Consider the following 115,009-nt stretch of genomic DNA (forward strand, 5'->3'; position numbering starts at 1 on the left):
CGGCTCTACACCGGTGTGCTCTGGGCCGAGGGCCCGGCCTGGAGCGCGCAAGGACGTTATCTGCTGTGGAGCGACATTCCCAACAACCGTCAGATGCGCTGGAGCGAGGACGACGGTCGCGTCAGCGTGTTTCGTGCGCCGTCCAACAATTCCAACGGCAACTCGTTCGACTTCCAGGGCCGCCAGCTCTCCTGTGAGCATCTGACGCGTCGGGTGACGCGTTATGAGCATGACGGCACCGCCACCGTGCTCGCCGACTCCTATCAGGGCAAAAAGCTGAACTCGCCGAACGACATCGCCGCGCATCCCGACGGCAGCTACTGGTTCACCGATCCGCCCTATGGCGGCCAGCTCTACGAAGGCGAGCCCGACGTCGCAGGCGGCCCGAGCAATGCAGGCGGCAAGCTCAATCCGCGGATCGGACAACCCGCCGGCTTCGTGGCGGGCAAGCGCGAGCTGCCGACCAATTGTTACCGCATCGATCCTTCGGGCCGCATCGACCTCGTCGTCACCGAAGACCAGGTGCCAGATCCGAACGGCCTCTGCTTCTCACCCGATTACAAGAAGCTCTACATCGCCTCGACCGGCAAGGGACCGGGCGACACCGGAGCGGGCGGCAAGGGCGAGATCTTCGTGTTCGACGTCGGCACGGACAACAAGCTCTCCGGCCTCAAGAAGTTCAGCGATTGCGTGATCGACGGCGTGAAGTGCGGACCCGACGGCCTGCGCTGCGACGTCAACGGCAATGTCTGGGCCTCCAGCAATGCCGGCCGCTCGGTCGGCTACAATGGCGTGACGGTGTGGTCGCCGGAGGGCAAGCTGCTCGGCCGCATCCGCCTGCCGGAAGTCTGCGGCAACGTCTGCTTCGGCGGCCCGAAGCGCAACCGCCTGTTCATGGCCGCGAGCCAGTCGCTCTACGCGGTGTACACGGCGACGCAGGGCGCAGGGCCGGGCTGAACGATACAAGCTGAATGCGACGAGGCGTCAGCGCACCCCCGCTGGCGCCTCAAATATGAAGCCGATCGTTCACGAGGATAACGAAGTAACCGTCACCGTCCGTCCAATGACCTTGCGGGAAACCGCAATGATCATCGACTATTTCCACTCAGCGGCGCCGGAGCATTTGGGCATGCTCGGGGTCGATCCAACGCGACTGCCGCAGCCATCGCAATGGCAGCGACTCTATCAGCAGATGTTCGACCAACCGATCCGCTTACCTCTTCGAGTAAGCGTATCTAGCCCAATCTAGGAACGCTTAACCATGCTCACCGTCTATGGCGAAGGTCGTGGCTTCCGTGTTGTTTGGCTGCTTGAGGAATTAGGGTTGGCTTATCGGCTGCGCCCGGTCGATCTGCTCGCGGTCGAGAATGATCGCGAGTTCCTCGCGATCAACCCGGCCGGCTTCATTCCCGCACTGCAGGACGGCGAGACGATCATGGTCGAGTCGATCGCGATTCTCGAGTACCTGCTTGCCCGCCACGGCTCAGGTTCGCTTGCCGTCGCCCCGGACGATCCCGCCTTCGCTTCCTATCTGCAATTTCTCCACTTAGGCGAGGCCGGGCTCGCCGGGCCGATGAACGCCGTCTTTGTCGGTCGCGAACTGGCGCCCGAAGCCGAGCGCGATGCCCGGGTTACCTGCTGGGCACTCGAGACCTTCGAGAGCCGGCTGGGGTTGGTGATCCGCCGCCTCGCGGATTGCCCCTATCTCGCCGGCGACCGATTCACTGCTGCCGATATCTCGGTGAGCTACGCCCTCCTGCTCGGCCTGCGAACGGGCAACTACGTCCCCGGTTCTACCGAGCGGGACTATCTCGCTCGCACCACGGCACGCCCTGCCTACGCCCGAGCGATGGAAAGATGCCAGGCCACCAAAGCTTGGGCGGCGAGATCACCGGGATTGTAGTGCTCGCTTCATCGGAGCGGCCAAGCGCCTGATTGAGTAGTTGCGAAAGTACGTCAAGACGCACGGTGAAGGCATGGGGCCCGCGTCCACATTCAAGACCGTGCGCACTGGTCTTCCGCAGGCAGCACGTGACCTCCGGACAGACCGCGTGATAATTGAGCCATGGCAGACAAAATTCGCGTCGTTGTTCTCTATGGCGGCAGGTCCGGTGAGCATGAGGTCTCGCTGAAGTCCGCGGCCTCCGTATTCAGGCATCTCGACCGCACCCGCTTCGAGGTGATCCCGGTCTCCATCGACAAGGAGGGGCGGTGGCAATGGAACGACCTTGGTGCGCTCGATCAGGCGCAAGCGGTGTCTTTGCCGATCCTGGAAGAGGCGCCGGAGATACGGCTCGCCAGAGAACCTGATGGACGCGTCGCTCTCATGCCGATTTCCGCAGAGACGATGGCTCCGCTCGAGATCGATGTCGTCTTTCCGGTCATCCACGGGCCGCTTTGCGAGGACGGCACCGTGCAGGGCCTCCTGGAATTGGCCGACGTCGCCTATGTCGGATCCGGCGTTCTCGCCTCCGCCGTCAGCATGGACAAGGATGTCGCCAAGCGGCTCGCCGAGTTCGCGGGCATTCCGGTCGCGCCCTACCGCGTGCTCACCCGCAAGGCCTTCGTGCAGGATCGATCCTCGTCTCTTGCGAAGGCGATCGAAGGGCTGAGCCTCCCGGTGTTCGTCAAGCCGTGCAATATGGGCTCCAGTGTCGGCATTCACAAGGTGAAGACTTGGGATGCGCTCGGAGCGGCGCTCGACGATGCGTTTCGTTACGATATCAAGGTGCTGGTCGAGCAGGGCATCGACGCGCGCGAGATCGAGGTCGCGGTGCTCGAGGGCGAGACGCTGTTCGCGAGCCTCGCCAGCGAGCTGAACCCCAATGCCCACCACGAGTTCTATTCGTACGAGGCAAAGTATCTCGACCCCGACGGCGCCCGCGTCGACCTTCCGGCCAGGCTCGACCCGTCACAGATGGAGCGCGTGCGGTCGCTCGCCACAGAGGTGTTCGCAGCGCTCGAATGCAGCGGCTTCGCACGCGTCGACTTCTTCCTCGACAGGCAAAGCGGTGAGTTCTGCTTCAACGAGATCAACACCCTGCCCGGCTTTACCTCGATCAGCATGTATCCGAAGATGATAGAAGCCTCGGGCGTGCCGTATGGCGAGTTGCTGACGCGCCTCGTCGAACTGGCGCTCGACCGGCACCGGCAGCGGCGATCGCTGGAACGGGGTTACGCGACCTAGGTTGTTTCCAGTCGGGAGCAAAGCTCCCCAGGAATCGACGCGAGCCAGGGAAGACACCATGCGCGTTGTGATCTGCGGCGGCGGCGTGATCGGGGCCTGCACCGCTTATTTCCTGCGCCGCCTCGGCATCGACGCGACTGTCGTGGAGCGAACCGAGATCGCGGCCGCCGCGTCCGGCAAGGCCGGCGGCTTCCTGGCCCAGGACTGGTGTGCCGGCACGCCGCTCGATGCGCTCGCGCGGCGCAGCTTTGCACTTCATGCGCAGCTGCCCGCCGAGGTCGCGGGCGATTGGGGCTATCGCGCGATGTCCGCATATAGCGGATTCGTTGCAGCCGATAGTGATCCTCGCCGGGACTCACCATCCGCGCTCGGCTGGCTGAGTGACGGCGTCATCGTCGCACAGCGCATCGGCACGCCAAAAACCACTGCGATCGTCCATCCCGGAAAATTCACGTCGGCCACGATGAACGGGGCACTCGCGCTAGGTGCGGAGCTGCGCCTCGGCCGCGTCACCGGCATCGTGCGCGACGCAGATGAAATAGCCGCAAAGGGCGTCGAGATCGACGGAGACCTCATCGAGGCGGACGCCGTCGTCATCGCGATGGGACCATGGTCGCTGCTGGCCGCGCAATGGATGAGCCTGCCTGCGGTCTACGGCCAGCGCAGCCCGAGCATCGTCTACGACACCGGCGCGGACGTGCCGGCCGATGCGCTGTTCCTGGAATATGATGAGAATGGCAGCGCGGTCTCGATCGAGGTTTTCCCGCGTGCCGACGGCAGCACGCACGTCACTGCCTTCTCCGACGTCGCGCCACTGCCGCTGGATCCGGCCGTGGTGACGCCCGACGAGGACGCGATCGCTCGCCTGCAGGCGATCTCCGAACGGCTGTCGCCCGCGTTTCGCGCCGACAGGATCATCGCGCGGCAGGCCTGCTTCCGTCCGGTCACGCAGGACGGCTTGCCGCTGATCGGCAAGGTGCCGGGAAGTGAGGGCCTCTACGTTGCGACTGGACATAATGTCTGGGGCATCCTCAATGCGCCCGCGACCGGCGAAGCGCTGGCGCAGCTGATCGCGCATGGCGCAGCAGGCGATGTCGACCTGTCGCCGTTCGATCCCGCCCGGCTGCGCCCGCTCGATCCGTCGCTGCTAAGGGCGCGCTAAGCCGCGCCGGAGAACGCGGCCTCCGCTTCGCTGCGCAACCGGTCCCGGCGTTTCGAGATGGCTGACGAAGACGTCGCTGATGCGGAGCAACTCGCGATTGGACAAGCCAGAGAGATCGCCGATGTCGAACAGCATCGCACGGCGTCCGAACCTGAAGTCGACGAGCAGGCCGGGATCGGCGAACGGCTCGTTGACGAGGCGGCATTCAACCAGCTGGACCATGCTTTAAGACCTTCCCGCGCGGCGCGGCATTACCACTGACAACGCAGCTCGCTCGCGGTCGCATCGACGCCCGTGGCGGGCGATGATCAATGGCTGCTCGCAGTGCGGGCGTTTCGGGTCGACACTGACGATCGCAAGGCCGAGCGCATACAGCATGGCGATCGACGAAATCTGCATGCCTGATCCCGAAGCAGCGCTTGCAACTGCAATACCAGCTGTTTGCGCAGCGCTAGACTTTAGCCGGCTCTCACAATCCCGAATGCAGTTTCACTTGCCGAGAATGTCATCGCCGTTATAGTCCCGCCCCAATAGCTCGTAAGAGGCTTATTAAAAGGGAGAAAGAACAACATGAAAACCATACTCTCTGGTGCATTGCGGATGGTCCTCGGCGCAGCCTCACTCGGCGCGCTGATGACCGCGTCGAGCGCGGCACTTGCGGTAGACCCGATCAGGATCGGCGTGATCGCGGAGGCGCAGGCGATCGCCGGCGCATCGATCCCGCAGGCGGCGCAGCTCGCAGCCGACGAGATCAATGCGAGCGGCGGCGTCGACGGCCGCAAGATCGAGATCATCTCCTACGACAATCACTCCTCCTCCGCAGATTCGGTGCGCGCGTTCCAGCGCGCGGTGAACGAGGACAAGGTCAACGCGGTCATCGCCAGCTACATCAGCGAGGTGGTGCTGGCGCTGGAGCCCTGGGCCTCGCGTCTGAAGACGCCGTTCGTGACGCCCGGCGCGGCCTCCAACGAGATCAGCAAGAGCGTCCACGCCGACTACGAGAAGAACAAGTACACCTTCCATGGCTATCTGACCTCGGCCGCGCTGGCGCTCTCGGTCTGCGACGCCGCCAAGGATCTGCTCGTCGACAAGATGCATATGAAGTCGGTGGTGATCATGAGCGAAGACGCCGCCTGGACCAAGCCGCTCGACGTCGGCTACGAGGAATGCCTGCCCAAGGTCGGGCTGAAGGTGCTCGATCACATCCGCTTCTCGCCCGATACCACCGACTTCACGCCGATCTTCAACAAGATCGAGGGCTCCAAGCCCGACGTGATCATCACCGGCATCTCGCATGTCGGCGTGCAGCCGACGGTGCAGTGGAAGAACCAGCAGGTGCCGATCCCGATGTTCGGCATCGCCTCGCAGGCGACAAACGAGACCTTTGGCAAGGACACCAATCAAGCGGCCGAAGGCGTGCTCTACCAGGGCGTCTCCGGCCCTGGCGTTGCGGTGACGCCGAAGTCGGTGCCGTTCGCGGAGAACTTCAAGAAGAAGTACGGCAACTATCCGTCCTATGCCGGCTACACCGCCTATGACGAGGTCTACTACATCGCCGATGCCGCCAAGCGCGCAGGCTCGACCGACGCCGACAAGCTGGTCGCGGCGCTCGAGAAGACCGACTGGGAAGGCACGATCGGTCGCGTCCAGTTCTACGGCAAGGACGATCCGTTCACGCACTCGATCAAGTACGGCAAGGGCCTGATCACCGGACTGATGCTGCAATGGCAGAACGGCAAGCAGACCGCGGTCTGGCCGAAGGACGTCGCCAAGACCGACGTCAAGTTCCCGAGCTTCATCAAGCTCACCACGAACTGATCGGAACAGCTCCCGGGCTCTTTCCCCGGGAGCTTCCACATGCGGCTTCCGCAGCACCTTTTCTCCAAGAGGCAGCCAAGACTGCCTGGCCAACCATAGATGCGAGCATTCCAGATATTGATCGATGGCTTTGCCATCAGCGCTCTCTACGCTCTCGGTGCAACCGGCTTCACGCTGATCTTCGGCGTCTCCGGCGTGCTCAACCTCTCTCACGGTGCCATCATGGTGGCCGCGGCGGTGGCGGCCTGGGCTGCTGCCAGCATCCTCAATGTTGGCACCTATGCCGGCGCGCTGATCGGCGTCGGCGTCGCGCTTCTCACCGCTTTTGCCACCTATTTCGCAGTGGTGAAGCCGATCCAGGATTCGCGGCGCATCCCGAATGAGGAAAAGGAGATCTTCGTCCTCACCGGCACCCTGCTGTGGGGCATCATGATCCAGGAGCTGATCGCCTATTTCTTCACCAACAACGCCAAGACCGTGCTGCCGATCGTCGACGGCGTGGTCGAGATCCTCGGCGTCCGCACGCCGCGCAACGAGATTTTCACGGCGATCGTCTGCTGCCTGGTCATCGCGCTGCTGTGGCTCCTGGTGAACCGCACCCGCACCGGCAAGGCCGTGCTGGCGGCCTCGATGAACCCGCGCGGTGTCACCCTGCTCGGGCTCGAGCTCACCAACATCTACATCGTGGTGTGGGCGATCTACGGCATTTTGGCCGGCATTGCCGGTGTGCTGCTCGGCATGTTCTTAGGGGTCAGCTCCTACAGCGTCGGACCGCTGACCGCGAGCGCGTTCTCGATCGTCGTGCTCGGCGGCCTCGGCAGCGTCTCCGGCTCGCTGATCGCGGCCTTCGTGGTCGGCTATCTCGAGACCCTGACGGCCTACCTGCTCTCGCCGGCCTACCGCACCATCCCGGCGCTGCTGCTGCTCGTCTTCGTGATGTACATCCGGCCCCAGGGCCTTCTGGGGAGGCGCTAAGATGTCCACCTTCTTCACCTCGCGCCTGTTCTTCATCTCGGTCGCGCTCGTCATCATCGCGGCGACGCTGCCGCTCTACGTCTCCGGCTATGTGCTCGGGCTGCTCACCGTCGCGTTCTATTTCGGTGTGTTCGCGATGGCCTGGGACCTCTTGTTCGGCTTTGCCGGCGAAGTGAACTTTGGCCCCACGTTCCTGATCGGCGTCGGTGCCTACGCCGCCGGCATCCTCAATGCCCAGTTCGGCTGGTCGGTTTATCTCTGCATCGTCCTCGGCGCCCTCGCCTCCGTTGTCGCCGGCCTCGTGCTGGCGCTGCCGGCCTTGCGGGTGCGCGGGCCCTATTTCGGCCTGACTACGCTGGTGGCGGTGCTGATGCTGCAGAATTTCATCGTGGTGTTCGCCGACCTCACCGGCGGCGAGATCGGGCTCACCATCCCCGACGTCATCTCCATCAATGCCGGCACGAACTACTGGATCGCGCTCGGCTTCATGACGATCTCGGCCGCAATCCTCTACGGCCTGTCGCAATCGCCTGTTGGACTCGTGCTCCAGGCCAGCGGCCAGGATCCGGTGCAGGCCGGCGCGCTCGGCTTCAACATCGTCAAGCACAAGCTCGCCGCCTTCATCGTCAGCGCATTCTTCTCGGGGCTGTCGGGCGCGCTTCTCGTGTTCTACTTCGGCACCGCCTCGGTCGGCACCGTCGTCGACGTCGCGGTCGGCGTGAACGTGATCGTCTCGGCCGTGCTCGGCGGCCGCCGCACCGTGCTTGGCGCGGCGTTGGGCGCGATCTTCCTGATCGTCGCCGGCGAGTTCCTACGTCCGACCGGTGAGCTCGCGACCTTCATCGTCTCGGCGGTCGCGCTCCTCGTCGTGCTGTTCTTCCCCGGCGGCTTCCTCGGAGCGGCCCTCTCGCGCGAGGCGCGCACGTGATGGACATGAGGCTTTCAAACCGGGCCGTGCTCGAAGTTCGCGGCCTGACAAAACGCTTCGGCGGATTGACCGCGGTGAAGAACCTCGGCTTCGAGGTCAACGCCGGCGAGATCTTTGGCCTGATCGGGCCGAACGGCTCGGGCAAGTCGACGGCGATGAAGAGCGTGATGGGCATCGAGCGCCCGACATCAGGCGAAGTCGTCTTCGAGGGCGAGAACGTCGCCGGCCTGCCCGCGCACAAGATCGCGCGCAAAGGCTTTGGCATGGTGTTCCAGCACTCGCGGCCGCTGAACCGGCAGACCGTGCTGGAAAACATCATGGTGGCGCTGTTGCCGGACAGCCTGTTCATGCTGTTCCCCGACAAGGCGCTGGTCGAGCGCGCCAAATGGATCGCCGAGCGCGTCGGGCTCGGCGCAGTCATGAACCGCCGTCCGCCAACGCTGCCGTTTGCCGATCTGCGCCGGCTGGAGCTTGCCAAAGCCATCGCGCGCGATCCCAAAGTCGTGCTGGTCGACGAGCCCTTCGCCGGCCTGACGCGGGCCGAGGTCGACATCTTCTCCGACCTGATCCGCAGCTTTCGCGACGAGGGCCGCGCGGTGATGCTGGTCGACCACAACGTCAAGAGCGTCGCCGCCCTCGTCGACCGCGTGCTCGCGATGTATCTCGGCGAGGAGATCGTCACCGGCAGGGCCGACGACGTGATGAAGAACGAGACCGTGCGCCGGGTCTATCTCGGCGGCGCCATCGAGACCCATGCCCGGCCCGAGACCAGCTTCAAGGATAAGGTGCCGCTGCTCCAAGTCGAGAATGTCAGCGTGTTCTACGGCAAGGCCCAGGCGCTCGAGAACGTCTCGATCCACGTCCATGAGGGCGAGTTCGTCTCGGTCGTCGGCCTTAACGGCGCCGGCAAGACCACGCTATTCAACACCATCTCGGGCTTCCTGCCTTACAGCGGTGAGATCGTGCGCGGCGGCAACAAGCTGCGCGGCACCAGTCCGGCCAGGATCGCGCGCAACGGCCTCGTGCAGTGCCCGGAATCGCGCGAGCTGTTCGGCGAGATGAGCGTGCGTGAAAACCTCGATCTCGGCGGCCAGCACCTTTCCGATGACAAGCGCGCCGCACAGCTCGCCTGGCTGTTCGAGCTCTTCCCGATCCTCAAGGAGCGCCAAGGGCAAATGGCGCAGACGCTATCCGGCGGCGAGCAGCAGATGCTCGCCATCGGCCGCGCGCTGATGATGCAGCCGCAGATCCTGATCCTGGACGAGCCGACGCTGGGCCTTGCCCCCGTCATCCTCGAGCAACTGTCCAAGGCGCTGACCAAGTTGCGGCAGACCACGTCGATCACGGTGTTGCTCGGCGAGCAGAACGTAACCTTCGCGCTGCCGCATGCCGACCGCGTCTATGTGCTGGAGCATGCAAGGATCGTCTGGGAGGGCGATCCCGGCCGCTTCGCGAGCGAGGCCGGCGCCGATTTTCTTTAAGTTCGTCAACATCAACAAAAACATGAAAAAGGAAACGACCATGCGACCATCAATTCTCGGCAGCAGCCTGCTCGCCTCCGCGCTGGCGCTGTGCCTCGCGGCACCCGCCTACGCGCAGTCGACCGATCCGATCAAGATCGGCGTCATCGCCGAGGTGCAGTCGATCGCCGGTGCGGCGACGCCCGGCGGCGCGCAGATCGCTGCCGACGAGATCAACGCCAAGGGCGGCGTGCTCGGCCGCAAGATCGAGATCGTCACCTACGACAACAAGAGCTCGTCGGCGGATTCCGTGCGCGCCTTCCAGCGTGCGGTCAGCGAGGACAAGGTCTCCGCCGTGATTGCGAGCTATATCAGTGAGGTCGTGCTGGCGCTGGAGCCCTGGGCGGCGCGGCTGAAGATGCCGCTGATCACGCCAGGGGCCGCCTCGAACGAGATCACCAAGGCGATCCACAACGACTACGAGAAGAACAAGTACACCTTCCATGGCTACTTGACCTCGGCGGCCCAAGCCCAGCTCGTCTGCGACGCCGCCAAGGACCTGCTCGTCGACAAGCTCAAGTTCAAGACCGTCGCGATCATGAGCGAGGACGCCGCCTGGACCAAGCCGCTCGACGTCGGCTACGAGGCGTGCCTGCCGAAGGCCGGCCTCAAGGTCGTCGAGCACGTCCGCTTCTCACCTGATACCACCGACTTCACGCCGATCTTCAACAACATCGAGAGCAAGAAGCCCGACGTGATCGTCACCGGCATCTCCCATGTCGGCGTGCAGCCGACGGTGCAGTGGAAGAACCAGCAGGTGCCGATCCCGATGTTCGGCATCAGCGCGCAGGCGCTGAGCCCGACCTTCTGGAAGGACACCAATGGCGCCGCCGACGGCATACCGTCGCTGGCGGTGGCGACGCCCGACGTCGCCGTCACTCCCAAGACGAAGCCGTTCGCGGCCGCCTTCAAGGCCAAGTTCGGCACGCCGCCGGCCTATACCGGCTACACCTCCTATGACGAGGTCTACTTCATCACGGAAGCCATCAAGCGCGCCGGCTCGACCGATCCCGACAAGATGGTCGCCGAGCTCGAGAAGACCGATTACGAGGGCACGATCGGTCGCATCCAGTTCCACGGCAAGAACGACGAGTTCACCCACGGCATCAAGTCGGGCCCCGGCGCTGTCACCGGCCTCGTCTTCCAGTGGCAGGACTCCAAGCAGGTCGTGGTCTGGCCCGAGAAGATCGCGGAAGGCAAGATGAAGTTTCCGAACTTCGTCAAGCTGTCGCAGTAACCAGTCGCATCGACAGGAAGCCCATCGCTCCGCGCGGAGTGATGGGCTTTTTGCTGCCTTTCGCAGATGCGTTCTACGCCGCCGCCTGCCCTATCGACCTTGGGCGATGTTGACTTTCGCCATCCTGCTCCCAATACTTCGCCAAAAATAACAACCAAACATAAGACGGTTTTGAGGGAGGATAGGATGCCGACTTCACGCAGGCAGCTGCTGAAGACATCGGCGGCTGCCGCCGCTGCACTCAGCCTCGATTGGACACGGGCCCAGGCACAAGCCGAGAATTTGCGAATTGGCGTCATCTACGATCTGACCGGGCCATTCGCCGCAGGCGGTTCGGTCGCCTCTTCGATCGGTGCGCAGATTGCCATCGATCTCGTCAACGAGAAGGGCGGGATCGGAGGCAAGACCAAGATCGTGCCTGTTGCCGCCGACTCCCAGAGCAAGCCGGACGTCGCGATCAATGAGGCCGAACGCCTGATCAATCAGGAGAAGGTCGATATCCTCAACGGCGTCTATGCGAGCTCGCATGCCGTGCCGCTCGCCGCCAGGGTCGAGCAGCAGAAGAAGATCCTCTGGATCACGACCGCGGTCTCGACCGCCGTGTTCAAAGACAAGAATCTGCAATACGTCTTCCGCGCGCAGATTCATTCCGACCAGTACGGACAAGCCTTTGCAAGCTTCATCAACGAGCATGCGAAAGCCAAGCTCGGCATCGACCCCAAGGAGGTCAAGGTCGCATTGATCCACGAGGACGGCCCGTATGGCGTTGGCGTTGCCTCCGCCGACGAGGCCTATGCCAAGCAGGCCGGCATCCAAGTGGTGCTGCGCGAAGGGTATTCGGCCTCGGCGCCCGATCTCTCCGTGCTCGTCACCAAGATCAAGCGCGCCAAGGCCGACGTGATCTCGCATGCCGGCTACAACCCCGACATCACCCTGTTCCTGCGCCAGGCCCGCGAGAGCGGCTTGCGTTTCAAGATGCTGTTCGGGGCCGGTGCCGGCTACAGCCAGCTCGACAAGCTGCGTGCGACTTTCGGCTCCGACATCGACAATTTCTGCAACATCGATCCGGTGCCGGCGCAGCTGCTCGACCCCGCCAAGCTCGCGCCGGGCATGGGCGATCTGATCAAGACCATGGTCTCGCGCTACCAGTCCAAGACCGGCGCCACCGACGTGCCGCCGCACTGCTCGATGGGTTTTAACCAGACCTGGGTGCTGCTCAACAATGTGCTGCCGGTCGCCAAGGAGAAGTACGGCAGCTTCGAGCCCGAGGCCGTTCGCAAAGCAGCGCTCGACGTCGACATCCCCGCCGGTGGCACCATCCAGGGCTATGGCGTGAAATTCTTCCCGCCGGGCACGCCGCTCTCCGGCCAGAACGAGCGCTCGACCCCGGTCGTGATGCAGAACGCCGGCGAGCACATCTCGGTGGTGTGGCCGACGAACATCCGCACGCGGGAGCCGGTCTTCCCGCTGCCGAAGGGCTCGACCTACGGGGCGTAGCCGCCGCGCTGACGCCGCGCGAGCGGTGCACCCTCTCCCCTTGCGGGAGAGGGTGGCTCGCCGCGCAGCGGCGCGCCGGGTGAGGGGTTGTCTCCGCAGACACTTCTCTCGATAGGAAGTCGCGAAGAGAGGCCCCTCATCCGGCGCCGTAGCACGAAGCTTCGCTTCGGCGTTCTTAAGAACGGCGGCCGAAGGCCGCCTATGCCACATTCTCCCACAAGAGGAGAAGGATCTGCAGCGTGCACGCGGCTAACCAATCAGTGCTGCAACGAACCCCCTGCCCCGCTGGCGACGTTGCAGCCGATGGTGCTTGCATCCAGTGGTAATTCTTTTCGCGCTGTAGTTGGATTTTCGATCGCGCGGCCGCGCTCTCAAGTTGTCGGACGAAGTTTTGCTGAAACACGAGCCTGCTATAGTAGCCTTTAGGTAATTGGCCCTGCTCCTTTTTTCGCACGGCTGGCGCAGTCGGCGAACGGGCGCGCATCCAGCGGGGACTGGGAATACTCATAACAGTGATAGTCAATGATGGGGGTGATCATGCCCGCCATATTCGAGCTGCTCTATCGCGAATATTGCCGCGCCCGCCTTACTGAAATGCGGAAACAGCCTCTGCTCACGAGCAAACGTCCTGAACTCTCGCAAGCGGACTGCGATCCTGCTGGTCAGAGTAGCGTTGACACGGCGGACACGCAGACCGGTGACAGAAGCAGTCGCCTTGCTTTGGCAGCAACTACGTTGCCTTAATTTGAGAGGTGGATCATGAAGACCGCACTTCTTATTGCAGCCATATTAGCTGTTGGTGTTGTATCAGCTAATGCTGGTAGTGATCAGCGTCATCGTTCATCACTCCATAAGAGACACCATACTGGATCGGCTGTAATGGCTGTTGGTGTTCCAGCAGGCGGTGGTATTGACCAACGATCTGCCTCGACACTTTATAGGCAAAATCTGCGCGACTCAGGCTACAATGCTAAGGAGAACTTTGATAAAGCTGGTCATATGTGCGTGTCCTGTAATTATCAGGGCGCTGTGACGACTGAGAGCGCGATAACAACAGATCGAGCAGCCGGAGAAGAAGCATCGGGGCGGGTGTGCAGATAGAAACTTCGCACTTTTTCAAGACGAGCCTCGCCGAAAAATAGCCCCCAAAGGATTCCCAATGTGGGTTTCCTCTCGGGGCTTTCTTTGTTTGCGCGCCCACTGCTCGGCCATGCGCGCGGCCAGCTCAGCGGGCTCATCGCTACAACACCACGCGCCGCCCCTCTTCCGCCGCCCAGTAGCCCGCGTAGTTCACCTTGATCGTCTCGTACGCCAGCGCGAGGTCCGAGAGCGGCTGTCGTCCCGTCGCGGCGCATTCCATGAAGTCCTGGATCTCCTGCAAGTACCCGCGCGTCCATTCCTCCTCGAGGCAGACATATTGCCAGCCGGTTTTGCGGTCGACCTTTTCGGTGATGTAGACGCTGGCGAGCTTCTCCTCGCTGGTCTGGTAGCTCATCAGATGCGTGTTCGGGGCGATGTTGGCGAACAATGAGCCGCCGGACGTGTAGGTCTCGATCAGATTGCGCACGCCGCCCATGATCATGTCGCCGGAGAACACGGTTGCCTTGGTGCCGTCGGAGAAGGTCGCCGTCAGCGTGCCCCAATCCTCGACATCGACGGGATTGGCCTTGATGTAGGTGCGTTCGTCGGTCTTGAGGCCAGCGGTAACGTTGCCGACATCGCAAGTGACGCTGGCGACGCGGATGGTCTCGCCGCGCGCCTTGGCCTCGACCTGCTTGAGGTAGAGCACGGCCGAGAGCGGGTGACAGCCCATGCGGATCAGCGAGCCGCCGCCCGTCATCGCCCATTGCGCGGCATGCGCGGCGTGCGAGCCGGAATGGCTCTCCTCGCCCTTCATGAACAGGATCTTGTCTTTCGTCGCCTTGATGATCTCCGCGGTCTTGGTCACCGCGGGCGCGTAGATCCAGTCCTCGGCATACATGAACAATTTTCCGCTACGCTCGATCGCGGCCCGCGTCGCGTCCATCTCCTCCAGCACGCGCTCGTACATCAGCGCCTTCGGCACATGCTTGCCGATCGGCCGCGCATCGCCCTCGCGGCCGAAATAGCCCGCAAACGGCTTTTCGCAGATGACGTGCTTGCCCGCCTGCATGCCGGCGACGATCATCTCGGCATGAAGGTTGGGTGGGGTGCAGATGTCGATGACATCGAGCTCGCGGTCCGCAATCACGTCCGCGAAGCTGCGATAGACGCACGGGATGTTGTGGCGGGTCGCGAACTCGACCACGTGATCGCCGCGCGCAGCCACTGCCGCAACCTCGACGTCCACGCCATAGACGCGCCGGAACGCATACATGTGCAGCTCCGACACGAAGCCGCAGCCGACGAGTCCCACTCTGATTCTTGCCATAGCGCCCTCACCCACTGTTTTGGGTGGCACTATAGCCCGCTTGCCGGCCTAATCCACCGAGACCCGCACCACGCCGGCGCTCATCATGCCCAGTGCGCGGGCGGCGGGCACCGAGAGATCGACGATGCGGCCGCGGATGAACGGGCCACGATCGTTGACGCGGCACTGAATCGTTCGTCCGCTGTAGGATACCCTCAGCACGGTGCCGAAAGGACGCGTCCGGTGCGCGCATGTCAGCTCGCCACCTTTACCGGCCTTTCCATATCCGTAGTACGAAGCAAGCCCGCTTTCGGCGTGGGCAACGGAAAAGGCAAAAAGCAAAAAGCTGGCAAGAGATATCAATAGCGTCGTCTGCGCTTGCACGGCACCCTCCCGGTTACCCTGCCCGGCGCTGCAAACGTCGCTTTGTTCCCTAAGGTTCCCAAAAGACTGCCGGGCGATGCCCGGCAGCGCCATCACTCTTTGTTACTGTTTGTGAAACACCAGCGCGCGCACCTCGATGCTCTCGCGCGGGGCGGCATCTCGCGGCGTGGTCGGATCGACGAAGGCCGTGTGCGGCCCGAACCGCGTCCGGCCGTCGGTTGCGGAGTCATAACACTTGAGCAGCAGCGCCTCGTCCGGCGTCATCTCGGGGAAATAGAACCAGCGGTGGTTCGGATTGTACTTCACCGAATAGGTCTCGCCGCGACGGTTGGGATAAATCAAATCGGAGGCGACGAGATCGTCGGGCGCAACCGTCGTGCCGTCGGCCATCGCCAGCGGTGAATCGCGCAAGGGGCCGCGGATCGGCCGCCACAGATTGATCACCTGCACGCGCCCCTTCAGCAACTCTTCGGCTTCGTCAGGCAGGTGCTCGCGCACGCGATTGGCGCCGGAGACGGCGGTCTGGTCGACATGCACGCGCGTCGCGGGCTGGCGCGGGCCGCCACCACGAATGTCGGCGGCGCCTTCGACGCGCTTGCGCACGGTATGATCGAAGATGACGACACGATCGGCCTTCAGCGTCGCCCGCAGGAACGCCTCGACGGCGGGATAGTAGACGGCGCGAATTTCCTCGTCGTTGTAGAAGTCTTTCACCTGCGTCGGATGGCGCACCAGCGCAAAGCCTTCGCGATCGAGCGAGAAATTCTGCGCAATCAGCCGCGCATCGAAGATCGGGACCCGATGCGGCTCGGCAAGCGCCGTGCTCTTCGGCTCGCCTGGGGGCGGATCGAAGGCGTAGGTGCGCGGCTTGGCTGATGTCGGTGCGAGATAGTTGAGTTCGGCAATGACGAAGGGAAGCGATTCGATTCTTGTTTCTTGCAGGCCCATGGCCGGTCTCCCGATGTGGTCGTCGGATTGATTTTTGACGGGGAGCCGTGGGGTGCAAGGGAGCGGGTGCAAATAGCAATGACGATGTTGTCAGACGTGAAGAACGAAGAAGGAAAGCGTCGAGGAATGCGAGTGCTAAGGAAACACTATCTCGTCTCACGGATGCTTGAGAACTTCGTGAGGTTTCGTGCCCCGGACGCAGCGCAGCGCTTCTTCAGCGATGCGCTGCTGAGCCGGGGCCCATCCAACCGAGAGAGCATTTTGTGCAGCATGGGTCCCGGCTCTGTGGAGCAGCGCTGCGCGCTGCACAGCGTCCGGGACACGAGAGGCTGCGCTACAATCCCGCCTTCGCGATTGCATCGGCGAACGAACGGTCCACGATCTCCGCGGCGTCCAGCTTCTGCTTGATCAGGCCCCAGCGGAAATAGAGGTCGATCGTGCTCTGCTCGTCCGCGACCACGCCGTCGTCGATCGGCGCGAGGCGGATCTTTGCGCGCGAGAGCCAGTTCTGTGGCACGGCGGTCGGGATGTTCATCAACCTGCCCCAGGTCGCGGCATAGCTATCGATGTTGTTCAGCGACCACGCCCGCGCCGCGGTGAGGCGTCGGATGAAGTCGGTCAGCTCCGCGCGCTTGTCGCGGATGGCATCGGGGCGCGCCACCTGGAAGCTCAGCCCCGGTGTCAGACCTTCCGAGGTGATGATGCGGCCCGACCTAAACAGCACCTCCTCCTGGCTGACATAGGCTCCCGGGTCGACCAAGCGTCGACGGAGCCTTGCATGTAGGCGATCTTGGCATCTGAAGGCGCAAGGAACGCGATCTGCACGTCGCTCGCACTCCAGCCGTTCTTCTCGAGCGCGGCGAGGATCAATTGATGGCCGATCGAGCCGCGACCGGTTGCGATCTTCTTAGCCCGCAGATCGGCAAAGCTCTTGATCGGGGAGTTCTCGGGCACGAGGATCGCGAGCCCCTCGCGCGTCTGCCTGATGGCGGCAATCGCCTTCACCGGCGCGCCCGTGGAGACACCCCCACCCCAACCCTCCCCCGCAAGCGGGAGAGGGAGCGCACTGTATTCGCGGCAATAGGCAAGGCAAAGGGCGGCGAGATGCGCGGCTTGCGCCTCAAGCCAGGCCCGCTGCATCTCGCCGCGATCGTGCTCGCGCATTTGGCCTGCATGAGCCTGATCCTGTGGCTTTCGCTCTAGCCGCGTGAAATCACCAATAGGCGCGGTAGTACGGACGCGGATACGGCCGATAGCCGTAATAAGGCCGATAGTACCGGCGATAGCCATAGTACCGCGGATAGGCGTAGGCCGGCCCATAGCCGTAATAGGCCGGCGCATAACCATAGCCGTATCCCGGATATCCATAGCCGCCGTAATACGGGCCGCCATAATAGCCATAGCCGTAAGGCGCGCCGCTGGCGATGGCGCCGCCGATGATCGCGCCGGCCGCGAGGCCGCCGAGGCCCCATCCCCAGCCGCCGCCGCGCCAATGCACCTGCGTGACATCATCACCGGCCGCGGCCTTCATGGTCGCGACGTTGGTCGGCATCGGACCCGCCGCAGCCTGTTCGATTTGGCCGGCCATGACCACGCCGGCCAGCGAACAGGCAATTGCCGTTGTCCAGATCCTCATCGTCTTACTCCCTGTCTGACGTTTCGCTTGGAAAAGGATCGCAACACCATGATCGGACATCCTTGCGCCAAGTCAAAGCGCCAAGTCAAAGCCCGGACTTTGCGTGCGGCGCACAAGTCCCGTTCACGCCCCGTTGCGAAATGGTCGCCGGCACGTGAGGCCCAACGATCTGCTCCGCCCGATGTGACAGCGGCGCGACGCTGTAGCCCTTCGGCCACGGCAAAGACATCAAGGCAAAGCATTAAGCTTCCCGTTGCGCGCAACCAACAACCTACTTCCCGATTTACTATTCGTACCGTTACTATCGGTTCCAAGGCGCAGGAACGCGGGGTTTCTCGCGACAAGAAGTCCCGGCATGCCAGAGTGTGGGAGGATGACATGAGTGCCGTCGGTAGTGAACCGCTTGCCCGCCAAGCGCTGGCGTTCGTCCTCGCTGGTGGACGCGGCAGCCGGCTTTTGGAGCTGACCGACCGGCGCGCCAAGCCGGCGGTCTATTTTGGCGGCAAGTCCCGCATCATCGACTTCGCGCTGTCGAACGCGGTGAACTCGGGCATCCGCCGTATCGCGGTCGCGACCCAATACAAGGCGCACAGCCTGATCCGGCACCTTCAGATGGGCTGGAACTTCTTCCGCCCGGAGCGAAATGAGAGTTTTGACATCCTCCCGGCCAGCCAGCGCGTCTCCGAGACCATGTGGTATGTCGGCACGGCGGATGCCGTCTACCAGAACATCGACATCATCGAATCCCACGCCTGCCGCTTCATCGTGGTGCTGGCCGGCGACCACATCTATAAGATGGACTACGAGGTGATGCTGCGCGAGCATGTCGAGAGCGGCGCCGACGTCACGGTGGGTTGCCTCGAGATGCCGCGCGCGGAATCGTCGGGCTTCGGCATCATGCATATTGACGAGAAGGGCTGGATCCATTCGTTCCTGGAGAAGCCGAAAGATCCGCCGCCGATGCCCGGCAAGCCGGACGTCTCGCTCGCCAGCATGGGCATCTACGTGTTCAACGCGAAATTCTTGTTCGACCAGCTCAAGCGCGACGCCGAGGACCCGAGCTCGAACCACGATTTCGGCAGGGACATCATTCCATACCTCGTCAAGAACGGCCGCGCGTTCGCGCACCAGTTCTCGACTTCGTGCGTGCGCTCGAGCAGCCACAACGGTGCCTATTGGCGTGACGTCGGCACCGTCGACGCCTATTGGTCCGCCAATATCGATCTCACTGATGTCGTGCCGGAACTCGACCTGTTCGACCGCGCCTGGCCGATCTGGTCCTATGCAGAGATCACGCCGCCGGCCAAATTCGTCCACGACGAGGAGAGCCGGCGCGGCCAGGCCGTGAGCTCGCTGGTCTCGGGCGGCTGCATCATCTCTGGCGCCGCACTGCGCCGCTCGCTGCTGTTCACCGGCGTGCGGGTCAACTCCTACGCCAATGTCGAGAACGCCGTGATCATGCCCTATGTCAATGTCGGCCGCGGCGCTCGCCTGAAGAATGTCGTGATCGACCGCGGCGTCGACATCCCAGAGGGCCTCGTTGTCGGCGAAGATCCCGAGTTCGACGCCAAGCGCTTCCGCACCACCGAGCAGGGCATCTCGCTGATCACCCAGCCGATGATCGACAGGCTCAATACATGACGCCTGTTCGCGTCCTCGCGGTCGCTTCTGAAGTCTATCCCATCGTCAAGACCGGCGGCCTCGCGGATGTCGCCGGCGCGCTGCCGGTTGCACTGAAGGCGCATGGCGTCGAGATGCGCACCCTGATGCCCGGTTATCCCGACGTGACGCGGATCCTTGCCGGCGCCGAGGAAATCCGGCGCTGGCCAGATTATTTCGGCGGGCCGGGCCGGCTGCTCGCGGGCTCGCACGACGGCCTCGATCTGTTCGTGCTCGACGTGCCGCATCTCTACGCGCGGCCCGGTAACCCCTACGTCACCAGCGATGGCGTCGACTGGCCGGACAACGGCGTGCGCTTCGCCGCGCTCTCCCGCGTCGCCGCCGATGTCGGTCACGGCCTCGTGCCCGCCTTCGTGCCCGACATCGTGCATGCCCACGACTGGCAGGCGGGGCTCGCGCCGGCTTATCTGCACTATGACAACCGGCCGCGGCCCGGCACCGTGATGACCATTCACAACATGGCCTATCAGGGCAAGTTTGCCCCTGAGCTGATCGGTGCGATCGGCCTGCCCTGGCACTCCCTCAACGTCAACGAAATCGAATATTTCGGCGGCATCAGCTTTTTGAAAGCGGGCCTGCAATTCGCCGATCGCATCACCACGGTGTCGCCGACCTACGCGCAGGAGATCCAGAGCGACGAAGGCGGCATGGGGCTCGGCGGCCTGCTGCGCGCACGCGCGGGCGTGCTCAGCGGCATCCTCAACGGCATCGACATCTCCGTGTGGAATCCGCAAACCGATCCGCATATCGCCTACCGCTTCGGCGCGGAAGATCTCACGTTCCGGGCCGCGAACAAGGCGGCGCTGCAGCAGCAGTTCAATCTCGATTCCTCGGACGAGGTGCCGTTGCTCGGCGTCATCAGCCGCCTGTCCTGGCAGAAGGGGCTCGATCTCCTGCTCGAGGCCATTCCGACCATTTTGGGTGAAAGCATGCAGCTCGCCTTGCTCGGCAGTGGCGATCGCGATCTCCAAGACGGTTACCAGGCCGCCGCACGCGCCAATCCCGGCCGGATCGGAGTCGTGATCGGCTACGACGAGATTTTGGCACATCTGATTCAGGCCGGCTCGGACGCGCTGATCGTGCCGTCGCGCTTCGAGCCATGCGGCCTGACCCAGCTCTGCGCGCTGCGCTATGGCGCCGTCCCGATCGTGTCACGTGTCGGCGGCCTCGAGGATACCATCGTCGACATCGGCGAGGCAGACGCGTCCGGCCACGATGCCACCGGCTTCAAGTTCGGCCCCGTGACGGCGGACGCCCTCGCCGGCACGCTGCGCAAGGCCAACACCACCTTCCACGACAAGCTGACCTGGCGGCGGCTGCAACGAAGTGGCCTTGCGACCGACGTGTCCTGGCGCAACCGCGCCGGCGACTACGCCGCGCTCTACCGCAACCTCATGGCGGCGCGCCGCACGTAGAGCGTTTTCGAGCGAAGTGGATGCCGGTTCGCGTGAAGAAAACGCGTCAAAACTAGAATCTAGAGTCCCGTTCCGATTTCATCGGAACGGGACTCTAGGCATGGCCATTGTCGAATCCATGCTATAGAGCCGGGCATGGACCCCTTCGTGATCAAGCTGCTCGGCTTTGCCGCCGCCACCTGCACCACCGTCGCCTACGCGCCGCAGTTCATCAAGGTCTGGAAAACGCGCTCGGCGCGCGACATCTCGCTCGGCATGTTCCTGGTCATGGTGCTGGGCTTGGCGCTCTGGCTCCTCTACGGCCTGCTTTCTGGCGACGCCCCGCTGGTCGCCGCCAACGCCATCACCATGCTGCTCGCCGGCGGCATTCTGTTCATGAAGCTGAAATACGGGTGAGCTGCCCTTCACCTCTCCCCGCTTGCAGCAGGGGTTACGGATTTGAGGGCGGTTTCGCTGCGGCCATCCTTCGAGACGCCCGCTTTAGGCGGGCTCCTCAGGATGAGGATGGAATGCGTGGCAGCAGTTTCAACGGGCACCAATACCGCTTAGCCTCATCCTGAGGAGACCGCCACCGGGTCCGCGCAAAGCGCGGCCCGATGACAGGCTCCGCGGTCGTCTCGAAGGACGAGGCGCGCGCGCACGTCGTCCTACAAGTCCTATGCGATAGCGGTGCTGAACGCGGGGAGAGGGAGAGATTACCCACCAAACACATACGACGCCATCGCTACGCCCGCGACCTCGTCGACGAAGACGCGACGGCCGAAATCGCTGCCGGCGGCGCCGGCTGCGACCATCAGCGGCAGCAGATGGTCCTCGCGCGGATGCGCAAGACGCGCGCTGGGTGCGTTCTCCCAGTCGACCAGCATGGCATTGCGGCGCGCCGCATCCGGATTGCTGATGGCCTCGTTCAAATAGGCCTCGAAATCGTACGAGACCGGCTTCGACTCCGGTCGATTGAAGCCGCGCATGTTGTGATAGGTCAGCCCGCTGCCGACGATCAGGACACCTTCGTCACGCAGCGATGCGATCGCCTGCCCGACTCTGATGTGCTCGGCCGCGTCATAGCTCGACTTCAGCGACAGCAGCACGATCGGCATGTCCGCATTCGGATACATCAGGCCGAGCGGCACGAAGGTGCCGTGGTCAAAGCCCTGATTGGGATCCTCCCGGCAATCGAGGCCGGTGCGCGCGAGCAGTGCTTTCACCTCGGCGGCAAGCTCGGGCCGGCCCGGCGCCGGATATTTGAGGTGATAGGTATGCTCGGGGAAACCGTAATAGTCGTACACCATCGGCGGATGCGCCGAGGTCGACACGGTGAAGGCGTCGGCCTCCCAATGTCCGGTGATGACGAGCACGGCCTTCGGCCTCTCGGGGAGCAGCTGCGGCAGCCGGCCGAACTCCGCGGCAGTCTTCGCATATTGTATCCGCCTGTCCTCCATGAACGGCCAGGGGCCGCCACCATGCGACAGGAACAAGGTCGGAAATCGCGTCATAGGCTCGTGTCTCGTTGGCAACAGGCGCGTGCGAGCTGCCCGCGCGAACGGCGGCGAGCATAGGCAAACCGGCATGGTTAGCAAGCCGTTAACGAATTGCCTTCCAAAATCTCCGGGGTGGCCGAAGCAGCCGGCCAGAAGACGAGGACGGAAGATGAGGAAGTTTGCGCTGGGGGACGTCGTCAACAGTGACAAGGGCCGCCGCGGCGTCGTTCGCGCCGCCTTCAAGTCGCGGGAAGGCCAGCAGTTCTATGCCATCGAGAAGGACGGCGCGATCGACTATCTGGAAGAAGACCGGCTGAGCCCGGCGCCGCGCGTCGAGCTCGCGGCATAATCCAACTCATTTCCTGCCCTCACCTGCCATCCGATCGAGACGCTCTGCGAAGGGGTCGTCTCCGCTCGCGATGCGGTCGTCGGTGATCAGCAACAGGCGATCACGGTCTGCGGCCGCATCCCAATGCGGCAAACCTGGACCATTGGGATCGCCGCTTCTTGCAAAGTTGATCCAGTAGCCGCGAATGCGGCTCGCGACCTCGCGGTCGCCTCGCGAGAAGATTCCTGCACCGGGCACGCCTTCCGCACCGAAGATGAACTGCAACTCGCGTCCGTGCCCACGATCAGGATTTGCGCGCCGCGCCTCAGGCACATAACCAAAGCGATAGCGAAAGGTCGGCGCGCCGGTGGCCGCGTGAAGACGGGCCAGCAGTCTTGCCGGCTCGGAGAAAACCTTGTCGGTATAGAACCGAGCTTTCAGCTCCGAAGGTCTCGAAAGGTTGGGATAGAGCTCGCGCAGCCCATCGATCGTGCGGCCTGACGATGCAAGGTCGTCCTGGTCGTCGAGTTCATCGCCGAAACGCGTCTCGTCGTCATTCGAGCCGATGATGAGGGGAATGCGGCTCTCGTGCCCCGCCGTGAATCCCGCAGCGATGTTCTCCGTCACCAGGCTCCCATCCATGATCGGCACAAAGGCGCGCGCAAATCTCGCCAGCAGGCGATCTTCGGCAGCTAGCAATCGTGCCGGCGGGACCGCCCGCAAATCCGGCTCGGAAGCAAGTCCCGCGGCGAAATACGCGCTCACGACCTCCGCCTCCTGCGGCGCGCGCAGAGCTGCGCGGCCGGGCACCGATTGCAGAATGGCTTTCTGGAATAAACCGCGCGCCTGCCGGCACAGCATCAGCAGTGCGATCGATGTCGCACCTGCGCCGTTGCCGAACAGGGTGACGTTGCTTGGATCGCCGCCGAACGCCGCGATATTGTCGTGCACCCAATGCAGTGCCGCGATCTGGTCCATCAGGCCGTAATTGCCGGAGCCGCCTTCCGACAACGTCGGATGGGTGAACCAGCCGAGCACACCGAGGCGATAATTCACGGTGACGACGATGAGGCCGGCCTGCGCCAGCCTGGCGCCGTCGAACACCGCATCGTTCGCGGTGCCCGTGACGAAGGCGCCGCCATGGATGAACATCATCACCGGCAGCGGACCGTCGACCCCGAAGGGACGAAACACGTTCAGCGTGAGGCAATCCTCGCGCGCGGCAGGCAGCGACGGTTGAAGGCACGGCGCGCCGTAGTCGTAGGCGGTGTGCATCTCCGAACTCTCGGCCGTCGGCCGCGGCGGACGCCAGCGCAGCGCGCCGACCGGCGGCGCCGCGTAAGCCAGCCCCTTGAAAGAGGCCACCTCACCCTCGACGGCGCCAAGCATCTGACCTTCACGCGTCAGCGCAAATGGAAACTGTCCGACCGACTGGGCCGCGGCCAAGCCGGCGCGACACAGGACAATGGAAGCCGCAACAAGCGCGAGCACGGATCGCATCTTCGGAGCATCTCGATGCGCGGAACGGTTGTGGCAGGTTACGTCCGCGGCCGCCAGCGAGGCAAGCTAGGTCTTACCTCCCAGCGCGAGCGAAGCTCGTCGCGGCCCCGTAAGCGCGGGGCGAGGGAGCGCACCTTCGATGCGGCCAGATGCTTGGCTGAATCGCGCCTGCGACCTAACCATCCTTGGCGAGAAGCTCCGCCAGCGCGCGGCGCGCGACGATGCCGAGCTCACCGAGCGTGGAGTGCCCCGACTGTGCCGCCTCGATCAGGCGCTCGGCGATGAACCTGCGGCTGTCGTGATCGCCGCCATGTGGCAATTGGCGGCACGTCTCCTCCAGGACGACATCCATGTTCGCTTTGGTTCGCTCACTCAACTCTGTCATGACGCCCGGTCGGTACGCGTGGCTTGTAAGCGCAAGCATACACAGAAGGATGTGGTCTGATTAGCCCGGACAATCCCGGCGATTGTGCATCGCGGTGCGTGTATCGCCATAACCTTCGCGCGGCCACGATGCCGCCGCAAACGACTACCGAAGATTGCACTTGTCCTGATGACAAGCCGAACCTGCAGCGATAGCCTGCCGGCAAAACAAATACACGGGAGGAATGCCATGCCTGACGCAATGGTCGCCGCACGTGAATCCAAAGCGGCGAGCGGAACAGCCCAGCAGGTCGACGTCGCCGTGGTGGGCGCCGGATTTGCCGGGCTCTATCTCCTGCATCGCCTGCGCAAGGCCGGCTTCAAGGCGGTCGCCCTCGATGAGGCCGGCGACGTCGGCGGCACCTGGTACTGGAACCGCTATCCCGGCGCGCGCTGCGACATCCAGACCATCGATTACAGCTACACCTTCGATCCGGATCTCGAGACCGCCTGGACCTGGTCGGAGAAATACGCGACTCAGCCCGAGATCTTGCGCTATCTCGGCTTCGTCGCCGATCGCTATGACCTCAGGCGCGACATCCGCTTCAAGACCAAGGTGACCGAAGCCAAATGGGACGAGGCGACGGAGCGCTGGCAGCTCACCACCGATAACGGCGCGCCGGTCTCCTGCCGCCACTACATCATGGCCACCGGCTGCCTCTCCGCGCCAAAGCCGCCGGAGATCGACGGCGTCAAGGACTTCAAGGGGGAGATCTATTTCACCGGACGCTGGCCGCATGACGGCGTCAATCTCGCGGGAAAACGCGTCGCCGTGATCGGCACGGGCTCGTCGGCCATCCAGTCGATCCCGCTGATCGCCGAGCAGGCCGCGCATCTGACCGTGTTCCAGCGCACGCCGAATTTCGCGCTGCCTGCACATAATGGTCCGGCGCCAGCAGACCGCATGAGCCTGCTGCAAGGCGATCGCGCGGCCTATCGCGAGCAGGCGCGCCAGTCGATGGCCGGCGTCCCCTACCCGCAGCAGACCGTTGTGAGCTGGCAATTGAGCGATGCCGAGCGTCGCGAGCGGTTCGAACGCGCCTGGGCGGCCGGCGACCTCGTCCACATCCTGACGCAGCTCTGGGCCGACCAGGCCGTCGATGTCGACGGCAACAAGATCGTCCAGGACCTGATCCGCGAGAAGATCCGCGCCGCCGTCAACGACCCCGAAACCGCTGCGGCGCTGACGCCGCACGATCATCCGTTCGGCGCCAAGCGTCCCTGCCTCGATACCAACTACTACGCCACCTACAACCGGCCGAACGTCACGCTGGTCAATCTGCGCCAGGAGCCGATCAAGGCGATCACCGCGAGCGGCATCTCCACGAACGGCCGCAGCTTCGATCTCGACGTCATCGTGTTCGCGACCGGCTTCGACGCCATGACCGGCGCGATCCGTGCCGTGCATCCGATCACCGGGCGGGGCGGCCGGTCGCTCTCCGACGTCTGGTCGCAGGGACCGCAGACCTATCTCGGCCTCACGGTCGAGGGCTTCCCGAACTTCTTCATGATCACCGGCCCCGGCAGCCCGTCGGTGCTGTCGAACATGGCGGTGTCGATCGAGCAGCATGTGGACTGGGTCGTCGATCGCCTTGCCGCGCTGCGCGATGCCGGTTTCAACACGATCGAGCCGACCGAGACGGCGCAGGCCGCCTGGGGCCGGCACATGGCCGACTGTTCGATGCTGACGCTGCACCGGCTCGCCAACACCTGGTACACGGGCGCCAACGTGCCCGGCAAGGTCCAGGGCTTGATGCCCTATACCGGCGGCGTCGGTCCCTATCGCAGCATCTGCGACGAGGTGGTCAGCCGCGGCATGCTCGGCTTCAGGCTCACCGGCCCCAACGCCGCCGCGCAATGCAATGACGGCGAGGTGGTGCGCCTGCAGCCGGACGTGCGGCTGGTGCTGAACCTGCTCGTGTCGCTGAACTTGCCGCCGATCGAGTCGATGGGCGCGCTCGGCGCACGTGCCTTCGTCAATGAGTTCAACAAGGGCCGGCCTGCGGGGCGGCCGATCGGCGACATCGTCGACGGCACCCTGCCAGTTACCGACGGCGCGTTGCCTTACCGCGTCTACAAGCCGGCAGCGCCGGGACCACATCCGATCGTGGTCTATTTCCACGGCGGCGGCTGGGTGCTCGGCGACGAACAGTCGGACGAGCCGCTCTGCCGCGACATGGTGCGGCGGACCGGCATGATCTTCGTCAGCGTTGGCTATCGCCATGCGCCGGAGCACCGCTTCCCCATCGCGGCCGAGGACGGCTATGCGGCGACGCGCTGGATCGCCGAACACGCCGGCGAGCTCGGCGGCACGCCGGGCCCGGTACTGGTCGCAGGCTGGAGCGCCGGCGGCAACATCGCCGCCGTCACCTGCCAGCTCGCGCGCGACCGCGGCGGGCCTGACATCGCCGGCCAGCTCCTGGTCTGCCCGGTCACCGACTGCACCTTCGATCGTCCGTCCTACAACGACAATGCGACCGGCTACTTCCTGACGCGCTCGCTGATGTACTGGTTCTGGGACCTCTATTGCTCGCCGGCCGACCGCACCGACCCGCGCGTCTCGCCGCTCCGGGGCAAGGTCGCCGGCCTGCCGCCAGCCTTCGTCGTCACCTGCGAGTTCGATCCGTTGCGCGACGAGGGCATCGCCTATGCCGAGGCGATGGCCGCCGCCGGCGTCCCGGTCGAGCAACTCAGGGCGCGCGGCCATTTCCACTCGTCCTTCGCGATGGTGGACGTGGTGATCACCGGCGTGCCCGGCCGGGCGCAGATGGCCCGGGCCCTGCGGCGCTTCGCCGGGCTGCCGGAGGTCAGCCGCGGCGACGAGAGCAGCACCGGCCATGACAGCCCGGAGCACAGAATCGCGGCCGCCGCGAGCTGAAGCGGCACAACGCCGCCGGGAACCTTTTCCCGGCCGCCGCGTTGAGTGTTCGTGGCATTGAGATGCAGCGACAGGTGTGTAGACCCCGGCACGCGAACCCGTGTGCTGGGGTCGTTTTTTGCGTGAGGCAGGACGATGGGGGACGTGGCCGGAGATTCAAAAGTCGATTTCGGCGCGCCTGCGGTGCTGCATAAATGGCCATCGCTGGCAAACCAGCGAAGGCCGGACAGAGACTCCTATCAAGTCAGTGAAGGCACGCTCGACGAGTGCATCTCGGCCTTCATGCAGAAGCCGGCGGCAACCCGGCACCTCTACGAGATCCGCACCGTGGCGCAGCCACCGCTCGTCACCGAAATCCTCTCGCCCGAGCACGTCATCGAGCTATCGCGCTTACGAGAATTTCTCTGACGGCCTTCACAAGCACGCGAGCAGGAACCTTCTTCCCGTTTTTCTCGTTGTCAGGGATCGGAAGCAAAGACGTGAGCGCCTCAAGATGTTTGACGCCGACGTATCATCACCGATCGTACCCTACGGCGCAGACGAGACCCTCTTCGTGGTGATCGATCGCCGCGACGAGGCGACCGAAATCCGCATCGAGCGCAGCGATCTCGAAGCCACCATCGGCGAGCTTGTCGCCGGATGCTTCAACGACCCGATCAAGGTGATTTCGTTCAATACGCTTGAGCATTGGATGAAGGACATCTCGACCGACGTCGCCGGCGAGATTCGTGCGCGCTGCGAGATCTACGGCATAGAGCTGCCCGATTATCTCAGCGACTTCGTCGAGAGCCACCGCTGAGCGGGCGTTGTCTCAATTGCGCAGACAGGGAAGCAAGGGCGGATGCGCTTAGCGCGTGGTTCGCCAGAGTTAGGCGCGCCGGTGCTTGCCGGCGATGACCTCAATCTCGCGGCGGCGCTCGCCGGCGAAGGTTAGGAGCTTTTCGATCGTCAGCGTATCCGTGATCCGTTTGGCCAGCCGCTCGGCGCGCGCGGCCTGATCTTCGAGATACTGGATCGTGTTCAAGCGCCGCCTCCCCCAAAGCCCCGAATTGTTGGACAGCCATGGTGCGACAGAGCAGCTAACAGCCGGTTAAGCGCTGCGATGGGCTTGAGCCTCATTGCACGACGTCGAGCCGGACATTGGTGATGCCCTTGTCGACCATGCCGAGCGCCTCGGCCGCGGAAGGGGAGATATCGACCACGCGCCCGCGAACATAGGGTCCGCGATCGTTGACCCTGACGGTAACGAAGCGGCCGGAGGAGGTATCGGTGACGCGCAGCTTGGTGCCGAACGGCAGGGTGGGATGGGCCGCGGTCAATTCGTTCTTGTCGAACTTCTCTCCGCTCGCGGTCTCCGTGTCCGAGTAGAAGCTGGCAACGCCACGCGAACCTGCCTGTTTTGCGTCACCGCCAGAGGCGCGCGACCGGCTGATCGGCCGTGGATGCAGCGCCGCCACCCTGTGCGGGCGCTCCACCGCGGCCTGCCGGCCGGTCGCAGCGAGATCGGCCTTCTGGCGACCGACCGGCGATTGCGCACAGGCGGCGAGCGAGGCGGCGCCGGCAATGGTGAGCAGCAGCCGGGCCGGCCGGCGGCACGAGATTGCGAGGGAAACCCGGGCAGTTTCGGCACGTGTGATGCGAGACATGGTACGCCCCTCCGAACGGCCGATTTTCGGTGGGGAATGAGGGCAGAACCTTGTCGGAACAAAAGCGGGCCTGGGGCCGCGGCCGTTTCGCGCCAGCTGTGACGATTCCACCACAGTGCCTGTCCTGAATCGGGACAGGCTCGCGGTTCAGCCCGATACGACGCGCCAGCCGATTGGGCGCGCCTTTGGCTGAACCTCGCCATGCTCGGCGTCGCCTTTCAGGAGCCGCATCAGCTCACGCCGATAGAGCCGCCGCCAGCCTGTCTTCAGGCCGGCGATAGAGTCGAGTTCCAATTGCGTCAGCGTGCACATCGCGCTTCAGGCCACGAGGCCTTCCATCGGCTTGACGTCGGCGCTGCTGGGGAAGACCGTCTCGGCGAGAACCTTCTCCTCGAGGCGCAGGTGATCTCTCAGCAGGCCCTTCAGCACGGCGCGTAGATCCGTTGTCGGCTTGAGGTCGCGATCCTCGAGCAGCTGCGCCGGCTTCAGCCCCGGCCAGTCCGCGATCACGCGGCCGCCGGCAAGCCCGCCACCGATCAGGAAAGCGACCGTGCCGGTGCCATGGTCCGTGCCTTGCGTGCCATTGATCCGGGCTGTGCGCCCGAACTCGGTGACGACGGCGACGACCGTCTCCCGCCACGCCTCGCCCATGTTGCTCTCGATCGCCGCGAAGGCGCCGTCGAGCGCGCCGAGCAGATTGTAGAGCTGACCCGAGGCCGCGCCTTCGGCAATGTGCGTGTCCCAGCCGACGAAGCCCATGGCGCCGACGCGCGGGCCGTCGGGCTTGGCGAGATAGCGCGCGGCGGTGCCGGCGGCCTCGGCGAAGTAGGCGCGCACGCGCGCGATGCCCGGAGGCGCCAGCGTCGGATCATCCGACATCGGATCGCCCGCGCCAGGCGCGCCGCCGAGTGAAGCGAGCTTCATCCGCGCCTGGAGCACGGTCGCGAGCTTCGGATCGGTGTGCTGATAGAGATCGAGCAGGCGGTTCTGCGTATCCTCGCTCGCCGGCAGCAGTTTCTGCGGCACCCATGTCATGACAGGAGCGGCGCCACGCACCACCAGCGGCGTCACCGAGCCAATGCCGAGCGCGCGGCTGCCGCGCGGATCGACGCGACCGCCCGACTCCAGTGCGAGCAGCGCACGGTTGAGCCATCCGGAGCTGGTCATGCCGGGCTTGACCAGTCCGCTCTCCAGCACGTCCTGGCCGTCGAAATGCGAACGCTCGCGATAGGGCGTTGCAGCGGCATGGACGATCGCGGCCTTGCCGCTCTTGTAGAGCCGGTGCAGGTTCGGCATCGCCGGATTGAGCGCGAAGAACGAATCGAGCGGCAGCGCCGGCGGCTTGCCGTCCAGCACCAGCGCGCGATCGCCACGCAAGGAGGTCCAATCGGGATCGCCGACCGGCGCGACGGCACCGAGGCCATCGAGCGCGCCGCGCAGGACGATGACGAGCAGGCGCGGATCGCGACCTTCGGCGCGCGCGATCCGCGGCATCTGGCTCCATGCGAACAGCGCACCGGAGCCGACCAGAAGCTCGCGCCGCGTGGGCAGGTGATTGACGAAGCCCATGCTCACCTCCTCTGAAAATCCGCCGACATGAACAAGAGCGCCAGCGCCTGCTGCCGGCTCTCGGCGCGGCCGACCGCCTGCTTCACCTCGGGCGCGATCTGCGATGCGAAGACGTCCTCGATGATGGCTTGCGGATCGGCCATGCCGGTGATGCGCTCGGCAAAATTGTTGGCGACATCGAGCCGCCGGCCGACGCCGTCGATCCAGCTTGCCTCGTCGTCCGGATAGCCTTTTGGCGCCGGCGGACGCCACAGCGCCTCGCCGAGCAGCTCCTGGCCTCCGGTGAAGCGCACGGGATCGACGACCGTGATGCCCGTCGCGCGCACCATGCCGATCACCCATTCGCCGGGACGTTTCAGTTTTGACGGCGGCCCGCGCCACGCCTCATCCGACGACACCATCGCAATCGCGACCTGCTTGAGATCGCCGTCGGTGTCGCGGAAGGTTTTCGCCATCAGCTCAACGAGCGCCGGCGGCGGCTCGTCGGCGACGAAATGGCGCGCGAGCTTGGTCGCGACATGGGTTGCGGTTGCCGGATGGGCAGCGAGATCGCGCAGCACGGCGCGGCCCTGCTCGGCGTCGTCCTGCTCATAGCGCTTGCCGAGCACGGTCTGGCCGCCGGGCTCATGGAGGCGTGGATTGAAGGTGAACTCGCCGCCATGCTGGGGGTCGGCGCCCGGCGGCACCAGCGTCCAGCCGGTGAGCACGTTGGCGAAGCTGATGACGTCCTCCTGCGTATAGCCGGTGCGCACACCGAGCGTATGCAGCTCCATGATCTCGCGCGCAAAATTCTCGTTGAGGCCGCGGCTGCGGTTGATGCCGGCCGTCGAGTTGGCCCCCATCGATTCCAGATTGTCGAGATAGAACAACATTGCCGGATGGCCTTCCGCGGCCTGGAGCAGGTCGACGAAACGACCGAGCGCATGGGCGCGAACGGCTTCGCGCTCATAGGCGCCGGACATGCTCTGGATCCGGTTGGCCGAGACGCAGAAATGGTTGGACCAGAACCACACCAGCCGCTCGGCAAAGCCGATGTCGACGGCAAGCGCAGCTTCCATGCGCAGCTTGGCTTCCTGCAAATAGATCGGACGGCCGGGATCGGGAATGGCGTCGGCCGCCTGCTTCGCCGCCATCTCGGCGGCGTCTTTCTCCTGGCGCTGTCCCTGTGCTTGATCTTCGGACATGACAGGTGCCGCAGCCATCTGCTGCTTCTTGGCCTGCTGCTGCGCCTGCTTGGCGCGCGCGGTTCGCCGCGCATTGGCATCGGCGACGGTGCGATAGGCCTTTGCGCTTGTGGGAAGACTGGCCGCCGCGCTCAGCACCAGCGGTCGCTCGAGCTCGGCGATCAGCGCGCCGCGCGGGTCGGTGCCGACGGCGGCGATCGATCCCGGTCGCGGCCCCATCCCGAAGCGATGGAGCGCGAGGACGACCTCTGCCTTTACAGAATTGCTCATGGCGGACGCCCAATTCTTTCGAGCCTGCGCTATAGCGCATCGCGCGAGGCTACGGCTTGTAATGCTACAAATTGTAGCATTCAGGGCAAGGGCCCGCAAGCAGAGATTGAACGCTCGCCGTCAAATGATCGGGGGCCGCCGGTCTGACAGACCGGCAGCGACTGTCGTCCCTAGAAATTCGGCCCCAACGCGATCTTCGTGATCGTGCCGTTCCTGACGCCGATGCGCCATTCCGCCGACCCATTGGCGAACTGCGCGACATAGATGTCGCTGTCGAGCGCTGTGACGCCGCGGAAGGAGACCGCACGCAGCGCGCCGAGCCGCGCCAGGATCGCCTGATCGAACGGAAGCTGCTGACGCGTGATGTCGGCCACCTCCGACGTCATGCGGTCGTAGTCTGGCTGTCCCTTGCCGACGCCCTCGATGTAGCGGCGCAGCATCTCCTCGCCATTGGCAATCGGAACGGCCCGGCGCGCGGCGCGCCCCGGACGCGCACCGAGGTTTGAGGCTTCGATGTTGTGGAAGCGCGTCTGCCGGCCCGGCACCAGGATCTCCAGGCATCGTCCGGACTTGTCGGCAATCACCCAGGGATTGTTCACGGAGGTCGTGGAAGCCCAGGACATATTGGGCCTGACCACGCTCTGCGTCCTGCGATTGCCGTCGGCGTCGAGATTGGAGATCTGGATGTCCTCGCCCATCTCATTATAGACCATGATCCTGATCGGCGAGGTGCCGGCGCGTCCGCGCACGCTCGCCTCTTCCGCGCAGGAGACGATACCGCCGAGCTCGTCATTGCCGTCGGCCCGGAACAGCACGTCGCCGACCTTGCCGTCGGGCTCGAGCAGCAGGCGGAATTCCGCCGAGCCGTTCTCGAATTTCGCGCCATAGATGTCGTAGCCGCCGGGGCCAACGCCGCGAAAGAAGATCGACTCGAGGGCGCCGAGCGCCACGAAAGTCGCCTGCGTCTCGTTGAACTGACGGTGGATCTTCGCAGCCAGCGGCGCGCTCATGCGATCATAGTTCGGCGTGCCGCGGCGTAAGTCTTCGATCCCGCGCAGGATCATCTCCTTGCCGCCTGCAACGGGGACCTGCTCGCGGAAACGGTCCGGCACCTCCGCAACACGGCGCGCGAAGTCGGCCTCGATCGCCTGCGCCACGGCCGCATCGATCCGCGGCGCGAGTCGGGCACCAAACACCGCATTCTGGACCAGCACGCGCGAGACCCTGGCTTGTTCGTCGCGCAGGAAGATCAGGAGGTTGTCGCCATGGATCGAGAAGACATCGGCGCCTTCCGCGAGAAGTGCCGCCCGGCCCTGCACGGTTTCCTGCACCTGAAGCCGATCGCCGTCGCGGCGCACGGTGAGAACGCGGTTCGGTGCAACCCTGTACCAGCCGACATATTGATCGAGCGGCGCGGGTCCAGTTGCCGATGCCGGCATCTCGGCGACGCGAAGCGCGCGCACGTCGCGACCGTTCATGCGCAGCATCAGTTCTGAGGAACGACGCTCCGCGTCGATCGGGAAGGTGATCTCGCCGGATGAAGCCGGGTACGACGCCGTGCCATCGCCGCCGATCGTCAGACGCAATCTGCGCTGCCCGGTGAGCTGGCCGTAGAGCTCGTCGCCCTCGCGGAAGATGGCGAAGACCGAGGCCGGGCCCATGGCGTAGAAATTGACGAAGGGGCGGTAATGCTGGGCCGGGACATCGCCGAGATCGGCGCTGACCGGCGCGACGTCCGCCGTGCGATAGGCGATCATGCCGGCGGACACGATCACGGCGGGGACGATCGCGGCCGCGATCCACAATCGCTTGCGCCAGCCGACAGCCACCGGCATCGCGGCGGCCGCGATGATGCGCTCGACGCGGGCGCGCACGGTCGAGGCTCGCGCCATCGCGAGCTCGACCGAGCGCGGTCTTACGGTGCTGGCAAAATCGAGCAGGATCTCCGCATAGGACAGCCGATCCTCGATCACTTCGATCGCCCGGGCGTCGCTGATGATCTCGGCGAGCTCGGCGAGGCGCGCAAGCTGCCACCACGAGAACGGGCTGAACCAGAACACCGCGCGATTGAGCGAGGCCAGCAGCAGGACGTAGAAATCGCGATTGGCGACATGCGCGCCTTCATGCGCGAGCACGGCGAGGCGCTTCTTCGCATCCCAGCCGGCGAATTGCGGCGGCACCAGAATGGTCGAGCCGAAGGTGACGGGACCGCCGACGTCACGGCTGATGCGGACGTCGGCAGCGATCAGCTGCGCACCTTTCATCGGCGCCGCCGCCCTTGCCATGCGCCAAGTCAGGCAGAGGCCGATCATCAGCCGCAACAGCAGGCAAGCGGTGACGCCGGCATAGATGATGCTGGCCACCAGCCACCAATTGATCGAAAGCCCGCTTCCGGCCGGCGGAACGATCGCCGCGCCTGATGCGACCGGAAGCGACGGTTGCGACAGCTCCAGCATCGAAAGGTCAGCCGGCAGAAAATCGTCCGGCGCCGGCATCGGCACAGGCGGCCGGGTGATCGTGAGCGTCGGCCAATGCATCACGAAGGGCATCGCCAGCGACGCCAGCAGCACGACGACCCACGCCGTCATGTGGACGTGCGGATTGCGCACGCGAAACAGGTTGAGACCGAACCAGACGACGCCTCCCAGCACGAAGGAGCGCAGCGCCGCCTCAGCCAGAGTTGCGATCATTCTTTCTTCACTCCCCTCGCCTTCTTCGCCTTGGCCACCTGGTCGGCCAGCGTGCGCAGCTGCTGCTGGTCGAGCATCTTGTTGTCCACCATGCCGACGAGAACTTCTTCAATTGAACCGTTGCAGAACCAGTCGACGATGCGCTGCACCGCCTTGGCCGCCACACGCGCGCGTGGTTCGGCGGCGTGGTAGACGTAAGTGCGGCCGTCCACGGTGTGGTTGGCATAGCCCTTTTCTTCCAGCCGGCGCAGCACCGTGCGAACCGTGGATTCCTTCAGACGCCGCGACAGACGCTCACGCACGATTTCGGCCGTGACGGGACCATGGGCCCAAACCAATTGCATGACCTCGCGCTCGAGGTCCCCCAGTTCGGGCAAACGATCGTCCATGGCACTTGCCTTGCGGATAGAGTTTTCTTGTAACGCTACAGATCGTCGCATATGCGGCCGCGCCGCGCAACGGCGATCCCACCTGAAATGGTATCGCCGTGCTGACCTAATGGCGGTTGGGAAGAGACACGTCTGGAGTCGGATCTATCTCCGACGTGGTTGGCAATGTGCCTTGCCCCTCACCCGGATCGCGCCGGACGATGCTGCGCATCGCCGGAGCAATCCGACCTCTCCCCGCTGAAGAGCGGGGAGAGGTTAAGGAGGCAACCTCTCTCGCTCCCTCTCCCCGTTCTTACGGGGAGAGGGGTGGGGTGAGGGGCTATCTCAGCGAATTCAGATTGAGTTGTAAGCTTCAGTAATGCGGCTCGTACATCTGCGACTGGACCAGGGCCCTCACATCGTTGGGCGCAGGTCCGTCGGTGAGCCCGCGCTGAAAGGCAACGTCAGCCACCGCGGCAGCGATGCGGACCGAGACCTCGCGGATGCGCGGCAGCGCCGGATAGAGGCTGCCCTGCGCGAGGTCCTCCTTGCCGACGCAATCGGCGAGCGTGTGGGCGGCCGCCATGAACATTTCGTCCGTGACGAGGCGCGAGCGGCTGGCGATGACGCCGAGGCCGACGCCGGGGAAGATGTAGGAATTGTTGCCCTGGCGCGGCACGAAGGTGCGGCCGCTGAGCGTCACCGGATCATACGGACTGCCGCAGGCGAACAGCGCGCGGCCCTCGGTGTAGCGGTAGGCGTCCTCCGCCGAGCACTCGGCCTTCGAGGTCGGATTGGAGAGCGCGAATACGATCGGCTGCTCGTTGAGCTCGGCCATCGCCTTGAGCACCTCGGGCGTGAAGGCGCCGCCGACCGCGGCAACGCCGATGATCGCCGTCGGCTTCAGCGTCTTGATCGCGGTGAGGAAATCGGCGATCGGCGCCTGGTCGGTGTGGGCATAGCGCAGCTTGTGGCCGGACAGGCCATCGCGGCCGCCGACGACGAGGCCGCGGGAATCCACCAGCCAGTTGCGCCGCAGCGCTTCGGCCTCCGGCAGCCCCTCGGCCATCATGGCGGAGACCACGAGATCGGCGATGCCGGTCGCCGCCTCGCCCGCGCCGAGGAACAGGATGCGCTGATCCCTGAGCTTGCCGCCGGAGACGCGCAGAGCCGAGAACAGGCCGGCGAGCGCCACCGCCGCGGTGCCCTGGATGTCGTCGTTGAAGACACAGGCTTCGTCCCGGTATTTGTGCAACAGCTTGAACGCCGAATGGTTGGCGAAATCCTCGAACTGGATCAGCACGCCCGGAAAGGTCTTGCGCGCGGCCTGCATGAATTCGTCGACGAAGCTGTCATAGGCCTCGCCGGTCAGCCGTCGCTCGCGCAGGCCGAGATAATAGGGATCGTTCAAGAGCTCTTCGTTGTTGGTGCCGACGTCGAGCACGATCGGCAGGCACAGCTCGGGATGCACGCCGGCGCAAGCCGAATAGAGCGAGAGCTTGCCGACCGGAATCCCCATGCCGTTGGCGCCGAGATCGCCAAGGCCGAGGATGCGCTCGCCGTCGGTCACGACGATCAGCCTGGCTGGATAAGGCCAGTTCTTCAGGATCTCGGCGATCTGGCCGCGATCGCGCGAGGAGATGAACATGCCGCGCGGCCGCTGGAAGATCAGTCCGTATTTCTGGCAGGCGAGCCCGACGGTCGGGGTGTAGATGATCGGCTGGATCTCGTCGATGTTGTCGACGACGACGCGGAAGAACAGGGCTTCGTTGCGGTCATGCAGCGCATTCAGCGCGACGTATTTTTCCAAATCCGTCGGCAGCGTGCGCAGATTGGTGAGCACGCGCTGAGCTTGCGTCTCCATCGTCAGCACACATGGCGGCAGCAGGCCGCGCAGGCCCAGCGCCTCGCGCTCGGATTCCGTGAAGGCGGTGCCCTTATTGAGCAGAGGATCGCGCAGCAGCGTCATGCCTTGCGATTGATCGGATGATGTCGCTTGGGCAGCGACACGGGCAGGTCTATTCACGAATTCCCCCAAGGAGTTTCTTATTGAACCGCGGACATTGTCGGCCAGCGCTCCCCGGAGATCAAGGATGTTGGGACTGAGGCATCGATTGTGATCTCGCACCGCAGCGAGATTGTCGCAAAAACAGCAGAAGTTAACGCTTCAAATCTACTCAACCTTGATGTCCGCGGCCTTCACGACCGGCCACCATTTCTCGGTCTCGGCCTTCTGGAAGGCCGCGAGCGCTGCGGGCGTCTGCTGCGCCAGTGGCGGAATCTCCTGCCCCAGTTCGGCAAAGCGCTGCTTGACGGAGGGGGCGGCAAGCACGGTGACGATGGCCGCATTGAGCGTGGTGACGATTTCCTTCGGCGTGGCCTTCGGTGCCCAGATGCCGTGCCAGTAGGAAATATAGAGCCCCGGCAGACCCGCCTCGTCGACGGTCGGGATGTCAGGAGCAGAGGCGAGCCTTGTCGGCGAGGTCACCGCGAACGCCTTGATTGCACCGCTCTTGACATGCGCCAGCGAGTTCGACGCCTGGTCGAACATGATGTCGATCTGCCCGGCAACGAGATCGATCATGGCAGGCCCGGCGCCGCGATAGGGCACGAACTGGAAGTCGGTGCCGGTCTTGCCCTTGAAGAAGACGCCGGCGACATGGGCTCCCGTGCCCGGGCCGGCGGTCCCCGCGGTGGCCTTGCCGGGATTCACCTTCAGCCACGCGATCAGCTCCTTGAGATTGTTCGCCTCGAGCGACTTCCTGCCGACGATGAGTTGCGTTCCCATCGCGATCATCGCGACCGGCTCGAAGTCGCCAACCACATCGTAGGGCAGCTTGAGGATCGCGCCGTTCAGCACATGCGTGCCCCAATGACCGATGGTGATCGTGGTGCCGTCGGGTGCGGCGCGGGCAACGCGGGTACCGGCAATGCTGCCGGAGGCGCCGGCAACGTTCTCGACCACGATCGTCGTGTGCAGCTCGGCAGCGATGCGCTCCGACAGGATCCGCGCCAGCGTATCGGTCGGACCGCCCGCCGCGAATGGCACCACGAAGGTGATGGGACGCGACGGAAACGGTTGGGCGCTACCTGGCCCGGGCCAGGCCGCACATCCAATCAATGCCCACACAGCGATCGCACCGCCGCGCAATCCGGCCCACAGCCCCCGCATCGGTCTCCCCCACCTTCTTGTCGCCCGCATGTTGTCAGCAGGCTGAAGCCGGAGTGAACTCTGCCGGACGAGCGGAGGCAAGCCGGAAGATGATCGGGCCGCTATCCAGCCGCCCGCCTTGGCGTCAGATTGGCGGCGCCGTCGGCCGGCGCGATCTGCATCAAGATGGTCTGGGTGGCGGAGGCGACCTCGATGCCGCTCTGCTGGAAGCGCAGCTTCATGCGGCGGTTGAATTCGCGCTGGACCGGCCAGCGGCCGGCCTCGGTGCAGCGGATCTGGCCGACCATCGACACCATTGCGCCATCGACCTTGTCGATGCCCCAGAGCTCGAGGTCACCGCGGATCAATGCACGGAATTCCGGCTCGTGGCGCATCTCCTCCACGATGTCCTTGAGGATCTGGCCGGCGCGGTCGGTGTCTTCCTTGTAGGCGACGTTGACGCTGACGGAGGCGTTGCCGGCGCCGCGGCTGGCATTGGTGATGGTCGTGACCGCGCTGAACGGCACGATGTGCACGGCGCCATCGCCGGCGCGCAGGCGGATGGTGCGGATCGAGACGTTCTCCACCACGCCTGACAGCCCTGAGACGCTGACATTGTCGCCGACCTGCACCGTGTTCTCCAGGAGCAGGAACAGACCGGTGATGAGGTCCTGCACCAGCTTCTGCGAACCGAAGCCGATGGCAATGCCGACGATGCCGGCTCCCGCGAGCAGCGGGGCGACATTGACGCCGATCTCGCTCAGCGCGGTGAGGCCGACGACGGTGGCGATCAGGCAGAGCAGCGCCGTCCGCAGCATCGGTTGGAAGGTGCGTAAGCGAGCGGCGCGGGCATAATGGCCGTCCCGGGACAGCGCATTGATCTGGCGGTCCAGCAGCGCGTTGCTGGCTTCCCAGATCGCGGCCGCGATGAACACGGCGAGCCCGATCGTCACCAAGGCCGAGATCAGCCGGCTGCCGATCTGGCCGCCATAGAACCAGACGATCGCGTCCACGCCCCAGACTTCGAGCACCGCCACGAAGCCGATGAAGGCGATCACGCCAGATACGATCTTGCGCAGCAGCGGCAGATAGCGATTGGCGCGGATCTCGAGACCGGGAAAGCGCTGGAGGATCTCCGGCTTGATACGGAAGCCGCGGTCGATCAGGCTCAGCGTCAGCATGATGGCGACGCGCGTGATCAGCACCACCACGACCGTCCCGACGAAATACTGCAAGAGCAGCGAATAGCCGTTGCGGATGTTGAGCGCCCACACGGCCCACAGCGCGAGATCGAGCGCGATGGCAAGATAGTGCCAGCCGCCGGCGATGCGGTTGCGCAGACGGGCCGCGATCCCCTGCCGCTCGGCCGGCGCGCGGATGGCTTCGGCGACCTGGCGGCGGCATTGCAAGATGATGACGACGATGAAGAGGTGCACGACCAGCATCACCATGCGCAGCAGCGCAGCGTAACCGGCGCGATGCAGGCCGAGCAGCAGCGCCACATTGGCAAAGGCGATGCCGGATACACCGACGCCGACGATGCGGCGCGCCCAGATCTCGATATAGGCTGCGGTCTCGGCCCGAACCGGAAACAGGCCGAACGGTCCCGCCAGCGCCCGGATCACGCAGATGAGTCCGCGGGAGAACGCATAGGCGTTGATGACAGCGAGGATCACGAGGCGAACGGTCGTGGGCTCGCCGATCTCGGTCCCGAGCAGCGCCGTGGCGATGCCCACCAAGACGACCACCGGCAGCAGTTCGAGCACGAGGCGTCCCAGCACGAAGGGCAGCCGCAGCAGGACCTGCCAGACCCTTACCAGACTGTGGTGACGCTTGTTCAGTTCGGGCGCGGAGGTGACATCGGCTACCGATGACGGCGGATCGGCAATCGGCAGCGCCTGTGTCGGCAGGCGCGCGGTCTGCGGCACGCGTTCTTCCAGGAACGCGACTGGACGCCGGATCAGGCGGAACATCACCCATTCAGCCGCAAGGGCGCAACCGAGCACCAACGCCAGCTTCCAGGCGATCTCGATCAGGAGATTGTAGGCGGCGGGATCGTTCGCGGTCCGCATGATCCAGTAATAGAACGCCGGAAAATGCGTGAGCGTCCGCGCCATGCTGGCGATCTCGCTCGAGATCGCACCGATCTCCTCCGACACCGTGAGCAGGAGCTGTGCACCGAGACCGTCGGCCGAGAGCGGGATCGGCGATTTCTGCTCGAGCGCGGCGGGTACAGGCTGCTGCTGACCGGGCGCATTCGCGATCGCGCGCAGCGTATCGATCATCTGCGCACGCTTCTTGTCGTCCTGGAGCGTCTCCAGCGCCCGCTTGGCCTCGTCTGGCGACAGCGCGGCCGCACTGCTCGCGACCGGCGTCTCGGCGCGGGCGCCGCAGAGAGATGAGATCGCGAGGAAGAGAGCGGCGAGGAGCGCCGGGGCAAGCTTATGCGACACGCGGATTCCCTGAAAAAAATGAATGCGCTGGCGGTGCCGGGACCGTCACCACCGAAGCACATGCGTCATGTCGGATGACCGTTATTCGCCTCGGACCTGTGTCGGAAGTTGGCCTTTGAGGCGACATTCTCTTGGCATTTGGCCATGCAGGATTGGAGACGGCATAGGGTCAGCGCAGCGAGACGGCTTGAGAACGCTGAGCGCGCTCCCGCCGTTCCGCAGAGCAGTTGCTTTTGAGGGCGGTTTCCCTGTGGCCACCCTTCGAGACGCCCGCTTTATGCGGCCACCTCAGGATGAGGACTGAATGCGCGGCAACAGTTTCAACGAGCACCGCTGCCGCTTAGCCTCATCCTGAGGAGCTTGCGCAGCAAGCGTCTCGAAGGACGAGGCGCGCGCGCAGGCCGCCTAAAGTGCCACATGCGATAGCCCAGCGTCATTCCGGGCGTCGGCCCGGAATGACGGCAAGGAGGGAGGAGGGACAAGGCAGAACTTTAATGCGTTCGTTGTGGCGGCCTCGGCGCGGCCAGCCATTGATCGACGTGATGCAAATTACAGCGCCGGGAAGGTAGGGGCTTTGCCTCACTGATGCAGCCCGCTAAACCTTGACCCGGCGTGCCGTTCGCGGTTTTCGCCGCTATGCGATAGTCCGAACGAGCTCCATCGCACTTAGCGGCTGGATTTGCGGAGGTGGTGTCATAGACCTCCCCTTGCTCATGAGGTGGACGTTGCGCGTCGCTTGTTTGCGACCTCTGCGATGCTCCTCCCGAGACACAAAACTGTCAAGCAGGATCGATGACCTGAAGGATCACATTTGAACGCGCGAGTTCCCTGGACGGGCATGGTGACATTATGCGCCTATTTTGCCCGACGTGTCAAACGAACTTCGTAAAATCCGCAAACGCACGAGACCTCCGGCAAGCCATTGATTCCGCTATCCCCGGCTACTGTGCATGGGGTTGTTTTCGCAATTATTGTCCCCGCCTAGAGAAACATGTCTGTCAGGTCGACCGTCGAGGACTTTCCGACCCGGTCGAAGTTTCGCGCCAGCCAGCTTCGCGCCGCCTCGCGGCCCTCGTCGCGCAGGCGACACAACAGGCTCCATTCGGGATGGAATTGCGTGGCCGTACCGAGCTGCGACATCAGCTGGTCGTTGCCGATCCAGTGCATGTACATGCGGCTATGCCTGTCGCTGTCGAGCTCGCCGTCGTCGATCAACCGTGTGGCGAAGGCGATCGCGCGCATCTCGCGCATCAAGGACGAATTGAAGCTGATCTCGTTGATGCGGTGGAGCACATCGGCCGCACTGGTCGGCAGCTCGTCGCGCCGGATCGCCGTGACCTGCACGATGATGACGTCGTGACTGCCCTTGCGATAGATCAGCGGAAAGATCGCGGGATTGCCGAGATAGCCGCCATCCCAATAATGCTCGCCGTCGATCTCGACGGCCTGAAAATAGGGTGGCAGGCAGGCCGAGGCGAGCACGGTTTCCGCGCTGAGAAACGGACTCTGGAACACCTTGATCTTGCCGGTGCGGACGTTGGTGGCGTTGAGAAACAGCTCTGGCGCCTCGGGCGAGGAGTTGAGCCGGTCGAAATCGATCACGCGCTGCAGCAGCGCGCGGAGCGGATTGAAGTTGAAGGGATTGAGCAAGTTCGGCGGCAGCGTGTGCGTCAGCGTGTGGATGAAGGCATGGACCGGATGATATTCCGGCGGCAGCTTCAGGGCCTGGATCCACTGGTTCAGCGGCGAGAGCAAATCGTACGCCAAGTCCATGCGCGACACTTCGTACCAGAATGCGTGCAGGCTCTGCCGCGCCGCTTCCGCGCCTCCGTTCGCCATGCCGGAGGCCATCGCCACCGCATTCATCGCGCCGGCGCTGGTGGCGCTGATCGCCTCGATCGCGAGCCTGCCATCCTCGAGCACCTGGTCGAGCACGCCCCACACGAAGGCGCCGTGCGCGCCGCCGCCCTGCAGCGCGAAGTTGACGTTCTTGCGGTCCGCGGTCCCGTTGGCTGTCACTTTGCCCGCTTCTTGCCTCCCGTCCCCTCTTTCTCCAGCGCCTTGCGCACTTGCTCGAATTCCTGCAGCGAAGCCCTGTCGGCACGCGGAAAGCGCAGGTCCAGCTTTTCGAGCGCAGCATTGATCACGGAGCCGATCACGACGCGGGCGAACCATTTATGGTCGGCGGGCACGACGTACCACGGCGCATGTGGTGTCGACGTGTGGCGGACGATGTCCTGATAGACCGCCTGGTAGCGCGGCCACAGCGCGCGCTCCTTGATGTCGTCCATCGAGAACTTCCACTGCTTGGCCGGCTCTTCCAGCCGGTCGAGGAAGCGCTGGCGCTGCTCCTCCCTGGAGACGTTGAGGAAGAACTTCAGCACGACTGTGCCGTTGCGGCCGAGATAGCGCTCGAAGGCGGAAATGTCCTCGAACCGCTCCTTCCAGATGTTCTTCGTGACGAGCTTTGCCGGCAGCTTCTCCTTGGCGAGGATCTCCGGATGCACCCGCGTCACCAGGCATTCCTCGTAATGGGAGCGGTTGAAGATGCCGATATGGCCGCGCTCCGGCAGCGCGACGACGTGGCGCCAGAGGAAGTCGTGGTCGAGCTCCTTGCTGTTCGGCGCCTTGAAGGCACGGACCTCGCAGCCCTGCGGATTGATGCCCTCGAAGATCGCCTTGATCGCACTGTCCTTGCCGCCGGCGTCCATGGCCTGGAATACGATCAGGAGCGACCAGCGGTCCTGGGCGTAGAGCTTCTCCTGAAATGCGATCAGCCGCCTCTTGTTGGCATCGAGGATCTCCTGCGCCGTCTCCTTGTCGAGATCGCCCTTCTCGTCGGTCTTGTGGTCCTTGAGGTGAAACTTGCCGGATCCGTCGTAACGGAACGGCGTGATGTAACGGTCGAGCTGGTCGGCGATCGATTTGGACGGCTTCTTGCTCATGAGTTCGGGGACACCTTGCGTTGCGGCTTCAGTCGGTCGAGCACGCTACCAAGAATGCCCTTGGGAAGAAATATGATGAAAAGCACGAGCAGCACGCCATAGACGAGATTGTCCCAGCCGACCGCCTTGGTGCCGAAGCCGATACGCAAGCTCTCCGCGAGCAGGATGGTGATGATGGCGCCGACGGTCGGGCCGAGCGAGACGAACAGGCCGCCGACGATGGCCGCGAACACCATCTGCAGCGACACCGCGATGCCGCTGACGGTGTCGGGCGTGATGAACATCTGGTACTGGCAGTAGATCGCGCCGGCGAGCGCCGTCATCAGCGCGCTGAGCAGCGTGATCTTCAGCTTCTCGGCGGTGACGTCGACACCGGCCGCGGCCGCGGCGTCCTCGTCCTCCGAGATCGCCTCCAGCGCATGGCGAGCCATGCTGCGGTCGACCCAGTGCCAGACCACGATGCCGAACAGCCAAACCGCGAGTGCGATCAGATACCAGGTGGTCTTGTCGTCGAATTGCAGCGCCAGCAGCTTGTTGCCGGACGCACGGTTCGGCGTGTAGCCGAGCGAGCCGCCGGTATAGTCGCGCGTCGCGGTGATGACCTGGAGCACGATGCCTGATAGCGCCAGCGTCACGAGCACGAAATAATGCCCGGTGATGCGGAAACGAAAGCAGGGATAGCCGACGATCAGCGCCAGCGCCCCGGCCGCGACCATGCTGACGGGAATGCCGATCCATGGCGAGAGGCCGAGGTGATTCCACAAGAGCGCGGTGACATAGGCGCCGATCCCCATGAAGCCGCCGTGCCCAAGCGAGACCAGGCCGAACCGCCCCATCATCGACCAGGACGTGTAGGCGAACGACCAGATCAGGATCAGCACCAGGATGTGCAGATGATAAGGATCGCGATAGACGAAGGGCAGCGCGACCAGCGCCGCCAGCCCTACCCCCCAGGCTGCAAGCCGCCCCTGCCCCATCATCGGCGCCTCGCCAGGAGCCCTGCAGGCCGGATGAACATCATGACGATGAAGAAGGCGAAGGCGAGCACATAGCCCCATTCGAGATCAGAGAACAGGCCGCCGAGCGAAATGATCTCGGCGAACAGGAACGAGGCGATGAAGCCGCCGATGAAGTTGCCTAAGCCCCCGAGCACGCAGATCAAGAAGGTGATTGGCCCGAACGAGAGGCCGACGAAGGGATGCACGTCATATTGCAGCACCAGGAGGCAGGCAGCGAGCCCGGCCAGCGCACCGCCGAGTGCGGACGTGATGAGATAGATCCGCTTGGCGTCAACGCCCATCAGCGCCATGATCTGCCGGTCCTGCGAGATGGCGCGGATCGCAGTGCCGGTGAAGGTTCGCGTCATGAACAGATAGACCGCGACCATGCCGACCAGTGCCGCCACGAAGGACAGCAACCGTGCGTAGCTGAAATTCATGTCGCCGAAGGCGAGCACCGGCAGGCGGATGCCGAGGTTGCGGAAGTCGATGCCGAAGGCGACGGTGGCAAAGCTCTGCAGCACGAACAGCACGCCGCCGGTCGCGAGCAACTGATTGATCGGCGGTGCCGTGAGCAGCGGCGCGATCACGAGGTAGTGCAGCGCCGCCCCGAGGAGCGCGACCAGCAGGACGGTAAAGGGAGCGGCGATGAAATAGCTGACCCCGTAATACTGCACCATAAAATACATGGCGTACATGCCGATCATCACGAGCTCGGCATAGCAGATCCAGGTCACGTCAATGACGCCGAAGATCAGGTTGAGGCCGAGCGCGAGCAACGCCAGCACACCGCCGAGCAGGATGCCGTTGATCACGGCCTCCAGCAGATAAATGTCGAAGACGTCCAGAAATGCCTGCATGCCCCCTCACACCCCGAGATACGCTTCCTTGACCGTGTCGCTCGCCAGCATCTCGGCCGAGGTGCCGGAGGCGCGGATCGTGCCCGCCTCGATCAGATAGGCGCGATCGACCACTTTCAGCACCTGCTGCACGTTCTGCTCGACGATCAGCACGGTCAGGCCGCTGGCACGGATCCGCTTCACCAGCTCGAACACCTGCTGCACCACGACCGGCGCGAGGCCTGCCGACGGCTCGTCGAGCAGCAGGAGTTTCGGATTGGACATCATCGCGCGGCCGATCGCGCACATCTGCTGCTCGCCGCCGGACATGGTGCCGGCCATCTGGTGGCGTCGCTCCTTCAGGCGCGGAAACAGATCGAACACGACGTCGAGCCGCTCGGCATAGTGGGCGCGCGCCTCCTTCATGAAGGCGCCCATCTTGAGATTATCGTCGACCGAAAGCCGCGGAAACAACCGCCGGTTCTCCGGCACATGCGCAATGCCGAGGCTGACGATCTTGTGCGACGGCGTCGCCACGACGTCGATGCCCTCCATTTTGATCGAGCCGCGCGACGGCCGGATCAGGCCGGAGATGATGCGCATCAAGGTGGTCTTGCCGGCGCCGTTCGGCCCGATGACGCCGACGGCCTCGCCGGCCTTGACGTCGAGATTGACGTCGAACAGCGCCTGGAACGTGCCATAGCCGGCATTGACGCCGCGGAGCTCCAGCATCGGCTAACCTCCCGCGCGGCGGCGCGCCTCGGCGGCCGCGGCCTGCGTGGTCTCGGCATCGGTGCCGAGATAGACCTCGATCACCCGCGGATCGCCGGCGACCGCGCTGGGCAGCCCCTCGGAGATCTTCTCGCCGTGATCGAGCACCATGACGCGGTCGACGACGCGCATCAGCACGCCCATGATGTGCTCGACCCAGATGATGGTGATACCGAGCTCATCGCGGATGTTGCGCAGCATGTCGGCGGCCTGGTCCATCTCAGCCTCGTCGAGGCCGCCGAGGCTTTCGTCCGCCAGCAACAGCTTCGGCGCGGTGGCGAGGGCCTTCGCAAGCTCGAGCTTCTTCAAGCCGGCTGCGCCGAGGCCATCGACACTGGCATGGCGATCGGTCGGCAGGCCGACCATCGCCAGCGACCGCTCGGCCGCTTCCTCGGCCTTGACGCGACTGTGGCGTCCCTGGCCGTAGAAGCCGGCCAGCGCGACATTCTCGAAGATGGTGAGGCGACGGAAGGGCCGCGGAATCTGGAAGGTGCGGCCGATGCCGCGGTTGATGATCCGGTGCGGCGCAAGACCTGCGATCTCATGCCCGGCGAACAGGATCGATCCGGAGGTCGGCACCAGCGTGCCGGAGAGCATGTTGAAGATGGTGCTCTTGCCCGAACCGTTGGGGCCGATCAGGCCGAGGATCTCGCCCTGGTCGACCCTGAACGAGACGTTGTTGACGGCCGTGAAGCCACCAAATCGCTTCACCAGCCCGCTGACTTCCAACACCGAAGCACTCCGCCGCTACTGGTTGCTGTAGGTGGTGCCTTTCGGCAGCGGCAGCACCGCCTCGCGCTGCGCCTGGCTCTTGGGCCACACCACAGAGGACTTGTCGTCGATGTACTGGATCACGACGGGAAAGGAGCGTTCGTTCTGCCCGGCCATCGGCGTGCCCTCACCGTAGAACTTCACGCCGAAGCCGAGCATGGTGCCGCCCTCCGGGATGTCGGTGTCGAGCGCCGCCTTGCGCAGCGCGTCGGGATCGACGCCGCCATACTTCTTGATCGCGCGCGGCAGCACGTCGCTCATGAATAAATACGTGTTGGACGCGCCGATGCCAACATGGGCCGAGCGGATCGCGACTCCGGGCTTGATCTTGTCGAACTCCTCGCCGACCATCTTGATGACGGGCGGCAGCTTCGGATCCATGGTCTTCTGGTTGGCGAGCCAGATCGAGATCGGGTCGGCGTTGAAGATGTAGGCGGCGTCTGCGCCCATGCCTTCCTTCAGCTTCTCGTAGACGCCGTAGCCGGCGCCATGTCCCATCAGCGCGCCGAACCTCAATCCCTGCTCGCGGGCCTGGCGCAGCAACAGCGTGATGTCGGGGTTGTAGCCGGTGTGGAAGATGACGTCGGGCTTGGCGCGCTTCAGCTTGGTCACCAGCGCGGAGAGATCAGGCGCGGTCGCCGAGTAACCTTCCTTCAGCACGACATTGAAGCCGGCCTTCTTCGCACCGGCCTCGTTGCCCTTGGAGACGTCGACGCCATAGGCGCCGTCCTCGTGGATGATGGCGACGCGCAGGTCCTTCGGCTCCTTGCCGAACTTCTCCTTGGCGTTCTGCGCGATGAAATCCATCGTCATCATGCCGAACTGGTCGCCGCTCGCCTGCGGGCGGAACACGTATTTGTAGCCCTTCTCGTTGAACACGGCCGACGAGATGCAGGTCGTGATCCACATGAATTTCTTGAGCTGCTCGACACGGGCCGCGACCGGCACGCACTGCGCCGAGGAGAAGAAGCCGAGCACCATGTCGACCTTCTCCTGCTCGAGCAGGCGGACGGATTCGTTGATGGCGATGTCAGGCTTGCTTTGCGCGTCGGCGTAGACGGCCTCGATCTTGTAACCCTCGACGCCGGTCTTGGCGAAATGATCGAGGATGATCTTGGCGCCGACATAGTTCAGCTCGGACCCGCCGCCGGCGAGAGGTCCGGTCAAATCGAAGACGACGCCGATCTTGATCTTCTTCTCTTTGCCTTGGTCTTGGGCCTGGGCGGACACCGCCAAGCCCATCGCTGCAATCGCGACCAACAGCCCACGTACCAAACGGGCAGCCATGCGCAGGCGCATCAAAACCTCCCTGGACGATTGTGCATCGCATTCTTGTTGATCTTGCTTTTTCGCCCATCACATGGGGTGAGCGAAGCGATGTCAAGCCTCGGGCGTCAGCGAGAGGCGAACTGCTGCGCAATAAAGGCCGTGACAAATCGCGGCATGGTCGGCGTGACATCATCCATCCCGCGCACGAGATGGATAGCCGACAGTTCGGGCTCGACCTCGCGCGCCAGATTGGCTTCGATCCGGGCGCGGGCCACCTCGCCCGGCATATCCAGGTTGAGGACCTGAATCATCGCAATCGCACGGCCGGAGACCACGCAGTGCCAGTCTGCCTCCGCGGCATAGTCGGCCACGGTGAGGCCGGTCTCCTCCGCGATCTCGCGGACGACGCTGCCGGGTATGTCGAGGGCGCCAGCCCTGATGTCGTCGAGGTCGGGCGTTCCCGACGGGAAATAGATGCGGCCGGCATTGGCGGTGTGGTGCGCCATCTCGCCCATCACGAAGGCGCCGTCGGAGGTGCGCAGCGCGCCCATGCCAAAGCCGTTGAACACGGCCGGATCAGGAAAGCCCCAGTCGCGCCAGGCGAGGAAGCTGGCGAAATCGGTCTCGAAATAAGTCGCGGCGAGATGGCCGTCCGTGAACACGGCATCGCGCCCGAGCAGGACGCGGCCGTTCCAGATCTTCGGCCGCTCGCGTTGCATCTCGGCGAAATGCGCCGCGATCTCGGCGCGGCGCTCCTCCGCGAACGGCCACACGATCGGCCGCACCGCAAGATCAAGCGTCGCAACGCGATGAATGACCGGTGACGTCATGACGCCTGACTACTTCGCCTTCGCGTCAGCTATTTGGCATTCCCCGTCGTCTTCTTGGCCTGATCGACGAATTTGTTGGTGAAGGTCTTGCTGACGTCGATCTTGGCGTTCGCCACTTCGGGCGAACCGACGCTGAACACCGCAAGCACGGCGTCGGCGCCCTTCGGGTCCATCTTGCCGGTTTCGGAGAACATCGGGATCGTGTTCTTCAGCGCGGCGAGATAGAGGTCCTTGTTCTTGCCGACCGCCTCCTCCGGCATCTTCGCCATGATCTCCTCGGGCGAGTGCGAGTGGATCCAGGTCAGCGTCGCCAGGATCGCGTTGGTGAGCGCCTGCGTCTCCTTCGCGTGGCCGTTGACCCAGGCCGCCGTCGAGTACAGCGCGCCGCCCGGATATTCGCCGCCGAACGTCTCGAGCGTGTCCTTCTGGGTGCGGGTGTCCGAAAGGATGCGCAGATCCTTGTGGCTGCCCTGGAGCACAGTGACGGAGGGATCGAGCATCACGGCCGCATCGATCTGGCCCTGCTCCATGGCCGCGACCGCGGTGGCGCCGAGGCCGACGCCGATCACGGCGGTGCCGGCGGGATCGAGGCCGTTCTTCTTGAGCATGTATTTGAGGAAGAAGTCGGTCGAGGAGCCGGGAGCGCTCACGCCGACCTTCTTGCCGGCAAGGTCCTTCACCGACTTGATGTCGTTGGTCCGAGAGGGCGCGACCACCAGCACGAGGCCAGGATAGCGGTCATAGACCACGAAGGCCTGAAGCTCCTGCTTCTTGGCAGCGAGATTGACGCAATGGTCGAAATAGCCGGAAACGACGTCGGCACTGCCGCCGAGCACGGCCTTCAGCGCGTCCGAGCCGCCCTTGAGGTCGACCAGCTCGACATTGACGCCGGCCTTCTCGTACTCGCCGAGCTGCTTGGCCAGCACGGTGGGCAGATAGCACAGGCAAGAGCCGCCGCCGACCGCGATGGTGACCTTGCTTTGCGCCGCGGCAAGCGAGGTGGTGAGCGTCAGCGCGAGCAACGCGCCGGCGAGCCTGGCAATCGTGTTCTTCATTGGTTTCCTCCGTTCGGCCGGCGGCACCATAGAGCAGCGGGGCTGGCTTGAGAAGCACCGCCTATGTGGGCTGGCCATCGGCCTTTCTGCGCAATAGCATGCCCAAACAAGAACAATTCTCGATGGGGAGGATCATCCATGAATCGCCTTGCTGCCGGGCTGTCGATCGCCGCCGCCTTTGCCGCCGGATGCGGCGCCACCCACCTGCTCCGGCCGGCGCTCGCCGCTGAAAACATCACCGCGCAGATCATCCATACCGGCGAGATGCAAGGCGACGCGCTCGGTCCCGCCAACGCTGTCGGCTACCGCTCCAAGATGTTCGCGAGCGCGGACGGTGCCACCATCTCGATCCAGGTCGGCAACGTGCCCAAGCACCTGCATCCCAACACCAACGAGATCCAGTACATCCTGGACGGCACCGGGACGATCTGGCTCGGCGACAAGGAGGTGACGGTGAAGCCCGGCGACCTCGTGATCATCCCGAAGGGCACGCCGCATGGCGGCACCAAGCCGATCAGCGGCCAGGTCAAGGCGATCGCGATCAAGACGCCACCGCAGGCGCCCGACGACACCAAGCTGCTGGATTGAGCTTGTCTTCACCTCTCCCGCTTGCGGGAGAGGTCGCGCCGAAGGCGCGGGTGAGGGTTCTCTCCTCTTGGGGGCTCTCGCAAGTGGAGATACCCTCTCCCCAACCCTCCCCCGCAGGCGGGGGAGGGAGCGCACCTTGGATGTGGCTCGCAATCAGAAACTAATTTTCTTACTGCTATCCCCGCCCGTCCGACGCCATCGGCCGCCACACCAAGAGACGGCGCTCCACCAGCGTCACCCCAAAGTCGATCAGGATGACGAAGGCCGACAGCACGAACATGCCGGCGAACACGCCGGCGACGTCGAAGATGCCTTCGGCCTGCTGAATGAGATAGCCGAGCCCAGCCGCCGATCCCAGATATTCGCCGACGACCGCACCGACCACGGCGAAGCCGACCGAGGTGTGCAGGGAGGAGAACATCCAGGACAGCGCCGACGGCCAATAGACGTGCTGCATCAATTGCCGCTCGCTCATGCCCAGCATACGGCCATTGTCGAGCACGGTGCGGCTGACTTCCTTCACGCCCTGATAGACGTTGAAGAAGACGATGAAGAAGACCAGCGTCACGCCGAGCGCGACCTTGGACCAGATGCCAAGCCCAAGCCACAGCGCGAAGATCGGCGCCAGCACGACGCGCGGCAGCGCGTTGACCATTTTGACGTAAGGGTCGAACACGGCCGCAACCAGCGGCTGGCGCGCAAACCAGAAGCCGACCAGCACGCCGCCGAGCGATCCGATCAAGAACGCCAGGATCGATTCCGCGAGCGTAATGCCGAGATGCTTCCAGATCACGCCGGACGCGAACCACTTCACGATCTGGTTGAACACGTCGAACGGGTTGGAGAAGAAGAACGGCGGCAGCAGGATCTTGCCGAACACGGGGACGGTCGACAGCACTTGCCACAGCACAATGCAGACGACCGCGACCAGAACTTGCAGCGCAAGCAGCGTCGGGCGCGACATCAGACCGCTTCCTTCGCGTGCGTGGACTGCTCGTAACCCTTCATCACCTCGTCCTTCAGCACGCTCCAGATCTCGCGATGCAGTGAGTGAAACTCCTTGTCGAGCCGCACCTCGAAAATATCGCGCGGGCGCGGCAAGCTGACGCGCCAGTCGCCGATGATGCGCGAGGACGGCCCCGCCGACATGATCACGACGCGGTCGGCGAGCGCGATCGCCTCTTCGAGGTCGTGGGTGACGAACAGCACCGCCTTGCGGTCGGCGTTCCAGAGGTCGAGCAGCAGATTGCCCATGACCTGCCGCGTCTGCGCATCGAGCGGCCCGAACGGCTCGTCCATCAGCAGGATTTTTGGGTCGCGGATCAGCACCTGTGCCAGCGCCACGCGCTTGCGCTGGCCGCCGGAGAGCATGTGCGGATAGCGGTTCGCGAAGGCGCCGAGCCCGACAGAGGTCAGCCATTGCTGCGCCCGCGGCAGCGCTTCGGAGCGCGGCGTGCCCTTGATCTCGAGCCCGATGGCGACATTGTCGAGCGCGGTCTTCCACGGGAACAGCGCGTCGGCCTGGAACAGGTAGCCGGCATCCCGGTTCAGCCCCGCGAGCGGCTGGTCGAATATCCTGACGCTGCCGGCCGCGGGCTTGAGCAGCCCGGCGGCGACGTTGAGCAGCGTGGATTTCCCGCAGCCGGTCGGGCCGACAATGGCGACGAACTCGCCCTGCGCCACCGCGAGATGGGCTTTCTCAACCGCTGTATAGACCCGGCCGTCCCCGAGGCGGAACGCGACCTTGGCATCTTCCAGCGCCACCGCCGTGGGCGTCGTCATGTGCTTCCTCCAAACCTGGACCGATGCCTTAGCCGCTCGCGCGGCCAAGTTCAATCAAGGCGCCAAGCGTGCTACGCATGGGGTCTTGCCGTGCTCTTACCCTCCCCTGGAGGGGGAGGGTCGGCTCACATAAGCGCAGCGAAATGTGAGACGGGGTGGGGTGAAGGTCTCTCTGCGAAGAACAGTGCCCGAGTGGAGAGATCATCCCACCCTGCTCGCGCTGCGCGCGATCGACCCTCCCCCTCCAGGGGAGGGTGAGAGAAAAGCGAGCCCACCCGTGATGCCCTCCAGGCCGATGATCAGCTACGCGCATGTCACCAAGAGCTTCGGCCCGCTCAAGGCCGTCGACGATGTATCGCTCGACATCGCCGAAGGCGAATTTGTGGCCATCGTCGGTGGCTCGGGCTCCGGCAAGACCACCCTGCTGCGGCTCGCCAACCGGCTGATCGAGGCGGATGGCGGCACGATCACGGTCGAGGGCGAGGACGTGCAAAACGTCGATCCGGTCGCACTGCGGCGGCGGATCGGCTACGTGTTCCAGGCCGGCGGGCTGTTTCCACATTTGAGCGTTGCCGACAATATCGGGATCACGCCAAGACTGCTGGGCGTGTCGGCTACGGACATCGCCGTGCGTGTCGACGAACTGCTGGAGCTCGTGCAGCTCGACCGTGCCGCGCATCGCGACCGGCTGCCCGAAGAGCTCTCGGGTGGCCAGCGCCAGCGCGTCGGCGTGGCGCGGGCGCTCGCGGCAAAGCCCCACATCATGCTGATGGATGAGCCGTTCGGCGCGCTCGATCCCCTCACCCGCGATGCGCTCGGCGAGGATTTTCGCGACCTGCACCGCAAGCTCGGCCTGACCACCGTGATGATCACGCATGACATGACGGAGGCGATTTTGCTGGCCGACCGCATTGCGGTGATGCGCGCTGGAACGCTGCTGGCCCAGGGCACGCCGGCAGAGCTGTCAAAGAGTGGCGACGCCTATGTGCTGGAGCTGTTGCGCACGCCCCGGCGCCAGGTCGAGCGATTGAATGCGCTGTTGCCGCAGGGCGGTGGGGCATGAGCTTCTTCACCGACCCGCGCTGGGGCGAGGCGCTGTCGCATTTGCCTGACTATCTCGGCAACCATGTGCGGGTAAGCCTGGCCGCGCTCGCGCTCGGTCTCGCCGTCAGCCTGCCACTGGCGATCCTGACGCGCAATCGCCCGGCGCCGCGCGGCATGCTGCTCGCGTTCGCCAGCATCGTGCAGACCGTGCCTGGGCTGGCGCTGCTTGCGCTGTTCTATCCGCTGCTGCTGCTGGCGGCTTCCGTCACGCTCGCCTGGTTCGGCGTCTCCTTCTCCGCTTTCGGCTTCCTCCCGGCGATGCTGGCGCTCGCGCTCTATTCGATGTTGCCGGTGCTGCGCAATGGCATCACCGGTCTCAACGGCATCGATCCGGCGCTGCTCGAAGCCGCCAAGGGTGTCGGAATGACCGCACGGCAGTCGCTGGTCATGGTCGAACTGCCGCTGGCGCTGCCGGTGATGATGGCGGGCATCCGCACCGCCGCGGTGTGGGTGATCGGCACGGCGACGCTATCGACGCCGATCGGGCAGACCAGCCTCGGCAATTACATCTTCGCCGGGCTTCAGACCCAGAACTGGGTATTCGTGCTGTTCGGCTGCCTGGCCTCGGCCCTGCTCGCGCTTGCGATCGATGAGTTGCTCGGCCTGATCGAGACCGGCCTGCGCCAACGCAGGCGCCTGCGCGCCGGACTCGGCGCGATCGGAATCGCCGCACTTGTCGCTGCCACGCTGGTGCCGACGCTGGGACGCTCGTCGCAGAGCTATGTGGTCGGCGCCAAAACCTTCGCCGAGCAATATGTGCTGTCGGCGCTGCTCAGGGACCGCCTCCAGGCGGCCGGGCTTTCCGCCACCGCGCGATCCGGCCTCGGCTCCAGCGTGATCTTCGAGGCACTGAAGGCCGGGGACATCGATCTCTATGTCGACTATTCCGGTACGCTCTGGGCCAACCAGTTGCATCGCACCGACATCAAGCCGCGCGCGGAACTGCTCGCAGAGCTGAAGGCAGCCCTTGCGAAAGAGAACATCACCTTGCTCGGCGAGCTCGGATTCGAGAATGCCTATGCGTTGGTGATGCCGAGAAGGCGCGCCGAGGCGCTTGGCATCCGCAGCATCGCCGATCTCGCCGCGCACATATCGACGATGTCGATCGCCGGCGACTACGAGTTCTTCTCGCGCCCCGAATGGGCCGCGCTGCAAAAGGCCTACGGCCTTTCCTTCCGCGCCCAACGCCAGATGCAGCCGGACTTCATGTATGCCGCGGTCGCCAGCGGCGAGGTCGACGTGATCGCCGGCTACACCAGCGACGGCCTGATCGCGAAATACGATCTCGTCGCACTCGATGATCCCAGGCACGCGATCCCGCCCTACGACGCGATCCTGTTGCTCGCGCCGAAACGAGCCGGTGATGAGCGGCTAGAGGCTGCGCTCAAGCCGCTGCTCGGCAAGATCGACATCGCGACCATGCGCGAGGCGAACTTGCGCGCCAGCGGCAACGATGCGAATTCATCGCCCGATGCGGTGGCGAAGTGGCTGTGGGAGAAGGTGGGCGGGCGGTAGGTCGCACCCAGCCGCTCTCAAGCCCCGTCATCCTGAGGCGCGAGATGCACAGTGCGCAGCACCGTGCGGCGAGCCTCGAAGGATGAGCGGCCCCGATGCAGCCGGGCCGTCGCCCTTCGAGGCTCACCCAGCGGCGCCTTTGCGCCGCAGGGCTCGCACCTCAGGGTGACGGTCAATGAGTAGCGCTTGGGGGTACAGCAAGACAGCTACAGCCCCCGGATCATCCCCGCGTTGATCAGCAGCCGGTTCAGCCGCCGCGCCTCGGCGCCATGCTCGCAGCCGTAGAAGATGCCCTTGCAGCGGAGCATGATCGCCTTCTGCTCGGCGAAGGATGGATCGAGCGGGATGCCGGCGGCCTCCTGGATCACCAGCGGCAGATACGGACCGTCGATCGTGTCCATCACGGCGTCGCTCTTCACCGGCTCGAAATTGACGGCGTCGATCGCGTAATAGGTTGCGTAGAGACGCGGATCGTAAGCGTCGAGCTTCTTGCCGAGAGCGCCCTCGTCGAGCCCGGGCTCGAGCAGGTTCGGCGCGAATTCCGGCTGGTGATCGCCGTACCGCACGATCAGGAAAGGTTCGCCAGGAAAATTCTTCTTCAGGCCGGCGACGAAAGCCTTGTACTGCTCGGCGCTCATCGCCTGGCGGCGCAGATATTCGTCGATCGACGGCACGTTGCCCGGCGCGCGCCAGTTCGGCAGCAGGTCGGGGCGGAAGCGCGTCTCCCAGGGGAAATGATTGGCACCGAGATAGATGAAGGTGAACAGCGGCTTGTTGGGCGGCTGTTGCCCCATCAGCTGGAGCGCCTTGTCGTAGAAGAAGGAGTCCGGTTCGACGTCCTTGGCGCCGAGATCCTTCGAGTCGAGGAAGCGTTCGATGCCGGTCGTCATCTGGAAGCTGCGCGCACCCATGAAGCCGCCATGGGCGGGATAGAGCGACATTGTGTCGTAGCCGCAACGGCGCAGCGCCAACGGCAGGCCGCGTTCGACGCGGTTCGAGGCGATGCGCGTCACGAAATAGGCGAAGCGGCCGAACGAACGCGAGGAGAGCCCCGCAAGCACGTTATATTCGGTGAACCAGCTCGGCCCGCCATTGCTCTCGGCCAGGAACGTGCGCTGCTTGCCGTCCCAGGACTTGAAGTGGTCGCCATAGCGCGGCGGCACCTTGATGCCCTGCGCGGCGCGGATGTCGAAGCTCGATTCATCGTGGATCATGATGATGTTGGGCCGGCGACCCGCAGGGTGGCACTCATCGACCAGCGGCACGTTGAGCCGCTCGTTGGTCGCGGCGGCGGATTCCATGAAACCGTACTGCACGAAATCGGCGACCGCGGTGACGCCGGAGCGGAAGAATTTCGAGAGATAGCCGTCGTCGTAGTAGCCGCGCCAGGCTTCATCAGGATGATAGAGCGAATAGCCGACCAGCGCGGCAAGGCAGGCGAGCTTGCAGGCGAACGCTGGCAGACGGCGGATGCGGAACGGATCGAGCCACCACAGCGCATACATCAGCGGCAGCGTGACGAGGCCGGCCAGGATCACCGACCAGCGCAGATTCGGGAAGATCGTGAACAGGAACGCGACGGTGTCGCGGTCGATCATCATCAGATCGATGAAGTTGACCGTCATCTGCACGACGTCGTGCTTGAGCCGGGACAGCAGCACCAGCACGACGACCATGGTCAGCGACAGCGCGCCCGACAGGGCCGGCCGCCGCAGCAGCGTGATCCAGAAGAAGTTGAGGATGCCCCAGGCCAGCGCGAAAGACAGGCGCGAGCCGAAATCGGTCTCGGTCTCGTACATCAGCGCGATCGCTGCGAAATGGGGCGCTGTGACCGCGAGCAGCCGCCAGATGCCGAGCGCGGCGACGCTCGCCAGCACGGCGGTGGTGGCAGAGGGACCTGGATTGGGCGCGGACGCCATCGACGACACGCAACTTCTGGTCCGGCGCGGTGATGCCAAGCCGTCTGGCCGGCCTCGAGGCAGCTAGCGGCGCCCGGCGCAGCCGGAAGTCTGCACCGTGTCATAAAACTGTAACGGAACAGTCACGGTCAGGCAACGCGTCCGGCGATCCGACTTTCGCTTATTGTTAGCGGGAGACGTGGGCCGCAGGCCCGGCAGGCCGCTCCTCGCAACGTCAGGGCTTGGCGATAGGACGGACCGGCCGAGGCGAGCTGAACGTCACCCCTGCGGCAGCAGCCCGAGGCGCTTGGCGATGATGCGGTCCAGCGTCCGTTTTGGCAGCACGGCGCCGATCAGATGGCGGAGCGGGTCCGGCGTGATCTGGTAGCGCACTTTTGGGCTTGCCGCCGTCAGCGCCTCGAACACCACTTCGGCGATACGCTCGGCGGGCAGGCCCTTGGCGCCGATGTCCATCATGAACGCCATCGCCTTGTTTAGTGCCGGCAGATAGGGCGAGTTCTGGTAGACGGAGAGGTCGATCTCTTCGGCCTTGCTCCAGATCGGCGTCTTCACCGCGCCGGGCGCGACGATGATGACGTCGATGCCGAACAGCATCAGCTCGCGGCGCAGGCTCTCCGACAGGCCCTCGATGGCGTGCTTGGAGGTGCTGTAAGGTGCCGACAACGGATTGCCGTTCTTGCCGGCGACCGAGCTGATCATCACGATCCGGCCCTTCGGCCCCTTCAGCGCGGCGTCTGCGCCGAGCAGCGTCCCGAACGCCTGCGTCGCGATGACCGGACCGATGACGTTGACGTCCATCTGGCGGCGGAAATCGTCGGCCGACAATTCGAGCACGGGGCCGGCGACCGCGATGCCTGCATTGTTGACGAGCCCCGCCAGCGTCTCGCCGCCCAGCGCCTCGCGAACTTTTCGCGCAGCAGCGAGGACTGCTGCCTCGTCGGTGACGTCGAACAGCAATGGCGTGAAATTGGTGCCGAACTCACTCTTGAGCCGGTCGGCGTCGGCCTGCTTGCGGACACTGCCGAACACGCGATAGCCACGCCCGATCAGAAATTTCGCAACTGCCCAGCCAATGCCGGTGGATGCGCCGGTGACGACGACAGATCGCATGGTCCCCTCCCCTCGAGTTCCCGCAATCATGTAGGAGGAAGGTGCCGGGGCGCAATGTCGCCCAGCTCGGAAGTCCGCGCAGCAGGTGCGCCATGAGTCGAAGGCGCGTTAAAAAGAGGGATGAAGAGCCGAATCCTTGGCTCTGACGACGCAGCGATTTTGACGATCAGGAAGTTCTAAGAAGCCTTGAAAAACGACGCGAGACCAAGAATGTGGTTTAAGCGTCAGTTCTTGGCGCTCAAGCAGCGCGTCAGCTCGCGAAGAATTTGAATGAAGCAGCAATGCTTCGCGCGAGGAGGAAAGAGCGAGACCGCTGTCCGCGATCTCGCTCGACCCTAATCGCGAAGGGCTTAAGATTTGGTTTGGCGAGCGAAAGTTGTGTTCGCTCGTGTCCCGGACAAGCGCAGCGAAGCGAAGCCCAGAGCCGGGACCCAGAGGCCGCATTGGACCCCGGATCAGCAGCGCATCACCAGAGTGCTGCGCTGCGTCCGGGGTATAACGGCTTAGTTCTTGCTCTTATCGACCAGCGCACCCTTCTTGATCCAGGGCATCATGTCGCGGAGTTTCGCGCCGACTTCTTCGATCGGGTGCGCGGCGAGCTTGGCGCGGGTCGCCTTGAACGAGGTCTGGTTGACCTTGTTCTCGAGCATCCAGTCGCGGGCGAACTTGCCGCCCTGGATGTCGGCGAGAACCTTCCGCATCTCCTTCTTGGTCTCGTCGGTGATGATGCGCGGACCGGTGACATACTCGCCGTACTCGGCGGTGTTGGAGATGGAGTAGTTCATGTTGGCGATGCCGCCTTCATAGATCAGGTCGACGATCAGCTTCACTTCGTGCAGGCACTCGAAATAGGCCATCTCCGGGGCGTAGCCGGCTTCGACCAGGGTCTCGTAGCCGCCCTTGATCAACTCGACCAGGCCGCCGCAGAGCACCACCTGCTCGCCGAACAGGTCGGTCTCGCATTCTTCCTTGAAGGTGGTCTCGATGATGCCGGCACGGCCGCCGCCGATGGCGGACGCATAGGACAGGCCGAGGTCGTGGGCATTGCCCGAGACATCCTTGGCGATCGCGATCAGGCAGGGCACGCCGCCGCCGCGCTGATACTCCGATCGCACGGTGTGGCCGGGGCCCTTCGGCGCGATCATCAACACGTCGAGGTCGGCGCGCGGGTCGAGCAGGTTGAAGTGGACGTTGAGGCCATGCGCGAACACGAGGGCGGCGCCCTTCTTCATGTTGTCGTGCAGGTGCTCGCGGTAGATGTCGCCCTGGAGCTCGTCCGGGGTCAGCATCATGACGAGGTCGGCCCATTTGGCGGCTTCGGCGACTTCCATCACCTTGAAGCCGGCGTTCTCCGCCTTCTTGGCCGAGGCCGAACCCTTGCGCAGCGCAATCGCCACCTCCTTGACGCCGGAGTCCTTCAGGTTGAGCGCATGGGCGTGGCCCTGGCTGCCATAGCCGACGATGGCGACCTTCTTGCCCTTGATCAGGTTCAGGTCGGCGTCGCGATCGTAATAAACACGCATAGTTCGTTTCCTCGTTCGGGGCCGGAATCGGCCGATGGTCAGGTCTTTCGAAGGTGAATTGACGGATTTCGGGGGCTGTCTAGAGCATTTTAGGGCCCCTGGGAAACCCGTTTCTGCATGGAAATCTGCGGCATCATGCATCCATGAAGACGGGGTAGAGGGAAGCGAGCAGCAGCACCGCCATCAGGATATTGAAGCCGCGGACCAGCCGCTCCGAGGTCAGGACCGGCCGCAATGCGGAGCCGAACAGAGCCCAGACCACGGTCGAAACCGCGCCGACGAGCAGGCTGATCACGGTCTGGATTGCGATGTTGAGCGGGAATTGGGCGATCGCCGCGTAGGCGGTAATGGTGCCGATCACAATCACCCAGCCTTTGGCGTTGATCCATTGGAACATCGCCGCGCCCCAGAAGGTCATCGGGCCGCGGCCGCCCCCCTTGTCCGGCTTGGTCGGGCCGGACATGGCGATCGCGGCGGCGAGATAGATCAGGTAGACCGCACCGGCATATTTCAGGATGGTCTGGAGGATCGGATAGGCCAGAAACACGGTGCCGAGCCCGAGGCCGACCGCGGCCACCATGAAGGCAAAGCCGATGACGATCCCGACGATGTGGGGGATGGTGCGCCGGAAGCCGTAGGTCAGGCCCGAGGACAGCAGCATGATGTTGTTCGGCCCGGGCGTGAAGTACATCACGACCATGAAGATGAGAAAGGCATAGAACAGCGATTGGGACATGCTCACCTCACGCGACTTTGGGCAGCGGCTCTTCAGGCAACGCCTTGGGCCGCTTCGCCAGCACCATCACCGCGATACCGCCGATCACGGTCAGCATGCCGGCGAGCCTTAGGGGTCCGAACCGCTCGCCGAACACGACGCTTGAGGCCGCCGATCCCACGAACGGCACCAGCAGCGCGAACGGCACCACCTGGGCGGCTGGATGGTCGCGCAGCAGCCGACCCCACAGCCAATAGGCGATGCTTGTCGAGACGCCGCCAAGCGCCAGCATGCAGAGCGCTGACGTCAGCGAGATGTGGGTCAGCGATGTCCAGGTCGACGCCGGGCCGTTGGCGATAAGCGCCAGCGCGAACAGCGGTATCGCCGAGGCGAGACACAACCACGCGAACAGGTCGAACATGGGCACGCCGCGGGCGCCACGCAGCAAGAGATTGCCGACGGCAAAGCTGACTGGCGAGATCATCAGTACCGCAAACGCAGCGGCGCTGAAATCATAGCCGACAGTGCCGCAGATCATCAGAAGACCGATCGCAGCAATGCCGGTGCCGAGCGCCTGCATCGGCGTCGGCCGCTCGCCGAATGCGACCGCGGCAAAGCCGATGGTAAAGAGGGCCTGACTCTGCACGACGACACTGGTCAGCCCCACCGGCACGCCATGGGCAATGCCATAGGCCTGGGACAGAAACTGGCCGAGAAACAGCGTGAAGCTGATCGCGATCAGGAGCGACCAGGCAACTTTCGGCTTGGGAATGAACAGGCATGGGACCGCAGCGATGGTGAAGCGTAGCGCCGTCATCAACTCCGGCGACAGTTCGTCGAGCGCGATCCGGCTCGCCACGAAAGCAAGCCCCCAGATGATCGCCACCAGGATGGCGATGAGGATGTCAGCCGGCTTCATTGTTGTTCCCGGTTCTGCACTGCCGTGCAGCCCTGTTACTTTTTCTGTCTAGCCTTGCTCGCCGGCTTTCGGTTTCCGCAGCAGATAAGTGCCGTGCATGGGGGCGTGGTAGTCGGCCGAGACCAGCGTGAAGCCGACGTCGGTCAACATCCGCTCCATCACCCAGCCGAAGGTGGAATATTCGTCGCGCATGTGCGTGACGACGCCTTCGCGCGAAAAGTCGTGGTTCTTGATCTGGAAGTCCGCCCATTGCTCGACATCGCGCTCGATCGCATCCGGCATCGAAGCGTAGACGATGTCGCGCAGGTAGAAGCTCGCGCCCGGCTTCAGCGCGCGATAGATCCGCGATATCGCCACCGCCTTCCAGAAGTCCGGCAGATGATGCAGCGTGAACTCGCTGACGATCAAATCGTAGGATTCCGGCCGGTAGGAGAAGCTCAGCAGGCCGGCCGACTGGGTTCGGACCGGCGCCTTGCGGTCACGTGCATAGATTTCGGCGAGCGCCAGCATCGCGGGCGAGATGTCGATGGCATCGACCTCGGCGCCCATCAGCGCCCCTTCGGTCGCGAGCACGCCGTTGCCGCAGCCGATATCGGCGATGCGCCAGCCGCGCTGGACCCCGAGCATTTTCAGCGCGGCGCGCGCCCGCAGATCGGCATCGTCATGGTTGTCATAGATCGACGCCACCGCGGGCTCGATCCCCATCCGGTTCCGCTCGTTATAGTACCAGTCGCGCGCCAGCATGGTTCACATCCCTTCAGGCCCGCGACCAATCGCGGCAACGCCGGTGCGCGACACCTCGACGAGGCCGAGCGGACGCATCAGGTCGATATATTGGTTGATCTTTTCAGTGTTGCCTGTGATCTCGAACACAAAGCTCTCGGTGGTTGCATCGATCACGCGGGCGCGGAACGCATCCGCCAGCCTGAGCGCCTCGACCCGGTGCTCGCCCTGCCCGCGCACCTTCACCATGGCAAGCTCACGCTCGATCGAGCGCTTGGTCTGGGTCATGTCGACGACGCGGTAGACCGGGATCATGCGATCGAGCTGGTGCTTGATCTGCTCGATCACCATCGGCGTGCCGGTGGTGACGATCGTGATGCGCGACAGATGCTTCTGGGCCTCGGTCTCCGAGACCGTGAGACTCTCGATGTTGTAGCCGCGGCCCGAGAACAGGCCGATGACGCGCGCGAGCACGCCCGGCTCGTTCTGCACGAGCACCGCGAGCGTGTGCGTCTCGTTGGGATCGTGGCGGTCCTCGATGAAGTAGGCAGATGCCGGCTGGTTCATTGTCGTCCCCTCAAATGTCTCTCGTCACGCCCTGCGAAAGCGGGCATTCAGCGTTCACCGGCCGGGATTTTTCACGCAGGCCGCGGCGTACTGGATCGCCCGGTCGAGCCGGGCGATGACAGCGGAGCTTGTGATCATCGCGCTCACACCAGCGCCTTGCCGGCGGCGAATGCCTTCGCGGTAGCCTCGTCGTTGGCCTGCTCAGGCAACAGCATCTCGTTGTGCGCCTTGCCGGAGGGGATCATCGGGAAGCAGTTTTCCAGCGCCGCGACGCGGCAGTCGAACAGCACCGGGCGCTTGACCGCGATCATCTCCTTGATGGCGCCCTCGAGATCGGCGGGCTTGTGCACCTGGAGGCCGACGCCGCCATAGGCTTCGGCAAGCTTGACGAAATCCGGCAGCGCCTCCGAATAGGAATGCGACAGGCGGTTACCGTGCAGCAGCTGCTGCCACTGCCGCACCATGCCCATATACTGGTTGTTCAGGATGAAGATCTTGATCGGCAGCTCGTACTGCACTGCCGTCGACATCTCCTGCATCGTCATCTGCACCGAGGCATCACCCGCGATGTCGATGACGAGGCTGTCGGGATGGGCCACCTGCACACCGATCGCCGCCGGCAGGCCGTAGCCCATGGTGCCGAGACCGCCCGACGTCATCCAGCGATGCGGCTCCTCGAAGCCGTAGAACTGCGCCGCCCACATCTGATGCTGGCCGACCTCGGTCGTGATGTAGGTATCCCTGCCACGCGTCAGCTCGAACAGGCTCTGGATCGCGTGCTGCGGCAGGATGACGTCGTTGCTCTTCTTGTAGTAGAGCGAGTTACGGGCACGCCACTGCGCGATCTGCTGCCACCACGACTTGATGTCGGGCTTCTTCGCCTCCGCCTTGAACACCTGGAGGATGTCACCGAGGATGTTGCCGCAGTCGCCGATGATCGGCACGTCGACGCGGATGTTCTTGTTGATCGAGGACGGGTCGATATCGATGTGGATCTTCTTCGAGCTAGGGGAGAACGCGTCGACGCGGCCGGTGATGCGGTCGTCGAAGCGCGCGCCGACGCACAGCATGACGTCGCAATCATGCATGGTCATGTTGGCTTCGTAAGTGCCGTGCATGCCGAGCATGCCGAGCCAGTTCTTGCCCGAAGCCGGATATGCACCCAAGCCCATCAGCGTGGAGGTGATCGGGAAGCCGGTGACCTCGACCAGCTCGCGTAGGAGCTTGGTCGCCTCGGGACCGGAATTGATGACGCCGCCGCCGCTGTAGATCACCGGGCGCTTGGCGTGGGCGAGCAGCGCCACCGCCTTGCGGATCTGCGTCGCATCGCCCTTCACGCGCGGCGCATAGGAGCGGTGCACGTCGGACTTGCGCGGCGGATGATAGGTGCCGGTCGCGAACTGCACGTCCTTGGGAACGTCGACCAGCACCGGGCCTGGTCGGCCGGAGGTCGCGACATAGAACGCCTCGTGCAGCACCTTGGCGAGATCGTTGACGTCGCGCACTAGCCAATTGTGCTTGGTGCAGGGGCGCGTAATGCCGACGGTGTCGCATTCCTGGAAGGCATCGTTGCCGATCAGATGCGTCGGCACCTGGCCGGAGATGCAGACCAGCGGGATCGAGTCCATCAATGCGTCGGTCAGCGGCGTCACCATGTTGGTGGCGCCGGGGCCGGAAGTCACCAGGGCGACGCCCGGCTTGCCGGTCGAGCGCGCATAGCCCTCGGCGGCGTGGCCTGCGCCCTGCTCATGGCGGACCAGGATGTGCTGGACCTCGCTCTGCTGGAAGATCTCGTCATAGATCGGAAGCACCGCGCCGCCGGGATAGCCGAAAATGTCGGTCACGCCGTGATCGATGAGCGCGCGGACGATCATCGCGGCGCCGGTCATCTGGTTCGGATCGTGGCTCTTGTCGCTCATTGGCTTGCTCCGGATGCGCTGTTGTCAGCGGCTTTCATTCGTGTCGGGTTCGGGAAATAAAAAAGGCCCCGAAGAGGGCCCACGCACACCGCCTGTCTTATGGATGGCAGCTAGCCATCCCCGGCGGTGTGCCTGGGTACGACGGCGATAAGGAGTTTGGTAATAATGTTACGCATGGCAGGCGCCCGGCTTCCCAAAGGTTGCGCGAAACATAGCGGCCAAAGCCTGGATGTCAAGGCAATGCGGCCGTTCCCGCGCGATTTTGGCAGTGTAGCGGGGTTCCCGGGGTTCGGCGAGAGGTAAATTCGGGAACCGGGCACAAAAGCACGTCAGTCCGAGTCCGCAGTCGCCGCCGCGAGCCATCCCCTCGCCTCCTCCGGCTTGACCCATTCGAACTCCGGCAATTGGTGCCGGAACCAGGTGAACTGGCGCTTGGCGTAATGGCGGGTGTCGGCACGGCCGATTGTGGCTGCTTCGTCCAGGCTGAGCTCACCGCGCAGATGCCGGATCAGCGCCGGCACGCCATGGGCCTTCATGGCCGGCAGCAGCGGATCGAGATGTCGGGCGGCGAGCCGCTCGACCTCCCCCAGCGCGCCGGCGCCCAGCATGGCATCGAAGCGGGCATCGATGCGGGCATAGAGCTCGTCGCGCCCGGGGGCGAGAAACACCGCGCGAAAACTGTCCTGCGGCAGCAATGGCGGCTGGCCCTCGCCGTGCCAGTCGAGCAGCGAACGGCCGGTCGCCTCGACCACTTCGAGCGCGCGCGCGATCCGGGTGCGGTCGCGCAGATTCAATCGTTCGGCCGCGCGCGGATCGCGGTGTGCGAGTTCCGCGTGCAGCGCCTCGACGCCGTTCCGTTCCAGCCGCGCGCGCACGTCCTCGCGCACCTCGGCGGGAATTGGCGGCACCACGGAAAGGCCCGCCGTCAGTGCCTTGAAATAGAGCCCGGTGCCACCGATGAAGATCGGCAGGCGGCCTTCGGCCGTCGCCGCCTCCAGCACCTTCGCCGCGTCGCTCACCCAGGCACCGGCCGAGAAATTCACGGCCGCATCGACATGGCCATAGAGACGATGCGGCGCGAGCGCCTCATCCGCCCCTGTCGGCCGTGCCGTGATGATGCGCAGGTCGCGGTAGACCTGCATGGAATCGGTGTTGATGACGACACCGCCGGTGGCGATCGCAAGCTCGAGCGCCAGCGCCGACTTGCCGCTGGCGGTCGGGCCTGCGATAAGCACGGCCTTGCCAACATGCCCTCTGCTGACTTGCCCCTCGCTCACGAAAACCTCAAATGTCCCTCGTCGCCACGCTGATCTGTAATCCCGATAATCCTGCGCTCGACTCTACCATCGTCGACGGCGCCCGCGCCGTGCTGCCAAAGGCAGCTCCCGCGCACTGGCTGTTCGACGGGGTTGCGGTCGACATTCCCTTCGGCGCCGACAGTAACCTCGAAGGCGACCGCCACGCCATCGAGCAGCGGCTCCGCGAGCTTCGCGGCGACCTGCCCATCGACATCGTCGTGCAGCCAGTCGGCTTCCGGCGCAAGAAGCTTTTTCTCGCCGACATGGATTCCACCATGATCGGCCAGGAGTGCATCGACGAGCTCGCCGACTTCGTCGGGGTGAAGGCGCATGTGGCCGCCATCACCGAACGCGCGATGCGCGGCGAGATCGAGTTCGAGCCGGCGCTGCGCGAACGCGTTGCGCTGCTCAAGGATCTTCCCGCCAGCGCGGTCGACGAGGTGCTGGCCAAGCGCATCACGCTGACCCCCGGCGGCCGTGAGCTGGTCGCGACCATGCGCGCGCACGGCGCCTACACCTGCCTCGTCTCGGGCGGTTTCACGCTGTTCACGACTGCGGTCGCCGCCAAGCTCGGCTTTCAGGAAAATCGCGCCAACGAGCTCGTGGTGCGCGACGGCAAGTTCACCGGCGAGGTGAAGCAACCGATCCTGGGTCGCGCCGCAAAACTCGCGACGCTGGTGGATCTGATGGAATCGTTCGATCTCGACGACCTCGAGTCGGTCGTGGTCGGCGACGGCGCCAATGACCTCGGGATGATCCAGGCGGCCGGGCTGGGCGTGGCGTATCATGCCAAGCCGGCGGTGGCTGCTGCTGCGGCGGCGCGGATCGATCACGGCGATCTCACCGCGCTGCTCTATGCGCAGGGATATCGGCGCGAGGAGTTCGTGGAGGCTTAGAGCCTCCTCTCCGCTGTCATCACCCGCGAAAGCGGGTGATCCAGTATTCCAGAGACCATGCGAGGATACGGAGAGGCCGCGGCGTACTGGATGCCCCGCCTTCGCGGGGCATGACAGTGAGCGTGGGACTAAGCATCTCCTACTGCACGCTCAGCGCCACGAAGCGCAGCTCGCCGTCGGCATTGGAGACGAGCAGCAGCACTGACTTCTTGCCGTCCTTCTTGAGCTGGTCGACCCGCTTCTGGATCTCGGCGCCGCTCGACACCGCCTCCTGCGCCACCTCGACGATGACGTCACCGGCGGACAGCCGCTTCTCGGCGGCGTCGGAATTGGCGTCGACACTGGTGACGACCACGCCCTTGACGGTGTCCTTGATCTTGTAGCGCGTGCGCAGATCCTTGCTCAGCGTTGCCAGATCGAGACCGAGCGCCTTCTGCGTCACCGGCTTCTCGGGCGCGGGTTCGTCGGTCTTCACCGCGGCTTGCACCTTCTCGGGATCCTGCAGACGGCCGAGGGTGACCTTCTTGGTCTGCTCCTGGCCCTTGCGGATGATGATCACGTCGACCTCTTTGCCGACCGCCGTGTCGGCGACGACGCGGGACAGGTCCTTCGGGTCCTTGACGTCCTTGCCGTCGAACTTGACGACGACGTCGCCGGGCTCGATGCCGGCGGGCTTGGCCGGGCCCTTGTCGTCGACGCCGGCGATCAGCGCGCCACGTGCGGGCTTGATGCTGAGGCTCTCGGCGATCTCGTCGGTGACGCTCTGGATGCGCACCCCTAACCAGCCGCGGCGCAGCTCGCCGAACTGCCGGAGCTGGTCGACGACGCCCACGACGGTCTTCGACGGCACGGCGAAGCCGATGCCGATGGAGCCGCCGGAGGGCGAGATGATCAGCGTGTTGACGCCGATGACGTCACCGTCGAGGTTGAACAGCGGGCCGCCGGAATTGCCGCGGTTGATCGAGGCGTCAGTCTGGATGTAGCTGTCATATGGCCCTGAAGAGATGTCGCGGTTCTTGGCCGAGACGATACCGGCCGTCACCGTGCCACCGAGACTGAAGGGGTTGCCAATCGCGACCACCCAGTCGCCGAGGCGCAGCTTGTCGGAGTCGCCGAACTTCACCGCGACCAGGGGCTTCGGCGGCTTGATCTTGAGCACGGCGAGGTCGGTCTTCTTGTCGACGCCAACCAGTTCGGCCTTGATCTTGGTTCCATCGTTGAGAATGACGTGGATCTCGTCGGCATCGGCAATGACGTGGTTGTTGGTGACGACCACGCCTGATGTGTCGATGATGAAACCGGAGCCGAGCGAATTGGTCTTGCGCGGCGGGTTGTTGTCACCGCCTTTGCTGCCACCGCCGGGACCCCTGCGGTTCTTGAAGAAGTCGTCGAAGAACTCCTCGAATGGCGAGCCGGGCGGCAGTTGCGGCATGGTGTTGCTGCCGCCGCCCTTGGCATCGACGGTCTGCGACGTGGAGATGTTGACGACCGCGTCGATCACCTTCTCGGCGACGTCGGCGATGCCGTCCGGTCCACGCGCATGAGCCGGCGTGCCGAATGCGCCGAAGGCACCGATGGCGAGCGCGGCCAGCCCAGTTCGCACCCAATGGCGCAAGCGGGACGGGGCAATGGTGGCAGCGATCATTGTAATCTCCAGAGAATAGGGGGTTCGGCGCCAGACTGCGCTCGAACGGGGGGACGGCGCAAGCGCAGAGCTTAACGGGTCTCAACACCCCGATAATACGGCGAAAACCAGTCGTTCGCCTTCACTTTGACGTTGGCATGACGCCTAAACCGGGCGCCGCATCACCCAGATCAGGATCAGGCCGGCCACCGCCGAACCGATCCCGACCGCCCGCAGGATGTTGTCCGGCGTGGCGATGGCGCTCTTCATGGCCTTGCGCATCCAGTTGGGACTTGCCGCGAACATCAAGCCTTCGAGCACGAACAGGATGCCTAGGCCGATGAGGAAGTCGGCGAACGCAATGGACCTCATCGGAATGGAACCTCCCGTTATGCTGTTCTTGTCTGGACAAAGGGCGGCCAGACCGGCCGCCCTTGTCTAGCTTACGGCTTTGCCGGCGTCTCGGTCGCCGTCTTGCCGGACGGGCTACCAAAGTACCGGAAGAAATCCGAGTCCGGCCGCAGCAGGAAGCGGGTGTCGCTCGAACGCAACCCGTTCTCATAGGCCGTCATCGACCGGTAGAAGGCGAAGAAGTCGGCGTCCTTGCTGTAGGCTTCCGCAAACAGGCGGTTGCGCTCAGCATCGCCCGCACCGCGGGTCTGCTCAGCCTGCGAATTGGCTTCTGCGACGATGACGGTCGCCTCGCGGTCGGCCTTGGACTTGATCTCCTGAGCCTTCTGGCCACCCTGTGCACGGAACTCGGCGGCCTCGCGCTCACGCTCGGTCTTCATGCGCTGGTAAACCGCCTGGCTGTTCTGCTCGGGCAGGTCGGCGCGGCGGATCCGGACGTCGACGACCTGAATGCCGTAGCCATCGGCCTCGCGGTCGAGCTGGTCGCGGATGCGCAGCATGAGCTTTTCGCGGTCGTCGCGCACCACGTTGATGAAGGTGACTTCGCCGAGCACGCGGCGCAGCGCCGCGTTCAGGAGCGTAGTCAGCTGGATGTTGGCGGCCTGGATCGAGCCGACGCTCTGATAGAAGCGCAGCGCGTTCTTGATCCGGTAGCGCGCGAAGGCGTCGACCACCAGCCGCTTCTGGTCCGAGGCGATCGCTTCCTGCGACGGGTTCTCGAGATCGAGGATGCGCTTGTCGATGTTGATCACCGAATTCCACGGCGCCTTGAAGTGCAGGCCGGGCGCGGTGACGACGTCGATGGGTTCACCGAAGCGCAGCACGATGGTCTGCTCGGTCTGCTGAACCGTGAACAGCGACATATAGGCCACGATCAGGACCAGGAGCAGTCCGAGTAGCGTGACGAAACCTGTAACCGGAGACCTCATCGGTTGCCTCCGCTCGACTGCGGACCGGTCGTAGGCTGCCGCTTCGGCGCCAGCTCGGGAAGCGGCAGATAGGGCACGACACCCTGACCCGTGGAGCCGCCGTCATAGACGAGCTTGTCGGCGCCGCCGAGCACACGCTCCATCGTTTCCAGATAAATCCGTTCACGCGTCACGTCGGGCGCCTTCTTGTATTCCTCGTACACTTTCAGGAAGCGCGCGCTCTGGCCCTTGGCCTCGGCGACCGCCTGCTCCTTGTAGCCTTCGGCGTCCTGGAGGATCTTGGCCGCCCGTCCGCGCGCCTGCGGGACCACCTGGTTGGCATAGGTCTGCGCCTCGTTTTGCAACTGCTCGAGATTGGCGCGCGCAGCCTGCACGTCGCGGAAGGCGTCGATCACCTGCGCCGGCGGATCGACCTTCTGCATCTGCACCTGGGTGATCTGAATGCCCGCGCCATAGCTGTCGAGGGTCTTCTGGATCAGCTCCTGCACGCCCTGTTCGGTGACATTGCGCGCGCCGGTCAGGATCGGCTGGATCTGCGAGCGGCCAATCACCTCGCGCATCGCGCTCTCGGCGACTGCCTTCACGGTGCCTTCGGGATTCTGGATGTTGAAGAGGAAGTCGCCGACGCCATCCGGCTTGATGCGCCAGAGCACGGTGAAGTCGACGTCGACGATATTTTCGTCGCCGGTCAGCATCAGGCTCTCTTCCGGGACGTCACGTATGGAGCGGCCGCGCCGCGCCGGATCGTCGATCAGCGTCATGCCGATGGAGATGGTGTTGACGCGTAGCGCCTTGGGCAGCAGTACTGTCTCGATCGGATAGGGCAGATGGTAATTCAGGCCCGGCTGCACCGTGCGGACGTGCTTGCCGAAGCGCAGCACGACACCGAGCTCTTCGGACTGCACGCGGAAGAAGCCCGACAGCAGCCAGAACGCGACGATGAGCAGGATGATCAGCGTGATGCCGAGGCCGGAGAAATAGCCGCCCGGCATGATCTGCTGGAGGCGGTCCTGGCCGCGCCGCAGAAGGTCTTCCAGATCCGGCGGCCTCGGCCCGACCGGTTGCGGGCCTGAGCCCCATGGTCCCTTTGGACCCGAGCCCCACGGGCCACCGCCCTGATTCTTCCACGGCATACGACGCTCTCCTCGGCAGGGTGGAAATGACCCCCGCCCGCTTGTCCGGTCCGGCTTTATAGGGGACGGGCAGGTCCCTTACAACGCAGCCCTGACTGTCTTCCGAGCTATGCTCGGGCACGAAAAAGTCAATGTAAACATTGGCGAATGCGGTTAATGGCCCGCCCGCCGACGATATGTCACATAGGAGAAGTCGGCGCTGTCGTCGGGGCCGGCAGGATGCCGGATGCGTGCCACCTCATCCCACTCCGCCTTGTCGATGTCGAAATGCGTGTCGCCTTCGGGCCGCGCATGCACTTCAGTGATTTCGAGGCGATCGGCGCGATCGAGCAACTGCCGATAGATCTCGGCGCCGCCGATCACCGCGATCTCGGCGACCGAACGCCGCAGGGCGTCGCCCCGCGCAACCGCGTTCGCATCCGCCGCCGATGTTGTGACGATGGCCCCGAATGCGCGATAACCCGCATCGCGCGTGATCACGATGTTGGTGCGGCCCGGCAGCGGACGGCGCAGGGATTCGAAGGTCTTGCGACCCATGATCACGGGCTTGCCGATCGTGAGCGCCTTGAAGCGCGCCATGTCGGATTTCAAGCGCCACGGGATCGCGTTGCCTGCGCCGATGATTCCGTTCTCGGCGATCGCGACGACGAAGACGATCTCCATCAGGTCGCGCTCCCGGCAAGCCGTGTCAGCGCCGGCCCGGTGACGCGACACAACGTCCAGTCGTCCATCATGACGGCACCGAGCGATTTGTAGAACGCGATCGACGGCGCGTTCCAGTCGAGCACCGCCCATTGCAGGCGCGACCAGCCGTTATCGATGCATTCCTTCGCGAGGTAGACCAGCAGCGCCTTGCCGAGGCCCCTGCCCCGATGCGACGGCCGCACATAGAGGTCTTCGAGATAGATGCCGTGCCGGCCGCTGAAGGTGGAGAAATTCGCAAACCACACCGCAAAACCGACCGCCTCGCCGTTCCACTCGGCGATCGCGCAATAGAGTTGCGGCCTGTCGCCGAACAGCGCGTCCGCGATGTCAGCCTCGGTCGCCTCGACCTCGTGTGAAAGCTTCTCATATTCGGCCAGTTCGCGGATGAAGGAAAGAACGAGCCCGGCCTCTCCCGGTCGCACGCGGCGGATGTTGAGCGACATAGGACGCTAGACCGCGACTTCCGCCTTGATGTGCGGATGCGGATCGTAGCCAACGAGTTCGAAATCCTCGAAGCGGAAGGAGAAGATGTCCTTCACCTCGGGATTGATCCGCATCACCGGCAGCGCGCGCGGCGCGCGGGTGAGCTGGAGCTTCGCCTGCTCCAGATGGTTGGAATAGAGATGCGTATCGCCGAACGAATGCACGAAGTCGCCCGGCTTCAGGCCAGTGACCTGCGCGACCATCATCGTCAGCAGTGAATAGGAGGCGATGTTGAAGGGCACGCCGAGGAACACGTCGGCCGAGCGCTGATAGAGCTGGCACGACAGCTTGCCATTGGCGACGTAGAACTGGAACAGGCAGTGGCACGGCGGCAGCGCCATCTTGTCGACCTCGGCCGGATTCCAGGCCGAGACGATCAGGCGGCGCGAGTCCGGATTGCGCTTGATCATGTCGACGACGTTCGCGATCTGGTCGATGCTGCGGCCATCAGGCGCGGGCCAGGAGCGCCACTGATGGCCGTAGACCGGGCCGAGATCGCCATTGGCATCGGCCCATTCGTCCCAGATGGTGACGCCGTTGTCGCGCAGATATTTGATGTTGGTGTCGCCCTTCAGGAACCAGAGCAGCTCGTGCACGATCGCCTTCAGCGGCAGCCGCTTGGTGGTCAGCATCGGAAAGCCGGCGGACAGATTGAAGCGCATCTGGTGGCCGAACACCGACAGCGTGCCGGTGCCGGTCCGATCGGTCTTCTCGGCGCCGTCTGAAAGAATCCGCTCGAGCAGGTCCTGATACTGGTGCATGTGTCGTGAGCCTTTGGGGAGGCGGGAAACTTAACGGCCGCCTCTGCGCTGCGACAGCGGCGATTCGCTGTCCGCGTCGATTATACCCGGAAAAGTGAGCGTTCCCGGCGCAAACGACAAGGGGCGGAACTCGGCATTCCGCCCCTCACCTATCAGCTTGATCCTGCTGGCTAAGTTGCCGGCTTGAGCACCGGGCTCCACTTCGCGATCTCGTTCTTGACGAGGGCCGCCAGCGCCTCCGGCGTACGGTCCTTAGGGCCCGGAATGACGCTGCCGAGCTCGAGCAGGCGCTTGCGCACGGTCTCGTCGTCGAGCGCCTTGATGGCGGCGGCGTTCAGGCTCGCCACGATCGCCGGCGAGGTTCCCTTCGGTGCAAACATCGCATTCCAGGCCTGGGCCTGGAATGCCGGCAGGCCGGCTTCCGCCGTCGTCGGCACGTTCGGCAGCGACGGATTGCGCTCCGCTGTTGCGATCGCATAGGCCTTGATGGTGCCGGCATTGATCTGCGGCACGGCGTTGACGATCTGGTCGCACATATAGTCGACCTGTCCCGCCACCAGCGCGTTCATCGCGGGACCCGTGCCATTGAAGGGCACACCGACCGGTTTGATGTCGAGGATGGAGTGCAGAAGCTCGCATGAGGCGTGCGAGACCGAGCCGACGCCGGCATGCGCGGCATTCACCTTCTCCACATTCGCCTTCACATAGGTGACGAACTCCTTGAGGTCCTTCGGCGGAAAATCCTTGCGCGCCAGGATCAGGATCGGCGTGCCCGCGAGCAGCGCGACCGGCTCGAAGTCCTTCTCGGGATGATAGGCGAGTTTCGGATAGAGCGGCACGGAGGCGGCATGCGTGCCCATATGTCCGGTGATGAGCGTATAGCCGTCATTGGCCGCACGCGCGGCGCGCGTTGTGGCGGTGGTGCCGCCGGCGCCGACCACGTTCTCGATGATGATGCTCTGCCCCAGCGTCTGCGCCATGTGCGCGGTGACGATGCGCGCGACGACGTCGGTCGGTCCGCCGGCCGCAAACGGCACGATCATGGTGATGCTGCGCGTCGGATAGGTCTGCGCCTCAGCCGGTGCAGCAAGGAAGCACAACGATGCGAACGCCGCGGCACATGCGCCCGCAAGCGCGCGAATGACAGTCATCTCGATCTCCGGGAAACAAACAAAAATGCCGGCCACAAGGCCGGCATTTTCATTTCACGAAGCCGTCACACAAGTCGATTCGACTTCCGAATGCGGCGCGCCGACGCAGGGCGCGGCGCCGACGCAGGGCGCAACGCCTCAGTTCTCGGACTCGGTGAACACCTCATCGCGCTTGGCGCGCAAGATCGGTAGCACCGTAAGGACAAGGAGGGTCGCCGCGATCGCGAGCAGCACGGCCGACAACGGACGCGTCAGGAACACGCTCCAGTCGCCGCGTGAGATCAGGAGCGCACGGCGCAGGTTCTCTTCCATCAGCGGTCCCAGCACCATGCCGAGCAGCAGCGGCGCCGGCTCGAAATCGTGCTTGATCAGCCAGTAACCGACGAGGCCGAACACACCTGCGAGGATGACGTCGACCGGCGCGTTGTTCACCGAATAGATGCCGATCGCGCAGAAGATCACGATCGAGGGGAACATCAGCCGGTACGGCACGCGCAGCAGCCGCACCCAGATTCCGACCAGCGGCAGGTTGATGATGATCAGCATCAGATTGCCGATCCACATCGAGGCGATCATGCCCCAGACGAGATCCGGCTGCTTCTGCATCACCTGCGGACCCGGCACGATGCCGTGGATGGTCATCGCGCCCACCATCAGCGCCATCACCGCGTTCGGCGGGATGCCGAGGGTGAGCAGCGGGATGAAGGAGGTCTGCGCGGCGGCGTTGTTGGCGCTCTCCGGCCCGGCCACGCCTTCGATCGCGCCGCGACCGAACCGCGACGGATTCTTGGCGAGCTTCTTCTCGAGCGTATAGGCCCCGAATGATGCGATTGTCGCACCACCGCCGGGCAGGATGCCGAGGATCGAGCCGAGCACGGTGCCGCGCAGGATCGCGGGCGTCGAGTCGACCAGATCCTTCCTGGTCGGCATCAGACCTGTAATCTTCTGCTGCACGAGATCGCGGCTCATCTCGGCGCCGGCGTCGAGATTGCGGATGATCTCGGCAAAGCCGAATACGCCCATCGCCACCGTCGCAAAGCCGAGGCCGTCGGCGAGTTCCGGAATGTTGAAGGCCATGCGCGAGGCGCCGGTCTCGATGTCCGAGCCGACCATCGAGAGCAACAGACCGAATACGATCATTGCGATCGCCTTCAGCACCGAGCCCTTGGCCAGCACCACCGCGAAGATCAGGCCGAGTACCATCAGCGAGAAATATTCGGCCGGGCCGAACGCCAGCGCGAGTTTCGTGAGCGGCGCGCCGAGGACGGCGATCAAGACGGTCGCGACGCAGCCGGCAAAGAACGAGCCGATCGCGGCGATCGCCAGCGCCGGGCCGGCGCGGCCCTGCCTGGCCATCTGGTGGCCGTCGATGGCGGTGACGACCGATGTCGCCTCACCGGGTATGTTGACCAGGATCGACGTGGTCGAGCCGCCGTACTGGGCGCCGTAATAGATGCCGGCGAGCATGATCAGCGCGCCGACTGGCGGCAATCCAAAGGTGATCGGCAGCAGCATCGCGACCGTTGCGATGGTGCCGATGCCCGGGAGCACGCCGACCAGCGTCCCGACCAGGGCGCCGATGAGGCACATCAGGAGGTTGATCGGGGAGAACGCGACGGCGAAGCCGTGAGCGAGGTTGGCAAAGATATCCATCACGCCCTCACTGAATCAGGAAACGCGGAAACATCGGCATCGGCAGGCCGAGCACGTATGGAAACAGGATCGCGCAACCAACCGTCAGGCAGGCGCCGACGATCGCCGCTTCAAGCCAGCGCGTTTCATTCGATCCGGTCGCCGCGATCATGAAGCTTAGGAAGGCTGTGACCACGAGGCCGAGGGGCCGGATCGCCAGCGCAAAGAAGAGGATCGCCGCCACCACAAACAGCGGTCCCCGCCAGGAGTAATGGGAAAGCGGGGCTCCCTCCGTCAGGAGGCCCGTCAGGGCGATGCCGGCGGACAAGGCGACCAGCAGGCCGCCGAACATGCGCGGCGCGGTCCCCGCGCCGAAGGAGAAGCCCCGCATGCCCTGCAAATCACTCGACGCCCACAGCGCGAACAGGGCGACCGCCATCAGGACGATGCCGCCGACATAGTCCTGCGCCGACCGGATCGTCATGAACAGCGTGAGGAGCGCCACCACAAACAGCGGATAGGAATAGATCAGTGCCAGCAGCACCTCGGACGACACCTTCTTGGCGTCGCCCCCGAGCGACCCGAAGATCGCGCTGGGCGCTCCGGCGAGCAGCGCCGTCGCGTGGCCGGTGACGACCGTCGCCGGGCCGCGGCCGGTGCCCCAGCCGAAGATCGTCCCGATCGACCAGATCAATTCGAAAATCTGCGGCGCAATCGCCAGCAGACAAAAACCGAGCGCCAGCTTTGTGTTTCGCGTGGCTGTCGCTGAGTGGCCCATCGTGTCGGCCATGCCTGTCTCCTCCGCGACCCGTAAGTCACGAGCACTGTTGTTCTAAATCGGCTGGAACTGGATCCCCCGCCCGGATCACTGCCTAGCGATTTTCATCACACAATGCCAGCAAAACCCAACAAACCCCCAGCATGCAGGAACCAGAGTGGATTGATGCGCGAAACCGATGCGATCACCGCAACCATCGCGGTCAGGAGCAGTGCAGCAATTGTGCGATCGGTCGCAGGGCACTCGCCGCCGCCCATTAACGTCACGATAAGCATTCGGACCGGGCGAGAGCTGCGCGATCGCATAGGCGTCGGTGAACGGCTTGTCGCTCATCCAGTGATGCAACTCGACCGCCATGCGGTGCATCTCGGGCACCGCCGCCGCGGCGCCACGGCCAAGACGGGCCGGAACCTATCCAAAGGGAACCGCAGTCAATCCGCTCGAAACCCCTGTTTTTCGAAAGCTTTGCGCCCTATATTGGGGATGCCGGTTCGCCGGCTATGGAAATAAACGGTCGTCGCAATAAACCATTCGGACCCGGGGGCGGTACCCGGCGCCTCCACCAAAGCCCACACACGGGCTGGCCCTAGAAGCGGGCTTTGGCGGGGGCGAAATAGGATCGACGAGGGCGTAAAGGGCGTACTTTTTCCCGGTATTGTTCCGCCGTTATCGGGCTACTGCAATAGTTGCCAACGACAACTTTGCTCCGGTTGCTCAGGCTGCGTAACGCAGTTTGAAAGACCACTCTAAAGTCCTAGCGGGTTAAGCTCCGCTAGGCGGGGTTCGGAGGCACCTGGCAACAGAAGCCTCCACTTTGCTTTTTGATTTCTTCCACGGCGGGGACTCCTGCTGACCCGTCAGGCGCGGTACTATTGCGGCTTGGCGAGTCGGACCGGCAGGGTTCGGCTTCGGGGATGCAACAGGACCACCATGGCGACCGATCATATCCGATACGATGTGCTGGCCCGCGACGCGCTGCGCGGCGTGCTGCGCAAGGTGCTGACCGATGCCGCGGCCCATGGACTGCCGGGTGAGCACCATTTCTTCATCACCTTCGTATCGAAGGCCGAGGGCGTGAAGCTGTCGTCGCGATTGCTCGCGCAATATCCGGAAGAGATGACGATCATCCTCCAGCACCAGTTCTGGGACCTGACCGTGCTCGAGGACCGGTTTGAGGTCGGCCTGTCCTTCGGCGGGATTCCGGAGCGCCTGGTGGTGCCCTTCAGCGCCATCAAGAGCTTCCTCGATCCGTCCGTGAAATTCGGTCTCCAGTTCGACACCTCCGACGTCGCCGAGGTGGCGCCCGAGAGTTTGCCGGCAGCACCCGCACCGTCAGCCGTCGCGGTCCCCGCGTCTGCCGCTGAGCCGGCGGAAAGCGCGGAGGAGCCGGCGGCCCCGAACCAGGGCGGCGCCGAAGTCGTGCGGCTCGATCGTTTCCGCAAGAAATGATCTAGGTTGGGCCCGCCCCCGTCGCACACGGCCGGACTCCCTATATAGAAGAGCATATCAAGAGGCCCGCGCGGCATTTCGCGCGGCGGAATGGATGTGCTCATGGCCAAAACTGCCCGCTCGAAGACCGACCGCCCCGCCACCCGCACCGAGACCGACAGTTTTGGTCCGATCGAGGTCGCCGCCGACCGCTATTGGGGGGCGCAGACCGAGCGCTCGCGGCAGAATTTCCGCATCGGGACGGATCGCATGCCGATCTCGCTCGTGCATGCCCTCGGCATCGTCAAGCTCGCCGCGGCACAGTCCAACCGCGAGCTCGGCCTGCTCGACCAGCGCCGCGCCAATGCCATCATCCGTGCCGCGCGCGAGGTGATCGACGGCAGCCTCGACGATCATTTCCCGCTGGTGGTGTGGCAGACCGGCTCGGGCACCCAGACCAACATGAACCTCAACGAGGTCATCGCCAACCGTGCCAACGAGCTGCTCGGCGGCGAGCTCGGCACCAAGAAGCCGGTGCATCCCAACGACCACGTCAACATGAGCCAGTCGTCGAACGACTCTTTTCCCACCGCGATGCACATCGCGGCGGCAAGCCGCATCACTGCGGATCTCGTTCCTGCGCTCGGTGAGTTGCTCCGCGCGCTGCGCAAGAAAGAGAAGGAGTTCGCCAGAATCGTGAAGATCGGCCGGACCCACACCCAGGACGCGACGCCGCTGACGCTCGGCCAGGAGTTTTCCGGCTATGCCGCGCAGGTCGAGAGCGGCATCACCCGCCTCAAGGGCGCGGTGAAGGAGCTTTATCCGCTGGCGCAGGGCGGCACCGCCGTCGGCACCGGCCTCAACTCGAAGCCGCGCTTTGCAAAACTGTTCGCTAAGCACGTTGCCGGGATCACGAAGCTTCCCTTCACCAGCGCCGCCAACAAATTCGAGGCGCTGGCCTCGAACGATGCCTATGTGCTGGCGCACGGCGCCATCAATTCGGTCGCGACGGGCCTGTTCAAGATCGCCAACGACATCCGCCTGCTCGGATCCGGCCCGCGCTCAGGGCTAGGCGAACTGATCCTGCCGGAGAACGAGCCGGGCTCCTCGATCATGCCGGGCAAGGTCAATCCGACCCAGTGCGAGGCGATGACCATGGTCTGCTGCCAGGTGTTCGGCAATCACACCGCGATCACCGTCGCCGGCAGCCAGGGCCATTTCGAGCTCAACGTCTTCAAGCCCGTGCTGGCCTACAACATGCTGCACTCGATCCGCCTGATGGCGGACGCTGCGCGCTCCTTCACCGAACATTGCGTCAGCGGCATCCGCGCCGACGAGAAGCGCATCAAGGAGCTGATGCAGCGCTCGCTGATGCTGGTGACGGCGCTCGCGCCCAAAATCGGCTACGACAATGCGGCCAAAGTGGCCAAGACGGCGCATGCCAACGGAACCACGCTGAAGGAAGAGGCGCTGCGACTCGGCTTCGTCTCGGCGGATGAATTCGACCGCCTGGTACGCCCCGAGAAGATGACCAGCCCGGGATAAAATTCCGAATTCCGATAGCCATCCGTAGTGATACGGACGCCGGACCCGCAGAAATATAGGGCTTTGAGCGCGGGATTTGATTACCGTCAATGTTGCGGCGGGGCGGCGTGTTACGCAGCCCCTCTGCCCTTGACGGGGCTAATTCATCGTTTGATGGCCCGAGGGGCCGATTGACGAGGACGAGCTAATGGCGATCAAGTCTTTTGGGGCGCAATGCGGCGCCCTGTTTCTGAATGTTTCATCCGGCGCAGAGAGGATCGGGTGATGGAGACACGGCATGGGGAACGTCATCAACCTGAATCGTTTCAGGAAGCGCGCCGAGCGGGAAGCCTCGGCGAAGCAGGCGGACGCCAACCGGGCGAAGTTCGGTCGCACGAAGGCGGAGCGGTCGGCGGCGGAGAAGCGGGCGGACCAGGCGAAGGAGCATCTGGACCAGCACCGGATCGATCGCGAGGAGCAGCCATGAAGTCGCCGGTCGTGAAACGATCGATCGTCGTCGCCGGCCACAAGACCAGCGTCAGCCTGGAAGAGGCGTTCTGGAACGGCATGAAGGAGATCTCGGGCCTGCGCAACATGACACTGTCCGAGCTCGTCGGCGAGATCGACGGCGCCCGCCAGCAGGGCAATCTGTCGTCGGCGATCCGCCTGTTCGTCCTGGACTACTTCAAGAGCCGCGCCATGGCCGTCCAGCCGGAAAAGGTCCCGGCCCAGTAGCCGCCGGAGCGCTTTCCCGGAGCGCCCCGCGATCTGCACTTTAAAATCACTCTAAGGTGCAGCTTCGGCGGGCGAGCGCGCTTGACCTCAATGCCCTGCATTGAAAATACAGGGCATGACCGACACCAATGACATGCGCCCGCACATGCCGCTGGGTCTGGCCCAGCGCGGCTATACCGGCGTCATCCAGCATCTGTCCGCCCGCGAGGCGGGCTCGGCGCTCTCGGACATCGAGCTCGAGAGCCGGCTGATCGAGCTCGGCTTCGTCGAGGGCGCCCAGGTCGAGGTCCTGCATGAGGGGCTGGTCGGACGCGACCCGATCGCCGTGCGGGTCGACAACATCACCATCGCGGTTCGTCGTCGCGAAGCCATGGCCATCATCGTCGCTTAGATAGCGGCCGGATATTTGCTCCCATGGAATTACCCCTGCTGCATCTCGCCCTGGTGGGCACGCCAAACAGCGGCAAGACTTCGCTGTTCAATGCCCTGACCGGCAGCCGGCAGAAGGTCGCGAACTATCCGGGCGTCACCGTCGAGCGCAAGGAAGGCTTCTTCGTCACCCCGCTCGGCCGCCAGGTCTCCGTGGTCGACCTGCCCGGCACCTATTCGCTGCGCGGCCGCAGCCCGGACGAGGAGATCACCCGCGACTTCGTGCTCGGCAAGGCCTCCGGCGAGACGGTGCCCGATCTCGTGCTGTGCGTGGCCGACTCGACCAATCTGCGCCTGACCATCCGCCTGCTGCTCGAACTCAAGCGCACGGGACGGCCGATGATCCTCGTGCTCAACATGTTCGACATCGCGACGCGTCGCGGCATCGATGTGGACGTGGAGCGGCTCGCCAAGGAGCTCGGCGTGCCCGTGGTCACCTCGATCGCGGTGCGCAAGGGCGGCACGGCCGATCTGCTGGCTCTGACCGACGAGATTGCGGCAAAACTCGCCGCCGAACCGCAGGAGAACAACTGGCGCGCGCTCAGCGTCTCCGAGTTGCGCGCCACCCAGCGCGAGGCCGACCGCATCATTACCGATTGCGTCAGCCTGCCTGCTAGCCCCGACACCTGGACCGCCCGGATCGATGCGATCGTGCTGCATCCCGTCGGCGGCCTCATCGTGCTCGCGCTGATCCTGTTCGTGATGTTCCAGGCGGTGTTCGCCTGGGCGCAGCCGCTGATGGAGCTGCTCAACTCCGGCTTCGATGCGCTGGGCGAGCTCGTGCACAACACCCTCCCCGCCGGCCTGCTCCAGAGCTTCCTTCAGAACGGCGTTATCTCGGGCGTCGGCAGCGTCATCGTGTTCCTGCCGCAGATCATCATCATCTTCCTGTTCATCCTGCTGCTGGAAGATTTCGGCTACATGGCGCGCGCCGCGTTCCTGATGGACCGCATCATGGGCGGCGCCGGCCTGCACGGCCGCGCCTTCATTCCGCTGTTGTCGAGCTTTGCCTGCGCCATTCCCGGCATCATGGCAACGCGCGTCATCGACAACAAGCGCGACCGGTTGACCACGATCCTGATCGCGCCGCTGATGACCTGCTCGGCGCGTATTCCGGTCTACACGCTGATCATCTCCGCCTTCATTCCGGCCAGGGACGTCTGGGGCTTCATCAACCTGCAAGGCCTCGTGATGTTCGGCCTCTATGCGGCCGGCATCACCAGCGCGCTTGTGGTCTCGTTCCTGATCAAATTCTTCATGCTGCGCGACTATGCGCCGGCGCCGTTCATGCTGGAGCTGCCGGACTACAAGATGCCCCGGCTGAAATCGATCGCGATCGGCATCTACACCCGCGCCAAGATGTTCCTGCAGCGCGCCGGCACCACGATCTTCTCGATGATGGTGCTGATCTGGTTCCTGGCTTCGTTCCCGCAGCCGCCGGCGGGCGCCACGGAGCCGGCGATCGACTTCAGCCTGGCGGCGATGATCGGCAAGGCGCTCGCGCCGCTGCTCGCGCCCGTCGGCTTCAACTGGCAGATCGCGGTCGCGCTGATCCCCGGCATGGCGGCGCGCGAGGTCGCGGTCGCAGCGCTCGGCACCGTCTATGCGATCGAGGGCGGCAAGGAGGCGGCCGAGCAGATCGGCCAGGTGCTGGCGACGAAATGGTCGCTCGCGACCGCCCTGGCGATGCTGGCCTGGTACATCTTCGCCCCGCAATGCGCCTCGACGCTGGCGGTGATCCGGCGCGAGACCGGAAGCTGGACGTGGATGGCCGTGACCTTCACCTACATGCTGGTGCTGGCCTATGCGGCGAGCCTCGTGACCTACAATGTCGCGGTCGCGCTGGGCGCGGGCTAAAGCGTCTCCCAAAACAAAAACTGCGAAAACAACCCCATGCACAGTAGAGGGGGTCGCAAAATCAATGGCTTACGCGTGTGCGAACGTCATCGGTCCGTCGATGGGGCAACTGGGCCGAAATTCGGAAAATCAGTTGACCCGTCGGGCAAAACACCGGCATGATGGCATCGTGGAAAGAAAGGCAAGATGCGCCCTCGGCGCCATGCTTCCGATCCCTTCGGAACTGCGACCGCATTGATCTCGGTCAATGGTCCACCTCATCGGCCTGTCACGCTTTCTCGTCGTCCTGCAAAGGGAGAGAGCACATGACTGGACATGCCAAGCTGATCGGACTGTTCGTCACCGCCGCGCTGTTCACGGCAGCGCCTCTGTCGTTGCGCACCTCGCCGGTGGATGCGCTCGCGGTGTCCGTTGAGACCGCCGAGGCCCGCGTCGGGCGCCCGCTCACGCCCGGAAGCGTTGCAGGCGTCAATCGCAGGGTCCATCGGCGCGCCTACTATGGTGCAGCAGCGGCCGGAGCTGCAGCCTATGGTGCCTATGGCTATCGCCGGGCTTGTGGATATTACCCCTATCCGCCCTGCTATTGAGACGCGTGCGAGGCTCGTCGGATCGACGAATCTCGCGCCGGTTCGAGGGCCCGCAGGTCGTTGAGCCAGATCAATACCGGACCCATCTGCGGCAGCAGCGTCGAGGCCTGACCGCGAAGGACGGACCATGCATTCGCTGCTCAAGGAAATCCGGCACAGCCCGCTTCTGTGGATGCTGGTCGTCGTGCCGGTGGTGATCGCGCTCGAGCACATCATGCCGGACGCGCATACGCTGCTGTTCGTGCTGGCCGTGATCGCCATCGTGCCGCTCGCGAGCCTGCTCAGCCACGCAACGGAGGCTGTGGCCGAGAAGACCGGTGATGCAGTCGGGGGGTTGTTGAATGCCACGCTTGGCAATCTCACGGAGCTCATCATCGCCGTCACGGCGTTGCAGGCCGGGCAATACATGCTGGTCAAAGCCTCGATCGCGGGTGCGATCGTGACCAACTCGCTCTTCATGCTGGGCGCATCGCTGTTTCTGGGCGGACTGAGGCATCGCATGCAGGAGTACAACCGGGCGGGCGGCAGGCTTCATTCCGCGCTACTGCTGATGGCCACGATCGCCCTGCTATCCCCTTCGGCCGTGGCCGACCTCAACTTTCCCGGACACGAGGCGACGGTGCAGCGCTTGAGCGTCGCCTTGGCGGTCCTGCTGATCGCGGCCTACGGTCTCAGCCTGCTGTTCTCGCTGAAGACGCACAAGGAGCTGTTTGCGAGCAGCGACCATGGCGAGGGCGGCGGACCGGCGCTACCGGTTGCGGTCGCCGTTCCGACACTGGGGATTGTCACGGTGCTGGTTGCGCTCGTGAGCGAGATTTTCGTCGAGTCGGTGCAGAAGGCTGCGGAAACGCTCGGCATGACCCCCGCATTCGTCGGATTCATCGTGGTTGCCCTGGTCGGCGCTGCGGCCGAAATGGCAGTGGCGTTTTCCGCGGCACGCCGGAACCGGCTCGACATGAGCGTGAGCATCGCGCTCGGAAGCGCATCCCAGATCGCCTTGTTCGTCGCACCCGTTCTCGTGCTGCTGAGCTATTTCGTCGGCCCGCAGCCCATGGACCTTCAATTCTGGCCGGGAGCCGTGACCATGGTCATGATCGCCGCCGTGGTGACGAGCTTCATCACCAACGGCGGACAATCGGCCTGGTTCGTCGGTGCGCTCCTGCTCTGCATCTACGCGATCTTCGCGATGACGCTCTACATGGTCCCACCCGGCTCGCACGGCCCGGTCTAGGCTACGGCCGCTTCCACCCATCATTGCGAGGAGTCCTTGCAACGAAGCAATGAAGGCCATCTCCGCGGAAACAGCCTGGACCGCTTCGCTGGGCTCGCAATGACGGAGTGTAGGACGCCGTCATCGCCCCCTGGCGACTAACGCGCCGACCGGCTGCGAGCCGGTTGACCTGTCAGGGCAAAACACCGGCATGATGGCATCGTCGAGAGATTGCCAGGACAATCAAAGGGAGGCGGCACGGAGCGGCCTCCGGTCTCGTTTCCCTATCGGGAAACATACATGATGCCGTCACCTCACTCGACAGAACGCCGCGTTTGATTGGGTCGACGGCCCCGGCGCAATCCAGCGGCTGCTACGCTCCGCTATGATCGACCATGTCCAGGATCAAGCATTGCGAGCCAACGGGTCCGCGCGCAGCGCGGCCCGATGACGGGCTCCGCGAAGCAATCCAGACTGCCGCCGCGGGAAGATTCTGGATTGCTTCGCTGCGCTCGCAATGACGGCGTGGAAGCAGCCACTACGGACGCGACGGTCGAGCCTTACCTGAAATAGCCCAGCACGAGATCGACATCCGCGCTGCGTGCCACCGTGCCGTTCAGCTCGGCGTCGATGACGCGGCGGCAGGCTTCGATCGCGGCGTGGTCGCCGAGGTCGTTGGCGGCTTCCAGCACGAGCCAGGCGACGTCGACCGACGCCTTGTCCGGCGCACCGCCGCCGAGATCGGCGGCCGGCGCCTTGTTGATCTTCTTGCGAACCGCGGTGCCGAATTGAGGCAACATTGCAGATACTCCCTTGTCCTCAGTGTACCTGTCAGTGAACTTGGAGCTCGGGCTGACGGCCCGCATCGGCACCCGCGCTGTTCTTGCGCGACTGGTAGAACTTCAAGATGCTGCGCGAGGTCTCGATCTTGAGGCGGCCGTACTCACGCTCATTGTCCTGGAGCTCGCGCGCCGTGATCAGATGATCCTTGGCGCCGAGGAACAGCAGCGACATGGTCGTGTCCCAGGAGAAATCGAGCGCCTTGCACAGCACCAGGATCATCTCGCGGTTGCGGTCCATCAGCGCGCGCTCGATCACGTCGACCGGCAGCGCCGACAGCAGCGACAGGCCGATCTGCACCTCGTCGAAGCGGTGCTGGCGCGCATAGTTCGAGATCGAATCCTGGTTGAGGTTGCCCTGGCGGTACTGCGTCGTCACCACGCGCTTGGCGACGAAATAGCTGCGCGAGGACGGACCGAACTTGGACTGAAGGTCGCCGGTGACCTCGGTCACCGAGCTCTGGATCTGCGCCATCATCTCGGGCCGCTCGGTCTCGAGACGGCGGCGAACGTCCTCCGAGGCCTTCGCGATCAGCTGCTGGAAGATGTGGCGCGGTACGTCCTTGCGCAGGCCAAGCTGCTCGGCGAGGATCGAATCGCCCTCGGCGCGGCGCACCATGTGCAACAGGCCCGAGCCGGAGAAGCGCGCGCCCTCGTTTTTCGCGACTGAGGTCACGACCTCCTGGTTGCCGCGCTTGACCAGCACGTCGGTCACGGCCTCGCCGATCGATTGGCGCTGGGCGATCGCGAGCAGATGCGCCTGGCCCTTTGTCATGGCGCTCTCGACCAGCATCTTCTCGTCGATACGCGTGGAATCGCGCAGAATGGGACCGGCGACCTCGATCTCGTCGTCGAGCGCGAGCTTTGCGATCACGTTGAACGGGGCGTGGTCGCACGCCGACATCACTTCCGAGAGCTGTACCCGCGCAGCGACCTCGATTTCGTCGGCGAGCCGCCCGATGACCTCGCCGAACGTGCTGATCTCGTCATCGCTGTAGCGGCCGGTGATCAGGATGTCGGTCGCATGCCACAATGCCTTCGCCCGGCTTTCGTCGGTGCCGCGCGCGATCGCGTCGTCCAGATCCTGTAGAAGCGTCTTCGCCCCGTTCATCTCGATAACCCCAGTTCTTGGTAGCCCTTCGGCGAGCTGTCCCGCCGCTCGTGGCAGGACGCCGAATTCCTCAGGAACCGACGCTAGAGACAAAACGCGAGAATTCAGTAAAATCGGCAAATCAGTTTTGCCGACCAAAATTCATTCAAATGCGCGGGAATGGGTTTACCGGCGCGGAAGGTCTCGCTTCACCTCTCCCGGAGGGAGAGGTCGGATCGCATCGAAAGATGCGATCCGGGTGAGGGGTTACAGTCTCACCGAATGCTGCGGCCCCTCACCCGGATTGCACTGGACGATGCTTCGCATCGCCAAGTGCAATCCGACCTCTCCCCGCTGGGGAGAGGTGAAGACCGAGCCTGCGGCGAGCACCGTCTCACGGATTCTGCGGCGTCAGCACCAGCGGCGGTTTCGGCTTGGGCTTGGCGGGCGGCGGGCCCGGGGCGGGCTTCACGTCGATCGGCGGCGGCAACGGGGCAAGCTGCTGGCTTGCGAGCGGCGGGCTCGGCGCGGCGGGGGCGGCGTGCGGGGCTTTCGGCGTCGGTGGTCCCTTTGACTTTGCCGGCGCGCGGCGCGGATCCGGCCCCGGCAGCGGCACATTGGCCGGCGCCTGCTCCGGCGCGGCATCGGGAGAGACCAGCGTCGGCAGCGCGGCGGTGGCGGGCGGCGGCTCGCCGCGCTCGATCGCATCGAGCCGGCGGGTCTCGCGATCGATCGTGCGCACCGCGAGCCACGAGGACAGCGGCGCGAGATCGACGGTGCGGCTCAGCTTGTCGGGGGGACCTGCCGCGAACAGCTGGATCTCCGGCGGGGCGCCGGAGAGCCCGGTCATGATCGGCGTCAGACTGGCGCGGATGTCGGCCTGATCGGCGGGAATGTCGTAGCCGCCGGAGACGATGGCGCGGGCGTTCTTCGCTTCCAGCGGCGTCGCGCCGACGCGCAGCCGCCCATCGCGGATCGTGAACGGGATCTGCGCCGAGGCCACCGCGATCGGGCCTGCCGACAGCGCGGGCTCGACCAGCTGCCGCAGCCTGTTGTCGTCGCTGACCTGGCCGCCGTCGCTGGCGCGGATGGCGATCTCGAACGCGCGGGGATTGAGGCCGGCAATCTCGGCGGCGTCGAGCGTCACGGTGCCGTTGCCGGCGAGCGCGCCGGTCAGCGCCGAGACGCTGCGGCCCTGGCTGGTCAGCGCCATCTGCACCGAGGCGCGTCCCTTCGGCAGCGCGAGGTCGCGGTAGCGCAGCGTCGCCGCATCGACATTGCTGAGATCGATGCGCGCATTCAACGCCAGGCCATTGGCGCCGTTGCGCGCATCGAGACTTGCCGACATCTCGCCGCCGCCGATGCCGCCCTTGAGCGCATCGAGCGCGAGCGACTGGCCGTCGCCGCGGATCGTGCCCGCGAAGGGGCGCAGCTCGATGCCGCCGGGCAGCGTTCCGCGCAGCGCCTGGAAGGCGATGCGGCCGCGCCAGCCACCGATGAGCCCCGCATTCAGCGGCTCGCCGGCATCATGTCCGGCCGCGCCGATCGCCATCGCGAGCGTCGGCGCAAGATCGAGCGAATCGAGGCCCACCTCGCCATCGACACTCCTTTCCTGATCCAGCGTCACCGCAAGATGACCGCGCAGATGCGAGCCTGAAACGGTGCTGTCGAGATCGTCGAAGATCAGCCGATTGCCGGACAGGCCAACGCGCGCGGACAGGCTGACGCTCTGCGCTGATTTGCCGGCGGAGCTGGTTCCGAACAGCGGCGCCAGATTGGCATTGCGAACGCGCAGGTTCGCACTGCCCTTCGATGCCGACCAGTCAAAATTGCCTTGCGCATCCGCGTCCAGCCCGCCGCCACTGAGCTTAGCGCTCAATTGCAGCGGCTTCAGCCAGGTGCCAGTCAGCTTGCCTTCGAACTGCGAAGCGCCCTCACCTGCGGCCACGATGCGATCCAGACCGAGCAGCGCCAACAGCGCGCCGGCCTGCGGCGTCGATACTTTCGAATCGAGTGTGAAGTCGCTGTTGCGCAGGCGGTCGATGTCGATGCCGTTGACGGCGGCCACCTGCGTTTGCGCGGCCAGCGTCGCGGTCGCCTTGAGCTGCGGCGCGTCGAGATCGAACACAACGCGGGCGTTGCTGCGATCGGCATGCTCGTCGTTCTTGTCGAGGCTGAGATCGAGCTTCAAGCGCGTCGCACCTGGCAATGCCGGCATGGCATCGAAGCGCGCACGCACCGCGGGCGCAAACGGCTCGATCAGCGCGGTCAGTTCGCGCAGCGAATTCGCTGATGACTTCAGCGCGAGCTTGCCGGTGGCATTCTTGCGATCAAAACTGCCGCTCGCCTCCGTGGTCACGCCGCTGGCCTGGCCGAACCGCAACTGCTCCAGCGACAGCGACGCCGGGCCATAGCCCAGTTTTGCCATGAACGGCCGCAGCTCCTGGCCGGCGGAGATCGCGCGGCCGATATCGAGCGAGAGCTTTGCCTCCTCCGGCCATTCACCCTGCGGCCCGGCAAGCGCGCGCACAAAGCTTGCGGCGGCGTCGAGGTCGAGACGGTCGGCCTTGAGCTCGACGTCGATCCGCGAGCCCTTGCTCGCACCGGTCTGGACAAAGGCAATACGGCCCTCCACCGCGCCGCCCTCGATCTCGGCCTTCAGCCTGTCGATGGCGAGATGGTTGGCGGCAATCGTCACGTCGCCCGCAAGGCGCAGCGGCCGCGTGCTGCGGCGGTTGATCTCGCTGCGGCCCTGAAGCCAGGCCACCAGTGTGTCAGGATCAGATGACTCGACGCTGAGGCGGCCGCTAAAGCTGTCGGCGCCGGGAGCAGCACCATTGAGCGAGAGCTGCGTCATGCCGGGCGCGCGCAGCTCGAGCCGCTGGAAGGTCCAGGATCGTCCGTCAGTCTGAAGCTCGGCGGCGATGTTCTGGAGCGGACGGCCGCCGAGCATGATCTGGTCGGAGTTGAATTCGATCTGCGCCGGGATCGGCGCCTGCGGGATCGCGGCCAGCCCTGCGCGCAGCGCCGGCAGGACGCGCTGCGGATCGGCATCGTCCTTGGCAGCATCCTTGGCCGTCAGCTTGTCGGCATCGACCTGCCGCGCCGAGAGCACCGCGCGCAGCAGCGGCGAGGCACCGAATTTGAGGTCGCCGACGCCGCCGAGCTTCAGCGCGGCGTCCTCAACGCCGAAGCTGGCCTCGATCTGGTCGAATTTGGCGCCGGCCGGATCGGCCTTGAGTTTCGTCGTGAGCTTCCAGGGGGTCGGCCCCGCCTCGCCTGCTTTCTTTGTCGCGGGCACGGCGAGCGTCAGCGCGCCGTCGAATTTCGGCAGGCGGTTGTCGAAGGCGAGCACGCCTTCGAGATCGGCGAGGATGGCGCGCTCGCCCGGATCGATGTTGAGGTGGAGACGCGTGGCGTTGCCGTCGGCGGTCGGGCCGGAGGAGATGCGGAACGGGTAGCGCACCCCATTGGCGGTGAAACGGCCGTCGCCGCGCACCGAGCCCGCGAGCGAGCGCACGTCGCCGGAAAAGGCGATGTCGCTCAGCTCCAGCGTCGAGCGGCTGGCGGCATCGTGCAGGGCGATGCGGCCGGTGAGATTGAGCCGCTCGATGGCGAGCGAGGCGAGATTGAAGGCGCCGCTCGCAGTGGACGGCAAATCGACCCGCCCGCGCGCGTCCAGGCCGAGATCGACCGCCATGCCGCCGACCGAAAGCTCGGTGGCACGCCATTCACCGCGCATGAGGGGGCCCAGGCTGAACTCGACGTCGAGCTTGTCGGCGCGCAGCCGGCCGAGATCGTTGTTGCCGCCGAAGGTGACCGAACGCAGCCGCAGCGTCGGCGCCGGCAACAGCCGCGCGTCGAGCGCGCCCGCCACCCGCACCGGAACGCCGATGATCCGGCTGGCCTCCGCCTCGAACTGGGGCCTGAACTGGTTCCAGTCGATGAAGTAAGGCCCGATCAGCGCGGCCAAAAGCGCAATGATGAAGGCAATCGCCAATCCGAGCAGCGTCGTCTGCACGGGTCTCCCCTCGGCCAAAACGGCGCCCGGACCAGACCTTGCCGTGGGAAGGCTTCAGGCGGGCCGGAACAGCCCCTTATATAGGGGGAAGTGTGGCGAAGTCACAGCGACTGTTGCGCGCGGAGGTTAACGCCCCCGTCTCACCAGCTCGCCGGCAGCCGCGTCAGGCCGCGCAGCACGAAGGTCGGCCGCCACTGCGGGTTTACGACGTCGTCGATGCGCAAATCCGGCAGCCGGCGGAGCAGCGTGGCGATGGCGATCTCAGCCTCGATGCGCGCCAATTGGGCCCCCAGGCAGAAATGGATGCCGCCGCCGAACGACAGCGGCTTCACATTCTGGCGGGTGACGTCCAGCCGGTCGGGCCGGTCAGGATAGACCGCCGGATCGCGGTTGGCCGAGCCGAGCAGGCAGAGCACGGTCTCGCCCTTGGGGATCTTCACGCCGCCGAGATCGTCGATGTCCTCGAGCGCGACACGCCCGGTCATCTGCACCGAGGAATCGTAGCGCAGGAATTCCTCGATCGCGCCCACCATCAGCTCGGGCCGCGCCTTCAGCAGCGCAAGCTGGTCCGGATTGCGGTGGAGCGCCAGGAGGCCGTTGCCGATCAAATTGACGGTGGTCTCGTGGCCGGCGCCGAACAAGAGGATGATGTTGGCGGTCAGCTCCTCATTGGTGAGCTTGTTGCCGTCCTCCTCGGCCTGCACGAGCTGGGTGATGAGATCGTCGCCGGGACTGTGGCGGCGCAGCTCGAACAGCTGCTGGAAGTACATCTGGGCCATCAGGTTGCCGGCGTTGCCTTGGCTGATCTCCTCCGGCGAGAGCGGCACCGGGTCGAGCAGACGCCCGCCGTCGCGCGAGCTCTTGTAGAAGGTCTCGCGGTGCTCCTCGGGGATGCCGAGCATGTCGCAGATGATGGTGACGGGCAGGCGGAACGCGAAATCCTCGATCAGGTCCATGTGGCCGCGATCGATCACGGCGTCGATGGTCTGGTCGACGATTTCCTGGATGCGCGGGCGCATGTCCTCGACGCGGCGGGCGGTGAAGGCTTTCACGACGAGGCCGCGCAGGCGGGTGTGGTCGGGCGGATCGGCCTGCAGCATCCAGTGGCTCATGCTGCGGAACACCGGCTCGTCCATAATCTTTTCGCTATAGCGGCGCTTGGAGCGCTCGACGAAATCCTTGCCGAAACGCCTGTCGCGCAGCACGAGGCTGACCTCGGCGTGGCGGCTGGTGACGAACTGGCCGAACGGCGTCACGTGGATCGGATCCATCGTGCGCAGCCGGTCGTAATGCGGATAGGGATCGCGGATGAAGTCCGGCGACAGCGGGTTGAACAACGGATCGCCGTTCGCGCCTTGTACCTGCTCGTTCATGGTGACCTCAATCGGTTGCCGCATGATACGAATACGCAAGGCTACCCGACAGCCCGGCGTAACCATCCCTTGGAATTATCAACTCGATACATTGTTGTATCGAGTTGCATTCTGCCCTAAGCTGCCGGGATGTCAAGGGTGAGAACCAGGCCGACCAGGGACGATACGCGCGACAGGCTGTTCGAGGCGGCCGCGCGCGTCTTCGAGGAAGACGGCATCGGCGGCGCCAGCATCGAGGCGATCGCGGCCGCGGCGGGCTTCACCCGCGGCGCGTTCTATTCCAACTTCAAGAGCAAGGAGGAATTGATCATCGCCATGCTCGAGGACCATGTCGAGCAGTCGATCCGCCGCAACCTGGACATCCTCGCGCAGCACGACAATCTCGACGATTTCATCGCGGCACTGAAGACGATGGACCGCAGCAGGCAGGATCCGCTCGGCCGCTCGCCGCTGCTGCACATGGAGATGATCCTGTTCGTCGCGCGCGCCGAGAAGCGCCGCCCGGAACTTGCAAAACGCCTGCGCGCGCGGCGCAAGCTGATCGCCGACATCGTCGAGGCGACGTTGAAGAGCAACGGGCGCAATGACAGTCTGAACCCGCCCTGGATGGCCTCCGTCGTGCTCGCGCTCGAAGACGGTTTTCGCCTGCACCGGCTGATCGATCCGGAGACGACGCCGGCCGACAGCTTTCTGCGCGCGATCACGGATTTGCGGCGGAGAACGGGGTTGGCGGCGGGCTGAAAGCGGCTGGAGAGTTGTAGTGCCATTTTCATCGCTGGCGTGCAGTCGAGCACTGCCAAGCGCGATTCCAGGCTCTGCTCTCTATTTTCCCGCCCGCGAAACGGCTCTGGATTCACCGCTCGCTCCGTCGGAGGCGACGAAGGCGCTTTGCCGGAACGGCGGATGGGCAGGCTGCGGCACCGACAATTCCTGGCAATACATTCGATCGATGTTGTGCTGCATGAGCGCATAACAATCGCATGCGACCTTCTCGAGCCGAGCGCGATCGATCTTGATGAGCCCGCGCCGGTCGGATGGGACGGCGCCGGCCTCGCGTAGCTTGTTCATCGTCAGAGTCACGGTCGTACGCCGCACCCCGAGCAATTGCGCGAGCGCCTCCTGCGTCACCGGAAGAGGGTCGTCGGGAACGCGGTCGTGAAGCTGCAGGAGCCACCGTGCCAGGCGGCCATCCACCCGGTGCAGCGCGTTGCAAGCGGCGACGTGCTGGAGCTGCAATAACAGCGCGCGGGCGTGGACCTGCACGACATTCCTGATGGCCGCGCTTTGTGCATAGGCAGCCCTGAATTTGGCGGCGGAGATCAGCGACGCCGTGCCGGCCATGCGAGCAATCGCGGTCACGGATGAAAGCGCCGGGCCGAGCACGGAAAACGAGGCCAAAGCCCCTTCCCGTCCCATCAAGGTGGTTGCGACCGATTGCCCGTCCGGCATGTCGAGCATGAAGGCGATTGCGCCGCTATGGGGAAAATAAACCGGATCGAGTTCATCGCCCGACCGCACCAGGACGGCATCGGCTTCGAACGAGACCTTCTGGAAGTAGGGCGTCAGCAGAGCGAGATCCGCAGGCGGCAACGCCGCCAGCAGCCGATTGCCGATGCCAGTGCGGTGGACGGTCGCGATGCTTTCCCGCGAACGAGCATCCAGTGACCGACGGTATCCGTTGATTTCATCCACCATGATTATCCGAAATGCGATTGCCCCGACTGAACTCATCCAAACAGAGCCATCAGGCGAGATCAAGCGCGGATAATTGCGGAGAGCTGACTGCATTCCTCGCCGCGAAATAGCATCTTGCATACATCATACTATTTACGATCCTTGCCACCAGCGAGGTGCCCGCGAAGTAGGCTTCAACTCGCGGCCGCCGTGTACGCCGCCTTGCGCTAGCGGTCGCGCTTGCTCTTGTTCGTCGGCAACGGGCAATTGGTGCACACCCTGTCGTCGCACCTGCGGCAGATCGTGAAGCGGTCCATCTCGGAGGTGTCCTGCCTTGCCAGCAGGTCATGGATCAGCGTTCCCAGCCGCTTGGTTTCAGCCGGCGACAACACATCTAGGAGTGACGCAACGACCGAAATCCGGGACGCCATCAGGTCATTCCGGGCCGCCGCGCCCGTGGCCGTCAGGTACAAGGCGATCTCGCGGCCGTCCTTTCCCGGCCTGCGCTCGACAAGCCGATCCGAAACCAGACGGTCGACCAGACGGACGGTTCCGGAATGCGACAGGCCAAGGATCCGCCGGAGCTTGTCGTTGGTCATGCCCTGGCCATAGCCGATGACGACGAGTGCCGCGGGCGTCTCACCGCCGCGGCCTATGACCTCGCGCGCGCCCTGCTCGATACGATCCATGACGGCGAGCGAAAGCGCCCCCAGTAAATTCGCGATTCCGGTTTCCATGAACTGAACAATATGTGCGCTACGCACAAAAAACAACTTGACCAAATATGTGCGCTACGCACATATTTGGTCAAGCGCAGACGATGACATGGAGAATGGCGATGAATGCCCGAGCCACCGCAGCGGCACAGCCGAACACCGGCAGTGAACCCGTCCTGAAACACGTGCACGCCAATGGCCTGCGGTTCGCCTATCTCGAGCAGGGGAGCGGGCCGCTCGTCATGTTCATGCATGGCTTTCCCGACAACGCCTGGTCCTATCGGAAGCAATTGCAGGTCTTCGCGGATGCGGGCTATCGGGCCGTCTCGCCGTTCTTGCGGGGCTATGCGCCGACCGAGATGCCGGCCGACGGAGTGTTCGATCCCATCGCACTCGGCCAGGATCTCGAAGCGCTCATCGCGGCGCTGAGCGACTACGGACAAGCACGGGTCGTCGGCATGGATTGGGGCGGCACTTCGACCTTTCAGGCACTGGCCACGGCGCCGTCGGCGATCAAAGCCGCCGTGGTCATGAACACCGCACACCCGATCACATTTTCAAGCATCAGGAGGGATCCGGACCTCGTCCGATCCGTCTTTCATGTCTATTTCTTCCAGATGCCCGGCGCCGAGTCGGCGGTGAACATCGAGGGACTCCCCTTCGTCGACTACCTCTGGAAGCTGTGGTCACCGACATTCAATGATGTCGAGCATCTCCGTTCGATCAAGCAGACGCTCAGCTCTCCCGGCACCATGGCGGCGGCGCTCAAATACTACGGGGGCCTGACCGATGCAGGACGTGCCGGCCGGCTGCCGATCGTTGAGATGCATACGCCGACGCTGACGATCTATGGCAGCAACGATCCGACAGCGAGGTACTCGCTGAAGGAGGAGCCGCTCTTCAAGGGGCCGCACCAGCGGATTGTCCTGCCCGATGTCGGTCACTTCCCGCACCTCGAGCGAGAGGCCGAAGTCACCGGTCTGATCATGGACTGGTTCAGGACGCACGCACCCGACTGAATGCACACTGCGACCACGACATCTTTTCATTGGAGTGAGCACGATGGACGCCAAGACACAGCAGAAATACGCCGAGACGTTTCGCGAGCTTCACAGGAAGGGGGATCCGCTCGTCCTGTTCAACGCCTGGGATGCCGCTACCGCCAAAGCGATTGCAAAGTCCTCTCAGGCCATAGCGACCAGCAGCGGGGCGGTCGCATCTGCGCTCGGGTATGCGGACGGAGAAAATGTCCCGCTCGACATGGTCACAGGTCTGGTGTCGCGGATCACCGCGTCCGTGTCGGTCCCGGTCTCGATCGATCTGGAGGCAGGATATGGCGACACCCCGGAGGCCGCTGCGAAGTCGGCGAGCGAGGTGTTGAAAGCCGGCGCCGTCGGCATCAACATCGAAGACGGTCTATCGGGCGGAAAACGGCAACTCGTTAGTCCAGAACGGCATGCAGCGAAGATCAAGGCGGTGCGGGATGCTGCGCAGGAATTGGGAATTCATCTCTTCATCAACGCGAGAACCGACCCGTTCCTGCTGAAATCAGGATCGCCGGATGAATGCCTGAATGAAGCGGCCAGGCGCGCGAAGGTCTATGCCGAGGCCGGCGCTGACGGGATTTTCGTGCCCGGCCTCACCGATCTCGCTTACATAGAGAAGCTCGTCCAACTCACGCCCTTGCCGGTCAACATCATGGTGACGCAAGGTGTTCCCGAAATCCGGGATCTTGCTCGAGTCCGAGTTCGGCGGGTGAGCCTCGGGCCGTGGCCCATGATGGCGGCGATGCGCATCATTGGACAGGCCGCGGCCTCGGTCGCTGCGAGCAGGCAATACGGCACGTTCCTGCAACCGAATGCCTGAGCCCGGACATTACCGGCCCACAGCAGCGCCCTACGCCGACCGCTTCGCCACGCCGCGGTCCGCCGACGCGATGTCGAATCGACCCAGCATCGCCCTCGCCTGCCCGGCGCAGTGCTCGATCAGCCAGCGCTCGAAGGCGACGGGAGGAAGCGCGGGGGCGTAGAGGAAGCCTTGCACGACGTCGCAGCCGAGTTCGGCCAGCGTCCTGCGCTGGCCCTCGGTCTCGACGCCCTCGGCGACGACGGTCATGCCGAGGCCTTGGCCTACGCGCACCACGGCGGTGGCGATGGCGAGCGCGCCAGCGTCCTTCTCGATGTCGCGCATGAAACTGCGGTCGATCTTGAGCTCGCGGATCGGCAGATGCGCGAGGCGGCTGAGGCTGGAATAGCCGGTGCCGAAATCATCGACCGCGAGCCCGACGCCGAGCTCGCGGATCGCGTTCATGGTCTCCAGCGCGGCGGCGCCGTCCTGCATGAACGCGCCTTCGGTGATCTCGAGCATCAAGGCATCCGCCGGCAGCTTGTATTCGGCGAGGATGTCCTTGAGCCGCGCAGCCAGCGTGACGTTGCGGAAATTGATCGGCGACAGGTTCACCGACACACTGGGAATGTTGAGCCCGGCGCGGTGCCAGCTCGCCAGCTGCCGGCAGGCCTCGCGCACCGACCACAGGCCGATCTGCTCGATCAGGCCGCACTCCTCGGCAAGCGGAATGAACTTTGCCGGGGAGATGTCGCCGAGTACGGCATCTTGCCAGCGCGCCAGCGCCTCGACGCCGTGGATGGCGCCGTCGCAGCTGCGAATCTGCGGCTGGTAGCTGAGGCTCAGCGCGCCTTCGGCGATGGCGCGGCGCAGCGCTGCGATCAGCGCCAGCCGCTGCTCGGCAAGTAGGTTCATCTCGGCGCTGAACAGGCGATGGGTCGAGCGCCCGGCCTGCTTGGCCATGTACATGGCGGCATCAGCCTGCTGCATCAAAGTATCGATGTCGGTGGCAAGATCAGGATAGAGGCTGATGCCGATGCTGGCCGACATCGGCATCAGCTTCGATCCAAGCTTTAAGGGCGCGGCGAGCGCTTCGGTGATGCCGGCCGCGACGCGCTCGGCGCTCTCGGCATTGCGTTGCGGCAGCAGGATGACGAATTCGTCGCCGCCGAGCCGTCCCAGCATGTCTTCGGGCCCGATCTGCTCGCGCAGCCGCTGTGCGAGCTGGACCAGCAGCTCGTCGCCGGCGGCATGGCCCAGCGTGTCGTTGACGTCCTTGAAATGATCGACGTCGAGGAAGGCGAGCGCGACGTGACTGCCGGTCGGGCAGGCGTCGATCGCGGTGGTGATCAAGTGCCGCAGCTGCGCGCGGTTCGGCAATCCGGTGAGGATGTCGTGATAGGCGAGCCGCGCGATCTCGGCGCGCGCCTCCTTGCGCTCGATCGCGAAGGCGCCGAGATTGACGCAGGCCTCGACGATGCGCCGGTGCCAGTTGCTCGGCGCGCGCGGCTCCCGATAGTAGAAGGCGAAGGTCGCAATGACGCGGCCGTCCTTGGCCTTGACCGGCGTCGACCAGCAGGCACGCAGCCCGATCGCGAGCGGCATCGCCTTGTAGGGCTGCCAGCGCGGATCGGTGTCGAGGTCGGTCGCCAGCACCGGCTCGCCATGAAAGGCGGCGCTTCCGCAGGAGCCGACGTCGGGGCCGATGGCCACGCCGTCCAGCGCGCGGGAATAATCGTCGGGCAGGCTTGGGCCGCCGAGCGGATGGATCAGGCCGACGGCATCGACGTGAAGCAGCGAACAGACGACGTCGGGCGCAATCTGCTCGACGCGGCGGCAGAGCCGGTCGGCGATCTCGCCGATCGGCACCTCGTCGGCGAGCGCGCCCATGATGAGTTGCTGGAGCGAGCGCAGCTGCTTGGTCTCGGTGATGTCCTCAAGCAGCGCGAAGATGTGCTTGACCCGGCCCTTCCTGTCGCGAAAGGCGTCAATCCGGGCGGCGACCCAGATCTCCTCGCCGTGCTTGGTGTAGATCAGGACCTCGGCTTCACCGCCCGGACCGCCCCTGATGAGGCGCCGTCCGATCCTCGTCAGCGCCTTGCGGTCGGTGTGACGGCCGGCCAGCAGGTCGGTTGCGCGCCGCCCCTCAGCTTCCGCGGCGGAATAGCCGAACAACGACGTGAACGCCGCATTGGTGTAGCGGATGTCGAGCTCGGTGTCGGTAATGAGCACGGCGCGGTTGGTCTGGTCCGAGACGGTGTCGAGCAGCGCGATGCGCGCGCGGCGTTCCGCTTCAGTGGTGACGTCGCGCGCGAACACGACGTGATGAGTCACGCCGCCGTTTGCAACGGACGAAAGCGAGATGGCGGTCCTGATCCGGCTGCCGTCATGCCGCGTGAGGCTGATCTCGTCGCGGAACTCCGCGATCGGGTCGGCGTGCAGGCATTTGAGAGTGAGCAGTTCGGCGTCGCGGCCGAGCACCTCAGCGCGCGCAAGCTTCCAGATCCGCTCCGCACCGGCGTTGAAATGCGTGATGCGACGCGCGCTGTCGACGATGATGATGGCATCGTCGGCGCGTTCGAGCGCAGCCAATAGTACGTCCGGCATTTCGGTCACTAGGCAATCGGAGGCAGACATCGTTGGAACCGGAGGGTATCGGAAGGAGCGGCAATCAACCGACGCTAACGCTCCGATAGTGTGCAATATCTTTTTTGCATCCGGTCGCGTCCCACCAAGACGCGACGTGCTTAACGTTCCGCCAAGGAGACGACGGCAATGCGGTGCATGAGGAACCTGTCACTCACCTGTTTCGCCTTGAAGCTCGTGCAGCCGGCCGGCCACCACCCGCACCTTGCGCGGCGCGGCCTGCCAGATCGAGAGCGCCGACAATCCGCTCACGATCATCGCGATGCCGAAGGCGAGCGTGTAATCGCCGGCGCGATCGTAGAGCAAGCCGGTCACCCACGGACCGGCGGCACCGCCCGCCAGCGCGGCCAGCATGATCGTGCCAAAAATGCTGCCCTGGTGCCTGCCATGAAAGATCTCGAACACCACCGCGCCCATGATCGAGGTGAGGCCGTAGCCGAGCGCGCCTTGCGTGAACACCATGATGTAGACCAGCCACAATGACGGCTGGAACTTCAACGCCATCAGCGCCGCGAAGCAGATTGCAAAACCCGCGCAGCTGATCGCCCACACCCATTCCCGCCCGATCCGGTCGGAGACATGGCCGAGCAGAATCTGGCCGGGAATGCCGAGCAGGCTAATGATGCCGAGCGCCCACACCGCGACGCCAGGGCTGAAGCCAATGTCGAGGAGGAATTTGGTCTGGTGCACCTGCACGGCGTACCAGATGTACAGGCCGCAGAAATAGCCGAGCGCGATCCACCAGAATCGTGCAGTTGCGACGGCGCGCTTCAGCGTCCATTCGGTGTGGGCCCAGACGGGATCGACGACGTTGGAGACGGGCTTTGCCGCTCCCGCGGCCGGAGCAGCATCGCCATCCGGCTGAAGGCCGATGTCCTCGGGACGCTTGCGCAGCAGCAGATTGATCGGCGCCAGCACGATCACGACGAGCAGCCCCATTGCGGTGCAGGCGGTGCGCCAGCCGGTCTGCTCGATCATGTGTTGCACCCATGGCAGCAGCGTCACTGAGCCGATGCCGACGCCGGCAAAGGCGATGCCGATGGCAAAGCCGCGTTTGCGGATGAACCAGTTCGGCAAAAACAGCGACTGGCCGGAATAGCCGAGACACACCGAGCCGGCGCCGACCATGACGCCGATGGTGACATAGAGATGCCAGGGCGAGCTCGTGAGCGGTGCGAGCAGCAGGCCTCCACCCATCAGCACCACACCGAGCTCCATCACCGCGCGCGGGCCGGCGCGGTCCATCAGGCGGCCGATCAGCGGGCTGACCACGCCCGACGCCACGAAGCCGAAGGAGAAGGCGCCCGCGGTGATGCCGCGCTCCCAGCCGAATTCGGAGATGATGGGCGGAAAGAACAATGAAAAGGCGGTGCGTGCGTTGACGCCAATGGCCATGGTGACGAAGGTCACGGCGACCACGACCCAGCCGTAGAAGAACGGAAGCCGCATGTTATTTTTATTTCATCCCTGGACGGTCCTTGGGACCATCTCGTGAAATCCGGGTCAAGCGCTTTTCATGCATGCCCGCTGAGCGGCAGCGCGGTCGCATTTGAGAGCGGCCCTGCGTCCATCCTTCGAGGCGCGCGCTCAGGCGGCGTCGCGCCGTGAGCGCTTGGCGGGCGCGTCGAACAGGATCCGCTCGATCGGCTGCGGACGGCCGAACAGATAGCCTTGCGCAAAATTGACGCCGAGCGCCTTCAGCCGCTCGAACTCCTCGCGGGTCTCGACGCCTTCCGCGGTGACCGACATGTCCAGCCCGCGCGCCAGCGTCACGATCGAGGAGATGATGGCGGAGCTGCGCGGCTGATGCGTGAGGTTGCGAATGAACGACTTGTCGATCTTGATCTTGTCGAACGGGAACGCAGTCAGATAGCTGAGCGAGGAATAGCCGGTGCCGAAATCGTCGAGCGCGAGCTCGATGCCGAGATGCTTCAGCCGCTCCATGAAGGCGTGGTTCTCGGTGCCGCGCTCCAGCAGCACGGATTCCGTGATCTCGATTTCCAGCCGCTGCGGCGGCAGGCCGGAATCTGCGAGCGCCGCCGAGATCATCTCGAACAGCTCCGCCTCCTTGAACTGGATCGGCGACAGGTTCACGGCAACCATCAGATCGGGCGGCCAGTTGGCGGCGTCAGCGCAGGCGCGGCGCAGCACGAATTCGCCGAGCGGCACGATCAGTCCGGTCTCCTCGGCGAGCGAAATGAACTGGTCCGGCGGGATCAGTCCGCGCGTCGGATGCCGCCAGCGCACCAGCGCCTCGAAGCCGCGCCGCGCGCCGCTGAGAGCATCGACGAACGGCTGGTAGTGCACCTCGAGCTGACACTGCGCGATGGCGTCGCGCAAGTCGCCTTCCAGCGTGTTGCGCGCCTCGAGCTCGGCCGACATCGCCTCGTCATAGATGGTAAAGCAGTTGCGGCCCGCCGATTTCGAGCGGTAGAGCGCAAGGTCCGCTTTCTTCAACAGCTGTTCCTGATCGCTGCCGTGATCGGGCGCGATCGCGATGCCGATGCTGGTGCCGATCTCGACGCGATGCCCGGGCAGCAGGAAGGGTTCGGCCACAAGCTTGGCGATCCGTCCCGCCAATTCGGTCGAGCAGGCGCGCTGATCCCGACACCGCTCCTGGATGATGGCGAATTCGTCGCCGCCGAGCCGCGCCAGCACGTCGCTCGCCCGCACCGCGGATTTCAGCCGCTGCGCCACCTGGCGCAGCAGTGCATCGCCGGCACCGTGACCGAGGGAATCGTTGACGTTCTTGAAGCGGTCGAGGTCGAGCATCAGAATGGAGAAGGTCGGGCCATCGTCCTTCAATCGGCCATTGAGCTCGTCGAGCCGGGCGAGGAAGAAGGCGCGGTTCGGCAGGCCGGTCAGAATGTCGGTCTGGGCGAGCTCGAGCACCCGCCGGTTCGCAACCGACAGCCGGCGTGAATTGCGGCTGGCGAGCATGAGATAGGTCGACAGCGACAGCGTTAGCAGCATGCCGACGATGAGGACTGCGGCGGCGCGATCGTAGGACGGCTCCAGTGAACCGCCCGCTGTCGGCATGGCGCGCACCTGCCAATCGGTATCACCGATCTTGAGAGTGCCCGACCAGTGCAGGGTGCGTGCGACATCGCGCATCGACTGTGGCGCCTTGGCGGCCGACGAATAATCCGGCTGCGTTTGCTCCAGGCTGACGATCTGCCCCGTGAAGGGCGGATAGACATTCACGCTGACGGCGGGACTTGCTCCGGTCGTCACGCGAATGGTCTGGATCAGCAGCGGCAGGTCGAAGATGCCGACGACGAAGCCGGCGAGATTGCGGCGGCGGTCCGCAACCGTCTCGCGCGAGGTTCCCTTGGCGTAGACGGGAATGGCGACGAGGACGTCGGGCAGCTGGCCGCCCTCCTTCGGCTCGTAGAGGCGGGTGCGAATGGCAGCCAACCGATCGTTGTCGCGCGCGCGTTCCAGGACTGCGCGGCGCTCCGGCACCGTCGAATAATCCATGCCGTAGACCGAAGACGTCTTCGGCTGGGTCGAGTAGAACACCGGAAAATACTCGTCGCTCTGCGGCGCGGTCGCAAAGCCTTTGCCTTGGAGCGACTTGATCCGATAGCCGGAAACGCCGTCGGTGATCGCCGCGGCCTCGTAGTCGGCGCGCTCCTTGCGGTTGACGCGCGGCAGCCAGGCGATGCGCAGCATGCCGGGATGGCGCTCGAACAGCCGGGCGCTGAAGGTCTCGAACTCGCTGCGGGTGATTTCCTCGTTGGTCGACTCGAACAGCGTGCGCAGCGCGACGAGCCTGGAGATGTACTCGTTCATGCCGTTCTGCATGACGATCGCTTCGGTTTCGGCCACGTTCTCGAACTCGATCTTGTTGACGCGGTCCTCCCACCGCGCCACGGCGGCCGCGCCGACCAGCGAGAACAAGACACCGACGCCGACCGCGACGAGCGCAGGACGATACAGCCCGAGCAGCGCCGCGGCACGCCACCGTCCGGTCATGCGTTTCCGATCCTGATCGTTCTGATCGCGGTCGCCCATCCTGAAACCGCCCCCGTCCCTCTTCGCGACGCACCGAACCTCTGGTTGAGGTACAGGAACCACTATCGGAACAAGGACGCGGTTAAGAACTGCACAATTTCGGAACCGGGCCGTTGTGCATTGCATGGCTTAGTTAATGAAGTGCGCCAATGGCGCGGCATTGTGGAAGTAACTTGCCGGTTTTACCCGGAGTACTACGGTCCGCCGGTGCATCGCCCAATTAGCGAGCTATTCAGGCTGCCGGGATATGCTTCGTGGAGCTTCTCCGTTCATCCGGCAAGACCTTTCCGATGTATCGATTTCGATCGGCGCCATGCGTCGTCCTGACCATCGCGCTTCTGGCCGCGACCATGCTCGCGGCAAAAGCCGACGAGGCCGGTGTCAGCGCGGATGTGATCCTGTTCGGCCAGGCCGCGGCGCTCGAGGGTCCCTCTTCCGCGCTCGGACAGCGCATGCGACAGGGCATCGTCGCGGCGTTCACCGAGATCAACGCCAAAGGCGGCGTGCACGGCCGCAAGCTGCAGCTGATCAGCCGCGACGACGGCTACGACCCCGACCGCTCGGTGGCGCAGACGCTGCGGCTGATCGAGGACGACAAGGTGTTCGCGCTGATCGGCGCGGTGGGCACGCCGACTGCAATGGCGACGATTCCCATTACCAGCGCCAGGAACGTGCCCTTCATCGGCCCGTTCACCGGCGCCGAATTCCTGCGCGATCTCGAACTTGCAACGTCGTCAACATCCGCGCGAGCTACGGCGCGGAAGCCGAAGCCTGGATCAAACACCTCACCGAGGATCGCAAGTTCACCCGCATAGGTATCTTCTATCAGGATGATTCCTTCGGCCGTGACGGTCTGACCGGCGTGAAGCGCGCGCTCGCCAGACGCGGCCTCGAGCTCGCCGCCGAAGGCACCTTCGAGCGCAACACCCGCGCGGTTGCTCAGGCCTGGCGCATGATCAAGCGTGCCGATCCCGAAGCCATCGTCATGGTCGGGACCTATGGTTCCTGTGCCGAGTTCATCAAGCTCGCGCACCGCAGCGGCGCTCGTCCGACCTTCGTCAACATCTCCTTCGTCGGCGCCAATGCGCTCGCGAAGGAGCTCGGCCCCGAGGGCGAAGGCGTCATCGTCTCGCAGGTCGTGCCGTCTCCCTGGGATCGCTCCTTGCGGCTCGTCGCCGACTATCAGGCGGCCCAGACAGCATTCGACCCGGCGCTGACGCCCGATTTCGTGTCGCTCGAAGGCTATCTCTCCGGCCGCCTCGCGGCCGCCGCGCTGGAAGCGGCCGGACCAAACCCGACGCGCGCGAGTCTCTTGCGCGCCATCAACGACGTCGGCCGCTTCGACATCAGCGGCAGCATCGTCACCGTCGGCACGCGCATGATCGACGCGCCGCCGAAGGTGTATTTGACGGTGATTCAGAAGGATGGGTCGTTCAAGGCCGTGGATCGGCTTTAGCGCGGATCAAGGCCGCCGCGTCCAGCGGTCGGCGTTGACGGCGCCTTGCGGGACCTCGCCTTTGACGATCGTTTCGACCTGCCGCACCGTTTCCAGCGACTGATATTCGATCGCCTGCGGCGTTAGCCCGCCGACATGCGGCGTGGCGATCACGTTCGGCAGCTTTGCGAGCTCGGGCGTCGGCATCTGGTCGGGCGCGCGGCCGACATCCATGGCCGCGCCGGCGATGCGATGCTCGAGCAATGCCCGTGCGAGTGCCGCCTCGTCGACGAGATTGCCGCGCGAGAGATTGATGAAGACGGCGTGCTTCTGCATCCGCGCCAGTGCTGCTTCCCCAATCAAGTTCTCGGTCTGCTCGTTGGCGACCGCAAGGCAGACGACATAATCCGACGCGGCGAGGAGTTCGTCGAGAGAGACCTGCCGGATCGCGCCGTCGCTGACGGTCGCGAAGGGATCGGCGACCAGCACCTCCATGCGCAGCACCTTCGCCACCTCGGCGAGGTAGCGCCCGATGCTGCCATAGCCGATGATGCCGATCCGGCTGCCGGCGAGCTGGCGGCCCATCCGCGCCTCCGGCTTGCGGCCGGCCTGGTAGTCCGCGGTCGTGCGCGACACGCCGCGGGAGAGATTGACCAGGAAGCCGAGCGCGAGCTCGGCCACCGCCTGCACGAAGCTGGGGCCGGCACGAGTCACGAGCACGCCGGCCTCTGAGGCCGCATCGACGTTGACGTTGCGGATGTCGACGGCGCAGCGGACGAAAGCACGCAGGCGCGGCAGCTGCGCAAAGATCTCGCCGTGACCCTCGGTCATGCGGTCAGCGATGATGATGTCGGTATCCTTGGCCGCACGCACGAGGCCGGCTGCGTCCAGCGGCTCCTCGCCCTCGTGCAGGATCACCTCGGCGGCCGCGCGCAGGCCGTTCAGGCTGCGATCGCCGTAATAGTTCCGCCGCATCTCCGGCGTGTGGGCCAGCAGGACTTTCAAGGGCAAGACTCCTTCAATAGCCGAACGCGCGGCAGCGCGGTCGAGAGCCATGGCACGAAGGCGATGACGAGCAGGCATAGCATCAACCGGCCCAGATAACCCGCGCAACAAAAAGAGCTGCGGGATCGTGATCCCGCAGCTCCCGCGTTTCAACGATGGCCGATGTCAGCGCGAATGCGCGCCGCTGAGTTGGCCGCCCGCCGCTTCGACGTCACGCGAGGGACGCAGCGCGTAGGCGCCGTCGCCGAGCAGGGCCTGCGCCGCGAGCGCGATCGCCCAGAAGGCGGGGAATTCCCAGCCGCCCTTCGGATTGGTGAAGAAGAAGCCAGCCGCGCCGTGCACCGAGAAGATCGCGCCGAGCAGGATCGGGATTCCGGCCAGCGCCGCATAGCGGGTCCAGACGCCGAGGATCAGCGCGACGCCGCTGAGGACTTCTACGGTCATGATGAGATAGGCGAGCTCGGGCGGGAAGCCGAGGCTGCCGAAGAACTTTGCGGTGCCAGCCGGGGTGAACACAAAAAGCTTCAGGCTGGCATGGGCGAGGAACAGCGCGCCCAGGGTCACGCGCAGCACCAGCGCGGCGTAAGGGGCGGTACGGGAATCGATCATGGCAGGTCTCCTTTGCGGCGCAACATGATCTATTCTCATATCGATGATAATCTGCTATTTTCGAAATATACCTCACACCAACAGAGTGAGATAGGTTTGCTCGACCGCCTGACCAGTCTGGAGGTCTTCGCCAAGGTCGCCGCCGTCGGCAGCCTCTCCGGCGCGGCCCGGGCCATGGGCCTGTCGCAGACCATGGTGACCAAGCATGTCGCCTCGCTGGAGGCGCGGCTCGGCACAAAACTGTTCCACCGCACCACGCGACGGCTCTCCATCACCGAGGCCGGACGGAGCTATCTTGAATCTGCCGAGCGCATTCTCGCCGACATGGAGGCCGCCGACGCCGCGATCGCACGCGAACGCGTCGAGCCGCGCGGGCTGCTGCGCGTCAATGTCCCCGTCGTGTTCGGCACAAGGCAGATTGCGCCGCTGATCGCGGAGTTTTCGGCAGCCCATACCGAGGTCACCGTCGAGCTCGGTCTCAACGACCGCCTCGTCGACCTCGCCGAGGAAGGTTGGGACCTCGCGATCCGCATCGGCAGCTTGCGCGACTCCAGCATGGTGGCCCGAAAGCTCGCGCCGAACCGCCTCGTGGTCTGTGCCGCACCTTCCTATCTTGCCAAGCACGGCACGCCGCGCACCGTCGCCGACCTCGCCGGGCATAATTGTCTCGGCTACACGCTCTCGCAGCAGGCGAGCGCGGCGGAATGGCTGTTCGGCGTCGAGGGCGAGATCCGCGTCCAGGTCAGCGGCACCTTGCGTGCCAACAATGGCGATGCGCTGCGCGCGGCGACGCTGGCCGGCCTTGGCCTCGCGCGACAACCCACCTTCATCATCGCCGACGATCTGCGCTCAGGCGCGCTCGTCGCACTCGCGCTCGACCAGCCGGAGATCCAGACTTCCGCAGTGCATGCGGTCTACCTGCCCGACCGCCGCCCGCCGGCCAAGGTGCGCGCCTTCATCGACTTTCTCGCCGCGCGCTTTGCGCCTGTGACACCCTGGGATCGCGGACTGCCATGACGGCGCACGGCCGGACGCGCCAGCTCCGGCAGACCCACTGCCCGATTTGTCGCACGCCCAACGTGAGCCAGCGCACATACAGTGTCATGGCAGGGATTTAGAAAAGGTGCCATCATCGTGCGCATTGCCGATGGAGGTGACACCATGCGCCGTCCAGCCTTTTCCAATTTGCTGCTTGCATCCGGTTTTCTTGCGCTCGCACAGGTGATGACGCCGAGCGACGCCGCCGCCGAAGCGCGGCTCGCGCTCGTGATCGGCCAATCCGCCTATCGCACAGTGCCGGAACTGCCCAACGCCGCCAATGACGCCAAGGGCATGACGGAGCTGCTCGGCAATGCCGGCTTCACCGTCACCACGGCGGCCAATCTGGCGCAGAACGAGATGCGCGCGGCGATCTCGGATTTCGCCGGCAAGGTCGGCGCCAGCGGTGCCGATACCGTCGCTTTGGTGTTCTATGCCGGCCATGGCCTGCAGATCGACGGCGAGAACTATCTGGTGCCGGTCGATCTCGACCCCAAGCGCGAGGCCGACATTCCACTCCAGGGCGTGCGGCTGAACGACCTGCTCAACACGCTCGGCGCGCTGCCGACGCGGGCGCGCATCTTCATGCTCGATGCCTGCCGCAACAATCCGTTCCCCGCGCTCAGCGGCGCCGGCCATGGGCTTGCGATCGTCGATACCAAGGCCGGCGCGCCCGGCTCCTTCATCTCCTATTCGACCTCGCCCGGCGCCGAAGCCGAGGACGGCAACGGCATCGACAGCCCCTACACCACGGCCGCACTGACCATCGCCAAGCAGCCCAATCTGCCGATCGAGGAAGTGTTCAAGCGCATCCGCGTCGCGGTGGCGCAATCAACCGACGGGCGGCAGATCCCCTGGGAAAGCTCGTCGCTGACCACCGACTTCAAGTTCTTCGGCGAGAGCAGCGGCCAGCCGTCCTCCCTTCCAGGCGCAGATTCGATGGCGCTCGCCAGTGCCACGCGCAGCGTCGAGGATTGGCGCAAGGATTTGCAGGGCAAGCCTGCCAAGGTCGCCTATGAGCTCGTGATCACCGAGGACACGGTGCCGGCCTATCAGGCCTATATCGAGCTCTACGCACAGGACGCCCGCACGTCGCGCCTGCGCACCGTGCTGGAGCGGCGGCGGCAGATGCTGGCCTGGGAGCGCGCGGTATCGATCAACACCCGCGCCTCGTTCGAGGCTTATCTTGCGAATTGGGACAACAGCGATCTCGCCGCGACCGCGCGCAGGCTGCTGCTCCGCGTCCAGAACCGCAACTATGGCCTGCCCGTTGCCGCCGCAGCGACGCCAGCCCCGGTCGCCGTCGCGATGGCGCCGACCTGCCCGTGCTCGACGCCATCGGCACCGGCAACGCCGGTCAATCCGAGCGTCGCGCCCATTATCAAGAAGCGTGTCGACGACACGCCGCCGAAGCGCAAGGTGGTCGAGACGCAGCCGAAGCGCCGGCCCGCCCCTCCGCCCGAGGAAGTGGTCTACGAGCGCGCGCCGCCCCCGGGGCCGCCGCCCGGCGCCGTGATGCAGGGCATCGGCATCGGAATCGGGATCGGCATGGGAATGGGCGGCCGCGGCGGAGATCACTATCGCGGCGACGACCGCAGATATTAAGCCGGTCCGGCACAAACAGAGATCCGGCTCGCGCCATGGCGCGAGCCGGATCTACTGTGACAGCACCGGATAATCCTGCTGGACGGCCTCGCGGATCCAACCTGCCTGGATCGCGCGCGAGAGTATCTGCGCAGTCTTGATATCGTCGGCTTTCATGCAGAGATCGACGATGCGGCGGACAGCGTCGTCGCGCATTAGGTCATCGGAGATCTTCATCGCGATTTCCATCGCGACGCGGGCCGCGCGTTCATAGCGCCCGCGCGTGCTGGTCGGCGCTGAACTTCCGGCGGCTTCGGCGATCGCCCGCGCAGCCTGGCAGATGTTGCGAATGCGGTCGGCTGCTTCGATATCGCCGATCGGTCCCTGGATCGGCTCGTCCCAGATGTCAGCCGGTGCCGGCCTTGCGAACCACTTCATTGCCCCACCCCTGGTCTTCGATTGCTTGCGGCGTTCACGACATACGGCGCGGGCCGATCGCCTCGAACTGCGCCTTCTGCTCGTCATTCAGCGTCGCGTAGAAATCATCGAGCGCCGCGCGCACCGACTTGATGCCATCCAGCATCACGTCGAGGCGCTTGCGGATTGCGGCCATGCGTGCCGGCGGTGTCATCACGTCATTGGGCTCGCACGCTGCCTTGAGCGATGCACTGACTTTGGCGCTGGTATCCTGGAGCACCTGGAGCGCCGCACGCTGGGTATCGTTCGGATGAATCCTCTCCTCGATCGTGGCGCCGGGCCAATCGAACGCGGCGGACGCGCTGCAACTCTGCAGCGACGATCCGCTCGCATTGTTCGATGCGGTCGCGCGCCGCTGGTCGTCAGCCAGCGCGTTGAAGCGCGCCTTCTGCTCGTCAGTCAGCGCACCATAGAACGTGTCGAGCGCAGGCTGGACCAGATCGACTGCCTTCTGCAGGGCCTCGACACGCTGCTGCATCGCCGCGAGCCGGCCGGGCGCCGTCGCTGCGGCTTGCGTCGGACAGGATGTGCGGATCAGCGCAGCAGCGTCAATCGAGGCATTGCCGAGCGCATCAAGTTCGGCGCCTTGCGCATCGCTCGGCTGCACCGCGGCTGCAATCTGATCGATCGGCAGACCGACGATTGCACGGCGGTCGCTGCCGCAGAGCTGATCGAGCGGCGCGCCGCGCGCCCGCCGTCGTCCCTGCGGCTGCTGCGGCAGATAGGCCGACAACCGATCATAACCGTAGGGGCCGAAAATGCCGGCATAGATGTCCGGATAGCCGTAGCCCCAGAAGCCCAGCCCGTCGCCCCAGATCGTGTAGTCGTAGAGATCATTGTAGGCGAACGGCCAGAACAGCGGTCCGACCCAGCCATAGCCGCCACCCGCATGTTGCCACCATCCGCTGCTTGCGCCGCTCCAGCCCGCGAGTGCGGCCGCGGCGGCGAGCTGCGCACGCGCCGCCGGATTGCTGATCAGCCGGCCGTTCCGGAATGCGCTGGAGTTCAGGGCATTGCGGAAGTTCGCCGGCCGTATCGCCGCATTGCGAATCTGACCGAAATTCGGGCCGCCATGCCGGGCGCCGGTGCTGAACCGCATCCCGCGATGATGCCCGCCGCCGTGCGCGTGCCCACCGCCATGGCCGCGGAAATGGCCGCCGCCGTGGTGGCCGCCGCCATGCCCGCCTCCATGGCCACCGCCGTGACCGCCGCCATGTCCGCCCTTGGCCAGAGCCGCGCCCGCCAGCATGCAGGCAAACGCCACCGCGGCAATTCCGACGACCGGTCGCATCATCACACCCTCCCGCGCAAAGCCCTGCCATTGAGGCATCGGAACTTGGCGGGAATTGGAACCGGCAATGCTGCCGAAAGTTCCCGGTTCCTGCCCGCGCAGGCTTTAGGCCTCCGGCACGATCTTGCCGGGGTTGAAGATGTTGAGGGGATCGAGCGCCTTTTTCAGCGCCCGCATCGCATCCAGCGCTTCGGGGCCGAGTTCGGCCTTGAGATATTTCTGCTTGCCCTGGCCGATGCCGTGCTCGCCGGTGCAGGTGCCGTCCATCGCCTGCGCGCGCTCGACCAGGCGATGCATGAACTCCTCGCCGCGCGCCATCTCGCCGGGATCGTTGACGTCACACACCAGCGAGCAATGGAAATTACCGTCGCCGACATGGCCGACGATCGGCGACAACAGGTTGAGGCGCTTGAGATCCTCCTCGGTCTCGCTGACGCAGTCGGCGAGACGTGAGATCGGCACGCAGACGTCGGTTGCGACCACGCCGATGCTGTCGCCGGGACGTAGCGCCTTCACCGACCAATAGGCGTCGTGCCGGGCCTGCCACAGTTTGGTGCGATCCTCGGGCTTGGTGGTCCAGGAGAACTCGCCGCCGCCGCATTCTTTCGCGATCTCGCCGAAGGCCTTGGACTGTTCGGCGACCTCGATCTCGCTGCCATGGAATTCCATCAGCAGCAGCGGCGTCTCCGGCAGCGTCAGCTTGGAATAGGCATTGCAGGCCTTGACCTGCGCAGCATTGAGCAGCTCGATGCGCGCCACGGGAATGCCGGTCTGGATCGCCAGGATCACCGCCTGACAGGCGCCGTGCACGGTTTCGAATGACACCGCGCCGGCCGCGATGGTCTCGGGGATGCCGCGCAGGCGAATGGTCAATTCCGAGATGATGCCGAGCGTGCCTTCGGCGCCGACGAACAGATGGGTGAGGTCGTAGCCGGCGGATGATTTCTTGGCACGCGTGCCTGTGGTGATGATCTCGCCGTCGCCGCGCACGACTTTCAGCGCCAGCACGCTCTCGCGCATGGTGCCGTAGCGCACTGCATTGGTGCCGGAAGCGCGGGTCGAAGCCATGCCGCCGAGCGAAGCGTCCGCGCCGGGATCGATCGGGAAGAACAGGCCCTGATCGCGCAGATGCTCGTTGAGCGCCTTGCGGGTGACGCCGGGCTGGATCACGCAGTCGAGATCCTCGGCATGCACGGCGAGCACCTTGTTCATGTCGCGCAGGTCGATCGAGATGCCGCCGGCGGGCGCGTTGACCTGGCCCTCGAGCGAGGTGCCGGTGCCGAAGGGAATGACGGGCACGCGATTGTTGGCACAGATCCGCACTACGTCCTGGATGTCGGCGGTCTCCTGCGCCATCACCACGCCGTCGGGCGGCTGGTTGACGATCCATGTCGTGGTATGGCCGTGCTGTTCGCGAACGGCCTGCGAGGTGATGAGGCGGTTGCCGAAGCGTGCGGCAAGCTGTTCCAGCGCACTTGCGAGGGCTTTCGGCTCCGGCCGCGGCGGATTATTGGTGATGGTCGTGCCCACGGACATTCCTCCCGAGAGAAGAACCGTGGCAAAGGACATAAAACCGGTCAAGTCAAGGGACCGGACGCATGGCTAGGGAAGGACATATGCCGGAGACTACCGCCTCAGCGCCCCAAGCGCAGCCATTCCGCGCCTCGATCATGCAGATCGAGCCGCAATGGATCGACTACAACGGCCATCTCAACATGGCCTATTACAACGTGATGTTCGACCGGGCGATCGACCAGCTCTGGCTCGAACTCGGGATGGGGCCGGCCTACATGAAGGAGCGAGGCGGCTCGAGCTTCACCGCCGAATGCCATGTGCGCTATTTGCGCGAGATCCACCTCGGCGATCCCGTTCAGATCTTCGTCTGGCTGCTGGAGGCCGACGACAAGCGGCTGCACACCTTTGAGGAGATGCGTCACGCGACCGAGGGCTGGTTGTCGGCAACTTCCGAAAACATGTCGCTGCACATGGACATGAATGCGCGGCGCGTTGCGCCGTTTCCGCCCGATATCCGCGAGCGCATCGCTGCGGTCATCAAGACCCACAGCGCCGTGCTGCGACCCGAGGGCATCGGCCGGAACGTGGCGATGCCCTCGAAGCGATAAGTTCACGTGCTGTGGTTCACCTCTCCCCAGCGGGGAGAGGTCGGATTGCGCAGCAATCCGGGTGAGGGGCCGCAGCAATAGCTGAGAGCGTAACCCCTCACCCGGATCGCATCTCACGATGCGATCCGACCTCTCCCTACGGGAGAGGTAACATCGCCGCTATACCCTGTTGCGGCCGCGCGCCAAGCCGACCACGGCCGAGACCAGGAACAGGACGACCGCGATGAAGAAGATGATCTTGGCGATCTCGATCGAGGCGCCGGCGATGCCGCCGAAGCCCAGGATACCGGCGATCAGTGCGATAACCAGAAACGTCACAACCCAGCCAAGCATGGTCAAACCCTCGTCTTGATGTCTGTCTGCGTCCAGCGCGGCTGCCGCGCCACCTGCCCAGACAATCTCGACGCGAGAACGATGGTTCCGGCCCACGCAAGAGCGAAATTCGCTGACTTCGCAGGAACAAATCGGCCTGCCGCGCACGTGGAAAACCGTGTCACGACGCCCCATATAAGGACCAATCCCTGTTAAGAAGGCTCCCTTCCGTCACCCCGCGGTGCCATCGTGGGGCCAATGATTCGCATGACCGAGCCGAGCAAGATCACAGGCGTTCCCGACCACCAGCCCGCAGCCGGCGGCATCGCCGCGCGTGCGCGCGCCTCGGTGGGCCCGAAATATCTGTCCGGGCTCAATCCGGAGCAGCGCGAGGCGGTGGAGACGCTGGACGGTCCGGTCCTGGTGCTGGCCGGCGCCGGCACCGGCAAGACGCGCGTCCTGACCACGCGCATCGCCCACATCCTGAGCCAGGGCCGCGCCCGCCCCGCCGAGATCCTGTCGGTGACCTTCACCAACAAGGCCGCGCGCGAGATGAAGCACCGGCTCGGCCAGATGCTGGGCCATGCCGTCGAGGGCATGCCGTGGCTCGGCACCTTCCACTCCATCGGCGGCCGCATCCTGCGCGTCCATGCCGAACTGGCGCAGCTCAAGTCGAACTTCACCGTGCTCGATGTCGACGACCAGGTCCGGCTGCTCAAGCAGCTGCTCCAGGCCGAGAACATCGACGACAAGCGCTGGCCGGCACGCATGCTGGCCGGGCTGATCGACGGTTGGAAGAACCGCGGCCTGATGCCGTCGCAGGTGCCGTCGGGCGAGGCCGCGATGTTCGCCAACGGCAAGGGCGGCAAGCTCTATGCGAGCTACCAGGAGCGGCTGAAGATATTGAACGCCGCCGATTTCGGCGATCTGCTGCTGGAGAACATCCGCATCTTCCGCGAGCATCCGGACATCCTCAGGCAATACCAGCAGCGCTTCAAATTCATCCTGGTCGACGAGTACCAAGACACCAACGTCGCGCAATATCTGTGGCTGCGGCTGCTGTCGCAGGCGCCGTCTTCCTTCACCTCTCCACGCTTGCGGGGAGAGGTCGGATCGCCTTTAGGCGATCCGGGTGAGGGGGTACAGGACCAACCAGAGATATCGCTCGTTGAGACAGCCCCTCACCCCAGCCCTCTCCCCGTGAAGGACGGGGAGAGGGAGAAGACCAAAAACATCTGCTGCGTCGGCGACGACGACCAGTCGATCTATGGCTGGCGCGGCGCCGAGGTCGACAACATCCTGCGCTTCGAGCACGATTTTCCGGGAGCCAAGGTGATCCGCCTCGAGCGCAATTACCGCTCGACCGGCCACATCCTCGCCGCCGCCTCGCATTTGATCGCGCATAATGAAGGCCGGCTCGGCAAGACGCTGCGCACCGAGGACCAGGACGGCGAGAAGGTCACGGTGACGGGCTCGTGGGATTCCGAAGAGGAAGCGCGCGGCATCGGCGAGGAGATCGAGCAGTTCCAGCGCCAGGGCGAGAAGCTCAATGAGATCGCGATCCTGGTCCGCGCCTCCTACCAGATGCGCGAGTTCGAAGACCGCTTTGTCACGCTCGGCCTGCCCTATCGCGTCATCGGCGGCCCGCGCTTCTACGAGCGCGCCGAAATCCGCGACGCGCTCGCCTATCTGCGCGTCATCAATTCACCCGCCGACGATCTCGCCTTCGAGCGCATCGTCAACACGCCCAAGCGCGGCCTTGGCGACGCCACCGTGCAGATGCTGCACGACCACGCGCGCAAGCGCCGCATCCCGCTGTTCGAGGCGGCGCGCGCGGTGGTCGAGACCGACGAGCTGAAGCCGAAGGCGCGCGGCTCGCTTCGCGATCTCATCACGCAGTTCGACCGCTGGCGTGCCCAGCGCGAAGTCACCACGCATACCGACCTCGCCCAGATCGTGCTCGACGAGAGCGGCTACACCGAGATGTGGCAGAAGGACCGTTCGGCCGACGCCGCGGGCCGGCTGGAGAACCTGAAAGAACTCGTGCGCTCGATGGAGGAGTTCGAGAACCTGCAAGGATTCCTCGAGCACATCTCGCTGGTGATGGACCGCGACGGCGGCGCTGAGGACGACGCGGTGTCGCTGATGACGCTGCATTCGGCCAAGGGACTCGAATTCGACAACGTGTTCTTGCCGGGCTGGGAGGAAGGCCTGTTCCCGAGCCAGCGCACGCTGGATGAGCAAGGCCGCGCCGGGCTGGAAGAAGAGCGCCGGCTCGGCCATGTCGGTCTCACGCGCGCCCGACGCCGCGCGAAAATCTATTTTGCGACCAACCGCCGGATCCATGGCACCTGGTCGACCACGATCCCGTCGCGCTTCCTCGACGAATTGCCGGCGGCCAATGTCGAGATCACGGAATCCAAGGGCGGCTCGGCCTGGGGCGGCACCGGCAGCTACGGCGCCTCGCGCTTCGACGACATGGAGGCGTTCGGCTCCAGCTATTCGACGCCGGGCTGGCAGCGGGCGCAGGCCAACCGCAACCGCGGCGGCGGCGGCCGCGGCGGCTTCGAGGAAGAGGCCACCTCGTTCTCCTCTTCGTCCTCGCCCGATTTCGGCAGCTTCTCCTCGCGCCGCCGCGGTCCCCTCACCATCGAGGGCGAGCTGGTCGCCAAATCCACCGGCACGACCTCGGAATTCTCGCTGGAAGACCGCGTCTTCCACCAGAAATTCGGCTACGGCCGCGTCACCAAGATCGACGGCAACAAGC

General features: G+C 64.7%; 101 protein-coding genes, 1 other RNA gene and 3 pseudogenes (2 of these 105 only partly in view). 41 read left to right on the forward strand and 64 right to left on the reverse strand.

The features are described from left to right. The 13 genes from BLV07_RS01855 to BLV07_RS45840 form a co-directional block, all read left to right on the forward strand. A protein-coding gene (locus BLV07_RS01855; RefSeq protein ID WP_091878852.1) for an SMP-30/gluconolactonase/LRE family protein crosses the window boundary here: on the forward strand, nt 1-957 show its 3' portion. The gene continues 294 nt to the left of window position 1, outside the view; only the last 957 of its 1,251 coding nucleotides appear in the window; the start codon falls outside the window, past its left edge; the stop codon is at nt 955-957. A gap of 55 nt (nt 958-1,012) precedes the next feature. Further along, nucleotides 1,013-1,249 carry a hypothetical protein gene (locus BLV07_RS01860; protein ID WP_176945286.1) on the forward strand — a complete coding sequence of 79 codons (237 nt, stop codon included), beginning with the start codon at nt 1,013-1,015 and terminating at the stop codon, nt 1,247-1,249. 12 nt (nt 1,250-1,261) lie between these two features. Beyond that, nucleotides 1,262-1,903 carry a glutathione S-transferase family protein gene (locus BLV07_RS01865; protein WP_091878855.1) on the forward strand — a complete coding sequence of 214 codons (642 nt, stop codon included), beginning with the start codon at nt 1,262-1,264 and terminating at the stop codon, nt 1,901-1,903. Between the two features lie 162 nt (nt 1,904-2,065). Then, nucleotides 2,066-3,187 (forward strand): D-alanine--D-alanine ligase family protein, encoded by a 1,122-nt coding sequence (locus tag BLV07_RS01870; protein ID WP_091878858.1) that lies wholly within the window; start codon nt 2,066-2,068, stop codon nt 3,185-3,187. A 58-nt stretch (nt 3,188-3,245) separates the two neighbouring features. Continuing rightward, nucleotides 3,246-4,349 (forward strand): NAD(P)/FAD-dependent oxidoreductase, encoded by a 1,104-nt coding sequence (locus tag BLV07_RS01875; RefSeq protein WP_091878861.1) that lies wholly within the window; start codon nt 3,246-3,248, stop codon nt 4,347-4,349. 57 nt (nt 4,350-4,406) lie between these two features. Continuing rightward, nucleotides 4,407-4,610, forward strand: a complete 204-nt coding sequence (locus tag BLV07_RS47310) for a hypothetical protein (protein ID WP_176945287.1) — start codon at nt 4,407-4,409, stop codon at nt 4,608-4,610. A 309-nt stretch (nt 4,611-4,919) separates the two neighbouring features. Then, a complete protein-coding gene (locus tag BLV07_RS01885) occupies nt 4,920-6,167 on the forward strand; it encodes an ABC transporter substrate-binding protein (RefSeq protein WP_091878866.1) in 1,248 nt (415 codons plus the stop codon). 99 nt (nt 6,168-6,266) lie between these two features. Continuing rightward, nucleotides 6,267-7,142, forward strand: coding sequence for a branched-chain amino acid ABC transporter permease (locus BLV07_RS01890; RefSeq protein ID WP_091878870.1), 876 nt, complete (start codon nt 6,267-6,269; stop codon nt 7,140-7,142). A 1-nt stretch (nt 7,143) separates the two neighbouring features. After that, the gene (locus BLV07_RS01895; RefSeq protein WP_091878872.1) at nt 7,144-8,070 is read left to right on the forward strand and encodes a branched-chain amino acid ABC transporter permease; all 927 of its coding nucleotides are present in this window, start codon (nt 7,144-7,146) and stop codon (nt 8,068-8,070) included. Then, a complete protein-coding gene (locus tag BLV07_RS01900) occupies nt 8,070-9,551 on the forward strand; it encodes an ATP-binding cassette domain-containing protein (protein WP_176945288.1) in 1,482 nt (493 codons plus the stop codon). The genes BLV07_RS01895 and BLV07_RS01900 overlap by 1 nt, the downstream gene beginning before the upstream one ends. Nucleotides 9,552-9,591: 40 nt before the next feature. After that, nucleotides 9,592-10,827 carry an ABC transporter substrate-binding protein gene (locus BLV07_RS01905; RefSeq protein WP_091880279.1) on the forward strand — a complete coding sequence of 412 codons (1,236 nt, stop codon included), beginning with the start codon at nt 9,592-9,594 and terminating at the stop codon, nt 10,825-10,827. Between the two features lie 186 nt (nt 10,828-11,013). Further along, on the forward strand, nt 11,014-12,324 hold the full coding sequence (locus BLV07_RS01910) for an ABC transporter substrate-binding protein (RefSeq protein WP_091878877.1): 1,311 nt from the start codon (nt 11,014-11,016) through the stop codon (nt 12,322-12,324). Between the two features lie 759 nt (nt 12,325-13,083). Continuing rightward, entirely contained in the window at nt 13,084-13,425 is a 342-nt protein-coding gene (locus tag BLV07_RS45840; RefSeq protein ID WP_143035336.1) for a hypothetical protein, read from the forward strand. Nucleotides 13,426-13,564: 139 nt separating this feature from the next. Here BLV07_RS45840 and BLV07_RS01915 read toward each other — a convergent pair whose 3' ends face one another. The 5 genes and pseudogenes from BLV07_RS01915 to BLV07_RS01935 form a co-directional block, all read right to left on the reverse strand. Next, nucleotides 13,565-14,734, reverse strand: coding sequence for a Gfo/Idh/MocA family protein (locus BLV07_RS01915; protein WP_091878880.1), 1,170 nt, complete (start codon nt 14,732-14,734; stop codon nt 13,565-13,567). A gap of 48 nt (nt 14,735-14,782) precedes the next feature. After that, nucleotides 14,783-15,097, reverse strand: a complete 315-nt coding sequence (locus tag BLV07_RS01920) for a septal ring lytic transglycosylase RlpA family protein (RefSeq protein ID WP_091880281.1) — start codon at nt 15,095-15,097, stop codon at nt 14,783-14,785. Nucleotides 15,098-15,199: 102 nt separating this feature from the next. After that, a complete protein-coding gene (locus BLV07_RS01925) occupies nt 15,200-16,045 on the reverse strand; it encodes a CmcJ/NvfI family oxidoreductase (protein WP_091878883.1) in 846 nt (281 codons plus the stop codon). 334 nt (nt 16,046-16,379) lie between these two features. After that, nucleotides 16,380-17,065, reverse strand: a pseudogene (locus tag BLV07_RS50045) (ABC transporter substrate-binding protein); the annotation flags it as partial. Between the two features lie 193 nt (nt 17,066-17,258). After that, nucleotides 17,259-17,681 carry a hypothetical protein gene (locus tag BLV07_RS01935; RefSeq protein ID WP_091878885.1) on the reverse strand — a complete coding sequence of 141 codons (423 nt, stop codon included), beginning with the start codon at nt 17,679-17,681 and terminating at the stop codon, nt 17,259-17,261. 378 nt (nt 17,682-18,059) lie between these two features. Here BLV07_RS01935 and glgC point away from each other — a divergent pair, with 378 nt between their 5' ends. From glgC to BLV07_RS01950, 3 genes are all read left to right on the forward strand, one after another. Continuing rightward, entirely contained in the window at nt 18,060-19,322 is a 1,263-nt protein-coding gene (gene glgC / locus BLV07_RS01940) for a glucose-1-phosphate adenylyltransferase (RefSeq protein WP_091878887.1), read from the forward strand. Further along, a complete protein-coding gene (gene glgA, locus BLV07_RS01945; RefSeq protein WP_091878890.1) occupies nt 19,319-20,776 on the forward strand; it encodes a glycogen synthase GlgA in 1,458 nt (485 codons plus the stop codon). The genes glgC and glgA overlap by 4 nt, the downstream gene beginning before the upstream one ends. 135 nt (nt 20,777-20,911) lie before the next feature. Next, a complete protein-coding gene (locus tag BLV07_RS01950; RefSeq protein WP_091878893.1) occupies nt 20,912-21,172 on the forward strand; it encodes a SemiSWEET transporter in 261 nt (86 codons plus the stop codon). Between the two features lie 299 nt (nt 21,173-21,471). Here BLV07_RS01950 and BLV07_RS01955 read toward each other — a convergent pair whose 3' ends face one another. After that, nucleotides 21,472-22,269 carry a DODA-type extradiol aromatic ring-opening family dioxygenase gene (locus tag BLV07_RS01955; RefSeq protein WP_091878896.1) on the reverse strand — a complete coding sequence of 266 codons (798 nt, stop codon included), beginning with the start codon at nt 22,267-22,269 and terminating at the stop codon, nt 21,472-21,474. Nucleotides 22,270-22,423: 154 nt separating this feature from the next. Here BLV07_RS01955 and BLV07_RS01960 point away from each other — a divergent pair, with 154 nt between their 5' ends. After that, the gene (locus tag BLV07_RS01960) at nt 22,424-22,603 is read left to right on the forward strand and encodes a hypothetical protein (protein WP_091878899.1); all 180 of its coding nucleotides are present in this window, start codon (nt 22,424-22,426) and stop codon (nt 22,601-22,603) included. 6 nt (nt 22,604-22,609) lie between these two features. On the opposite strand, the gene BLV07_RS01965 is transcribed toward BLV07_RS01960, so the two are convergent. Then, a complete protein-coding gene (locus BLV07_RS01965) occupies nt 22,610-24,082 on the reverse strand; it encodes a carboxylesterase/lipase family protein (protein WP_091878902.1) in 1,473 nt (490 codons plus the stop codon). A gap of 175 nt (nt 24,083-24,257) precedes the next feature. Next, a complete protein-coding gene (locus BLV07_RS01970; RefSeq protein WP_091878905.1) occupies nt 24,258-24,506 on the reverse strand; it encodes a hypothetical protein in 249 nt (82 codons plus the stop codon). A gap of 189 nt (nt 24,507-24,695) precedes the next feature. Between BLV07_RS01970 and BLV07_RS01975 the strand changes: the two genes are divergently transcribed. From BLV07_RS01975 to BLV07_RS01985, 3 genes are all read left to right on the forward strand, one after another. After that, nucleotides 24,696-27,383 carry a flavin-containing monooxygenase gene (locus BLV07_RS01975; RefSeq protein WP_091878908.1) on the forward strand — a complete coding sequence of 896 codons (2,688 nt, stop codon included), beginning with the start codon at nt 24,696-24,698 and terminating at the stop codon, nt 27,381-27,383. Between the two features lie 135 nt (nt 27,384-27,518). Beyond that, nucleotides 27,519-27,791 (forward strand): hypothetical protein, encoded by a 273-nt coding sequence (locus BLV07_RS01980; protein WP_091878911.1) that lies wholly within the window; start codon nt 27,519-27,521, stop codon nt 27,789-27,791. Nucleotides 27,792-27,876: 85 nt separating this feature from the next. Next, nucleotides 27,877-28,182, forward strand: a complete 306-nt coding sequence (locus BLV07_RS01985; protein WP_091878914.1) for a hypothetical protein — start codon at nt 27,877-27,879, stop codon at nt 28,180-28,182. Nucleotides 28,183-28,251: 69 nt separating this feature from the next. Here the strand turns inward: BLV07_RS01985 and BLV07_RS47315 are convergent, their stop codons facing one another. From BLV07_RS47315 to BLV07_RS02070, 19 genes and pseudogenes are all read right to left on the reverse strand, one after another. Next, nucleotides 28,252-28,407, reverse strand: coding sequence for a hypothetical protein (locus BLV07_RS47315; RefSeq protein ID WP_164934324.1), 156 nt, complete (start codon nt 28,405-28,407; stop codon nt 28,252-28,254). A 91-nt stretch (nt 28,408-28,498) separates the two neighbouring features. Continuing rightward, entirely contained in the window at nt 28,499-29,029 is a 531-nt protein-coding gene (locus BLV07_RS01990; RefSeq protein ID WP_091878918.1) for a septal ring lytic transglycosylase RlpA family protein, read from the reverse strand. Between the two features lie 147 nt (nt 29,030-29,176). Further along, entirely contained in the window at nt 29,177-29,341 is a 165-nt protein-coding gene (locus BLV07_RS47320) for a hypothetical protein (RefSeq protein WP_176945289.1), read from the reverse strand. A gap of 6 nt (nt 29,342-29,347) precedes the next feature. Beyond that, nucleotides 29,348-30,598 carry a DUF1501 domain-containing protein gene (locus BLV07_RS01995; protein ID WP_091878921.1) on the reverse strand — a complete coding sequence of 417 codons (1,251 nt, stop codon included), beginning with the start codon at nt 30,596-30,598 and terminating at the stop codon, nt 29,348-29,350. A 2-nt stretch (nt 30,599-30,600) separates the two neighbouring features. Continuing rightward, nucleotides 30,601-32,052, reverse strand: coding sequence for a DUF1800 domain-containing protein (locus BLV07_RS02000; RefSeq protein ID WP_091878923.1), 1,452 nt, complete (start codon nt 32,050-32,052; stop codon nt 30,601-30,603). Nucleotides 32,053-32,222: 170 nt separating this feature from the next. Next, nucleotides 32,223-34,742: a M56 family metallopeptidase gene (locus tag BLV07_RS02005; RefSeq protein WP_091878926.1), complete on the reverse strand. Its 2,520-nt coding sequence runs from the start codon at nt 34,740-34,742 to the stop codon at nt 32,223-32,225. Continuing rightward, nucleotides 34,739-35,131 carry a BlaI/MecI/CopY family transcriptional regulator gene (locus BLV07_RS02010; protein ID WP_091878929.1) on the reverse strand — a complete coding sequence of 131 codons (393 nt, stop codon included), beginning with the start codon at nt 35,129-35,131 and terminating at the stop codon, nt 34,739-34,741. Before BLV07_RS02010 ends, BLV07_RS02005 begins: the two co-directional genes overlap by 4 nt. A gap of 352 nt (nt 35,132-35,483) precedes the next feature. Next, a complete protein-coding gene (locus BLV07_RS02015; RefSeq protein WP_283806502.1) occupies nt 35,484-37,136 on the reverse strand; it encodes an NAD-dependent malic enzyme in 1,653 nt (550 codons plus the stop codon). Nucleotides 37,137-37,283: 147 nt separating this feature from the next. Continuing rightward, nucleotides 37,284-38,282 carry a Bug family tripartite tricarboxylate transporter substrate binding protein gene (locus tag BLV07_RS02020; protein WP_091878936.1) on the reverse strand — a complete coding sequence of 333 codons (999 nt, stop codon included), beginning with the start codon at nt 38,280-38,282 and terminating at the stop codon, nt 37,284-37,286. Nucleotides 38,283-38,383: 101 nt separating this feature from the next. Next, nucleotides 38,384-40,714 carry a mechanosensitive ion channel domain-containing protein gene (locus BLV07_RS02025; RefSeq protein ID WP_091878939.1) on the reverse strand — a complete coding sequence of 777 codons (2,331 nt, stop codon included), beginning with the start codon at nt 40,712-40,714 and terminating at the stop codon, nt 38,384-38,386. A 981-nt stretch (nt 40,715-41,695) separates the two neighbouring features. Further along, entirely contained in the window at nt 41,696-42,733 is a 1,038-nt protein-coding gene (locus BLV07_RS02030) for a patatin-like phospholipase family protein (protein ID WP_091878942.1), read from the reverse strand. Beyond that, the gene (locus BLV07_RS02035; RefSeq protein ID WP_091878945.1) at nt 42,730-43,659 is read right to left on the reverse strand and encodes a polyphosphate kinase 2 family protein; all 930 of its coding nucleotides are present in this window, start codon (nt 43,657-43,659) and stop codon (nt 42,730-42,732) included. The genes BLV07_RS02030 and BLV07_RS02035 overlap by 4 nt, the downstream gene beginning before the upstream one ends. Beyond that, nucleotides 43,631-44,639 (reverse strand): annotated as a pseudogene (locus BLV07_RS02040) (branched-chain amino acid ABC transporter permease); the annotation flags it as partial. The gene BLV07_RS02035 and the pseudogene BLV07_RS02040, both read right to left, overlap by 29 nt. Continuing rightward, nucleotides 44,636-45,517 (reverse strand): branched-chain amino acid ABC transporter permease, encoded by an 882-nt coding sequence (locus BLV07_RS02045; RefSeq protein ID WP_091878951.1) that lies wholly within the window; start codon nt 45,515-45,517, stop codon nt 44,636-44,638. The pseudogene BLV07_RS02040 and the gene BLV07_RS02045, both read right to left, overlap by 4 nt. 6 nt (nt 45,518-45,523) lie before the next feature. Further along, on the reverse strand, nt 45,524-46,228 hold the full coding sequence (locus tag BLV07_RS02050; RefSeq protein ID WP_091878954.1) for an ABC transporter ATP-binding protein: 705 nt from the start codon (nt 46,226-46,228) through the stop codon (nt 45,524-45,526). Between the two features lie 3 nt (nt 46,229-46,231). After that, nucleotides 46,232-46,999, reverse strand: a complete 768-nt coding sequence (locus BLV07_RS02055; protein WP_091878957.1) for an ABC transporter ATP-binding protein — start codon at nt 46,997-46,999, stop codon at nt 46,232-46,234. 15 nt (nt 47,000-47,014) lie between these two features. After that, the gene (locus BLV07_RS02060; protein WP_091878961.1) at nt 47,015-48,337 is read right to left on the reverse strand and encodes an ABC transporter substrate-binding protein; all 1,323 of its coding nucleotides are present in this window, start codon (nt 48,335-48,337) and stop codon (nt 47,015-47,017) included. Between the two features lie 95 nt (nt 48,338-48,432). After that, entirely contained in the window at nt 48,433-49,137 is a 705-nt protein-coding gene (locus BLV07_RS02065) for a hypothetical protein (protein ID WP_091878964.1), read from the reverse strand. Nucleotides 49,138-49,166: 29 nt separating this feature from the next. After that, the gene (locus tag BLV07_RS02070) at nt 49,167-50,192 is read right to left on the reverse strand and encodes an ABC transporter substrate-binding protein (RefSeq protein ID WP_176945290.1); all 1,026 of its coding nucleotides are present in this window, start codon (nt 50,190-50,192) and stop codon (nt 49,167-49,169) included. A 138-nt stretch (nt 50,193-50,330) separates the two neighbouring features. Here BLV07_RS02070 and BLV07_RS02075 point away from each other — a divergent pair, with 138 nt between their 5' ends. Beyond that, the gene (locus tag BLV07_RS02075) at nt 50,331-50,780 is read left to right on the forward strand and encodes a cupin domain-containing protein (RefSeq protein WP_091878970.1); all 450 of its coding nucleotides are present in this window, start codon (nt 50,331-50,333) and stop codon (nt 50,778-50,780) included. A gap of 175 nt (nt 50,781-50,955) precedes the next feature. On the opposite strand, the gene BLV07_RS02085 is transcribed toward BLV07_RS02075, so the two are convergent. Both BLV07_RS02085 and BLV07_RS02090 read right to left on the reverse strand, forming a co-directional pair. After that, complete coding sequence (locus BLV07_RS02085; RefSeq protein WP_091878973.1) at nt 50,956-51,744, reverse strand: ABC transporter permease; 789 nt, start codon at nt 51,742-51,744, stop codon at nt 50,956-50,958. Further along, nucleotides 51,744-52,562: an ABC transporter ATP-binding protein gene (locus BLV07_RS02090; RefSeq protein ID WP_091878976.1), complete on the reverse strand. Its 819-nt coding sequence runs from the start codon at nt 52,560-52,562 to the stop codon at nt 51,744-51,746. The genes BLV07_RS02085 and BLV07_RS02090 overlap by 1 nt, the downstream gene beginning before the upstream one ends. 280 nt (nt 52,563-52,842) lie before the next feature. On the opposite strand from BLV07_RS02090, the gene BLV07_RS02095 reads away from it, so the two are divergent. Further along, nucleotides 52,843-53,625, forward strand: coding sequence for an ATP-binding cassette domain-containing protein (locus BLV07_RS02095; RefSeq protein ID WP_091878979.1), 783 nt, complete (start codon nt 52,843-52,845; stop codon nt 53,623-53,625). Further along, nucleotides 53,622-55,181 carry an ABC transporter permease/substrate-binding protein gene (locus BLV07_RS02100; RefSeq protein ID WP_091878982.1) on the forward strand — a complete coding sequence of 520 codons (1,560 nt, stop codon included), beginning with the start codon at nt 53,622-53,624 and terminating at the stop codon, nt 55,179-55,181. The genes BLV07_RS02095 and BLV07_RS02100 overlap by 4 nt, the downstream gene beginning before the upstream one ends. 206 nt (nt 55,182-55,387) lie before the next feature. Here BLV07_RS02100 and BLV07_RS02105 read toward each other — a convergent pair whose 3' ends face one another. The 9 genes from BLV07_RS02105 to miaA form a co-directional block, all read right to left on the reverse strand. Then, the gene (locus BLV07_RS02105; RefSeq protein ID WP_091878985.1) at nt 55,388-57,100 is read right to left on the reverse strand and encodes a sulfatase-like hydrolase/transferase; all 1,713 of its coding nucleotides are present in this window, start codon (nt 57,098-57,100) and stop codon (nt 55,388-55,390) included. Between the two features lie 258 nt (nt 57,101-57,358). Next, entirely contained in the window at nt 57,359-58,210 is an 852-nt protein-coding gene (locus BLV07_RS02110; RefSeq protein ID WP_091878987.1) for an SDR family oxidoreductase, read from the reverse strand. A gap of 503 nt (nt 58,211-58,713) precedes the next feature. Beyond that, entirely contained in the window at nt 58,714-59,733 is a 1,020-nt protein-coding gene (gene ilvC, locus BLV07_RS02115; RefSeq protein ID WP_035700280.1) for a ketol-acid reductoisomerase, read from the reverse strand. Between the two features lie 133 nt (nt 59,734-59,866). Beyond that, nucleotides 59,867-60,469, reverse strand: coding sequence for a LysE family translocator (locus tag BLV07_RS02120; RefSeq protein WP_176945291.1), 603 nt, complete (start codon nt 60,467-60,469; stop codon nt 59,867-59,869). Nucleotides 60,470-60,476: 7 nt separating this feature from the next. Further along, entirely contained in the window at nt 60,477-61,367 is an 891-nt protein-coding gene (locus tag BLV07_RS02125; protein WP_091878993.1) for an EamA family transporter, read from the reverse strand. Between the two features lie 48 nt (nt 61,368-61,415). Then, nucleotides 61,416-62,111 carry a class I SAM-dependent methyltransferase gene (locus BLV07_RS02130; protein ID WP_091878996.1) on the reverse strand — a complete coding sequence of 232 codons (696 nt, stop codon included), beginning with the start codon at nt 62,109-62,111 and terminating at the stop codon, nt 61,416-61,418. A gap of 3 nt (nt 62,112-62,114) precedes the next feature. Next, the gene (gene ilvN, locus BLV07_RS02135; RefSeq protein ID WP_091878999.1) at nt 62,115-62,657 is read right to left on the reverse strand and encodes an acetolactate synthase small subunit; all 543 of its coding nucleotides are present in this window, start codon (nt 62,655-62,657) and stop codon (nt 62,115-62,117) included. A 143-nt stretch (nt 62,658-62,800) separates the two neighbouring features. Further along, the gene (locus tag BLV07_RS02140; protein ID WP_091879002.1) at nt 62,801-64,576 is read right to left on the reverse strand and encodes an acetolactate synthase 3 large subunit; all 1,776 of its coding nucleotides are present in this window, start codon (nt 64,574-64,576) and stop codon (nt 62,801-62,803) included. A gap of 329 nt (nt 64,577-64,905) precedes the next feature. Beyond that, on the reverse strand, nt 64,906-65,853 hold the full coding sequence (gene miaA, locus BLV07_RS02145) for a tRNA (adenosine(37)-N6)-dimethylallyltransferase MiaA (RefSeq protein WP_091879005.1): 948 nt from the start codon (nt 65,851-65,853) through the stop codon (nt 64,906-64,908). Between the two features lie 11 nt (nt 65,854-65,864). On the opposite strand from miaA, the gene serB reads away from it, so the two are divergent. After that, nucleotides 65,865-66,770 carry a phosphoserine phosphatase SerB gene (gene serB, locus BLV07_RS02150; RefSeq protein ID WP_091879008.1) on the forward strand — a complete coding sequence of 302 codons (906 nt, stop codon included), beginning with the start codon at nt 65,865-65,867 and terminating at the stop codon, nt 66,768-66,770. A 139-nt stretch (nt 66,771-66,909) separates the two neighbouring features. Here the strand turns inward: serB and BLV07_RS02155 are convergent, their stop codons facing one another. The 11 genes from BLV07_RS02155 to BLV07_RS50250 all read right to left on the reverse strand — a co-directional run bounded on the left by BLV07_RS02155 (nt 66,910) and on the right by BLV07_RS50250 (nt 76,652). Next, nucleotides 66,910-68,415: a Do family serine endopeptidase gene (locus tag BLV07_RS02155; RefSeq protein ID WP_091879012.1), complete on the reverse strand. Its 1,506-nt coding sequence runs from the start codon at nt 68,413-68,415 to the stop codon at nt 66,910-66,912. A 144-nt stretch (nt 68,416-68,559) separates the two neighbouring features. Next, a complete protein-coding gene (locus BLV07_RS02160; RefSeq protein ID WP_027560516.1) occupies nt 68,560-68,766 on the reverse strand; it encodes a DUF2065 domain-containing protein in 207 nt (68 codons plus the stop codon). A 71-nt stretch (nt 68,767-68,837) separates the two neighbouring features. After that, nucleotides 68,838-69,734: a protease modulator HflC gene (gene hflC, locus BLV07_RS02165; protein WP_091879015.1), complete on the reverse strand. Its 897-nt coding sequence runs from the start codon at nt 69,732-69,734 to the stop codon at nt 68,838-68,840. Continuing rightward, a complete protein-coding gene (gene hflK / locus BLV07_RS02170; protein WP_091879018.1) occupies nt 69,731-70,867 on the reverse strand; it encodes an FtsH protease activity modulator HflK in 1,137 nt (378 codons plus the stop codon). The genes hflC and hflK overlap by 4 nt, the downstream gene beginning before the upstream one ends. 153 nt (nt 70,868-71,020) lie before the next feature. Continuing rightward, nucleotides 71,021-71,530, reverse strand: a complete 510-nt coding sequence (locus BLV07_RS02175; RefSeq protein WP_091879021.1) for a dihydrofolate reductase — start codon at nt 71,528-71,530, stop codon at nt 71,021-71,023. Next, entirely contained in the window at nt 71,530-72,015 is a 486-nt protein-coding gene (locus BLV07_RS02180) for a GNAT family N-acetyltransferase (protein ID WP_091879025.1), read from the reverse strand. The genes BLV07_RS02175 and BLV07_RS02180 overlap by 1 nt, the downstream gene beginning before the upstream one ends. 6 nt (nt 72,016-72,021) lie before the next feature. Then, the gene (locus BLV07_RS02185) at nt 72,022-72,816 is read right to left on the reverse strand and encodes a thymidylate synthase (protein ID WP_091879028.1); all 795 of its coding nucleotides are present in this window, start codon (nt 72,814-72,816) and stop codon (nt 72,022-72,024) included. A gap of 170 nt (nt 72,817-72,986) precedes the next feature. Beyond that, the gene (locus BLV07_RS02190; protein WP_091879031.1) at nt 72,987-73,967 is read right to left on the reverse strand and encodes a tripartite tricarboxylate transporter substrate binding protein BugD; all 981 of its coding nucleotides are present in this window, start codon (nt 73,965-73,967) and stop codon (nt 72,987-72,989) included. A 138-nt stretch (nt 73,968-74,105) separates the two neighbouring features. Further along, complete coding sequence (locus tag BLV07_RS02195; protein WP_244550943.1) at nt 74,106-75,620, reverse strand: tripartite tricarboxylate transporter permease; 1,515 nt, start codon at nt 75,618-75,620, stop codon at nt 74,106-74,108. 7 nt (nt 75,621-75,627) lie between these two features. Continuing rightward, nucleotides 75,628-76,389 (reverse strand): tripartite tricarboxylate transporter TctB family protein, encoded by a 762-nt coding sequence (locus BLV07_RS02200; protein WP_091879037.1) that lies wholly within the window; start codon nt 76,387-76,389, stop codon nt 75,628-75,630. 95 nt (nt 76,390-76,484) lie between these two features. Further along, the gene (locus BLV07_RS50250; RefSeq protein ID WP_502689886.1) at nt 76,485-76,652 is read right to left on the reverse strand and encodes a hypothetical protein; all 168 of its coding nucleotides are present in this window, start codon (nt 76,650-76,652) and stop codon (nt 76,485-76,487) included. A gap of 171 nt (nt 76,653-76,823) precedes the next feature. On the opposite strand from BLV07_RS50250, the gene ssrA reads away from it, so the two are divergent. The 9 genes from ssrA (at nt 76,824) to cax (ending at nt 84,168) form a co-directional block, all read left to right on the forward strand. Next, nucleotides 76,824-77,191: a transfer-messenger RNA gene (ssrA, locus tag BLV07_RS02210) on the forward strand. Between the two features lie 116 nt (nt 77,192-77,307). Further along, nucleotides 77,308-77,826 carry an SspB family protein gene (locus BLV07_RS02215; RefSeq protein ID WP_091879040.1) on the forward strand — a complete coding sequence of 173 codons (519 nt, stop codon included), beginning with the start codon at nt 77,308-77,310 and terminating at the stop codon, nt 77,824-77,826. Between the two features lie 90 nt (nt 77,827-77,916). Then, nucleotides 77,917-79,350 (forward strand): class II fumarate hydratase, encoded by a 1,434-nt coding sequence (gene fumC / locus BLV07_RS02220; RefSeq protein ID WP_091879043.1) that lies wholly within the window; start codon nt 77,917-77,919, stop codon nt 79,348-79,350. Between the two features lie 277 nt (nt 79,351-79,627). After that, the gene (locus BLV07_RS02225; protein ID WP_091879047.1) at nt 79,628-79,816 is read left to right on the forward strand and encodes a DUF4169 family protein; all 189 of its coding nucleotides are present in this window, start codon (nt 79,628-79,630) and stop codon (nt 79,814-79,816) included. Further along, nucleotides 79,813-80,064 carry a ribbon-helix-helix domain-containing protein gene (locus BLV07_RS02230; protein ID WP_084805126.1) on the forward strand — a complete coding sequence of 84 codons (252 nt, stop codon included), beginning with the start codon at nt 79,813-79,815 and terminating at the stop codon, nt 80,062-80,064. Before BLV07_RS02225 ends, BLV07_RS02230 begins: the two co-directional genes overlap by 4 nt. Before the next feature lie 115 nt (nt 80,065-80,179). After that, nucleotides 80,180-80,455, forward strand: a complete 276-nt coding sequence (locus BLV07_RS02235; RefSeq protein WP_091879050.1) for a FeoA family protein — start codon at nt 80,180-80,182, stop codon at nt 80,453-80,455. Between the two features lie 23 nt (nt 80,456-80,478). Then, entirely contained in the window at nt 80,479-82,350 is a 1,872-nt protein-coding gene (gene feoB / locus BLV07_RS02240) for a ferrous iron transporter B (RefSeq protein WP_091879053.1), read from the forward strand. 305 nt (nt 82,351-82,655) lie between these two features. Beyond that, the gene (locus tag BLV07_RS02245; RefSeq protein WP_091879055.1) at nt 82,656-82,937 is read left to right on the forward strand and encodes a hypothetical protein; all 282 of its coding nucleotides are present in this window, start codon (nt 82,656-82,658) and stop codon (nt 82,935-82,937) included. Nucleotides 82,938-83,064: 127 nt separating this feature from the next. Continuing rightward, nucleotides 83,065-84,168, forward strand: coding sequence for a calcium/proton exchanger (gene cax / locus BLV07_RS02250; RefSeq protein ID WP_091879057.1), 1,104 nt, complete (start codon nt 83,065-83,067; stop codon nt 84,166-84,168). Between the two features lie 539 nt (nt 84,169-84,707). Here the strand turns inward: cax and BLV07_RS02255 are convergent. The 4 genes from BLV07_RS02255 to BLV07_RS02270 form a co-directional block, all read right to left on the reverse strand. Next, nucleotides 84,708-84,947: a hypothetical protein gene (locus tag BLV07_RS02255; RefSeq protein ID WP_091879060.1), complete on the reverse strand. Its 240-nt coding sequence runs from the start codon at nt 84,945-84,947 to the stop codon at nt 84,708-84,710. 31 nt (nt 84,948-84,978) lie between these two features. Next, entirely contained in the window at nt 84,979-86,097 is a 1,119-nt protein-coding gene (locus tag BLV07_RS02260) for a DUF2336 domain-containing protein (protein WP_176945292.1), read from the reverse strand. 373 nt (nt 86,098-86,470) lie between these two features. Continuing rightward, nucleotides 86,471-90,097, reverse strand: coding sequence for an AsmA family protein (locus tag BLV07_RS02265; RefSeq protein WP_091879066.1), 3,627 nt, complete (start codon nt 90,095-90,097; stop codon nt 86,471-86,473). Between the two features lie 140 nt (nt 90,098-90,237). Further along, complete coding sequence (locus BLV07_RS02270; RefSeq protein WP_176945293.1) at nt 90,238-91,470, reverse strand: cytochrome P450; 1,233 nt, start codon at nt 91,468-91,470, stop codon at nt 90,238-90,240. Between the two features lie 129 nt (nt 91,471-91,599). On the opposite strand from BLV07_RS02270, the gene BLV07_RS02275 reads away from it, so the two are divergent. After that, nucleotides 91,600-92,211, forward strand: coding sequence for a TetR/AcrR family transcriptional regulator (locus BLV07_RS02275; RefSeq protein ID WP_091879072.1), 612 nt, complete (start codon nt 91,600-91,602; stop codon nt 92,209-92,211). Nucleotides 92,212-92,292: 81 nt separating this feature from the next. Here the strand turns inward: BLV07_RS02275 and BLV07_RS02280 are convergent, their stop codons facing one another. Continuing rightward, nucleotides 92,293-93,132 carry a Crp/Fnr family transcriptional regulator gene (locus tag BLV07_RS02280; protein WP_091880284.1) on the reverse strand — a complete coding sequence of 280 codons (840 nt, stop codon included), beginning with the start codon at nt 93,130-93,132 and terminating at the stop codon, nt 92,293-92,295. A gap of 239 nt (nt 93,133-93,371) precedes the next feature. Further along, nucleotides 93,372-93,926 (reverse strand): MarR family winged helix-turn-helix transcriptional regulator, encoded by a 555-nt coding sequence (locus BLV07_RS02285; protein WP_244550944.1) that lies wholly within the window; start codon nt 93,924-93,926, stop codon nt 93,372-93,374. Between the two features lie 56 nt (nt 93,927-93,982). Between BLV07_RS02285 and BLV07_RS02290 the strand changes: the two genes are divergently transcribed. Both BLV07_RS02290 and BLV07_RS02295 read left to right on the forward strand, forming a co-directional pair. Continuing rightward, nucleotides 93,983-94,879 carry an alpha/beta fold hydrolase gene (locus BLV07_RS02290; protein WP_091880287.1) on the forward strand — a complete coding sequence of 299 codons (897 nt, stop codon included), beginning with the start codon at nt 93,983-93,985 and terminating at the stop codon, nt 94,877-94,879. A 43-nt stretch (nt 94,880-94,922) separates the two neighbouring features. After that, complete coding sequence (locus BLV07_RS02295; RefSeq protein WP_091879078.1) at nt 94,923-95,726, forward strand: isocitrate lyase/PEP mutase family protein; 804 nt, start codon at nt 94,923-94,925, stop codon at nt 95,724-95,726. A gap of 30 nt (nt 95,727-95,756) precedes the next feature. Here BLV07_RS02295 and BLV07_RS02300 read toward each other — a convergent pair whose 3' ends face one another. The 3 genes from BLV07_RS02300 to BLV07_RS02310 all read right to left on the reverse strand — a co-directional run bounded on the left by BLV07_RS02300 (nt 95,757) and on the right by BLV07_RS02310 (nt 102,329). Continuing rightward, nucleotides 95,757-98,342, reverse strand: coding sequence for an EAL domain-containing protein (locus tag BLV07_RS02300; protein ID WP_176945294.1), 2,586 nt, complete (start codon nt 98,340-98,342; stop codon nt 95,757-95,759). A 159-nt stretch (nt 98,343-98,501) separates the two neighbouring features. Then, nucleotides 98,502-99,800, reverse strand: coding sequence for an MFS transporter (locus tag BLV07_RS02305; protein ID WP_091879084.1), 1,299 nt, complete (start codon nt 99,798-99,800; stop codon nt 98,502-98,504). A gap of 138 nt (nt 99,801-99,938) precedes the next feature. Beyond that, on the reverse strand, nt 99,939-102,329 hold the full coding sequence (locus BLV07_RS02310; protein ID WP_244550945.1) for a bifunctional diguanylate cyclase/phosphodiesterase: 2,391 nt from the start codon (nt 102,327-102,329) through the stop codon (nt 99,939-99,941). A gap of 329 nt (nt 102,330-102,658) precedes the next feature. On the opposite strand from BLV07_RS02310, the pseudogene BLV07_RS02315 reads away from it, so the two are divergent. Continuing rightward, nucleotides 102,659-103,824 (forward strand): annotated as a pseudogene (locus BLV07_RS02315) (ABC transporter substrate-binding protein). Between the two features lie 6 nt (nt 103,825-103,830). Here the strand turns inward: BLV07_RS02315 and BLV07_RS02320 are convergent. Beyond that, nucleotides 103,831-104,808 (reverse strand): NAD(P)-dependent oxidoreductase, encoded by a 978-nt coding sequence (locus BLV07_RS02320; protein WP_091880290.1) that lies wholly within the window; start codon nt 104,806-104,808, stop codon nt 103,831-103,833. A gap of 165 nt (nt 104,809-104,973) precedes the next feature. Next, on the reverse strand, nt 104,974-105,417 hold the full coding sequence (locus BLV07_RS02325) for a DoxX family protein (protein ID WP_091879089.1): 444 nt from the start codon (nt 105,415-105,417) through the stop codon (nt 104,974-104,976). Between the two features lie 96 nt (nt 105,418-105,513). Here BLV07_RS02325 and BLV07_RS02330 point away from each other — a divergent pair, with 96 nt between their 5' ends. Further along, nucleotides 105,514-106,434, forward strand: coding sequence for a LysR family transcriptional regulator (locus BLV07_RS02330; RefSeq protein WP_091880293.1), 921 nt, complete (start codon nt 105,514-105,516; stop codon nt 106,432-106,434). A 144-nt stretch (nt 106,435-106,578) separates the two neighbouring features. Continuing rightward, nucleotides 106,579-108,060 (forward strand): caspase family protein, encoded by a 1,482-nt coding sequence (locus BLV07_RS02335; protein WP_091879093.1) that lies wholly within the window; start codon nt 106,579-106,581, stop codon nt 108,058-108,060. A gap of 51 nt (nt 108,061-108,111) precedes the next feature. On the opposite strand, the gene BLV07_RS02340 is transcribed toward BLV07_RS02335, so the two are convergent. The 3 genes from BLV07_RS02340 to BLV07_RS02350 form a co-directional block, all read right to left on the reverse strand. Next, nucleotides 108,112-108,477 carry a hypothetical protein gene (locus BLV07_RS02340; RefSeq protein ID WP_091879095.1) on the reverse strand — a complete coding sequence of 122 codons (366 nt, stop codon included), beginning with the start codon at nt 108,475-108,477 and terminating at the stop codon, nt 108,112-108,114. A gap of 34 nt (nt 108,478-108,511) precedes the next feature. Continuing rightward, nucleotides 108,512-109,810, reverse strand: a complete 1,299-nt coding sequence (locus BLV07_RS02345) for a Spy/CpxP family protein refolding chaperone (RefSeq protein ID WP_091880297.1) — start codon at nt 109,808-109,810, stop codon at nt 108,512-108,514. A gap of 102 nt (nt 109,811-109,912) precedes the next feature. Beyond that, nucleotides 109,913-111,337: an FAD-binding oxidoreductase gene (locus BLV07_RS02350; protein WP_091880300.1), complete on the reverse strand. Its 1,425-nt coding sequence runs from the start codon at nt 111,335-111,337 to the stop codon at nt 109,913-109,915. A gap of 86 nt (nt 111,338-111,423) precedes the next feature. Between BLV07_RS02350 and BLV07_RS02355 the strand changes: the two genes are divergently transcribed. Next, nucleotides 111,424-111,930: a thioesterase family protein gene (locus tag BLV07_RS02355; protein ID WP_091879097.1), complete on the forward strand. Its 507-nt coding sequence runs from the start codon at nt 111,424-111,426 to the stop codon at nt 111,928-111,930. A 159-nt stretch (nt 111,931-112,089) separates the two neighbouring features. Here the strand turns inward: BLV07_RS02355 and BLV07_RS02360 are convergent, their stop codons facing one another. Beyond that, the gene (locus BLV07_RS02360) at nt 112,090-112,263 is read right to left on the reverse strand and encodes a DUF1328 domain-containing protein (RefSeq protein ID WP_018319670.1); all 174 of its coding nucleotides are present in this window, start codon (nt 112,261-112,263) and stop codon (nt 112,090-112,092) included. A 237-nt stretch (nt 112,264-112,500) separates the two neighbouring features. Here BLV07_RS02360 and BLV07_RS02365 point away from each other — a divergent pair, with 237 nt between their 5' ends. Then, nucleotides 112,501-115,009 carry the 5' portion of an ATP-dependent helicase gene (locus tag BLV07_RS02365; protein WP_091879100.1) on the forward strand. It continues 65 nt past the right edge of the window, so only the first 2,509 of its 2,574 coding nucleotides appear in the window; it begins with the start codon at nt 112,501-112,503; the stop codon falls past the right edge of the window.

It is taken from the genome of Bradyrhizobium sp. Rc2d, assembly GCF_900099855.1.
In the GTDB taxonomy this organism is placed as follows: Bacteria; Pseudomonadota; Alphaproteobacteria; order Rhizobiales; family Xanthobacteraceae; genus Bradyrhizobium.

Bases quoted from the DNA above. Each gene is read 5' to 3' on its own strand.
- BLV07_RS02275 (WP_091879072.1), top strand. From the start codon at position 91,600: ATGTCAAGGGTGAGAACCAGGCCGACCAGGGACGATACGCGCGACAGG.
- serB (WP_091879008.1), top strand. From the start codon at position 65,865: ATGTCCCTCGTCGCCACGCTGATCTGTAATCCCGATAATCCTGCGCTC.
- BLV07_RS02120 (WP_176945291.1), bottom strand. From the start codon at position 60,469: ATGTCCCAATCGCTGTTCTATGCCTTTCTCATCTTCATGGTCGTGATG.
- BLV07_RS02185 (WP_091879028.1), bottom strand. From the start codon at position 72,816: ATGCACCAGTATCAGGACCTGCTCGAGCGGATTCTTTCAGACGGCGCC.
- BLV07_RS02355 (WP_091879097.1), top strand. From the start codon at position 111,424: ATGCCGGAGACTACCGCCTCAGCGCCCCAAGCGCAGCCATTCCGCGCC.
- BLV07_RS45840 (WP_143035336.1), top strand. From the start codon at position 13,084: ATGAAGACCGCACTTCTTATTGCAGCCATATTAGCTGTTGGTGTTGTA.
- BLV07_RS02270 (WP_176945293.1), bottom strand. From the start codon at position 91,470: ATGAACGAGCAGGTACAAGGCGCGAACGGCGATCCGTTGTTCAACCCG.
- BLV07_RS02060 (WP_091878961.1), bottom strand. From the start codon at position 48,337: ATGCGCCTGCGCATGGCTGCCCGTTTGGTACGTGGGCTGTTGGTCGCG.
- BLV07_RS02340 (WP_091879095.1), bottom strand. From the start codon at position 108,477: ATGAAGTGGTTCGCAAGGCCGGCACCGGCTGACATCTGGGACGAGCCG.
- BLV07_RS01985 (WP_091878914.1), top strand. From the start codon at position 27,877: ATGTTTGACGCCGACGTATCATCACCGATCGTACCCTACGGCGCAGAC.
- BLV07_RS02110 (WP_091878987.1), bottom strand. From the start codon at position 58,210: ATGCGATCTGTCGTCGTCACCGGCGCATCCACCGGCATTGGCTGGGCA.
- BLV07_RS02050 (WP_091878954.1), bottom strand. From the start codon at position 46,228: ATGCTGGAGCTCCGCGGCGTCAATGCCGGCTATGGCACGTTCCAGGCG.
- BLV07_RS01890 (WP_091878870.1), top strand. From the start codon at position 6,267: ATGCGAGCATTCCAGATATTGATCGATGGCTTTGCCATCAGCGCTCTC.
- BLV07_RS01975 (WP_091878908.1), top strand. From the start codon at position 24,696: ATGCCTGACGCAATGGTCGCCGCACGTGAATCCAAAGCGGCGAGCGGA.
- BLV07_RS02160 (WP_027560516.1), bottom strand. From the start codon at position 68,766: ATGAGGTCCATTGCGTTCGCCGACTTCCTCATCGGCCTAGGCATCCTG.
- BLV07_RS02180 (WP_091879025.1), bottom strand. From the start codon at position 72,015: ATGTCGCTCAACATCCGCCGCGTGCGACCGGGAGAGGCCGGGCTCGTT.
- BLV07_RS02325 (WP_091879089.1), bottom strand. From the start codon at position 105,417: ATGATCGATTCCCGTACCGCCCCTTACGCCGCGCTGGTGCTGCGCGTG.
- cax (WP_091879057.1), top strand. From the start codon at position 83,065: ATGCATTCGCTGCTCAAGGAAATCCGGCACAGCCCGCTTCTGTGGATG.
- BLV07_RS01950 (WP_091878893.1), top strand. From the start codon at position 20,912: ATGGACCCCTTCGTGATCAAGCTGCTCGGCTTTGCCGCCGCCACCTGC.
- BLV07_RS02065 (WP_091878964.1), bottom strand. From the start codon at position 49,137: ATGACGTCACCGGTCATTCATCGCGTTGCGACGCTTGATCTTGCGGTG.
- BLV07_RS01970 (WP_091878905.1), bottom strand. From the start codon at position 24,506: ATGCTTGCGCTTACAAGCCACGCGTACCGACCGGGCGTCATGACAGAG.
- feoB (WP_091879053.1), top strand. From the start codon at position 80,479: ATGGAATTACCCCTGCTGCATCTCGCCCTGGTGGGCACGCCAAACAGC.
- BLV07_RS02100 (WP_091878982.1), top strand. From the start codon at position 53,622: ATGAGCTTCTTCACCGACCCGCGCTGGGGCGAGGCGCTGTCGCATTTG.
- BLV07_RS01905 (WP_091880279.1), top strand. From the start codon at position 9,592: ATGCGACCATCAATTCTCGGCAGCAGCCTGCTCGCCTCCGCGCTGGCG.
- BLV07_RS02200 (WP_091879037.1), bottom strand. From the start codon at position 76,389: ATGGCCGACACGATGGGCCACTCAGCGACAGCCACGCGAAACACAAAG.
- BLV07_RS01910 (WP_091878877.1), top strand. From the start codon at position 11,014: ATGCCGACTTCACGCAGGCAGCTGCTGAAGACATCGGCGGCTGCCGCC.
- BLV07_RS02225 (WP_091879047.1), top strand. From the start codon at position 79,628: ATGGGGAACGTCATCAACCTGAATCGTTTCAGGAAGCGCGCCGAGCGG.
- BLV07_RS02090 (WP_091878976.1), bottom strand. From the start codon at position 52,562: ATGACGACGCCCACGGCGGTGGCGCTGGAAGATGCCAAGGTCGCGTTC.
- hflC (WP_091879015.1), bottom strand. From the start codon at position 69,734: ATGAGGTCTCCGGTTACAGGTTTCGTCACGCTACTCGGACTGCTCCTG.
- BLV07_RS02230 (WP_084805126.1), top strand. From the start codon at position 79,813: ATGAAGTCGCCGGTCGTGAAACGATCGATCGTCGTCGCCGGCCACAAG.
- BLV07_RS02125 (WP_091878993.1), bottom strand. From the start codon at position 61,367: ATGAAGCCGGCTGACATCCTCATCGCCATCCTGGTGGCGATCATCTGG.
- glgA (WP_091878890.1), top strand. From the start codon at position 19,319: ATGACGCCTGTTCGCGTCCTCGCGGTCGCTTCTGAAGTCTATCCCATC.
- BLV07_RS02295 (WP_091879078.1), top strand. From the start codon at position 94,923: ATGGACGCCAAGACACAGCAGAAATACGCCGAGACGTTTCGCGAGCTT.
- BLV07_RS01865 (WP_091878855.1), top strand. From the start codon at position 1,262: ATGCTCACCGTCTATGGCGAAGGTCGTGGCTTCCGTGTTGTTTGGCTG.
- BLV07_RS02035 (WP_091878945.1), bottom strand. From the start codon at position 43,659: ATGAGCAAGAAGCCGTCCAAATCGATCGCCGACCAGCTCGACCGTTAC.
- BLV07_RS02345 (WP_091880297.1), bottom strand. From the start codon at position 109,810: ATGATGCGACCGGTCGTCGGAATTGCCGCGGTGGCGTTTGCCTGCATG.
- BLV07_RS02290 (WP_091880287.1), top strand. From the start codon at position 93,983: ATGAATGCCCGAGCCACCGCAGCGGCACAGCCGAACACCGGCAGTGAA.
- hflK (WP_091879018.1), bottom strand. From the start codon at position 70,867: ATGCCGTGGAAGAATCAGGGCGGTGGCCCGTGGGGCTCGGGTCCAAAG.
- BLV07_RS01870 (WP_091878858.1), top strand. From the start codon at position 2,066: ATGGCAGACAAAATTCGCGTCGTTGTTCTCTATGGCGGCAGGTCCGGT.
- BLV07_RS01995 (WP_091878921.1), bottom strand. From the start codon at position 30,598: ATGGGCTTCGTCAATCACCTGCCCACGCGGCGCGAGCTTCTGGTCGGC.
- BLV07_RS02255 (WP_091879060.1), bottom strand. From the start codon at position 84,947: ATGTTGCCTCAATTCGGCACCGCGGTTCGCAAGAAGATCAACAAGGCG.
- BLV07_RS47320 (WP_176945289.1), bottom strand. From the start codon at position 29,341: ATGTGCACGCTGACGCAATTGGAACTCGACTCTATCGCCGGCCTGAAG.
- BLV07_RS02085 (WP_091878973.1), bottom strand. From the start codon at position 51,744: ATGTCGCGCCCGACGCTGCTTGCGCTGCAAGTTCTGGTCGCGGTCGTC.
- BLV07_RS02300 (WP_176945294.1), bottom strand. From the start codon at position 98,342: ATGTCTGCCTCCGATTGCCTAGTGACCGAAATGCCGGACGTACTATTG.
- BLV07_RS02305 (WP_091879084.1), bottom strand. From the start codon at position 99,800: ATGCGGCTTCCGTTCTTCTACGGCTGGGTCGTGGTCGCCGTGACCTTC.
- BLV07_RS01895 (WP_091878872.1), top strand. From the start codon at position 7,144: ATGTCCACCTTCTTCACCTCGCGCCTGTTCTTCATCTCGGTCGCGCTC.
- BLV07_RS02175 (WP_091879021.1), bottom strand. From the start codon at position 71,530: ATGGAGATCGTCTTCGTCGTCGCGATCGCCGAGAACGGAATCATCGGC.
- BLV07_RS02130 (WP_091878996.1), bottom strand. From the start codon at position 62,111: ATGCTGGCGCGCGACTGGTACTATAACGAGCGGAACCGGATGGGGATC.
- BLV07_RS47310 (WP_176945287.1), top strand. From the start codon at position 4,407: ATGGCTGACGAAGACGTCGCTGATGCGGAGCAACTCGCGATTGGACAA.
- BLV07_RS02245 (WP_091879055.1), top strand. From the start codon at position 82,656: ATGACTGGACATGCCAAGCTGATCGGACTGTTCGTCACCGCCGCGCTG.
- BLV07_RS50250 (WP_502689886.1), bottom strand. From the start codon at position 76,652: ATGCTTATCGTGACGTTAATGGGCGGCGGCGAGTGCCCTGCGACCGAT.
- BLV07_RS02310 (WP_244550945.1), bottom strand. From the start codon at position 102,329: ATGACCGGACGGTGGCGTGCCGCGGCGCTGCTCGGGCTGTATCGTCCT.
- ilvN (WP_091878999.1), bottom strand. From the start codon at position 62,657: ATGAACCAGCCGGCATCTGCCTACTTCATCGAGGACCGCCACGATCCC.
- BLV07_RS02095 (WP_091878979.1), top strand. From the start codon at position 52,843: ATGCCCTCCAGGCCGATGATCAGCTACGCGCATGTCACCAAGAGCTTC.
- fumC (WP_091879043.1), top strand. From the start codon at position 77,917: ATGGATGTGCTCATGGCCAAAACTGCCCGCTCGAAGACCGACCGCCCC.
- BLV07_RS01915 (WP_091878880.1), bottom strand. From the start codon at position 14,734: ATGGCAAGAATCAGAGTGGGACTCGTCGGCTGCGGCTTCGTGTCGGAG.
- BLV07_RS02075 (WP_091878970.1), top strand. From the start codon at position 50,331: ATGAATCGCCTTGCTGCCGGGCTGTCGATCGCCGCCGCCTTTGCCGCC.
- BLV07_RS01925 (WP_091878883.1), bottom strand. From the start codon at position 16,045: ATGGGCCTGCAAGAAACAAGAATCGAATCGCTTCCCTTCGTCATTGCC.
- BLV07_RS02005 (WP_091878926.1), bottom strand. From the start codon at position 34,742: ATGATCGCAACTCTGGCTGAGGCGGCGCTGCGCTCCTTCGTGCTGGGA.
- BLV07_RS02000 (WP_091878923.1), bottom strand. From the start codon at position 32,052: ATGAGCAATTCTGTAAAGGCAGAGGTCGTCCTCGCGCTCCATCGCTTC.
- BLV07_RS02070 (WP_176945290.1), bottom strand. From the start codon at position 50,192: ATGAAGAACACGATTGCCAGGCTCGCCGGCGCGTTGCTCGCGCTGACG.
- BLV07_RS02190 (WP_091879031.1), bottom strand. From the start codon at position 73,967: ATGACTGTCATTCGCGCGCTTGCGGGCGCATGTGCCGCGGCGTTCGCA.
- BLV07_RS02010 (WP_091878929.1), bottom strand. From the start codon at position 35,131: ATGGACGATCGTTTGCCCGAACTGGGGGACCTCGAGCGCGAGGTCATG.
- glgC (WP_091878887.1), top strand. From the start codon at position 18,060: ATGAGTGCCGTCGGTAGTGAACCGCTTGCCCGCCAAGCGCTGGCGTTC.
- BLV07_RS02235 (WP_091879050.1), top strand. From the start codon at position 80,180: ATGACCGACACCAATGACATGCGCCCGCACATGCCGCTGGGTCTGGCC.
- ilvC (WP_035700280.1), bottom strand. From the start codon at position 59,733: ATGCGTGTTTATTACGATCGCGACGCCGACCTGAACCTGATCAAGGGC.
- BLV07_RS02020 (WP_091878936.1), bottom strand. From the start codon at position 38,282: ATGCGGGGGCTGTGGGCCGGATTGCGCGGCGGTGCGATCGCTGTGTGG.
- BLV07_RS01875 (WP_091878861.1), top strand. From the start codon at position 3,246: ATGCGCGTTGTGATCTGCGGCGGCGGCGTGATCGGGGCCTGCACCGCT.
- BLV07_RS02140 (WP_091879002.1), bottom strand. From the start codon at position 64,576: ATGAGCGACAAGAGCCACGATCCGAACCAGATGACCGGCGCCGCGATG.
- BLV07_RS02105 (WP_091878985.1), bottom strand. From the start codon at position 57,100: ATGGCGTCCGCGCCCAATCCAGGTCCCTCTGCCACCACCGCCGTGCTG.
- BLV07_RS02215 (WP_091879040.1), top strand. From the start codon at position 77,308: ATGGCGACCGATCATATCCGATACGATGTGCTGGCCCGCGACGCGCTG.
- BLV07_RS02260 (WP_176945292.1), bottom strand. From the start codon at position 86,097: ATGAACGGGGCGAAGACGCTTCTACAGGATCTGGACGACGCGATCGCG.
- BLV07_RS02045 (WP_091878951.1), bottom strand. From the start codon at position 45,517: ATGCAGGCATTTCTGGACGTCTTCGACATTTATCTGCTGGAGGCCGTG.
- BLV07_RS02195 (WP_244550943.1), bottom strand. From the start codon at position 75,620: ATGGATATCTTTGCCAACCTCGCTCACGGCTTCGCCGTCGCGTTCTCC.
- BLV07_RS01990 (WP_091878918.1), bottom strand. From the start codon at position 29,029: ATGTCTCGCATCACACGTGCCGAAACTGCCCGGGTTTCCCTCGCAATC.
- BLV07_RS01965 (WP_091878902.1), bottom strand. From the start codon at position 24,082: ATGCGATCCGTGCTCGCGCTTGTTGCGGCTTCCATTGTCCTGTGTCGC.
- BLV07_RS01955 (WP_091878896.1), bottom strand. From the start codon at position 22,269: ATGACGCGATTTCCGACCTTGTTCCTGTCGCATGGTGGCGGCCCCTGG.
- BLV07_RS01960 (WP_091878899.1), top strand. From the start codon at position 22,424: ATGAGGAAGTTTGCGCTGGGGGACGTCGTCAACAGTGACAAGGGCCGC.
- BLV07_RS01860 (WP_176945286.1), top strand. From the start codon at position 1,013: ATGAAGCCGATCGTTCACGAGGATAACGAAGTAACCGTCACCGTCCGT.
- BLV07_RS01885 (WP_091878866.1), top strand. From the start codon at position 4,920: ATGAAAACCATACTCTCTGGTGCATTGCGGATGGTCCTCGGCGCAGCC.
- BLV07_RS01935 (WP_091878885.1), bottom strand. From the start codon at position 17,681: ATGAGGATCTGGACAACGGCAATTGCCTGTTCGCTGGCCGGCGTGGTC.
- BLV07_RS02360 (WP_018319670.1), bottom strand. From the start codon at position 112,263: ATGCTTGGCTGGGTTGTGACGTTTCTGGTTATCGCACTGATCGCCGGT.
- BLV07_RS01900 (WP_176945288.1), top strand. From the start codon at position 8,070: ATGGACATGAGGCTTTCAAACCGGGCCGTGCTCGAAGTTCGCGGCCTG.
- BLV07_RS02335 (WP_091879093.1), top strand. From the start codon at position 106,579: ATGCGCCGTCCAGCCTTTTCCAATTTGCTGCTTGCATCCGGTTTTCTT.
- BLV07_RS02155 (WP_091879012.1), bottom strand. From the start codon at position 68,415: ATGATCGCTGCCACCATTGCCCCGTCCCGCTTGCGCCATTGGGTGCGA.
- BLV07_RS01980 (WP_091878911.1), top strand. From the start codon at position 27,519: ATGGGGGACGTGGCCGGAGATTCAAAAGTCGATTTCGGCGCGCCTGCG.